The sequence below is a fragment of the Bacillus sp. LJBS06 genome, from assembly GCF_016924995.1.
Lineage (GTDB): Bacteria > Bacillota > Bacilli > Bacillales > Bacillaceae > Bacillus > Bacillus stercoris.
The window spans coordinates 956938-1072280 of record NZ_CP070483.1 but is presented as its reverse complement, the minus strand read 5'-3'; the positions used below and the strand labels follow the sequence as shown (position 1 = coordinate 1072280).

113 protein-coding genes, 17 tRNA genes, 3 rRNA genes, 3 pseudogenes and 1 riboswitch (2 of these 137 only partly in view) are annotated in these 115343 nt (G+C 44.0%); of the genes and pseudogenes, 35 read left to right on the top strand and 101 right to left on the bottom strand.

Going from position 1 to position 115343, the window contains the following annotated elements; translation table 11 throughout:
- The 3 genes from srtN to JQX68_RS05350 all read right to left on the bottom strand — a co-directional run.
- Positions 1–238, bottom strand: partial view of a sirtuin NAD-dependent deacetylase gene (gene srtN / locus JQX68_RS05360; RefSeq protein WP_134975673.1) — the 5' portion only. Its footprint begins 506 nt before the window's first position; the window shows 238 of its 744 coding nt (coding positions 1–238); it begins with the start codon at positions 236–238; its stop codon lies beyond the left edge, outside the window.
- Positions 239–307: 69 nt separating this feature from the next.
- Positions 308–1423: a small-conductance mechanosensitive channel protein MscY gene (gene mscY, locus JQX68_RS05355; protein WP_147771694.1), complete on the bottom strand. Its 1116-nt coding sequence runs from the start codon at positions 1421–1423 to the stop codon at positions 308–310.
- A 150-nt stretch (positions 1424–1573) separates the two neighbouring features.
- Positions 1574–1681: a YhdX family protein gene (locus JQX68_RS05350; protein ID WP_003224203.1), complete on the bottom strand. Its 108-nt coding sequence runs from the start codon at positions 1679–1681 to the stop codon at positions 1574–1576.
- 233 nt (positions 1682–1914) lie between these two features.
- Here JQX68_RS05350 and JQX68_RS05345 point away from each other — a divergent pair, with 233 nt between their 5' ends.
- Genes JQX68_RS05345 through crcB form a run of 3 tightly spaced genes read left to right on the top strand, consistent with a single transcriptional unit; the run spans position 1915 to position 3381 of the window.
- On the top strand, positions 1915–2646 hold the full coding sequence (locus JQX68_RS05345; protein ID WP_147771693.1) for a glycerophosphodiester phosphodiesterase: 732 nt from the start codon (positions 1915–1917) through the stop codon (positions 2644–2646).
- Positions 2633–3028, top strand: a complete 396-nt coding sequence (locus JQX68_RS05340; protein ID WP_147771692.1) for a fluoride efflux transporter FluC — start codon at positions 2633–2635, stop codon at positions 3026–3028. The genes JQX68_RS05345 and JQX68_RS05340 overlap by 14 nt, the downstream gene beginning before the upstream one ends.
- The gene (gene crcB / locus JQX68_RS05335) at positions 3025–3381 is read left to right on the top strand and encodes a fluoride efflux transporter CrcB (RefSeq protein ID WP_014663362.1); all 357 of its coding nucleotides are present in this window, start codon (positions 3025–3027) and stop codon (positions 3379–3381) included. Before JQX68_RS05340 ends, crcB begins: the two co-directional genes overlap by 4 nt.
- 15 nt (positions 3382–3396) lie before the next feature.
- Here the strand turns inward: crcB and JQX68_RS05330 are convergent, their stop codons facing one another.
- Positions 3397–4782, bottom strand: coding sequence for a hemolysin family protein (locus JQX68_RS05330; protein ID WP_014663361.1), 1386 nt, complete (start codon positions 4780–4782; stop codon positions 3397–3399).
- 330 nt (positions 4783–5112) lie between these two features.
- Complete coding sequence (locus JQX68_RS05325) at positions 5113–6294, bottom strand: pyridoxal phosphate-dependent aminotransferase (protein WP_147771691.1); 1182 nt, start codon at positions 6292–6294, stop codon at positions 5113–5115.
- A gap of 157 nt (positions 6295–6451) precedes the next feature.
- Between JQX68_RS05325 and cueR the strand changes: the two genes are divergently transcribed.
- On the top strand, positions 6452–6883 hold the full coding sequence (gene cueR / locus JQX68_RS05320) for a Cu(I)-responsive transcriptional regulator (RefSeq protein WP_136654781.1): 432 nt from the start codon (positions 6452–6454) through the stop codon (positions 6881–6883).
- A 60-nt stretch (positions 6884–6943) separates the two neighbouring features.
- Positions 6944–8278 (top strand): hemolysin family protein, encoded by a 1335-nt coding sequence (locus JQX68_RS05315; RefSeq protein WP_040083600.1) that lies wholly within the window; start codon positions 6944–6946, stop codon positions 8276–8278.
- Between the two features lie 58 nt (positions 8279–8336).
- Here the strand turns inward: JQX68_RS05315 and JQX68_RS05310 are convergent, their stop codons facing one another.
- Both JQX68_RS05310 and akrN read right to left on the bottom strand, forming a co-directional pair.
- A complete protein-coding gene (locus JQX68_RS05310) occupies positions 8337–8936 on the bottom strand; it encodes a 1-acylglycerol-3-phosphate O-acyltransferase (protein ID WP_014663357.1) in 600 nt (199 codons plus the stop codon).
- Positions 8937–9070: 134 nt separating this feature from the next.
- The gene (gene akrN / locus JQX68_RS05305; RefSeq protein ID WP_147771690.1) at positions 9071–10066 is read right to left on the bottom strand and encodes an aldo/keto reductase AkrN; all 996 of its coding nucleotides are present in this window, start codon (positions 10064–10066) and stop codon (positions 9071–9073) included.
- 196 nt (positions 10067–10262) lie between these two features.
- Between akrN and sigM the strand changes: the two genes are divergently transcribed.
- Genes sigM through JQX68_RS05290 form a run of 3 tightly spaced genes read left to right on the top strand, consistent with a single transcriptional unit; the run spans position 10263 to position 12098 of the window.
- Positions 10263–10754 (top strand): RNA polymerase sigma factor SigM, encoded by a 492-nt coding sequence (gene sigM, locus JQX68_RS05300; protein ID WP_003224177.1) that lies wholly within the window; start codon positions 10263–10265, stop codon positions 10752–10754.
- The gene (locus JQX68_RS05295) at positions 10744–11820 is read left to right on the top strand and encodes an anti-sigma factor (protein WP_147771689.1); all 1077 of its coding nucleotides are present in this window, start codon (positions 10744–10746) and stop codon (positions 11818–11820) included. Before sigM ends, JQX68_RS05295 begins: the two co-directional genes overlap by 11 nt.
- On the top strand, positions 11808–12098 hold the full coding sequence (locus tag JQX68_RS05290; RefSeq protein ID WP_003233341.1) for an anti-sigma-M factor: 291 nt from the start codon (positions 11808–11810) through the stop codon (positions 12096–12098). Before JQX68_RS05295 ends, JQX68_RS05290 begins: the two co-directional genes overlap by 13 nt.
- Positions 12099–12130: 32 nt before the next feature.
- On the opposite strand, the gene JQX68_RS05285 is transcribed toward JQX68_RS05290, so the two are convergent.
- Complete coding sequence (locus tag JQX68_RS05285) at positions 12131–12559, bottom strand: GNAT family N-acetyltransferase (protein ID WP_040083604.1); 429 nt, start codon at positions 12557–12559, stop codon at positions 12131–12133.
- 109 nt (positions 12560–12668) lie between these two features.
- Between JQX68_RS05285 and pdxR the strand changes: the two genes are divergently transcribed.
- Positions 12669–14078 carry a MocR-like pyridoxine biosynthesis transcription factor PdxR gene (gene pdxR, locus JQX68_RS05280; protein ID WP_147771688.1) on the top strand — a complete coding sequence of 470 codons (1410 nt, stop codon included), beginning with the start codon at positions 12669–12671 and terminating at the stop codon, positions 14076–14078.
- 35 nt (positions 14079–14113) lie between these two features.
- On the opposite strand, the gene JQX68_RS05275 is transcribed toward pdxR, so the two are convergent.
- The 4 genes from JQX68_RS05275 to citA form a co-directional block, all read right to left on the bottom strand.
- Positions 14114–15469: a sodium-dependent transporter gene (locus JQX68_RS05275; protein ID WP_040083606.1), complete on the bottom strand. Its 1356-nt coding sequence runs from the start codon at positions 15467–15469 to the stop codon at positions 14114–14116.
- Positions 15470–15590: 121 nt separating this feature from the next.
- Entirely contained in the window at positions 15591–16988 is a 1398-nt protein-coding gene (gene bcaP, locus JQX68_RS05270) for a branched-chain amino acid transporter BcaP (protein WP_003245791.1), read from the bottom strand.
- A 251-nt stretch (positions 16989–17239) separates the two neighbouring features.
- A complete protein-coding gene (locus JQX68_RS05265) occupies positions 17240–18109 on the bottom strand; it encodes an SDR family oxidoreductase (RefSeq protein ID WP_069149276.1) in 870 nt (289 codons plus the stop codon).
- 73 nt (positions 18110–18182) lie between these two features.
- A complete protein-coding gene (gene citA / locus JQX68_RS05260; protein ID WP_069149275.1) occupies positions 18183–19283 on the bottom strand; it encodes a citrate synthase CitA in 1101 nt (366 codons plus the stop codon).
- A 108-nt stretch (positions 19284–19391) separates the two neighbouring features.
- On the opposite strand from citA, the gene citR reads away from it, so the two are divergent.
- Positions 19392–20267 carry a transcriptional regulator CitR gene (citR, locus tag JQX68_RS05255; RefSeq protein WP_147771687.1) on the top strand — a complete coding sequence of 292 codons (876 nt, stop codon included), beginning with the start codon at positions 19392–19394 and terminating at the stop codon, positions 20265–20267.
- A gap of 69 nt (positions 20268–20336) precedes the next feature.
- Here citR and lytE read toward each other — a convergent pair whose 3' ends face one another.
- Positions 20337–21344 (bottom strand): peptidoglycan endopeptidase LytE, encoded by a 1008-nt coding sequence (gene lytE, locus JQX68_RS05250; protein ID WP_069149274.1) that lies wholly within the window; start codon positions 21342–21344, stop codon positions 20337–20339.
- A 529-nt stretch (positions 21345–21873) separates the two neighbouring features.
- On the opposite strand from lytE, the gene phoA reads away from it, so the two are divergent.
- Entirely contained in the window at positions 21874–23259 is a 1386-nt protein-coding gene (phoA, locus tag JQX68_RS05245) for an alkaline phosphatase PhoA (protein WP_147771686.1), read from the top strand.
- 29 nt (positions 23260–23288) lie between these two features.
- On the opposite strand, the gene spoVR is transcribed toward phoA, so the two are convergent.
- Positions 23289–24695: a stage V sporulation protein SpoVR gene (spoVR, locus tag JQX68_RS05240; RefSeq protein WP_147771685.1), complete on the bottom strand. Its 1407-nt coding sequence runs from the start codon at positions 24693–24695 to the stop codon at positions 23289–23291.
- A 163-nt stretch (positions 24696–24858) separates the two neighbouring features.
- On the opposite strand from spoVR, the gene JQX68_RS05235 reads away from it, so the two are divergent.
- The 3 genes from JQX68_RS05235 to lytF all read left to right on the top strand — a co-directional run bounded on the left by JQX68_RS05235 (position 24859) and on the right by lytF (position 28553).
- Complete coding sequence (locus JQX68_RS05235; protein WP_147771684.1) at positions 24859–26385, top strand: mechanosensitive ion channel; 1527 nt, start codon at positions 24859–24861, stop codon at positions 26383–26385.
- A gap of 107 nt (positions 26386–26492) precedes the next feature.
- A complete protein-coding gene (gene nsrR, locus JQX68_RS05230; RefSeq protein WP_014663343.1) occupies positions 26493–26933 on the top strand; it encodes a nitric oxide-sensing transcriptional repressor NsrR in 441 nt (146 codons plus the stop codon).
- A gap of 153 nt (positions 26934–27086) precedes the next feature.
- Positions 27087–28553 (top strand): peptidoglycan endopeptidase LytF, encoded by a 1467-nt coding sequence (gene lytF / locus JQX68_RS05225; protein ID WP_014663342.1) that lies wholly within the window; start codon positions 27087–27089, stop codon positions 28551–28553.
- A 41-nt stretch (positions 28554–28594) separates the two neighbouring features.
- Here the strand turns inward: lytF and JQX68_RS05220 are convergent, their stop codons facing one another.
- On the bottom strand, positions 28595–28918 hold the full coding sequence (locus tag JQX68_RS05220; protein ID WP_014476269.1) for a YqzG/YhdC family protein: 324 nt from the start codon (positions 28916–28918) through the stop codon (positions 28595–28597).
- Between the two features lie 200 nt (positions 28919–29118).
- Here JQX68_RS05220 and JQX68_RS05215 point away from each other — a divergent pair, with 200 nt between their 5' ends.
- Entirely contained in the window at positions 29119–29361 is a 243-nt protein-coding gene (locus JQX68_RS05215; protein ID WP_003224139.1) for a YhdB family protein, read from the top strand.
- A gap of 14 nt (positions 29362–29375) precedes the next feature.
- Here JQX68_RS05215 and yhdA read toward each other — a convergent pair whose 3' ends face one another.
- The 13 genes from yhdA to JQX68_RS05150 form a co-directional block, all read right to left on the bottom strand.
- Positions 29376–29900, bottom strand: coding sequence for an FMN-dependent NADPH-azoreductase (gene yhdA / locus JQX68_RS05210; protein WP_136654753.1), 525 nt, complete (start codon positions 29898–29900; stop codon positions 29376–29378).
- The gene (gene yhcZ, locus JQX68_RS05205; protein WP_040083614.1) at positions 29897–30544 is read right to left on the bottom strand and encodes a two-component system response regulator YhcZ; all 648 of its coding nucleotides are present in this window, start codon (positions 30542–30544) and stop codon (positions 29897–29899) included. The genes yhdA and yhcZ overlap by 4 nt, the downstream gene beginning before the upstream one ends.
- Positions 30541–31680, bottom strand: a complete 1140-nt coding sequence (gene yhcY / locus JQX68_RS05200) for a two-component system sensor histidine kinase YhcY (protein WP_040083615.1) — start codon at positions 31678–31680, stop codon at positions 30541–30543. The genes yhcZ and yhcY overlap by 4 nt, the downstream gene beginning before the upstream one ends.
- Before the next feature lie 148 nt (positions 31681–31828).
- A complete protein-coding gene (locus tag JQX68_RS05195; protein ID WP_147771683.1) occupies positions 31829–33574 on the bottom strand; it encodes a phospho-sugar mutase in 1746 nt (581 codons plus the stop codon).
- A gap of 131 nt (positions 33575–33705) precedes the next feature.
- Positions 33706–35373, bottom strand: coding sequence for a glycerol-3-phosphate dehydrogenase (gene glpD / locus JQX68_RS05190; protein WP_134975661.1), 1668 nt, complete (start codon positions 35371–35373; stop codon positions 33706–33708).
- 140 nt (positions 35374–35513) lie between these two features.
- Positions 35514–37004, bottom strand: a complete 1491-nt coding sequence (gene glpK, locus JQX68_RS05185) for a glycerol kinase GlpK (protein WP_069149265.1) — start codon at positions 37002–37004, stop codon at positions 35514–35516.
- An 18-nt stretch (positions 37005–37022) separates the two neighbouring features.
- The gene (glpF, locus tag JQX68_RS05180) at positions 37023–37847 is read right to left on the bottom strand and encodes a glycerol uptake facilitator protein GlpF (RefSeq protein ID WP_003233386.1); all 825 of its coding nucleotides are present in this window, start codon (positions 37845–37847) and stop codon (positions 37023–37025) included.
- A 178-nt stretch (positions 37848–38025) separates the two neighbouring features.
- Positions 38026–38604 carry a glycerol uptake operon antiterminator GlpP gene (gene glpP, locus JQX68_RS05175; protein ID WP_014663334.1) on the bottom strand — a complete coding sequence of 193 codons (579 nt, stop codon included), beginning with the start codon at positions 38602–38604 and terminating at the stop codon, positions 38026–38028.
- 27 nt (positions 38605–38631) lie between these two features.
- On the bottom strand, positions 38632–39984 hold the full coding sequence (locus JQX68_RS05170) for an aspartate aminotransferase family protein (protein ID WP_080478192.1): 1353 nt from the start codon (positions 39982–39984) through the stop codon (positions 38632–38634).
- A 366-nt stretch (positions 39985–40350) separates the two neighbouring features.
- Complete coding sequence (locus JQX68_RS05165; protein ID WP_014663331.1) at positions 40351–41892, bottom strand: bifunctional GNAT family N-acetyltransferase/carbon-nitrogen hydrolase family protein; 1542 nt, start codon at positions 41890–41892, stop codon at positions 40351–40353.
- A gap of 15 nt (positions 41893–41907) precedes the next feature.
- Complete coding sequence (locus JQX68_RS05160) at positions 41908–42570, bottom strand: HAD family hydrolase (RefSeq protein WP_014663330.1); 663 nt, start codon at positions 42568–42570, stop codon at positions 41908–41910.
- A 125-nt stretch (positions 42571–42695) separates the two neighbouring features.
- A complete protein-coding gene (locus JQX68_RS05155; protein WP_040083622.1) occupies positions 42696–43118 on the bottom strand; it encodes a CBS domain-containing protein in 423 nt (140 codons plus the stop codon).
- Positions 43119–43255: 137 nt separating this feature from the next.
- Complete coding sequence (locus JQX68_RS05150; RefSeq protein ID WP_014663328.1) at positions 43256–43651, bottom strand: YhcU family protein; 396 nt, start codon at positions 43649–43651, stop codon at positions 43256–43258.
- A 110-nt stretch (positions 43652–43761) separates the two neighbouring features.
- Between JQX68_RS05150 and JQX68_RS05145 the strand changes: the two genes are divergently transcribed.
- Positions 43762–44670, top strand: a complete 909-nt coding sequence (locus tag JQX68_RS05145; protein ID WP_103031791.1) for an RluA family pseudouridine synthase — start codon at positions 43762–43764, stop codon at positions 44668–44670.
- Positions 44671–44700: 30 nt separating this feature from the next.
- Here the strand turns inward: JQX68_RS05145 and srtA are convergent, their stop codons facing one another.
- Both srtA and JQX68_RS05135 read right to left on the bottom strand, forming a co-directional pair.
- The gene (gene srtA / locus JQX68_RS05140) at positions 44701–45297 is read right to left on the bottom strand and encodes a sortase SrtA (RefSeq protein ID WP_069149262.1); all 597 of its coding nucleotides are present in this window, start codon (positions 45295–45297) and stop codon (positions 44701–44703) included.
- Positions 45294–48944 carry a sortase-dependent nonspecific endonuclease YhcR gene (locus JQX68_RS05135; RefSeq protein ID WP_109962821.1) on the bottom strand — a complete coding sequence of 1217 codons (3651 nt, stop codon included), beginning with the start codon at positions 48942–48944 and terminating at the stop codon, positions 45294–45296. Before JQX68_RS05135 ends, srtA begins: the two co-directional genes overlap by 4 nt.
- Positions 48945–49026: 82 nt before the next feature.
- Between JQX68_RS05135 and JQX68_RS05130 the strand changes: the two genes are divergently transcribed.
- Positions 49027–49680 (top strand): spore coat protein, encoded by a 654-nt coding sequence (locus JQX68_RS05130; RefSeq protein ID WP_103031789.1) that lies wholly within the window; start codon positions 49027–49029, stop codon positions 49678–49680.
- On the opposite strand, the pseudogene JQX68_RS21685 reads toward JQX68_RS05130, so the two are convergent.
- Both JQX68_RS21685 and JQX68_RS05115 read right to left on the bottom strand, forming a co-directional pair.
- Positions 49612–50576: pseudogene (locus tag JQX68_RS21685) on the bottom strand (gluzincin family metallopeptidase). The gene JQX68_RS05130 and the pseudogene JQX68_RS21685 overlap by 69 nt on opposite strands.
- 119 nt (positions 50577–50695) lie before the next feature.
- Positions 50696–51271 (bottom strand): YhcN/YlaJ family sporulation lipoprotein, encoded by a 576-nt coding sequence (locus tag JQX68_RS05115; RefSeq protein ID WP_014663322.1) that lies wholly within the window; start codon positions 51269–51271, stop codon positions 50696–50698.
- A 149-nt stretch (positions 51272–51420) separates the two neighbouring features.
- Between JQX68_RS05115 and JQX68_RS05110 the strand changes: the two genes are divergently transcribed.
- From JQX68_RS05110 to JQX68_RS05100, 3 genes are all read left to right on the top strand, one after another.
- Positions 51421–51867 (top strand): hypothetical protein, encoded by a 447-nt coding sequence (locus tag JQX68_RS05110; RefSeq protein WP_014663321.1) that lies wholly within the window; start codon positions 51421–51423, stop codon positions 51865–51867.
- Positions 51868–52231: 364 nt separating this feature from the next.
- Complete coding sequence (locus JQX68_RS05105) at positions 52232–52549, top strand: PadR family transcriptional regulator (RefSeq protein WP_014663320.1); 318 nt, start codon at positions 52232–52234, stop codon at positions 52547–52549.
- A complete protein-coding gene (locus JQX68_RS05100; RefSeq protein WP_040083628.1) occupies positions 52536–53105 on the top strand; it encodes a DUF2812 domain-containing protein in 570 nt (189 codons plus the stop codon). The genes JQX68_RS05105 and JQX68_RS05100 overlap by 14 nt, the downstream gene beginning before the upstream one ends.
- A 206-nt stretch (positions 53106–53311) precedes the next feature.
- On the opposite strand, the pseudogene JQX68_RS21680 reads toward JQX68_RS05100, so the two are convergent.
- Together JQX68_RS21680 and tcyP are read right to left on the bottom strand one after the other, a co-directional pair.
- A pseudogene (locus tag JQX68_RS21680) lies at positions 53312–53432 on the bottom strand (hypothetical protein); the annotation flags it as partial.
- A 92-nt stretch (positions 53433–53524) separates the two neighbouring features.
- The gene (gene tcyP, locus JQX68_RS05095) at positions 53525–54916 is read right to left on the bottom strand and encodes an L-cystine transporter TcyP (RefSeq protein WP_069149255.1); all 1392 of its coding nucleotides are present in this window, start codon (positions 54914–54916) and stop codon (positions 53525–53527) included.
- Between the two features lie 171 nt (positions 54917–55087).
- On the opposite strand from tcyP, the gene dgcK reads away from it, so the two are divergent.
- A complete protein-coding gene (gene dgcK / locus JQX68_RS05090; protein ID WP_014663316.1) occupies positions 55088–56167 on the top strand; it encodes a diguanylate cyclase DgcK in 1080 nt (359 codons plus the stop codon).
- Positions 56168–56169: 2 nt separating this feature from the next.
- On the opposite strand, the gene JQX68_RS05085 is transcribed toward dgcK, so the two are convergent.
- Positions 56170–57000 (bottom strand): MetQ/NlpA family ABC transporter substrate-binding protein, encoded by an 831-nt coding sequence (locus JQX68_RS05085; RefSeq protein ID WP_014663315.1) that lies wholly within the window; start codon positions 56998–57000, stop codon positions 56170–56172.
- Between the two features lie 436 nt (positions 57001–57436).
- On the opposite strand from JQX68_RS05085, the gene cspB reads away from it, so the two are divergent.
- On the top strand, positions 57437–57640 hold the full coding sequence (gene cspB / locus JQX68_RS05080) for a cold shock-like protein CspB (RefSeq protein ID WP_003224086.1): 204 nt from the start codon (positions 57437–57439) through the stop codon (positions 57638–57640).
- A gap of 91 nt (positions 57641–57731) precedes the next feature.
- Here cspB and JQX68_RS05075 read toward each other — a convergent pair whose 3' ends face one another.
- From JQX68_RS05075 to queG, 19 genes are all read right to left on the bottom strand, one after another.
- Positions 57732–58673 (bottom strand): ABC transporter permease, encoded by a 942-nt coding sequence (locus JQX68_RS05075; protein ID WP_147771681.1) that lies wholly within the window; start codon positions 58671–58673, stop codon positions 57732–57734.
- Positions 58666–59583: an ABC transporter ATP-binding protein gene (locus tag JQX68_RS05070; protein WP_014663312.1), complete on the bottom strand. Its 918-nt coding sequence runs from the start codon at positions 59581–59583 to the stop codon at positions 58666–58668. The genes JQX68_RS05075 and JQX68_RS05070 overlap by 8 nt, the downstream gene beginning before the upstream one ends.
- Before the next feature lie 16 nt (positions 59584–59599).
- On the bottom strand, positions 59600–60298 hold the full coding sequence (locus tag JQX68_RS05065; protein ID WP_147771680.1) for an ABC transporter ATP-binding protein: 699 nt from the start codon (positions 60296–60298) through the stop codon (positions 59600–59602).
- A gap of 1 nt (position 60299) precedes the next feature.
- Positions 60300–60665 carry a GntR family transcriptional regulator gene (locus JQX68_RS05060; protein WP_014663310.1) on the bottom strand — a complete coding sequence of 122 codons (366 nt, stop codon included), beginning with the start codon at positions 60663–60665 and terminating at the stop codon, positions 60300–60302.
- A gap of 2 nt (positions 60666–60667) precedes the next feature.
- Complete coding sequence (locus JQX68_RS05055; RefSeq protein ID WP_147771679.1) at positions 60668–61429, bottom strand: hypothetical protein; 762 nt, start codon at positions 61427–61429, stop codon at positions 60668–60670.
- 4 nt (positions 61430–61433) lie between these two features.
- Positions 61434–61589 carry a hypothetical protein gene (locus tag JQX68_RS05050; protein ID WP_003233426.1) on the bottom strand — a complete coding sequence of 52 codons (156 nt, stop codon included), beginning with the start codon at positions 61587–61589 and terminating at the stop codon, positions 61434–61436.
- Positions 61589–61963, bottom strand: coding sequence for a hypothetical protein (locus JQX68_RS05045; protein WP_003233427.1), 375 nt, complete (start codon positions 61961–61963; stop codon positions 61589–61591). Before JQX68_RS05045 ends, JQX68_RS05050 begins: the two co-directional genes overlap by 1 nt.
- A 12-nt stretch (positions 61964–61975) precedes the next feature.
- Positions 61976–62506, bottom strand: coding sequence for an NAD(P)H-dependent oxidoreductase (locus JQX68_RS05040; RefSeq protein WP_134975656.1), 531 nt, complete (start codon positions 62504–62506; stop codon positions 61976–61978).
- A 22-nt stretch (positions 62507–62528) separates the two neighbouring features.
- Positions 62529–64127, bottom strand: coding sequence for an MFS transporter (locus JQX68_RS05035; RefSeq protein WP_014663306.1), 1599 nt, complete (start codon positions 64125–64127; stop codon positions 62529–62531).
- A gap of 40 nt (positions 64128–64167) precedes the next feature.
- Positions 64168–64833 carry a biotin/lipoyl-containing protein gene (locus JQX68_RS05030; RefSeq protein WP_014476241.1) on the bottom strand — a complete coding sequence of 222 codons (666 nt, stop codon included), beginning with the start codon at positions 64831–64833 and terminating at the stop codon, positions 64168–64170.
- 35 nt (positions 64834–64868) lie between these two features.
- Positions 64869–65333 carry a MarR family transcriptional regulator gene (locus JQX68_RS05025; protein WP_040083640.1) on the bottom strand — a complete coding sequence of 155 codons (465 nt, stop codon included), beginning with the start codon at positions 65331–65333 and terminating at the stop codon, positions 64869–64871.
- 159 nt (positions 65334–65492) lie between these two features.
- Positions 65493–66671, bottom strand: coding sequence for a sporulation protein YhbH (gene yhbH, locus JQX68_RS05020; RefSeq protein ID WP_014663305.1), 1179 nt, complete (start codon positions 66669–66671; stop codon positions 65493–65495).
- A 179-nt stretch (positions 66672–66850) separates the two neighbouring features.
- Positions 66851–68746, bottom strand: coding sequence for a serine/threonine protein kinase PrkA (gene prkA, locus JQX68_RS05015; protein ID WP_003224051.1), 1896 nt, complete (start codon positions 68744–68746; stop codon positions 66851–66853).
- A 349-nt stretch (positions 68747–69095) separates the two neighbouring features.
- On the bottom strand, positions 69096–69803 hold the full coding sequence (locus JQX68_RS05010) for a hypothetical protein (protein ID WP_205440555.1): 708 nt from the start codon (positions 69801–69803) through the stop codon (positions 69096–69098).
- 11 nt (positions 69804–69814) lie between these two features.
- Positions 69815–70528: a bactofilin family protein gene (locus tag JQX68_RS05005; RefSeq protein ID WP_071581323.1), complete on the bottom strand. Its 714-nt coding sequence runs from the start codon at positions 70526–70528 to the stop codon at positions 69815–69817.
- Positions 70519–71160 (bottom strand): YhbD family protein, encoded by a 642-nt coding sequence (locus JQX68_RS05000; protein WP_169051598.1) that lies wholly within the window; start codon positions 71158–71160, stop codon positions 70519–70521. Before JQX68_RS05000 ends, JQX68_RS05005 begins: the two co-directional genes overlap by 10 nt.
- 123 nt (positions 71161–71283) lie before the next feature.
- Positions 71284–71766: a tRNA (uridine(34)/cytosine(34)/5-carboxymethylaminomethyluridine(34)-2'-O)-methyltransferase TrmL gene (gene trmL, locus JQX68_RS04995; RefSeq protein WP_205440554.1), complete on the bottom strand. Its 483-nt coding sequence runs from the start codon at positions 71764–71766 to the stop codon at positions 71284–71286.
- A 37-nt stretch (positions 71767–71803) separates the two neighbouring features.
- Entirely contained in the window at positions 71804–72733 is a 930-nt protein-coding gene (locus JQX68_RS04990) for an amidase domain-containing protein (RefSeq protein WP_205440553.1), read from the bottom strand.
- Positions 72734–72799: 66 nt separating this feature from the next.
- Positions 72800–73960: a tRNA epoxyqueuosine(34) reductase QueG gene (gene queG / locus JQX68_RS04985; protein ID WP_134975653.1), complete on the bottom strand. Its 1161-nt coding sequence runs from the start codon at positions 73958–73960 to the stop codon at positions 72800–72802.
- An 82-nt stretch (positions 73961–74042) separates the two neighbouring features.
- Here queG and JQX68_RS04980 point away from each other — a divergent pair, with 82 nt between their 5' ends.
- Positions 74043–74666, top strand: a complete 624-nt coding sequence (locus tag JQX68_RS04980) for a B3/B4 domain-containing protein (RefSeq protein ID WP_205440552.1) — start codon at positions 74043–74045, stop codon at positions 74664–74666.
- A gap of 90 nt (positions 74667–74756) precedes the next feature.
- Here JQX68_RS04980 and JQX68_RS04975 read toward each other — a convergent pair.
- Positions 74757–74830, bottom strand: a tRNA-Gly gene (locus tag JQX68_RS04975).
- Between the two features lie 193 nt (positions 74831–75023).
- On the opposite strand from JQX68_RS04975, the gene JQX68_RS04970 reads away from it, so the two are divergent.
- Together JQX68_RS04970 and JQX68_RS04965 are read left to right on the top strand one after the other, a co-directional pair.
- Entirely contained in the window at positions 75024–75224 is a 201-nt protein-coding gene (locus JQX68_RS04970) for a helix-turn-helix transcriptional regulator (protein ID WP_009966860.1), read from the top strand.
- Position 75225: 1 nt separating this feature from the next.
- Positions 75226–75699, top strand: a complete 474-nt coding sequence (locus JQX68_RS04965; RefSeq protein WP_069839149.1) for a hypothetical protein — start codon at positions 75226–75228, stop codon at positions 75697–75699.
- 17 nt (positions 75700–75716) lie between these two features.
- Here the strand turns inward: JQX68_RS04965 and rpsN are convergent, their stop codons facing one another.
- The 6 genes from rpsN to JQX68_RS04935 form a co-directional block, all read right to left on the bottom strand.
- Positions 75717–75986 carry a 30S ribosomal protein S14 gene (gene rpsN, locus JQX68_RS04960; protein ID WP_040083649.1) on the bottom strand — a complete coding sequence of 90 codons (270 nt, stop codon included), beginning with the start codon at positions 75984–75986 and terminating at the stop codon, positions 75717–75719.
- Between the two features lie 113 nt (positions 75987–76099).
- Positions 76100–76636, bottom strand: a complete 537-nt coding sequence (locus tag JQX68_RS04955; protein WP_069150758.1) for a hypothetical protein — start codon at positions 76634–76636, stop codon at positions 76100–76102.
- A 100-nt stretch (positions 76637–76736) separates the two neighbouring features.
- Complete coding sequence (ssuD, locus tag JQX68_RS04950) at positions 76737–77867, bottom strand: FMNH2-dependent alkanesulfonate monooxygenase (RefSeq protein WP_040083650.1); 1131 nt, start codon at positions 77865–77867, stop codon at positions 76737–76739.
- A 20-nt stretch (positions 77868–77887) separates the two neighbouring features.
- Positions 77888–78718 (bottom strand): ABC transporter permease, encoded by an 831-nt coding sequence (locus tag JQX68_RS04945; RefSeq protein ID WP_205440551.1) that lies wholly within the window; start codon positions 78716–78718, stop codon positions 77888–77890.
- Positions 78715–79713, bottom strand: coding sequence for an aliphatic sulfonate ABC transporter substrate-binding protein (locus JQX68_RS04940; RefSeq protein WP_205440550.1), 999 nt, complete (start codon positions 79711–79713; stop codon positions 78715–78717). Before JQX68_RS04940 ends, JQX68_RS04945 begins: the two co-directional genes overlap by 4 nt.
- A 17-nt stretch (positions 79714–79730) precedes the next feature.
- The gene (locus JQX68_RS04935; RefSeq protein ID WP_147771674.1) at positions 79731–80498 is read right to left on the bottom strand and encodes an ABC transporter ATP-binding protein; all 768 of its coding nucleotides are present in this window, start codon (positions 80496–80498) and stop codon (positions 79731–79733) included.
- A 403-nt stretch (positions 80499–80901) separates the two neighbouring features.
- Here JQX68_RS04935 and katA point away from each other — a divergent pair, with 403 nt between their 5' ends.
- Positions 80902–82353: a catalase KatA gene (gene katA, locus JQX68_RS04930; protein WP_069149242.1), complete on the top strand. Its 1452-nt coding sequence runs from the start codon at positions 80902–80904 to the stop codon at positions 82351–82353.
- Between the two features lie 25 nt (positions 82354–82378).
- Here the strand turns inward: katA and senS are convergent, their stop codons facing one another.
- Entirely contained in the window at positions 82379–82576 is a 198-nt protein-coding gene (gene senS / locus JQX68_RS04925; protein ID WP_147771673.1) for a transcriptional regulator SenS, read from the bottom strand.
- 248 nt (positions 82577–82824) lie between these two features.
- Between senS and JQX68_RS04920 the strand changes: the two genes are divergently transcribed.
- A complete protein-coding gene (locus JQX68_RS04920; RefSeq protein WP_147771672.1) occupies positions 82825–84180 on the top strand; it encodes an FAD-binding oxidoreductase in 1356 nt (451 codons plus the stop codon).
- A 37-nt stretch (positions 84181–84217) separates the two neighbouring features.
- Here JQX68_RS04920 and thiC read toward each other — a convergent pair whose 3' ends face one another.
- Both thiC and JQX68_RS04910 read right to left on the bottom strand, forming a co-directional pair.
- A complete protein-coding gene (thiC, locus tag JQX68_RS04915; protein WP_147771671.1) occupies positions 84218–85990 on the bottom strand; it encodes a phosphomethylpyrimidine synthase ThiC in 1773 nt (590 codons plus the stop codon).
- 132 nt (positions 85991–86122) lie between these two features.
- A riboswitch (TPP riboswitch) is annotated at positions 86123–86230 on the bottom strand.
- Positions 86231–86289: 59 nt separating this feature from the next.
- A complete protein-coding gene (locus JQX68_RS04910) occupies positions 86290–86991 on the bottom strand; it encodes a Type 1 glutamine amidotransferase-like domain-containing protein (protein WP_147772415.1) in 702 nt (233 codons plus the stop codon).
- 41 nt (positions 86992–87032) lie between these two features.
- Between JQX68_RS04910 and JQX68_RS21940 the strand changes: the two are divergent.
- Positions 87033–87302, top strand: a pseudogene (locus tag JQX68_RS21940) (spore coat protein).
- A gap of 83 nt (positions 87303–87385) precedes the next feature.
- Here the strand turns inward: JQX68_RS21940 and JQX68_RS04900 are convergent.
- On the bottom strand, positions 87386–87589 hold the full coding sequence (locus JQX68_RS04900; RefSeq protein ID WP_147771670.1) for a hypothetical protein: 204 nt from the start codon (positions 87587–87589) through the stop codon (positions 87386–87388).
- A gap of 139 nt (positions 87590–87728) precedes the next feature.
- On the opposite strand from JQX68_RS04900, the gene spo0M reads away from it, so the two are divergent.
- Entirely contained in the window at positions 87729–88505 is a 777-nt protein-coding gene (spo0M, locus tag JQX68_RS04895; protein ID WP_147771669.1) for a sporulation control protein Spo0M, read from the top strand.
- Between the two features lie 77 nt (positions 88506–88582).
- Here spo0M and JQX68_RS04890 read toward each other — a convergent pair.
- The 20 genes from JQX68_RS04890 to JQX68_RS04795 form a co-directional block, all read right to left on the bottom strand.
- Positions 88583–88664: transfer RNA gene (locus JQX68_RS04890), tRNA-Leu, on the bottom strand.
- A gap of 256 nt (positions 88665–88920) precedes the next feature.
- Positions 88921–89009, bottom strand: a tRNA-Leu gene (locus JQX68_RS04885).
- 7 nt (positions 89010–89016) lie between these two features.
- A tRNA-Cys gene (locus JQX68_RS04880) sits at positions 89017–89087 on the bottom strand.
- 5 nt (positions 89088–89092) lie between these two features.
- Positions 89093–89167, bottom strand: a tRNA-Gly gene (locus JQX68_RS04875).
- Between the two features lie 48 nt (positions 89168–89215).
- Positions 89216–89287: transfer RNA gene (locus tag JQX68_RS04870), tRNA-Gln, on the bottom strand.
- A 9-nt stretch (positions 89288–89296) separates the two neighbouring features.
- Positions 89297–89372: transfer RNA gene (locus JQX68_RS04865), tRNA-His, on the bottom strand.
- Between the two features lie 24 nt (positions 89373–89396).
- A tRNA-Trp gene (locus JQX68_RS04860) sits at positions 89397–89470 on the bottom strand.
- Positions 89471–89475: 5 nt separating this feature from the next.
- Positions 89476–89560: transfer RNA gene (locus tag JQX68_RS04855), tRNA-Tyr, on the bottom strand.
- A 21-nt stretch (positions 89561–89581) separates the two neighbouring features.
- A tRNA-Thr gene (locus JQX68_RS04850) sits at positions 89582–89654 on the bottom strand.
- A gap of 5 nt (positions 89655–89659) precedes the next feature.
- A tRNA-Phe gene (locus tag JQX68_RS04845) sits at positions 89660–89735 on the bottom strand.
- 12 nt (positions 89736–89747) lie between these two features.
- Positions 89748–89824, bottom strand: a tRNA-Asp gene (locus tag JQX68_RS04840).
- An 11-nt stretch (positions 89825–89835) separates the two neighbouring features.
- Positions 89836–89912, bottom strand: a tRNA-Met gene (locus JQX68_RS04835).
- 7 nt (positions 89913–89919) lie between these two features.
- Positions 89920–89995, bottom strand: a tRNA-Val gene (locus tag JQX68_RS04830).
- A 9-nt stretch (positions 89996–90004) separates the two neighbouring features.
- A tRNA-Glu gene (locus tag JQX68_RS04825) sits at positions 90005–90076 on the bottom strand.
- A gap of 34 nt (positions 90077–90110) precedes the next feature.
- Positions 90111–90202 (bottom strand) — tRNA-Ser (locus JQX68_RS04820).
- Between the two features lie 5 nt (positions 90203–90207).
- Positions 90208–90282: transfer RNA gene (locus JQX68_RS04815), tRNA-Asn, on the bottom strand.
- A 9-nt stretch (positions 90283–90291) separates the two neighbouring features.
- Positions 90292–90407, bottom strand: a 5S ribosomal RNA gene (rrf, locus tag JQX68_RS04810).
- A 111-nt stretch (positions 90408–90518) separates the two neighbouring features.
- A 23S ribosomal RNA gene (locus JQX68_RS04805) occupies positions 90519–93445 on the bottom strand.
- A gap of 170 nt (positions 93446–93615) precedes the next feature.
- Positions 93616–95163, bottom strand: a 16S ribosomal RNA gene (locus JQX68_RS04800).
- Together the 16S, 23S and 5S rRNA genes with 16 tRNA genes alongside form the textbook arrangement of a ribosomal RNA operon.
- 227 nt (positions 95164–95390) lie before the next feature.
- Complete coding sequence (locus tag JQX68_RS04795) at positions 95391–96275, bottom strand: nucleotidyltransferase-like protein (protein ID WP_069839939.1); 885 nt, start codon at positions 96273–96275, stop codon at positions 95391–95393.
- A 207-nt stretch (positions 96276–96482) separates the two neighbouring features.
- On the opposite strand from JQX68_RS04795, the gene JQX68_RS04790 reads away from it, so the two are divergent.
- A complete protein-coding gene (locus JQX68_RS04790; RefSeq protein ID WP_014479226.1) occupies positions 96483–96836 on the top strand; it encodes a YgzB family protein in 354 nt (117 codons plus the stop codon).
- Positions 96837–96870: 34 nt separating this feature from the next.
- Here the strand turns inward: JQX68_RS04790 and perR are convergent, their stop codons facing one another.
- Both perR and bcp read right to left on the bottom strand, forming a co-directional pair.
- Positions 96871–97308 (bottom strand): peroxide-responsive transcriptional repressor PerR, encoded by a 438-nt coding sequence (perR, locus tag JQX68_RS04785; protein WP_003223285.1) that lies wholly within the window; start codon positions 97306–97308, stop codon positions 96871–96873.
- A 133-nt stretch (positions 97309–97441) separates the two neighbouring features.
- The gene (bcp, locus tag JQX68_RS04780; protein WP_205440549.1) at positions 97442–97915 is read right to left on the bottom strand and encodes a thioredoxin-dependent thiol peroxidase; all 474 of its coding nucleotides are present in this window, start codon (positions 97913–97915) and stop codon (positions 97442–97444) included.
- A 152-nt stretch (positions 97916–98067) separates the two neighbouring features.
- On the opposite strand from bcp, the gene JQX68_RS04775 reads away from it, so the two are divergent.
- Positions 98068–99357 (top strand): glutamate-1-semialdehyde 2,1-aminomutase, encoded by a 1290-nt coding sequence (locus JQX68_RS04775; RefSeq protein ID WP_147773077.1) that lies wholly within the window; start codon positions 98068–98070, stop codon positions 99355–99357.
- Positions 99358–99594: 237 nt separating this feature from the next.
- Complete coding sequence (locus JQX68_RS04770) at positions 99595–100656, top strand: aromatic acid exporter family protein (protein ID WP_014663280.1); 1062 nt, start codon at positions 99595–99597, stop codon at positions 100654–100656.
- A 74-nt stretch (positions 100657–100730) separates the two neighbouring features.
- Here JQX68_RS04770 and JQX68_RS04765 read toward each other — a convergent pair whose 3' ends face one another.
- From JQX68_RS04765 to fabL, 5 genes are all read right to left on the bottom strand, one after another.
- Positions 100731–102473 (bottom strand): ABC transporter ATP-binding protein, encoded by a 1743-nt coding sequence (locus JQX68_RS04765; RefSeq protein WP_147773076.1) that lies wholly within the window; start codon positions 102471–102473, stop codon positions 100731–100733.
- Positions 102474–102559: 86 nt separating this feature from the next.
- A complete protein-coding gene (gene ntdP, locus JQX68_RS04760; protein WP_003223272.1) occupies positions 102560–103090 on the bottom strand; it encodes a nucleoside tri-diphosphate phosphatase in 531 nt (176 codons plus the stop codon).
- Between the two features lie 143 nt (positions 103091–103233).
- Positions 103234–103494, bottom strand: a complete 261-nt coding sequence (locus JQX68_RS04755; protein ID WP_003242708.1) for a YgaB family protein — start codon at positions 103492–103494, stop codon at positions 103234–103236.
- Between the two features lie 172 nt (positions 103495–103666).
- Positions 103667–103921, bottom strand: a complete 255-nt coding sequence (gene sspE / locus JQX68_RS04750; RefSeq protein WP_014663277.1) for a gamma type acid-soluble spore protein SspE — start codon at positions 103919–103921, stop codon at positions 103667–103669.
- Between the two features lie 68 nt (positions 103922–103989).
- Entirely contained in the window at positions 103990–104742 is a 753-nt protein-coding gene (gene fabL, locus JQX68_RS04745; RefSeq protein ID WP_003223262.1) for an enoyl-[acyl-carrier-protein] reductase FabL, read from the bottom strand.
- An 81-nt stretch (positions 104743–104823) separates the two neighbouring features.
- On the opposite strand from fabL, the gene JQX68_RS04740 reads away from it, so the two are divergent.
- The gene (locus tag JQX68_RS04740) at positions 104824–105048 is read left to right on the top strand and encodes a hypothetical protein (RefSeq protein ID WP_136655066.1); all 225 of its coding nucleotides are present in this window, start codon (positions 104824–104826) and stop codon (positions 105046–105048) included.
- 7 nt (positions 105049–105055) lie between these two features.
- Here JQX68_RS04740 and mutY read toward each other — a convergent pair whose 3' ends face one another.
- The gene (gene mutY, locus JQX68_RS04735) at positions 105056–106165 is read right to left on the bottom strand and encodes an A/G-specific adenine glycosylase (protein ID WP_040083669.1); all 1110 of its coding nucleotides are present in this window, start codon (positions 106163–106165) and stop codon (positions 105056–105058) included.
- Positions 106166–106380: 215 nt separating this feature from the next.
- Here mutY and JQX68_RS04730 point away from each other — a divergent pair, with 215 nt between their 5' ends.
- Positions 106381–107364, top strand: coding sequence for a metal-dependent hydrolase (locus tag JQX68_RS04730; RefSeq protein WP_014663274.1), 984 nt, complete (start codon positions 106381–106383; stop codon positions 107362–107364).
- On the opposite strand, the gene JQX68_RS04725 is transcribed toward JQX68_RS04730, so the two are convergent.
- The 6 genes from JQX68_RS04725 to JQX68_RS04700 form a co-directional block, all read right to left on the bottom strand.
- Positions 107357–109951 carry a YfhO family protein gene (locus JQX68_RS04725; protein ID WP_147773075.1) on the bottom strand — a complete coding sequence of 865 codons (2595 nt, stop codon included), beginning with the start codon at positions 109949–109951 and terminating at the stop codon, positions 107357–107359. The genes JQX68_RS04730 and JQX68_RS04725 overlap by 8 nt on opposite strands.
- A 72-nt stretch (positions 109952–110023) precedes the next feature.
- The gene (locus JQX68_RS04720; protein ID WP_014663272.1) at positions 110024–111013 is read right to left on the bottom strand and encodes a glycosyltransferase family 2 protein; all 990 of its coding nucleotides are present in this window, start codon (positions 111011–111013) and stop codon (positions 110024–110026) included.
- Positions 111014–111244: 231 nt separating this feature from the next.
- On the bottom strand, positions 111245–112105 hold the full coding sequence (gene ephM / locus JQX68_RS04715) for an epoxide hydrolase EphM (protein WP_147773074.1): 861 nt from the start codon (positions 112103–112105) through the stop codon (positions 111245–111247).
- Entirely contained in the window at positions 112092–112424 is a 333-nt protein-coding gene (locus JQX68_RS04710) for an SdpI family protein (protein WP_147773073.1), read from the bottom strand. The genes ephM and JQX68_RS04710 overlap by 14 nt, the downstream gene beginning before the upstream one ends.
- Before the next feature lie 83 nt (positions 112425–112507).
- Positions 112508–113026 carry an SH3 domain-containing protein gene (locus JQX68_RS04705; protein WP_095432292.1) on the bottom strand — a complete coding sequence of 173 codons (519 nt, stop codon included), beginning with the start codon at positions 113024–113026 and terminating at the stop codon, positions 112508–112510.
- A gap of 117 nt (positions 113027–113143) precedes the next feature.
- Entirely contained in the window at positions 113144–113413 is a 270-nt protein-coding gene (locus JQX68_RS04700; protein WP_014663267.1) for a YfhJ family protein, read from the bottom strand.
- 124 nt (positions 113414–113537) lie between these two features.
- On the opposite strand from JQX68_RS04700, the gene JQX68_RS04695 reads away from it, so the two are divergent.
- Positions 113538–113690: a small, acid-soluble spore protein K gene (locus tag JQX68_RS04695; RefSeq protein ID WP_003223241.1), complete on the top strand. Its 153-nt coding sequence runs from the start codon at positions 113538–113540 to the stop codon at positions 113688–113690.
- Between the two features lie 31 nt (positions 113691–113721).
- Here the strand turns inward: JQX68_RS04695 and JQX68_RS04690 are convergent, their stop codons facing one another.
- Both JQX68_RS04690 and JQX68_RS04685 read right to left on the bottom strand, forming a co-directional pair.
- Complete coding sequence (locus tag JQX68_RS04690) at positions 113722–114915, bottom strand: MFS transporter (RefSeq protein ID WP_083252902.1); 1194 nt, start codon at positions 114913–114915, stop codon at positions 113722–113724.
- Positions 114916–115058: 143 nt separating this feature from the next.
- Positions 115059–115343: the 3' portion of a YfhH family protein gene (locus JQX68_RS04685; RefSeq protein WP_147773072.1), read on the bottom strand. Its footprint extends 30 nt past the window's final position; the window shows 285 of its 315 coding nt (coding positions 31–315); its start codon lies off the right edge, out of view; its stop codon occupies positions 115059–115061.

Below are 115343 nucleotides of genomic sequence, written 5' to 3'. Positions count from 1 at the left end.
CATTCGGTTCGAAGCTGCCGCTCATTTTCATCTGGAACAATTCTTTGAATTTGGGCCAAAACAGACGCGGATGGCTTAAAAAATAATCAAGGCTCATCGCTTCCATTCTTGAGGCATCCTCCGTCCAAATGCCTCCTGCTGAACGAAAGTCAGGAATTCCTGATTCTGTGCTCATCCCCGCTCCAGTCAGCACGACAATTCTCTGTGCTTCATTTAAAATTTTTTTGATTGCTTCCAACTCAACACCGCCTTTTTCTCTTATTTTACCATGAAAAAGACTCCGCCTCTGTCAGACGAAGTCTCTCTTTTAAGCCCGTTCCTTTTCCTCTTTATTTAGATTCACTTGGAATGGGTCGCTTTCGTGCTTTTGCTTTACAACAACCATTTGGCCGGGATATGCAAACTGGACGCCTTCCGCACCTAAAATATCAATAATTTTATAGTTGATGTCCTCTCGAATATCAAGGTTTTCAGCCCAAACCGTCGTTTTTGTATAGAAATTAAAAAATAAATTATAGTAGCTGTCGGCAAACGTATCAAAGTTGACCATGATTGTTTCATTATCAACGCCTTCATGCTCCAGCAGCATTGTTCTGAGAGAACGAATGGAACGTTCAAGATTCTCAATCGGCGTAGCGTAGGACACATGGATGGAAAACGTAATCTGACGTTTGGTCATTCTTGTCCAGTTCGTGATCGCTTCCATCGACAGCGTAGAGTTCGGCACTGTTACAAGCGCCCCCTGTGCTGTTCTGAATCTCGTGCTCCTAAAGGTAATATCCTCGACTGACCCTGTTACCGTCGACGTCTCCACCCAGTCACCAATCGTAAACGGCTTTTCAGTAATAATAATAATACCGCCAAAGAAGTTGCTGATGGTATCCTTCGCAGCAAGCGCAAAAGCCAGTCCGCCAAGACCAAGGCCCGCTACAAATCCGTTGACATCATAATTGAATTCCTGAGCGATCACACTGACACTGAGCGCTATGATCACAAAACGGAGCAGCTTGGATAAAAACGGTGCCAAAATGTCATCCATTTCCAAATCGAAGCGCTGATTCACCTTATGGAAGATAAACGACGACGTTGCGGTCAAATTACAAAGCCCCCAGGACAAGAGCGCCACAATCAGCGAACGGTATATTTTGCTGATGACAGGCATTTGCTCGTCAAAAAACGGTGAATACCGGATCGCTAAAAACAGCCCAAGGGCAACAAAAAACCATCTGGCCGGCTTATCAAACGCCAGAACCACCTGTTTAAAAATTTCTGTTTTCGGCCGGTTTGTCAAATTAAAAAGCAGGTTAAAGAAATATCTCGTGAACAATTTTCTGAGTATAAGAAACACCAGCAAAATCGCCAAGCTGATGCCGATTTGTATGATGTTATCAAGCGTAAAATACTGCTGCAAATAATCTAGCATGACTGTCTCCCCTCTATCCCAATCGATTGTTTATTATACTAAAATATTCGTAATGATGCTTATTTAAATGTCTTTTTTCAAGCACAAAACCCCGGCGAAACGCCGGGGTCATTTCTCAATTCATCTATCAGCCAGATTCAATAGGGACAGTCACTTACTTTTTTTCGTTTGTGTCTGATCAAGGAGAGTTGCTTTTTGCATTTCAGCATCCGTTTCGGCTTTAATTCTTTCCTCCACTCTGATTCTCCCTTTTCCCATGATCTCGCCTCCTTTTTTGCTATTATAAAGGATCATATTTTGTTGTGAACATGTCGAAAGACCTAATTTTCTGACGAAATGTGTTCTGATACGCTGAATGTCTTTTTTTAGTTATACGCATTCCTCAGCCCGGACCATTCCGATATGGCAGAAAAAATTCACCACTTTGTATCGCTGTGCATATATGGATTTGATACAATAACAGAAATACCCATACGAGGAGCTGACTTAGCTTGTACACCATTGCCCATCGCGGAGCATCAGGTTACGCTCCGGAAAATACGATTCCCGCATTTGACCTTGCGGTGAAAATGAATGCAGATATGATTGAACTGGATGTCCAGCTTACAAAAGACAGGCAGATTGTTGTGATACACGATGACAGAGTTGACCGAACGACAAACGGGTCGGGCTTTGTTAAGGATTTTACCTTGGAGGAATTGCAGAAACTCGATGCAGGAAGCTGGTACGGCCCCGCTTTTCAAGGAGAGCGTATTCCGACCCTGGAAGCGGTGCTCCAGCGCTACCACAAAAAAATCGGCCTTTTAATTGAGCTAAAAGGCCATCCGTCTCAAGTTGGAATTGAAGAAGAGGCGGGACAGCTGTTAGGGCAATTTTCTTTTTCTATCAACAATATTGTCCAATCCTTTCAGTTCCGTTCCGTTCAGAGGTTCCGCGAGCTTTATCCATCGATTCCGACAGCGGTCATTACAAGACCCAATTTTGGCATGCTGTCCAGAAATCAGCTGAAGGCCTTCCGCTCTTTTGCAAACTATGTCAATATAAAATACACACGGCTCAACCGTATGATGATCGGTTCCGTCCATAAAAGCGGCTTAAACATATTTGCATGGACTGTCAACAATGAAAAGACAGCGGCAAAATTACGAGCCATGGGCGTGGACGGCATCGTTACAGATTACCCGGATTTGATCATAAAGGATGGCAAACATGAAAAGATATAGCGCGGTTTTTATCGGAGGCGCGCTTGGCACCTGCCTCCGATACGGATTAAACTTATGGATACACACTGGTCAGTTCCCTGCGGCAACCTGGCTGGAAAATGCGGCAGGCAGCCTTCTATTAGGCATTCTAACCGGATTTTTTATGATTGGGGCAAAACGCCCTCTGCTGTCAGCTTTGTTAGGCACCGGCTTTTGCGGAGGCTTCACAACAATGTCCACGTTTTCTAAGGAAACAGTGATGCTTTTGCAAGGACAACCCTCACTGGCTGTTTTGTATCTGGCAATCTCATTGATATCAGGGATCATATTTGCACTGATTGGTGTTTTTGCAGGACGGCGCATAGCAGACATTCAGCAAAGAAAGGGGCTGCAGGAAAGATGACACTAGCGGGTATTTTCATTGGGGGCGGACTTGGCGCCATGCTTCGCTTCTGGCTTGGCAATGTGATAACCGCCAGAGCCAAAGGTCTCAGCCTGCCCATTGGCATACTGACAGTCAATATTCTCGGAGCTCTCGGGCTCGGAATATTTACAGGGCTTCACGTTACAAATGCTTCGGTTTCGCTTATCATTGGAACGGGTTTTTTTGGCGCCTTTACGACCTTTTCCACTTTCAGCGTTGAAAGTGTTCAACTCCTAATGGCCAAACGTGTAATGGAAAGCCTCCTGTACATCGCCCTGACACTTTGCGGGTCGCTTTTGGCGTTTTGGTGCGGCTGGACAATCGCAATGTAAAAAAAAACCTTGAGCTTATTTCTCGCTCAAGGTTGCACTGTTCAGCATCACAGGCTCGGGCAGCGGCAGCTTGCGGTGCGCCGTAATCCCTGTTGTGCTGCCGGCTTCTTCTTTTATATCGATTTGCTTGATTAATCGGCCGTCCATCTTCAGCACCTTTATCGTATATGAACCGATGCGAATGGATTCACCAGCCTCAATATCGATGTTTTCTTTTAATATCAATCCGCCGATCGTATCGACGTCTTCTTGAATCGATGCGCCAAGAAGGCTATTCACCTGATCGATCCGAACCTTTCCATCCATCACATAATGGCCGTCGCCAAGCTTTTGGATCAGCGGCTGTTCATCTTCATCAAATTCATCTCTGATCTCGCCGACAATTTCCTCAAGAATATCCTCTGTCGTCACAAGTCCCGAGGTTCCTCCGTATTCATCAGACAATATAGCCATATGAATGCGCTCGCGCTGCATCTTAATCAGCAAATCATGAACCGGGATCGTTTCAATCACTTCGATGACCGGCCGCACATACGGATGGATCGTCATCTTCATTCGTTCTTCTTCTGTCATAAACAGCAAATCTGAAAACAAATGCTTCGTATTGACCAAACCGATCACACTGTCTTTGTCCCCAGCTGTGACTGGCCAGCGCGTGTATTTTTCCTTCAGCATGACTTCAAGCATTTCAGCCATCGTCATCTCTGTGGAGACGGCGGCCATTTCCTTCCGCGGTATCATAATTTCTTTGGCGATCCGATTATCAAATTCAAAAATCTTATTCACATATTTATATTCAGACGGATTAATCTCTCCGTTTTTTAAACTCTCAGATAACAGCATCCTGAGTTCTTCCTCAGAATGGGAACCGTCATGTTCTGACGCAGGCTTTAAACCGAACATTCCGCATAAAAGCCGCGCCGATCCATTGAGGATCCAAATAAACGGAAACAGGAGCAAATAGAATAAACGCAAAGGACCCGCTATCAGCAAGGTCAGCTGCTCTGCCTTTTGAATCGCGACCGTTTTCGGGGCCAGTTCACCTACAACGACGTGCAGGAATGTGATCAAGCCATACGCGACTGCAAAAGAGACTGCATGAGAAACCGAGTCCGGCAAGCCGAGCGGTTCAAACAATGGATGCAGAAGCCGTTCAAAGGCCGGTTCACCCAGTACGCCAAGTCCAATTGATGTCAATGTAATGCCCAGCTGGGATGCTGATAAATATTCATCCAAATCTGTAATGACACGCTTTGCGAGTATCGCCCGTTTGTTTCCTTCTGTGATAAGCTGATCTATTCTGGATCTCCTTACTCTAACAATCGCAAACTCGCTTGCAACGAAAAACGCGGTTAAAGCAATGAGCACGCCAATTAAAATCAGACTGTCAATATCGTCCATTTAACCTTATCCCTCTTATTAAAGGATAAGGAGTCACCTCCTGATATAATCATTTTTCCTTAACATTGAGGTACGCGGTGTATTGTTGCCTAAGCAGAGGGCCCCATCATACCACCTCCAAAAGTCAAAGTTTGATTATAAATTGTATATTTTATTGTAACACAACTCATTCCAAAAATGATTTTTAATTTTTAGACTTTTATTATAGGGAAAGCCTTAATTGCACGCACTGCTTGGCAATTCTGCTGACTGCCTGAATTGGAGGAGTAAGGATTTTGTGAATATAAAAAGAAAACAGCATGGAAAACTGTTTTCTCTTTCTTTGCCTTCTTAAGCAAAATCTTTATATAAAGAAATGAAAATATCCCGTGAGTTTTTAATCTGCTCGATCGGCACACTGAAGGATAAGCGGAAATGCCCGCTCATTCCAAAACCGCTGCTCGGCACAATTAATAATTTGTATTTTTGGGCGGCATGCACGCAAAATGCGACTTCATCTTCAATTGGCGATTTCGGAAAAACAAAGAAGCCTCCCTTTGGCATTTCAAATTCAAAACCGGCTTCTTTTAAAATGTCTACCATTAAATCCCGGCGCTCCTTATAAGCGCTTGCGTCTACTCTTAAATCATCCATTCGTGCCACAGTCCGCTGCATCATAACAGGGGCATTCACAAATCCAAGCGTTCGGTTACAATACACAAAAGCGTTGATCAAAAGGCCTGCATCCGGCATTCGGCTGTCCAATCCGATATACCCGAGCCGCTCTCCGGCTATGCCGAGATCCTTACTGAATGAGCTGGCCAAAATCACACGATGATACGATTGAAACGGATTTGCCAGCTCTTCATCATAGATTAATTGACTGTACGGTTCATCAAACAGCACATAAATCGTCTGGCCGCTTTTTTCTTCTATTTCTTTTAATAAAGCGCCTAAATCGTCTATATTTTTCTGACTGAGAACAGTGCCTGTCGGGTTATGCGGTGTATTGAGAATCAGCCCTTTCGTCTGCGGGGTGATCGATTGCCTTACCGCTTCAATGTCGATCTCGAACTGGTCTGTCAGCGGGCAGCTGACGGCCTTGCCTCCATAGTTCTCAATATACAACTTATATTCGGCAAAATAAGGTGCGAGAATAATGACTTCTTCCCCAGGATTTATGATGCTTTTTAACGCAACATTCAAAGCGCCGCCCGCGCCCACCGTCATGACGATGCGCTCCGCTGAGAAATCAGCTTCAAAACGCGACCCCAGAAATTGCGCGACTTTTTCTCTCGCTGCCGGAAGACCTTGGTTTTGTATGTATCCGTGGCTGCCTTTTTCAGCTTCCGCTATTAACGCTCTCTTAAAAGCTTCAGGAGGTTCAACAATCGGGTTGCCGAGTGAAAAATCAAATACCTGGTCTTCCCCGAACTCTTTCTTCAGCCTTGCACCTTCATCAAACAACTTGCGAATCCAAGATCCTTTATTTAAGTTTCCTTCAACTTCCCGGGATAACCCAGCCAATTTCATCTGTCCCTTCCGCATATAAAAATTTGAAAATTCTATCTTCCTATGTTACTTCAATCAGATCATGAATTCCACAACTTCCAATTCCCGTCTGGGAAAAAACAATAAACTTGTGCAAGACACCGTTCATATATTAAACTATTCTCATAACTATAACGTGATGGTTGGGAGGGATATAGATGGGGCTGAGACTTATCGCATCAGTGAACTAGCGGCGCTCGCCGGAGTAACGAAACGGACAGTTGATTATTATACGAATCTCGGTCTGCTTACGCCGGCCAGATCCTGTTCAAATTACCGTTACTACGACGAAAATGCACTCAAACGGCTTATATTTATTGTAGATTGCAAGAAGCAGCGATTGGCCCTGTCCGATATTAAAGATCGACTGGAGAACCAGTTTCCCTCTTCAGCTAAAATTAATGATGAAATTGGAAATCTGGCATTAGAAATTGATCATATGAATCAAAACATCTCCGGAATCTTGCATCGGTTTGAACGGCTGAAGCCTGAGGATCGTGACAAGCTGAAAAGCAAGCTCCCGCCTGAAAAGCTCGCCGTGTTCCAATCATTAATGCTGCTGTTAAGTTAAAACCATTTTATCTAACAGGAGGTGTTACCTTCATTCTCATTGCTAGAGTGAAGGTTCTAATTGGACATAGTGAATTTGATTTTAGTTGCTGTTTTAATCGCCCTGACGGCATTTTTCGTGGCATCTGAGTTTGCCATTATCAGAATCAGAGGCTCACGGATCGATCAGCTGATCGCGGAAGGAAATAAAGCAGCAATAGCCGTAAAAAAAGTGACCACGCATCTTGATGAATATTTATCTGCGTGTCAGCTCGGAATTACACTGACTTCCATCGGATTAGGGGTTTTAGGTGAATCAACGATTGAAAGGCTGCTTCACCCGCTTTTCGTAAAATTGAACGTTCCAGGTTCCCTTTCACATGTCATATCGTTTATTTTTGCGTATGCCATTATCACGTTCCTGCACGTTGTTGTCGGAGAACTTGCACCTAAGACAGTCGCTATCCAAAAGGCGGAAGCAGTGTCTATGCTGTTTGCGAAACCGCTGATTTGGTTTTACCGCATTATGTTCCCGTTCATTTGGCTTTTGAACAATTCCGCACGGTTATTGACAAAAGCATTTGGCCTGGAGACCGTTTCAGAAAACGAACTGGCCCACTCTGAAGAAGAGCTGCGAATCATTTTGTCTGAAAGCTATAAAAGCGGTGAAATCAACCAGTCAGAGTTTAAATATGTGAATAAAATCTTTGAATTTGACGACAGGCTCGCGAAAGAAATTATGATTCCGCGGACCGAAATTGTCAGCCTTCCGCATGATATCAAGATTTCTGAAATGATGGACATCATTCAGATTGAAAAATATACCCGCTACCCTGTGGAAGAGGGCGATAAAGATAACATTATCGGGGTTATTAACATAAAAGAAGTGCTGACCGCCTGCATCAGCGGCGAGGTATCTGTTGATTCGACCATTTCTGAATTCGTCAATCCGATCATTCATGTCATCGAATCTGCGCCGATCCAAGACCTGCTTGTCAAAATGCAAAAAGAGAGGGTCCACATGGCCATCTTGTCTGATGAATACGGCGGCACTGCCGGGCTTGTAACGGTTGAGGACATCATCGAGGAAATTGTCGGTGAAATTCGCGATGAATTTGATATTGATGAAATTAGCGAAATCCGCAAAATCGGCGAAGGCCATTATATTCTTGACGGAAAAGTGCTAATTGACCAAGTAAACGACCTGCTCGGCATTCATTTAGAGAACGAAGAAGTCGATACAATCGGCGGCTGGTTCCTTACTCAAAAATACGATGTTGAAAAAGATGATTCTATCATCGAAGAAGGCTGCGAATTCATCATTAATGAAATTGACGGCCACCACGTCGCATATATTGAAGTGAAAAAGCTTCAAGAAGAAGAACTTCTCGAGACTGCTAACCAGCAGGAAGCATAATAAGAAAAGCACCTTATACAAGGTGCTTTTCTTATTTTCACAGTTTCAGGCTAACGCCTTATAGCTGATCAAGTTTATTCTCTAATTCTTTAATCCGCTGATTCAAAGCCTCTGTCATTGCTGCAAGTCTTTCCTTTGACGGCAGGTGGGCAAAATCAGCCTGGTGAAGAGGCTCACCGATAATCAGCTTCATTTTTCCTTTTTTGAACAATTCTTTTCCGCTTGAAGGGCCCTGATATGCAGCAGGAACAAGCGGCGCTTTCCCCATTTGCGCAATTGTCACCGCACCTCTTTTCAAAGGCACGTCCTCAGAGGTTCTTGTTCCGCTTGGGAAGATACCGACAATCTCTCCTTCTTTCAGCAGCTTAATCGGTGTTTTAATACTGCTTGGCCCGGGATTTTCCCGATCTACCGGAAAGGCATGAATTTTCTGCAGAAACGAACCGATCCATTTATTTTGAAAAAGCTCTTTTTTCGCCATGTAGTGTATTTGATAAGGAAGAATCCCGACTCCGAGTGTAATCACATCAACCCAGCCGGAATGTGTACACGCGATGACAAAACCTGAATCGGCCGGAAGGTTTTCTTTGTTATACACCTTCACTCCTCCGCGAAGAGAAAGAATAACTTTTAAAGCATTTGCACAAAACTTATACATATCGCACTTCCTTTGTCGTAATCAATGATTCTTTCTGTCATCTATTATAACAATATTTTTTATTACCTGGTACTAATTTTTAAGATTTCTCCCGTTAAAACGCCAAAAAGCTGAGGATTCGCCCTCAGCTTTTGTTATATTTCTTCTCTGGTCGGCGGAGCCATAAACTCCGGTCCGACTGGGTCTGAAATTGTATTTTCCAATATGGTATTGATATCTTTCTGATCTTCACTATTCAGTGTCCAGCCTGTAATCTCAGATAGCGCCTCAAGCTGCTCAGGCTTCCTTGCCCCCCATAGAGCGACATCCGCTCCCGGCTGGTCTAAGATCCATCTGACAGCCAAGTGAATCACTGATTTTCCATAACGAGTCTTCGCCAGCTTATCCAATTGATTCACAGCAGAAAGATACTCTTTAAAGCGGGGCTTCTGGAATTTTGGATCGTGATTACGCAGATCATCGCCCTCAAATGTATATTCTTCGGTCATTTTGCCTGTTAACAGCCCTCTGCATAAACTGCCGTATAATAAGGTTGTCACCTTGTGATCTCTCGCATACGGAAGAACATTCTCTTCCATTTCTCTTTCAAACAAATTATAAGGAGGCTGAATCGTATGGAGTGATGCAACAGCGCGAAATGTATCCATTTGCTCAATCGAAAAATTGCTTACGCCAATCGCCCGGATTTTTCCCGCATCATATAATTCCTTCATGACTTCCGCTGTTTCTTCAATTGGCACAAGCGGATCAGGCCAATGCACCTGATAAAGGTCAATATAATCTGTTTGAAGCCGTTTTAAAGAATCCTCAACTTCCTCTACAATTCTCGCTCTGTTCGCATGGCGGAACAGTTGGTTGTTCCTCCAGTCCAAAGCCGTTTTCGTTGCGAGAATTACCTTTTCTCTTTTGCCGTACTCCTTGATTGCCTTTCCGACGATTTCCTCGGACTGCCCGAAGCCGTAAGCCGGCGCGGTGTCAATCAGTGTAATCCCCTGATCAAGAGCGGCGCGGATTGTTTTAATCGATGTTTTTTCGTCAGTGCCTCCCCACATCGTGCCTCCAATCGCCCATGTGCCGAGGCCGATTCTGGAGGCTTCTATTCCTGTTTCTGCGATACTGGTATATTCCATTGTGCCACTCCTTCACTTTTTCACTGTCTTTTCCCCTCTGGAAAAATTGTTAAACATTTCTCCGCACTATCTTTTGCGGCCATTTTTGGGTACTATATAGGAATGGTGTTTGATTAGGTATAAAAAAGCCGTTTGCATGTAATGTGCAACTTTAAACCTTTCTTATGCGTGTATAACATAGAGGGGAGAAAAGGCAGTGACGATCGATGAAATTTACCAAATGTACATGAATGATGTTTACAGGTTCCTGCTCTCCATGACAAAAGACAAGCATCTTGCTGAAGACTTGCTGCAGGAAACCTTTATGCGGGCATACATACACATTCACTCCTATGATCACAGCAAAGTAAAGCCCTGGCTTTTTCAAGTGGCGCGAAACGCCTTCATTGATTACGTCAGAAAGCATAAGAAAGAAGTAACCATTTCTGATGACTTAATCGGAAGCCTCTTTCAAAATGCTGTTCAGAGCCCTGCCCATCAGGTAGAGATAAAGGAAGTGCTGACTGGTTATATGTCCGAGCTCCCCGATAATTATCGGGAGGCCTTAACGTTATATTATTTAAAAGAGTTAAATTACAAAGAAGCATCCCATATTATGAATATTTCAGAGGCGAATTTTAAAAGTGTTTTATTTCGTGCCAGACAGCGGCTGAAAGCACTTTATAATAGAGGTGTTAATGATGAATGAAGAATTTAAAAAGCGTTTTGATCAATATAAAAATGGGGAAATGAGCGACCAGGAAATGAACGCATTTGAGGAAGAACTTGAGAAGCTCGAAGTATATCAGGAATTGATTGACAGCGAGCTAGAGGACGATAACGATTGGGATCTCAGCATCAGTCCTGAAAAACAAAAAGCGATTTTAGCCTACGGCAAACGCAAATCTTATTTGCGAATTTCTGTGCTTGCCGTCATTTCGACATTGATGATTTTGCCGCTTTGCACGCTGGGAAGCTACCTCTATTACGGGATGGGCGGAAAACACAGCACTGGCAATGAGTTTATGGAAACCGCCGCAGTCACTGTAGCCCTGACCATGCCGAATGTTCTTGTTGATACTTCCGGGCTGAAAAGCCAAGTGAAGCTGTTTGGCATGAATACGGAATTCCCGCTGCAAAAGCAGATTGGCATGAAGACGGCTGCCGTAGGGAATGAACGGGTTGAAATGTTTTATAACAAAGTAAAAGCGCCGGCTGTAAACTACTATGACTTAGAAGCGAATAAAACCGGCCATTACTTCACACACCCTTCAAACACGTCTGAACAAACAACCGCAAAAGCAGAAAAAACATTAAAGACATTGCCTGAAGGAACGGTATCCGAGGTCTACCTTTCATATGACCGCGCATATCCGACAAAAGACGTGTATAACAAATTCAAAGGCTATGATGTGAGCTTTTTGTGGAACGCAATCGAAACAGAGAAAAACACAAATAAGACAGCTTCAACAGAACCTCTTGGCTATCCTGGAAAGGATTCAAAGTTCTTGGCTGCCCTTAATACAAAAGGCAAGTCGAATGGCGATCAGTTTATCAACGCCCTGAAATTTATGTCCAAACACGAAAAATGGGCTCAGGTCATTTCAAAACGCAAAGACCTGAATGTAGATAACCGATTAGATTATGTAGAGAAAAACGGTGTCAATGTTTACGGTTCGGTCGTTACAGGACCAACCAAGGAAATCCAGCGGATGCTGAAAAACAAATCTGTAAAATCAGCGAATGTCGGCGAGGTGGAATTATGGAACTGGTAAGAATTTTTAAAGAACACAATGTATTCGGCTGGATCTCTGTCGGGACAGCGGTTCTGTCCCTGCTCTTGCTGAATTTGGCGATTATCAGCAATGTCACGTTTTATTCCTATCAAATGCTTCCGTTCGCCATGGCTGCCGTTCCGTTCGGCGTTGTTGAACTCTTCATCAAGAGAGGACGCACAGGCCCCGGCCTGCTCGGCGTCATCCTTAATCTCTTTGTGATTATTTGTGTGTATACCATTGTATCTGTAGATACAAATTTACAGTTTGGCTTTTAAAAAAAGACGCCTTTTCAGGCGTCTTTTTTCATTTACACCGGTTTTCGGAACAAATAGCTTTCTATAGCAAAACCCATTTTTTCTGTATAAAATCGATGTGCGTCTTTACGCTGAAGGCCAGATGAAAGACTGACAAAGCCAAGTCTGGCTTTACTCGCCCAGTCTGCGGCATAATCCAAAAGCATTTTGCCGTATCCCTTTGATCGGCTAGGTGCCGTTGTAACTAGATCCGCAACCCACAAGTGCTCTCCTTTATGAATGGAAACCCTCGGCTGAGCGCCGCACAGCGCTCTGATCTCTGTATCTTCATATAAGGCAAAAAGCATATACGATTCTTTCTGCACACAGGCTTCAAGCCTTTGTAAATATGTCTCGATATCTAGTTCTGTTCTCAATTCACCCATGACCGGATACGACTCAGCCCATTCTTCTTTCGTGGTTAATTGTTTGATATGAATCATCTTCTCAATCCCCTTTCCTTTCGTTACAATGATCATAGCTAATAAATGGCATTTACCAAATAGCCAATATCAGAAAAAATGACCATGCCAGATAAAAAGGAGACATGAGATGGATATCACGCCGTTTCTTGATAAAAAGAGCAAAATACCGCTGTATGAGCAGCTCTATACCTTTTTCAAACAAGAGATTTCACATGCGCGAATCACAAAGGGAACAAAACTTCCTTCAAAACGCAGGCTCTCCAGCTTGCTCGATGTCAGCACGGCAACAATAGAACGAGCTTACGAGCAATTAACTGCTGAGGGCTATGTCAAAAGCAAGCCGAAAATCGGCTGGTTCGCCGCGGAAGTAGAACCAGATTTTCCGTCAGCTCCTGACCATTTTCAGCAGTCTGCACAGCCTGGCTCACATAAAAAGAACGCACCTGCTATTGACTTTCATCAAGGCAATGTTGATCCGGCCCACTTCCCGTTTACCGCTTGGAGAAAAAGCATAGTAAAAAGTCTGGATCGCTATTCCGATTCGTTTCACACCTCTGGCGACCCTCAGGGAGAATACGAACTCAGACACACGATTGCCCGATTCGTCAGGCTGTCTCGGGGAGTCAATTGCGATCCCGGCCAGATTATCATTGGTGCAGGAACCACCGTGCTTCTGCAAATTCTTTGCCTTATGCTAAAACCAGGGACAAAAATCGGATTTGAAGAACCGGGCTTTCACCGTTCAAGAAAGATATTTGAAGCAAATCGCATGAATGTCATTCCGATTTGTACTGATGCAGAAGGCGTCCTGCCGGATGAGCTCTACCGCCGGAATCCTTATTTCATGTATACGACTCCTTCGCATCAGTTTCCGCTTGGGACCATCATGACGATAACCCGCAGACAGGAGCTGCTTGCATGGGCAGCAAAATCAAATTCATTCATTATAGAGGATGATTATGACGGGGAATTTCGCTACAGCGGCCATCCCATTCCGTCTTTACAGGGCCTAGATCCGAATGGCAGAGTCATATATCTTGGCACTTTTTCAAAGTCACTTCTGCCTTCCTTGCGGCTTAGCTTCATGATTGTGCCCCCTGAACTCATGAAATCGATCAAAAACAACGCTCAGTTAATGAAGCAAACCGTCTCTGCCCACTCGCAATTCGCGCTGGCAGACTTCATCGAAACCGGAGAGTGGCAAAAACACATAAATAGAATGAGAGGCCTATACCGAAAAAAACACGCTGTCCTGTTAGAAGCCATCCGCTCTGAACTAGGAAACACCGTTGAGATTCTCGGTAAAAACTCAGGGCTTCACATTCTGCTGCGTCTTTTGTTTCCAGCAAGTGAGGACGAAGCAATAAAAGCAGCCGCAAACAACGGTGTAACCATCTATCCCGTCTCCCCTTCATATAAAGAACGAACGCCTTTTGTTTCTGTCTTAATCGGTTATGGCGGTTTGTCAGAAGAGGACATCAGGCTCGGCATCCAAAAACTAAAAACGGCATGGGCGCCGTTGATATCACCTTATTAAATAAAAAACAGGCTCCATTCCCGGAGCCTGTTTTTTTAAAATGATAAAATTCCGATTAAATTTAAGAACACGATAATAATGGCAAGCGGCACAATAAAACGAAGCAAATAAAACCATGTGTAAAAGAATGCTTTACCTGCATTTGATCCATTTCTCATTTCTGCCAAGAGCTCGCTCTTCGAAATTTTAAGCGGGATAAACAGAGAAATTAACAGAGCGCCTGAAGGCATTAAAACATTGCTGACGGTAAAATCGGCAATATCAAAAAACGTTTTGCCAAATAGGTGCACATCACTCAATACGCCATAAGACAAGCAGCATGGGATTCCGACCAAAAAGATCAAAAGCCCGCTCGTCCATGACAGTTTTTTTCTCTTCTTTTCGTCCCCTTTTCCGATTGTGGCGACAATAATTTCAACCATCGAAAACGCTGAGGTTAAGGCCGCAAATAAAAATGCAACGAGAAAACCGATAAAAAACAACGTGCCAAACGGCAGCTGTTCAAAAACGGCTGGAAGCACTGTAAACAACAGTGTCGGTCCTTCATTCGGCTGAAAACCGAATGAGAAAACCGCCGGAAAAATAGCTAGACCTGCCAAGAGTGTCACAATGATATTCATCAAGACAATGGAGGCTGCCGAACGAGGGATATTTTGTGTTTTCGGCAAATAGGAGCTATAGGTCACCATCACCGATACCCCCAATGTTAACGTAAAGAAAGCCTGTCCCAGAGCGAATAATATAGATTCCGGAGTCAGATCGCTGAAATGTGGCACAAGCAGAAACTTTACGCCTTCCATTCCACCGTTAAGCGTAAGAGACCGGAGAACAAGCAGAATAAACAACAAAAACAAAATCGGCATCATCACCGCGCTGACCCGTTCAATTCCTTTTTGAACCCCTCTGGCGACAACGATGACAGTCAGTACCATAAAAACAAGCTGAGCCGTGAGCGTCTGCACCGGATTATGGATAATAGAAGCAAAAAGAGCGCCATACTGTGCTTGGGAAAGCCCGGACAGTGAGCCTGACGCCGTTTTTACGATATACAGCAAGATCCATCCTCCGATTACACTGTAAAACGACAGCACTAAGAAACACGCGGCTACACCGATCCACCCGGTAAGAAACCAAGCTGATCGCGGCGCTTCTTTTTTATATGCATCAATGGCATTCGTCTGGTTCCGTCTTCCAAAAATAAATTCCCCCACCAAAAGCGGATAGCCTAAGAGGATGGTAAATAACACGAAGATAAGAAAAAAGGCTCCTCCCCCATTGGTCCCCGCTACGTAAGGGAACTTCCAAATCGCGCCCAAGCCGATAGCCGAGCCGGCCGCTGCCATGACGAAACCAATTTTCGAAGCCCATTGGACTGGTTTTTGCTCAGACAATAAACGTCACTTCCTTTCCAGCCTATATTATCTCTTATTTTTGTCTTCATTTCTATAGATTCATTTGCCAAGAACAGAAAAGAGAGCGGCCTGTATGGCCGCTCTCTTTATCAAAGGTTATTTATTGATTTAATTTTGAATGCTTTCTTGAATACAGAAAATAGATGACCAAGCCGATTAACAGCCACACCAGGAAGCGGACAATCGTCACCCATCCCAGATTTAAAATCAAGAACAGGCAGAACAGAATCGCCAGGCCTGGGATCACGGGAACTCCCGGGCATTTAAAAGCTCTCGGAAGATCAGGCTGTTTCTTTCTCAAAACGATAACTGCCACAGAAATCAGGACAAATGCCGACAACGTCCCGATGTTTACCAGCTTTGCAAGTTCATCCAGCGGAACAAGTGAGCCGAGAAGCGCCGACATCGTTCCGAAAAACCAAGTGGCTACATAAGGTGTTTTGTGCTTTGGATGCACTTTAGAAAGTGAGCCCGGCACAAGTCCGTCACGCGACATGGCAAACATGACGCGGGTCTGCCCGTAAAGCATCACGAGCATAACTGTTGTCATTCCCAGCACGGCGCCAATATCAATGATGCCAGCCACCCAGTTTTGCCCTGCGCTTTGAAGAACAAGAGAAACCGGATGATCCACACCCGCAAATTGAGCAAACGGGATAACCCCAGTCATGATTGCTGATACGGTGACATATAAAATCGTGCAAACCAATAAAGAGAAAATAATGCCTTTTGGCAGATCCTTCGCGGGATTTTTCGTCTCTTCCGCAGCAGAGGATACAGCGTCAAATCCGATAAAAGCAAAGAATACGAGCGCCGCTGCACTGAATACGCCGCCAAAGCCCATTGGCATAAACGGCTGCCAGTTATGCGGCTTTACGTAAACGGCTGCCACCGCGATAAACAGCAGAACAACCAGTATCTTCAAGATAACCATGATATTGTTGACTCTTTTTGATTCTTTGATGCCTAAATATAGCAAATATGTGATCGCCATTACAATGACGAATGCAGGAAGATTAAACAGAGTAAAGGTGCCTTTCACTGCGCCCGGTGCCGCTGTTAAAGCAACCGGAAGATGAATGCCGAGCCCTGATAAAAATGATTGGAAATAACCAGACCAGCCGACCGACACTGCACTTACCGCCAGCATGTATTCTAAAATTAAATCCCACCCGATAATAAAGGCCATAAGCTCTCCCAATGTCGCATAAGTGAATGTATACACCGAACCTGAAACAGGCACACTTGACGCAAACTCCGCGTAAGACAAGGCGGCGAATAAACAAGCCAGCGCCGCCACAACAAATGAAATGGTCAGTCCGGGACCTGCCGTGACTGCGCCTGTTCCCGTCAGAACAAAAATTCCTGTACCAATAATGGCGCCGATTCCAAGCAACGTTAAATCGAACGCCCCTAATTCTCTTTTTAAAGACTTTTCACCGCTCGTCGCAGCGATTAAATCCTGAATGCTTTTCTTCCTAAAAACGCTCCCTTTCATTCCCCTTCAACTCCCGATCATCTATTTTTATATATTTTATTTGAATTTTCTGAATTCATGAGCGGCAATGGTCATTTTTCTGTTTTTCTACTATATTTGTACTGGTCGTGAATCATTCCTTTCTCCTACTCAATATTATATATAAAATTGCAAAAATGAAAACAGAATTGTTAGAAAAATCGACAAATTTTTTATTTTCCAATTTCTAACCACACAAAAAAACCAGCTATCAAAGCTGGTTTTTTCGTTGATTACGTTGAAATAAAACGGCCGCCATTCACATGAATGGTCTGCCCTGTCATATAGGAAGATTCGTCAGACGCCAGCAGAACATAGGCGCCCGCATGCTCAACCGGCTGTCCCGGTCTTCCCATTGGGGTATCCAAGCCATGCTGTTTCACTTTTTCCTCAGGGAATGTCGCCGGAATAAGCGGTGTCCAAATCGGACCGGGCGCCACCGCATTCACTCTGATGCCTTTATCCGCAAGCGACATCGCCATGGACCGCGTAAAGGAGACAATCGCACCTTTTGTGCTGGAATAATCAATTAACGCCGTATCTCCTTCATAAGCGGTAATCGATGTCGTATTGATAATGGCACTGCCCCCTCGCAAGTGAGGCAAAGCTTTCTTCGTCATATGAAACATGGAAAAAATATTTGTGCGAAAGGTTTTTTCCAGCTGTTCTGTTGAAATATTGAGAATGTTGTCCTGGGGATGCTGTTCAGCGGCGTTGTTCACTAAGATATCTAGTTTGCCAAAATGGTCCACTGTTTGCTGCACAGCTTGTTCACAATGGTTCTCGTCCCCGACATCTCCCGGGATAAGCAGGCAGCGGACATTTTCCTTTTCGATCCGTTTACGTGTTTCCTCTGCGTCCGAATGCTCATCTAAGTAAAGAATGGAGATATCAGCCCCCTCTTTAGCAAACGCAATGGCTGCTGCTCTCCCTATCCCGCTGTCGCCTCCGGTAATGATCGCGACTTTTCCTTTCAATTTTCCGCTTCCTCGATAATCCTCGTCATCTGACAGGGGCAGCGGATTCATTTCTGATTCAATGCCCGGCTGTCTGTCCTGATGCTGGGGTTCTTGTCCTTCTGTTTGTCTGTCCATTGGGTTCACATTCATCACTCCTAGACATGTGGTTGATACTGAACGTTACCACACGATAGAAGTGAATAAACGCCAAAATATGCTAAGAAAGAACTTCCTCAGGAATGGCACCTGTATATTTCGCTGACGGGCGGAAAATCATGTTGTTTTCTGCCTGTTCCAGCACATGGGCGCACCATCCCACCATTCGGCTTGCTGAAAAGGTCGGTGTAAACAATTCATCGTCAAAATCGATGGCCTTCATCACAGCAGCCGCATAAAATTCAACATTTGTGTACAGCTTTCGTCCCGGTTTGTAGATTTCAAGCAAGCGAATCGCTTCTGCTTCTACATGCAGGGCAAGATCGAGATCGCGGTCATTGCCGGCCACCTCTTCTGCTTTCTGTCTCAAAGCTTCTGCCCGCGGGTCTTTTGTTTTGTACACCCTGTGGCCGAATCCCATCAAGCGCTCTCCTTTTTCGAGTTTTTCTTTCAGATATGCTTCAGCATGTTCTTTTTCTCCAATGTCTTCAAGCATTTTTGTCACAGCAGAAGGGGCGCCTCCGTGGAGCGGGCCTTTCATCGTGCCGAGAGCAGCCGTGACGGCTGACACTAAATCACTTTCTGTAGATAAGGTGACCCGTGCCGAAAAAGTGGATGCGTTCATGCCGTGCTCCATGGCCAGAATCATATAGGTTTCAAGCGCTTTCTTTTTTGCCTCTGAAGGCTGTTCACCTGTGAGCATATAATAATAGTTTTCGACATGTCCGTACTGGGAAGAAGGTGTTATTGCTTGTTCACCGCGCGTCCATCTTTTTCTGTAGGCAATGATGGAGGGCGTGATTGCAATCAGCCGGATTGCTTCTTCTGTTTTCGGATGGAATGTGTACGTATTTTCCCCCAATGCTGACACAACCGTTCTCAGCACCGACATATCGTCCATGTTGTTTGGCAATGACTGAACCAAGCGCTCAATGTGTTCCGGAAGGTGCCGGTCCGCAGCCAGCTTATCTTTAAATACCTGCAATTCTTCAGCTGAAGGCAGTTTCCCAAATAAAATCAAATAAGCCGCTTCTTCAAAGCTATGATTCAGTGCGATGTCTTTTGCATGATGGCCTCTGTAAATCAGACGTCCTTTTTCACCATCAATATGGCTGATGGATGTTTCCACACATGTAATTCCCTTTAATCCGTAATGTACCATTTGTATTCCCCCTATCCTTTTCTGTTATTATAGTAAATATAATATTTAAAAAATAATGAATATTTTAAAGGAAATTAATTAAAAATATTAATCAGAGGGAGAATAGAAATGGATTTCAAATGGCTTCATACCTTTGTGACCGCTGCGAAATATGAAAACTTCCGAAAAACAGCGGAAACGCTTTTCTTATCTCAGCCCACTGTGACTGTGCATATCAAGCAATTAGAAAAAGAAATCAGCTGCAAGCTGTTTGAGCGAAAAGGCAGACAGATCCAGCTGACTGATGAAGGCAGGGCTTATTTACCGTATGCGCTCAGGCTGCTTGATGATTATGAAAACAGCATGGCAGAGCTTCACAGAGTGCGACAAGGCTACTCTCAAACCTTACAGCTCGCGGTTTCTCCGCTTATTGCAGATACTGTGCTTCCTTCTGTCATGAAGCGGTACACAGCAATGAACACGGAAACAGAAATGGCGGTGACGATTTTCGAATCAGCGAAAATCGCGTCACTGATAAAAGCCGGGGAAGCTGATATCGGATTGAGCTGTCTAAAGGTACAGTCTTCCTCTTTAAGCTGCCACTGCCTTTATAAAGACCCTGTCGTCCTTGTTGCCCCGCCCGATCAGCGTTTCATAGAAGACAAAGAAATTGATGCCAAAGAGGTGCTCGAGCAATACCTGCTTTTGACCCACAATCATCCTGATTACTGGGACGACTTGCTCCGTCAAGTCAGAGTGACATTTCCATTTGTGAGGACAATGAAGGTCACACAAACACATATAACGAAACGGTTTATCAAGGAAGGACTCGGGGTTTCATTTCTGCCTTTATCTACAGTAAAGCGGGAGTTAGCAGAAAAACAGATGATCAGAATCCCTTATCAGTCTGCTCAGCTGCCCTATGCCGGCGCTTATGCAATCGCCCTTTATGAAAATAAGAAAGAAAAAAAATTCTTGGATTTTTTATCACATTTTCATTTTTAGGAGCAACCAAAATGGATGTGCTCCGTCTAATGAAAAAAACCCGTTCCAATGAACGGGTTTCCTCTAAAATTAGAATCTTTTCGCACCGAGGTAACGAGGCTTCCAGTAGCTGTTGTCCAGGCTGCTGATTTGTACGCCGTCAGATCCTGCATGAATGAAGCTGTTGTTTCCAATGTAAATCCCCATGTGAGAAGGGCCGGATTTATATGTTGTGAAGAAGACGAAGTCACCAACAGACGGGCTGGCAATGCTTTTCATAGAACTCCAGTATCCCGCAGTGCTTGTTCTGCCCACACTTGTTTGTTTATTCAGTACATACCAAATGAATCCGCTGCAGTCAAAGCCAGAAGTTGTCGTTCCGCCCCATTTATATGGCGTTCCGACTAACGCTTTCGCATCAGAAACCAGCTTGCTCACATTCAGTGATGTAGTAGATGATGCTTTGCTGCTTGAAGATGATGAAGAAGAAGCAGGTTTGGAGCTGCTAGTGCTTGTTCCTTTCACCTTCAATACTTGGTTGACATAGATTACATCTGATTTTAAGCCGTTTAAGCTTTTTAATTTGCTAACCGTAGTGCCGTATTGTTTTGCGATTTTAGACAGACTGTCCCCGCGCTTCACTTTATAAGTGGAAGTTGAAGACGTTGATACGCTCGATGAGCTGGAGCTGCTTGAACTTGATGAGCCTTTCAGTTTCAGGACTTGTCCAACACGAAGCAAGTCTGATTTTAAGCCATTCAGTTTTTTCAGTTCATTGACTGTCATGCCGTATTTTTTTGAAATTTTCCACAGGCTGTCTCCGCTCTTTACTTTGTATGTAGAAGAAGAGGAAGAAGAACTGCTGCTTTTTGAACTTGTAGATTTGCCGTTAATCGATAAAGTCTGTCCCACATAAATAAAGTCCGAACGAAGGTGGTTCTCTGATTTAATTTTACTGATCGTTGTATCGTATTTTCTTGAAAGATCCCATAACGTGTCGCCTTTTTTCACCTTAATGCTTTGTGCAGACGCCGCTCCTGCAAATAATGTCGATCCTAAAACAACTGCTGTCGTAGCTGTAATGATTTGCTTTTTCATATTTTCCTCCCCAAATGTTAACTCTCTATATATGTATCTCTTTTTTTAAAATTAATCTTATTGGTTTCTATTATAAGGATAGATTCCCATTAGAAATAGTCTTGACTTCATGTGACAAATTTCTTAATTATTCGTTCTAAAAAAAAGTTTTTAAGGGTATTAAATATTTCATTTTCGTTGCAAAGGTGACAAAAAACGAGTGCTTTTGTCATGTTTTATGGGATGTTTTTCAACATAAAGGAAATAAATGAAAACTTTCGGGGGTCAACTCACTTATGGAAGAATGTATGATAAAGAATATACGAGGAAAGCTGCGGTTATCCGCAGTTTTTTTATTTAAACAAACATATCATGCAAGGACAGAGAGGTAAAGATTTTTCTGAAAAATGAATGCTTTGAACCAACTAAGGCAAAATAACGAAACGACGTTTTTCATTTCCTTCCAATGCTTTACTTAATGTTTACACGATCAACAGATGCATTTAACAAAATTTCCCTAACATGACAAACATAACACATTAAAGGAGGCATGCTAAAAATGAATTTGTTTCAAAATATGAAATCAAAACTTCTGCCAATCGCCGCTGTTTCTGTCCTTACAGCTGGAATCTTTGCCGGAGCCGAGCTGCAGCAAACCGAAACGGCAAGCGCCAAAAAACAAGACAAAGCTGAGATCAGAAATGTCATTGTGATGATAGGCGACGGCATGGGGACGTCTTACATAAACGCCTACCGTTCCATGAAAAATAACGGTGAAACACCGAATAACCCCAAATTGACTGAATTTGACCGGAATTTGACAGGCATGATGATGACGCATCCGGATGACCCTGATTATAATATTACAGATTCAGCAGCTGCCGGAACAGCATTAGCGACAGGCGTTAAGACATATAACAATGCAATTGGCGTCGATAAAAACGGAAAAAAAGTGAAATCTGTGCTTGAAGAGGCCAAACAGCAAGGCAAGTCAACAGGGCTTGTTGCAACGTCTGAAATTAACCACGCCACCCCTGCCGCATATGGGGCCCACAATAAATCTCGGAAAAACATGGACCAAATCGCCAATAGCTATATGGATGACAAAATAAAAGGCAAACAAAAAATAGACGTTTTGCTTGGCGGCGGAAAATCGTATTTTAACCGCAAGGACAGAAACTTGACAAAGGAATTCAAACAAGCCGGCTACAGCTATGTAACAACTAAAGAAGCATTGAAGAAAAATAAGGATCAGCAGGTGCTCGGGCTTTTCGCGGATGGAGGGCTTGCTAAAGCGCTTGATCGCGACAGCAAAACACCGTCTCTCAAAGACATGACGGTTTCAGCAATTGACCGTCTGAACCAAAATAAAAAAGGATTTTTCTTGATGGTCGAAGGCAGCCAAATTGACTGGGCGGCCCATGACAATGATACAGTAGGAGCCATGAGCGAGGTGAAAGACTTTGAACAGGCCTATAAAGCCGCGATTGAATTTGCGAAAAAAGACAAACATACACTTGTGATTGCAGCTGCAGACCATACAACCGGCGGCTTTACCATTGGCGCAAACGGCGAAAAGAATTGGCATGCAGAGCCGATTCTCTCCGCAAAGAAAACGCCTGAATTTATGGCCAAAAAAATCAGTGAGGGCAAGCCGGTCAAAGATGTGCTCGCCCGCTATACAAATCTGAAATTTACATCAGAAGAAATCAAAAGTGTTGAAGCTGCTGCACAGGCTGACAAAAGCAAAGGCGCCTACAAAGCCATCATCAAGATTTTTAATACTCGCTCTAACAGCGGATGGACGAGTACGGATCACACCGGCGAACAAGTGCCGGTATACGCGTACGGTCCCGGAAAAGAAAAATTCCGCGGATTGATTAACAATACCGATCAGGCAAATATCATATTTAAGATTTTAAAAGCTGGAAAATAAAAAGGATGCAGAACGCAGCATCCTTTTTTTTATAAATACCTGCGGTGAACACCTTTTCCATCATACGAAAACATGACTTCCTTATCCTCAAGCACAGACTCAATGTGCACGCTTCTTCCCCAAAGCTGGAATAAATAAGGGAGCACTTTCTCCAAGTATTTCAAATCAAGCTCTATGCCCTCATACCAATGCTTAATATAGAGTTCGTTATTTTTCATATAATCGCCGTCGTTTACCGTCAGATATGGAAAGCCGCCATTTACCCGCATGCTTACGAGCTGGTCACGCACCGACTTCCACTCTTTATCAATGATCTTATAATCTCTGCCCTGTTTTTGAAACAAATAAAGATCTTCGCGCATGACTAAGTCTTTGGTTAAATAATTGCGGATGAAAGAGATATCGGATTCAATCTCCCTGACCTCAAACATTTTCTCCCGGCCGGAGTCAGGCTGCACGCCCATTTTCTTCATTTCCTCCGTCGGGTTGTTGTACCGCTCCTCAATGTCTTCAAATATTTTCAGCCCTAAATAATAAGGGTTAATGCCTGTTTTGGACGGCTGAACGACACCTGCATTCAGCTTGGCGAACTCGATCGCTTCATCAGAGGTTAAATCGAGCTCACGTATAATTCGCTGGTGCCAATAGGAAGCCCAGCCCTCATTCATAATCTTTGTTTCCAGCTGAGGCCAGAAATAAAGCATTTCCTCCCTCATCATCGTTAATATATCACGCTGCCATGGCTCCAGCTCCCGGGAATGCTCCTCGATAAAAAGCAGGATATCTTTTTCCGGCCGCGGCGGGAACGGTTTTTTCGATTTTTTCACTTGTTTTTTCGGTTTCTTTTCATCCAAAGACCATAAATCATCGTAAGGTGTGGCTGCCTCTTTAATCTCCTCTTCCTCATCATCCACACTCCATTGGAGCTTTGGGCGGACCAACGACGGATCGATATGCTCCTGAATCGCAAGGATCGCATCTAAAAATGACTCTACTTCTTTTATCCCGTGAACCTGTTCATAGTGTTTTATCCGTTCAGCCGTTGCCGCCATGCTTTCCACCATATCGCGCTTCGTGTTTTGGAAACGGCAGTTGTTTTTGAAGAAATCGCAGTGGGCAAGAACGTGAGCGACAATCAATTTATTTTGGATCAGTGAGTTGCTGTCCAGCAAAAAAGCGTAGCATGGATCTGAGTTAATGACCAGCTCATAAATCTTGCTTAATCCCAGATCATAATGCAGCTTCATTTTGTGAAACTGCTTGCCAAAGCTCCAGTGGCTGAATCTTGTCGGCATCCCGTACGCGCCAAATGTATAAATAATTTCAGCCGGGCAGATTTCATATCTCATCGGGTAGAAATCAAGGCCGAATCCTTTTGCAATTTCGGTAATTTCCTCAATTGCCCGCTGTAATTCTTTCTTCTCCTCCGCGTTCAACCGAATCCCCCCTACTTGGACTTATCTATAATGTATGAGCCCGCCAGACAAAAGATGATAGCCTCACTCTGGCTAGAAAAAAATTTCCCGGCACATTCAGTAGTTTGCTTATTGGATCAGTGGGTAAACACACACCATACTACGAAAAAAGGAGCGATACCAATTGAATGTAGCGGACGTGCTTTCTTCTTATCTCAGTAAGCTGCCAAACGTAATTATTGCTTTACTTGTCTTATTAATCGGATGGGCTATCGCTAAAATCATTGAAAAAGCGGTATACAAAGGACTCAGCAAAACAAAAATCGATGACAAGCTCTTTGCTGGGAAAAAGCCTTCACGCTATTCCTCGGAAAAAGTCATAAGCAAGGTCGTTTATTTTATCGCATTGATCATCGTCTTTATTTTATTCTTTAACATTTTGCACCTGACAACAGTGGCATCACCATTTGTCAGTATGCTGTCGGCGATTGCAGCGGCGATCCCAAGCGTGCTGAAAGCCGGACTCATTTTGCTGTTAGGATGGGCTGCAGCCTCTGTTTTGAGCTTCCTTGTCAAAAAAATCGGGATGAAGCTGAACACGAGTGACAAACTGCGCAAGTGGAATTTGGTGTCTGAAGGAAAAGATATTCATCAGGCTGTCAATACCGCTTCACAAATTGTCTTTTATCTCGTGCTGCTTGTTTTCCTGCCAGGGGTCTTATCTTCTTTAAAAATAAGCGGCATTTCAGGTCCTTTTACAAATATGATGGAAAGCGTGCTCGCTTTTCTGCCGAAATTATTTGCAGCGGCGCTTATCGTATTAATCGGCTGGCTTGTTGCCCGCCTTGTACGTGATATCGTTACGAATTTCCTTGCAAGCATCGGCACTGAAAGATTCGCGGCACGTATGGGTTTATCCATTTACTTAAAAGATACAAGCCTTTCTGCAGTCATCGGAACAATCGCTTATGTGCTGATTATGATTCCGGTGGTCATTTCGGCGCTGGATCAGCTGGATGTCGCCGGCATTTCAAAACCGGCTGTCTCTATGCTGAATACGATTTTAAACATGCTTCCGAACATCATGATGGCCATCGTGCTTGTTTTAGCTGGTTTGTGGGCAGGAAAATGGGTGAAATCCATGGTGTCCGGACTGCTCCATCGCGCAGGCTTTGATTCTGTCTTAGGGAAAATGGGCATGGAAGCCGGAACGCCTGCAAAGCTGTCCTTGTCTCAAGTTGTCGGTTTGATTGCGCAAATCATCGTCATTCTGCTGTTTACAGCCGAGGCGCTTCAAATTGTTCGGCTGCACTTCCTCGTAGAAATTGCGACTGGCATCATCGCGTATCTGCCGAATGTCCTTGTCGCCGTATTCATTCTCGGAATCGGCCTTTACGCCGGGGAATTGGTGCGGAAAGTGCTCGCAAGCATGATAAAAGGCAAGGAATTCAAATCTTTAGCGGCCATCGCTAAATACACCATTATCGCACTTGCTTTCTTTATGGCCCTGGATCAGCTTGGTGTCGCTGCGACAATTGTCAATTCCGCGTTCATCATCGTTCTTAGTGGCTTCGCACTCGCTTTTGGTTTATCCTTCGGCCTTGGCGGAAAAGATTTTGCATCACGTTATCTGTCTACATTTGAACGCAAAATGCAAAACACCGAAATTGAAAAAAACGGCCAAAACCAAAATCCGCCAAATGACATGTAAACAAAAGAACATGCACCCAGCAGGGTGCATGTTTTTTAATTCCTTTTTTTTCATTTTTCAATCGATTATGATAAGATATAGAAAATGTCTTATTCTGAGGTCTTATTATGAAGTTAACCAATTATACAGATTATTCATTAAGAGTGTTGATTTTTCTGGCTGCAGAGCGTCCCGGAGAACTTTCAAATATAAAGCAGATTGCTGAAACGTATTCTATTTCAAAAAATCATCTTATGAAAGTCATTTACAGGCTCGGCCAGCTCGGCTACGTAGAAACGATACGCGGACGAGGCGGCGGCATACGATTAGGCATGTCCCCTGAAGACATCAACATCGGTGAGGTTGTCAGAAAAACGGAGGACGATTTTAATATTGTTGAATGTTTTGATGCGAACAAGAATCTCTGCATTATTTCCCCGGTGTGCGGCTTAAAACATGTGCTTAATGAAGCGCTTTTGGCCTATCTTGCGGTTTTAGACAAATATACACTGCGCGACCTCGTCAAAAACAAAGAAGATATCATGAAGCTTTTAAAAATGAAGGAATAGATCCATGATTCCTTCTTTTTTTGTGCCCTTTTGCCCCTTTTGTATTAAGATAATATAGCTATTTTAAAAAAAAGGCAAAACGATAAGAAAAATGTGCCGATATAAAAAAGAAACAGCAAATTCAAAATCATTGGGGGAAAAAGGAGAGCTAAGATGAAAAAGAAATTAGCAGCAGGGCTGACAGCATCTGCGATTGTCGGCACAACTTTAGCAGTAACACCAGCTGAAGCAGCAACGATTAAGGTCAAAAGCGGAGATTCTTTATGGAAACTGGCCCAAACCTATAACACAAGTGTGGCGGCCCTCACATCCGCCAACCATCTTTCGACTACTGTTCTGTCGATCGGCCAGACGCTTACCATTCCTGGCAGCAATTCCGGCACTTCATCTACTTCAAGCTCAACAACCAAGAAGAGCGGAAGTTCTGTTTACACTGTGAAAAGCGGCGATTCACTTTGGCTGATCGCAAATGAGTATAAAATGACGGTGCAGGAACTGAAGAAATTAAACGGACTAAGCAGCGATTTGATTCGTGCGGGGCAGAAATTAAAGGTGTCCGGCACAGTTTCTTCAAGCTCTAGTTCCAGTACAAAAAGCAACTCTAATAAGAGCTCAAGCTCCAGTTCAAAAAGCAGTTCTAATAAGAGCTCAAGTTCTTCATCTGCTACGGGAACATATAAGGTGCAGCTTGGAGATTCACTTTGGAAAATTGCAAACAAAGTCAATATGTCCATCGCTGAATTGAAGGTCTTGAACAACTTAAAATCAGACACCATTTACGTGAATCAGGTGTTGAAAACAAAATCAAGCGGCTCTGATACGTCTTCCAAAGACACTTCATCCAAACCGAACCAAAATTCGGCAACAACGAAATATACTGTAAAAAGCGGTGATTCACTTTGGAAAATCGCAAACAACTATAACCTGACTGTACAGCAAATCCGAAATGTCAACAATCTGAAATCAGATGTGCTTTATGTTGGACAAGTACTGAAGCTGACAGGTAAAGCATCTTCAGGCACTTCATCATCGTCGTCTTCTTCGTCAAATGCAAGCTCAGGCACGACGACTACATACACGGTGAAAAGCGGTGATTCCTTGTGGGTGATTGCTCAGAAATTTAATGTAACAGCTCAGCAGATCCGGGAGAAAAACAATTTAAAAACGGATGTCTTGCAGGTTGGCCAAAAGCTGGTCATTACCGGAAAAGCATCATCATCGTCGTCTTCATCCGGTTCTTCAAACACCACCATCTCAACGAGCGCGAAGATTAACACAATGATTGCCGCCGCTAAAGAGCAGATTGGGGTTCCGTATCGATGGGGAGGCACGACACCGTCCGGATTTGACTGCAGCGGATTCATTTACTATGTACTGAACAAAGTCACATCCGTATCTAGATTAACGGCAGCTGGATATTGGAACACAATGAAGCCCGTCAGCCAGCCTGCTGTCGGAGATTTCGTTTTCTTTACAACATATAAAGCCGGCCCTTCCCACGTTGGAGTTTACCTAGGAAACGGGGAATTCATAAATGCCAACGATTCCGGAGTTGTCATTTCCAATATGAACAACTCTTACTGGAAACAGCGCTATCTCGGTGCAAAACGATATTTCTAAAAACAGAAACTGTGCGGCCTTAACGGCTGTACAGTTTTTTATTAGAGCCTAAAGACGTTGATGCTGATCATATGATTTGTCACCGGGTGAAAATAGACTTCGGCCCGAACAGAAAAAGTGTCATCTTTCTGTCTGACTGTCACCCGAAAGACATCTTTCGTCTGCTGATCATTCACCTCGGTCCGCCCCATATAAGCATAGTCAGAAAATGAAGCCCCCTTGTATTCATCCTGAATTTTGCTCCAGGCAAGCTGTTCCCACTTTTGAACGGACTCGTTTGTGTCCGTTGAATGACCTTTTGCAGCCATTGACACGATGATCAATCCGCAAAAAAGAAGCGCGATGGTATACGGCAGAGATTTCATATTTACAGTCTCCTGTACCAAGAATGTGTTCCCTCATAGGTTTACCAAAAGCGCTATCTTCATTCAGGCATTTTGATTTTATGTCTCCCTCATATTGCTACCCCTTTACTGCCGCAGACGCCAAGTTTTGCCCCGTCAATAACAGAGGATGCGGCATAAACTAATCATGAACTTCTCATCCAAGAAAGGAGAAGCGATTCATGGATTATGCCGATTATGATAAAGCGCTTTATTACACCCATCGTTCTCAATGGGATAATTTATTAATTTTAATGGTGCGTACAGAGGATGATTTGTTGTCAAAACGAATCGAGCATTTTCTGCATGCGTATCATTTTGAACAGGATTACGCCGTTTTAGAAAAGATGCTGTATTCCCTTCTCCGTTATATTGATCATGCCACAGAGCTGACTTATGAAGATCAACTAGCCCTGCTCACATAAACAAATCCCGGCGTTTAGACGCCGGGATTTCCTGCTTTTGCGAACATGCTGAGTTCTTCGACAAGCTCTTTTAAGCTTTCCTTAATATTTTCAGCCACTGTAGCATTTTCAACATCAATATGCACCGGATCAAGCACCAGCTGCTTCGGAATGACATTGGTGTAGAGTCCCCGCATCACAGTTCTCATATTGTTCAGCGCATTGATGCCGCCTTTTCCGCCCCCCGCCACTGCCAATAATGCGACGGGCTTATATTTGAATTGTTCGCTGCTAAGAAAATCCAAGGCATTTTTTAAAGCGCCGCTCATGCCGCTGTGATATTCAGGCGATAATAATACAATCGCATCCGCTTTAGTAACGCGTTGCTTAAGCTCCTGTACCTGCAACAGTTCAGACTGATCCGCTTCACCATTAAAAATCGGCAATACAAACTCGCTAAGATCAATCAAATCCGTGTGATACAGTGCTGAAATATAAGATGCGGCAATTCTTGTTCTCCCATGTTTTCTTGGCGTGCCATTTATGACTAACATGTTCATTTCGAGATCTCTCCATTCAGGTTATATTTCACTGCGAAAAGCGCTGCTTGCGTGCGGTCGGCCACTTCAAGTTTTGCTAACAGATTCGATACATGGGTTTTCACTGTTTTTTCTGAAATAAACAAGGCTGCTGCGATTTCTTTATTGCTTTTCCCGTTCGCGATTTCAGTCAGAACGTCTTTTTCCCTTCTTGTTAATTGATAATATTTTTCTTTTTCCGGGTCGTGCTGATTTTTCATATGTGTCAGCACATGGGGCATAATAGCTGAAGAAAGCTTGTATTCGCCGGCATGCACTTGCCTTAATGTTTTCACCAATTCCTCGGGCTCCGTATCCTTTAATTGATACGCCTTCGCACCTGCCTGAAGAGCCGGGATCACGTGCTCCTGATCAGAGTAGCTCGTTAGCACAATAATTTTAATCTCCGGAAATTGCTGTATTGCTTTTTTAATGGCTTGAATGCCATCCATCTTGGGCATGGACAGATCCATTAAAACAAGATCCGGCTTTGTCTCTTCGATGACGCGGAGAGCTTCTATTCCAGTTGCGGCTTCCCCGGCCACTTCAATATCATCCTGGGTGGCAAAGAAAAAACGCAGACCCTTTCTGACAACATGGTGGTCATCAGCAATGACAATTTTCATTCCGCCCCTCCTTTTTGGCTTTTTAGCGGAAGCCTGATGGACAGCTTTGTTCCCGCTCCAAGCGCTGAATCAATCCGAAACTTCGCGCCGGCTTTTTCCGCTCGTTCTTTCATGCCTTTGATGCCAAGTGAAGGCAGACCGGCATGCGCTTCATAACAAAACCCCGCCCCATGATCGATAATATCCAGCTCCGCATGGCCCAAAGCAGCAGTCAGACTGACATACGCCGTATCTGTTCCGGCATGCTTTTTGCAGTTATTTAATGCTTCCTGTACGACACGCCATAGCATATGCTCCTGTTCATCAGTCAGAACAGGACAGCCTTTTTGGGTAAACATGACCTTCAATCCAATAAGTGCGCCATAGCTTTTGATGGCTTCAGCCAGCCCTTTCTCCAACCCTCCGGGGCGAAGCTGCCAAATTAACGCTTTCATTTCCGCGAGGGCGTCCTGTGATAGGTTTTGAATGAAATCAATCATCTGCTGCAAATGCTCGTCTTTTGTTAGTGTCTTTGCAGCTTTGGCAGTTAAACTGACGGAAAACAGCATTTGATTGACAGAATCGTGAAGCTCCTGAGCGAGGCGGTTACGCTCCATTAAAAGAGCATTTTTTTGTTTATATTCGGAAAGCCTCATACGCTGGATTGCCGTTCCGATCTGAAAGGCGACAGACTCGAGTAAATGCAGCTCTTCCTCATCAAACATGGTTTTTCCGGCCGCCGCTACATTTAACAATCCGAATCTCCTGTCCCCGTCTTCTAAAGGCACAGTTGCATGATGCGTAATCCCTTCTGTGTCAAAACAATGCAGTTCTTCGGCTGATTCAATGCGTTTGCAGTTCATGATATTAGCAGCCCTTCTAAGCCCTCCGTTATTGAATTTTGTCAGGCAGTAACACTCCCCTTCGCACATCAGCACTTTTTCCTTGCGGCTTAAAGCGGGAGGCAGAAAAGCGTCGGCCGCTAACGTATAGGATCCATCTTCTTCGATCAGAAAAATCCATCCGGATTGAAGATTTGTCAGACTCAGCAATTCCTTTAGAACCTCATCTAGTGTTGCATTGATATCGTGTCCTTGATTTAAGGTTTCCGCAATCGTTTTCAGCGTTTTTAATTTCTCCATCCTCGTTTTGCTCACGTTTCTCACTCCGGCATTAATCTTGTATTTAAGATTATACCAGTTTTTTGTATTTCATTACTTCATATGTGGAATGATTTTCTTTCAGACTTTTGGATGAGAAAAAGAAAAAACCGGATCATTTACAATGATCCGGCTGATAGTTAAATTATTTTTTCGTTGACTCAACAATTTCATCTACCGTTTTCATTACATCCTCAGAAAGGGCGGCAAGACGCTTTTCACTGTCTTCTAAAGATGATCCTTTTACGGCGAAATAAAATTTCACTTTCGGCTCTGTTCCAGAAGGACGAAGACAGAACCAAGACCCGTCTTCCAGGAAGTATTTCAGCACATTTGATTTTGGCAAGTCGATGGATTCTTCTTTGTTTTCAGTCAGAAGCGTCCGTTTGCTCACAGCGTAATCTTCTGCTGTAACAACCTGTTTGCCGGCCATTTTCTGCGGCGGATTTTTTCTGAAGGAGGCAAGAATCGCTTCAATTTGCTCTGCTCCTTGTTTTCCTTTCAGTGTCAGAGATTTCAGCCCTTCACGATAAAAACCATACTCGTTAAAGAGATTGATAAGGGCTTCATATAATGACATTCCCTGCTTTTTATAAAAAGCGCAAACTTCAACAGCCAAAAGCGCAGCCTGAATGGCGTCCTTATCGCGGGCAAAATCCCCGATTAAATAACCGTAGCTCTCTTCATAACCAAATTGGAAGGTATACTGGCCTGATGCTTCGTATTCCTTAATCTTTTCACCGATAAACTTAAAGCCTGTCAGCGTATCAATCGTATCAAGGCCGAATGATGAAGCTACGGCACGGCCGATTTCGCTTGTGACAATCGTTTTGAGAACAACACCGTTATTTGGCAGGATGCCTTGTTTTTTCTTTTCAGAAAGCAGGTAATGAAGCAGCAGCGCTCCGGTTTGGTTTCCTGTCAGCACTGTATATTTGCCTTGATCGTCTTTCACCGCGATGCCGAGGCGGTCAGCATCAGGGTCTGTCGCGATGAGAATATCTGCATGCTGCTCCTCCCCAAGCTTAATGGCATATTCGAATGCCGCATGCTCTTCTGGGTTTGGCGATTTAACAGTGGAAAAGTTTGAATCCGGCAGTTCCTGTTCTTTGACAACCGTTACATTTTTGTAGCCGAGCGCTTCAAGGCCGCGTCTGACCGGTTTATTCGCAGTTCCGTGCAACGGTGTGAAAACAACCTTTACATCTACTTCTTTTGATAATTCAGGATGGACAGAAATGGACGTCAGTTTTTCTGTATAAACTTTATCAATGTCTTCACCGATGATCTTGATTAAGCCTTTTTCTTTTAACGCATTTTCTTCGTCCACTGTGATTGTCAGCTCATTTTCAATCGCGTTTACCTGTTCAATGACGATGTCCGCTTCCTTCGGAGGCAGCTGGCCGCCATCATCACCGTATACTTTGTAGCCGTTATATTCAGGCGGGTTATGGCTTGCTGTTACCACAATCCCTCCATAAGCGTTTAGCTGTCTGACAGCGAATGACAGCTCTGGCGTCGGGCGAAGCTCATCAAACACGTATGTTTGGATGCCTTGTGTCGCAAGTGTTTTTGCTGCTTCCATCGCAAATTCCGGCGATTTATGGCGAGAATCATAAGCAATGACAACTCCCCGTTTTTTTGCTTCCTCACCCTGCTTCGAGATGTATGCCGCGAACCCGGCTGATGCTTTGCGCACAGTGTAAATATTCATCCGATTCGTCCCAGCGCCGATTTCTCCGCGCATTCCGCCGGTACCGAATTCAAGGTCTTTATAGAAACAGTCCTCAAGAGCCTGTTCATTCCCCTCTAATTCAGTGAGGCGCTCTTTTAATTCCGGATCTAAATGTTCTGTTTGTTTCCAGCGTTCATAGCTCTTTCTCCAAGTCATGTTCGTCCTCCTATGTATCAGCATATGCCATTATTTTATATGAAGCGGGTGCCTCTGTCACTTGATAACCTGAGATCTGGCACTTTCGGCATCTAAAAAGAAATAACGGGCTGCAGACAGCCCGTTATGATTTATTGTTCAAGCGGCACAACCGCATCGTGTAAAAGTATGTTGAGGTTTTCTGTATGTTTGTTTTTCGTCTGCTCATCCCATTGGAATCGCTCGCTCATAAAATCAATAACGGCATCTTTATATGTTCTTACCCAATTGATATCAAAGAATAAACGTCCCGTTCTGCGGACAAAGAAGTCTGCAGGGGTTGCAGTCATCTCTTCTTCTATACTGTATTCTGCCTCAGCAAGAATATGAACCGGAATGTTGCGTTTCGCGGCCTCATCTTTCAGCGCTTCTATCCGGTCAAAGACGCGATCTACGTTAGAGCCGTATCTGATCGCCAGCTGTTTTGCGTCTTTTTCTGATAAACCTGCTGCAATTCCTTCTTTTGTTTTCGCGGTAACGAAGGACATGAGATTTTTCGAACCTCCGACGTGCCCGCCTGAGATTGGCATGTTTTTCGTTTTACACGGGCCAAAATCCTTTGCGCCTTCTTCTTTTAAGCGATCACGCACAAGATCAACGATGTGCTCCGCCATTTTTCTGTATCCAGTCAGTTTTCCGCCGGCAATGGTGATCAAGCCTGAGTCAGATGTCCAAATCTCGTCTTTCCGTGAAATTTCAGAAGGATCTTTGCCTTCTTCATGAATCAGCGGACGCAGCCCTGCCCAGCTGGATTCGATGTCATTCGCAGTGATATTCAGTTCCGGGAACATATAATTGATTGAATTGATGACATAATCACGATCCTCCGTTGTCATCCGCGGATGCTCCAGCGCCTCTTTGTAAACAGTGTCTGTTGTTCCCACGTATGTTTTGCCTTCACGAGGAATCGCAAATACCATCCGGCCATCAGGTGTATCAAAATATACAGCCTGTTTGAGCGGAAAGACAGACTGGTCAAATACAAGGTGAATGCCTTTTGTATGCTGCAAATGCTTTCCGTTTTTCGAATGGTCTTTTTCTCTGAGCTGATCGACCCAAGGACCTGTCGCATTGACAATTTTATTCGCATACACTTTATATTCTTTCTTTGTCAGCACATCTTCAATTAATACGCCGACGGCTTTGCCTTTTTCGTAAAGAAGCTCCTTCACTTTGGAGTAATTCACTGGCTCTGCCCCGAATTTCACCGCTTCCTTCATGACTTCGATTGTCAGTCTCGCGTCGTCAGTGCGGTATTCCACATAGTACCCGCCGCCTTTTAAGCCGTCTTTTTTCACCAAAGGCTCTTTTTGCAGCGTTTCTTTTGCTGAAAGCATGCTTCTTCGTTCTGACTTTTTCACACCTGCAAGGAAGTCATACACTCGTAACCCGATGGATGTTGTAAATGAACCGAATGTGCCGCCTTTATGAAACGGAAGCAGCATCCATTCCGGTGTTGTGACATGCGGACCGTTTTCATACACAATCGCCCGTTCTTTCCCTACCTCAGCGACCATTTTCACTTCAAATTGTTTTAGATAGCGCAAGCCGCCATGTACCAGCTTCGTTGATCGGCTTGATGTCCCTGCCGCAAAGTCCTGCATTTCGCTTAGTGCGACCTTCATACCCCTTGATGCCGCGTCAAGAGCTGTTCCCGCTCCTGTAATTCCTCCTCCGATAATAAATAGATCATATGTTTTTTTCGTCATGTCTGTCAGCATGCGATCTCTTTCAAGACTTGAAAATTGATGTTTCATCATTACGTTTCCTCCTTGTTGTCACGGTAAATAGAAAAAGAGACCACAACAGCCAAAGTGCATGCTTACACTTTGGTGCTGTGGTCTCTCCTCGTCTCAGGACCGTTCTTATTAACTTGTAACCATTATACCATAGTATTGCATTATTTAAAAGCCATAGCTGCTTTCACGGCTTTTTGCCAGCCTTTATACAGCTCATTTCGTTTTTCTTCTTCTAATTCAGGTTCAAACCGTTTATCCAGATTCCACTGGTTCGCGATTTCAGAACGGTCCTTCCAGAATCCCACAGCGATACCTGCCAAATAAGCCGCGCCAAGTGCAGTCGTTTCATTAATTTCCGGACGCTCCACAGGAACATTCAGCAGATCACCCTGGAACTGCATCAGGAAATTGTTTTTCACAGCTCCTCCGTCTACACGAAGCGTCTTTAATGAAATGTTTGAATCTGCTTCCATTGCGTCAAGCACATCTTTTGTCTGATAAGCCAATGACTCCAGTGTCGCACGGATAAAGTGCTCTTTTGTTGTCCCTCTTGTCAGGCCGAAAACCGAACCGCGCACATCGCTGTCCCAGTAAGGCGTTCCCAATCCGACAAATGCCGGAACAACATACACGCCGTCAGTTGAATCTACTTTTTCTGCATAAGATTCGCTTAGCGATGAATCCTGGAACATTCTCAATCCGTCTCTAAGCCACTGGATGGCAGAGCCTGCGACAAAAATGCTTCCTTCTAACGCATAGTTCACTTTTCCGTCAATGCCCCAAGCGATTGTCGTCAATAGCCCGTGTTCGGACTTAATTGCTTTTTCCCCGGTATTCATCAGCATGAAACATCCAGTGCCGTATGTGTTTTTTCCCATGCCTTCTTCAAAGCACGCTTGGCCGAACAATGCTGACTGCTGGTCGCCTGCCGCTCCCGCAATCGGGATATTTTTTCCGAAGAAATGATAATCAACAGTCTCCGCATACACATGGGAAGACGGCTTCACTTCAGGGAGCATGGATTTAGGTATGCCTAAAATGTCGAGCAGTTCATCGTCCCATTTTAAATCGTAAATATTAAACATCAGCGTTCTGGAGGCATTGGAGTAATCGGTCACATGCGCTTTTCCGCCTGACATTTTCCAAATGAGCCATGTATCAATCGTTCCGAACAGCAGCTCGCCTTTTTCCGCTTTTTCTCTTGCGCCTTCCACATTATCTAAAATCCACTTCACCTTCGTGCCGGAGAAGTATGGATCGATTAAAAGCCCAGTTTTTTCTCTGAATTTATCATTATATCCTTTTTCACGAAGTTCCTCACAAATGCCGGACGTCTGTCTGGACTGCCAAACAATTGCATTATAGACAGGACTTCCTGTATCTTTATCCCACACAACCGTCGTCTCGCGCTGGTTCGTGATGCCGATGCCGGCAATTTGAGAAGCGCTGATTCCTGATTCAGAGATGACTGACGCGATAACCGCGAGCACAGAGCCCCAAATTTCATTGGCATTATGCTCAACCCAGCCAGGATTCGGGAAGTATTGTGTAAATTCCTTTTGAGCGGAGTGAACGATTTTGCCTTCTTTATTAAACAGAATCGCTCTTGAACTTGTTGTCCCCTGATCTAAGGATAAAATGTACGTTTCCATAAGATGTCTCCCCTTTGATTAAATATATTTTGAATTTGATAATGTTTTAGCAGAATGTGATTTCGTATAGACATAGAGTCCTAACAATACCACAACCAATATAACGCTTACAATCCAGAAACTGCTCGTGATGTGCCCTTTAAATGCAGCGTTGTAAAATACGCCCCCGAACGATCCGCCTAAAATCGGGCCGACTACCGGTACCCATGCGTATTTCCAGTTTGATGAGCCCTTTCCCGGAATCGGAAGAAATGCGTGGGCGATCCGCGGACCTAAGTCACGCGCAGGATTAATGGCATAGCCGGTGGTGCCCCCTAGAGAAATACCGATCGCTACAATGAGGAAACCGACGATTAAAGGATTAAGTCCTTCTGTAAATTGATTTGCCCCAATGGCCAAGATTCCAAGCACAAGGACAAATGTCCCAATCACTTCGCTTAAAACGTTTGCAAATGTATGCGGAATGCTTGGTCCTGTTGAGAAAACACCCAGCTTGGCAGCGGGATCATCTGTTGACTTCCAATGCGGCAGGTAATGCAGATAAATAATCACCGCACCGATGATCGCTCCGATCATTTGCGCCGCAATATAAACCGGAACCTCTTTCCATGGAAAATCCCCAACAAATGCAAGCGCTATCGTTAGCGCCGGGTTCAAATGGGCGCCGCTGATACCGCCTACCGCGTAAGCCGCCATGGCAACACCCAATCCCCATCCAAATACAACAACAATCCAGCCAGACTGGAATGAAAGCGATTTCTTTAAATTGACACCTGCACAAACACCTGCACCAAAAATAATAAGCAGCATCGTACCGATGACTTCTCCCCAAAATGCTGTCATAGCACATTCCTCCTAAAGTCACGATTAAAAAGCATGATAGAGAAGAAGAGAATAAAAAAACCACAACAAACCGCTTTACGGGTGCATAAACATTTGCCGTAAAGAGCTGCTGTGGTCTCCGAGTTCTCCATCACAATGTATTAACCTAGTGCAATTGTATCAGTGTATGAAAGCGGTGTCAATCACTTTCTGTCAAAAAGTTTTCATATTTTTTCCACAATTTGGTATTAGATGTTGTGACAGCTACAGCCCCCGCTTTCAATGCCTGCTCTACATCCTCTTCCGTACGGATGAAGCCGCCGGCAAAGATGGGAATCCCCGTTTTCTCCTTTATTTCCTGAATGAGTGACGGAACGATGCCGGGAAGCACTTCGATGAAGTCAGGCTTATGTTTGCCGATAAACTCCATGCTTTTCTCCATCGCGCTTGTATCAAGCAAAAACAGGCGCTGAATAGCATAAATTTTCTTCTGCTTCGCTTTGGCAATCACGTTCGATCTTGTTGAAATAATCCCAGCGGGCTTGATATCCTGACATATAAATTCCGCTCCGTATTCGTCATGCTTAATCCCTTGAATGAGATCGACGTGCACCATCATGTTCTTTCCATGCTTTTGCGCTTCTCTGATCACGCCCTTCAGCTGGCCGAGATGGATATCAAGAATAACACCGTAAGAGAATGAACTGTTCAAAAACTCATCAAATTGCTTCATATTGCGAATAGCCGGTAAGATCGGCTGGTTGTGAAAACTCATCATGTGCTCCTTTAATCAATCACTTTTATATTATATCGTTTGAAAGCTTTCTTTCACCGTTTTCACGATAAAGGAAAGGTCCTCTTCTGTCAGGCAAAATGGCGGTGCGAGCTGGATGACGTTGTTGTAGCCGGCAACTGTATCTCCGTTTTTGCCGATAATCAGCCCTTTTTCTTTGCATGCCGCAACCACTTGATTTACTTTGTCAGCATCAGCCGGCTCTTTGGTTAATTTATCTTTGACGAGTTCGATTCCGATCAGCAGCCCTTTTCCTCTGACGTCTCCGACTGCCGGGTGTTCTCTCAGAGCTTGAAGCTCACCTAAAAGCTTTGCTCCAAGATCGCGTGAGCGCTGAATCAGCTGTTCGTCCTCCATAATTTGCAGGTTTTTCAATGCCAAGGCACAGGCAGCCGGGCTTCCGCCGAACGTGTTCACGTGGCGGAAACGGTCATAAGGAGCTTCTCCCTGATACGCTTCAAAAATGTCCCGTTTCACAGCAGTCGCTGACAATGGCAGGTACGCGCTTGTGATTCCCTTCGCCATCGTAATGATATCAGGCTTCACGCCGTAGTGCATAAACCCGAACGGCTCGCCTGTCCGTCCAAATCCGCAGATCACTTCATCGCAAATCAAAAGAGCTCCGTGGCGCCGGCAAATGTCCTCCACCTTCTTCATATATCCGTCAGGCGGCATTAGGATGCCTCCGCCTGTAATAATGGGCTCCATAATGACCCCGGCAATCGTTTCGCTTAATTCCCATGTCATGATGCGGTCGATTTCATTTGCGCTTTCAAGCGTATCAGCATCATCAGGATTCCGGTATATATCTGGCGGAGCTGCATGCAGGAACCCTTGGCTTAAAGGCTCGTATTTATATTTCCGCTGCGCCTGTCCGGTAGCTGAGAGCGCTCCCAATGTATTGCCGTGGTATGCCCGATATCTTGAGATGAATTTATAACGGCTGTGGTCGCCATTTTGCAGATGGTACTGGCGGGCAATTTTAAAAGCAGTTTCGTTAGCTTCCGATCCGCTGTTGGAAAAAAAGATCACATAATCGCCGCCAAGCCATTCATTCAGCTTTTCCGCCAGTTCAATTGCGGGTGCGTGACTTTGCGTTAACGGGTAATAAGGCAGCTCCTTTAATTGCTCATAGGCAGCCTCCGCAAGCTCCTTTCTGCCGTAACCAATATTGACGCACCACAAACCGGACATCGCATCCAAATAGCGTCGTCCGTCTATGTCGGTTACCCAGGCCCCCTCAGCCTTCTGGGCAATCAGGCTTTCCGCTTGATGCGCTCCCTTCATGGCATGCCACACAAATTGCTCATCTTTTTGCTTTAATCCCTGATTTTGCTGAATGTTTTCCATCCCCATCATCTCCATTTCATTAGCGTACCCTAAAATGCCAATTCATTGAAACAGACCTTCTCTTTATGTGATGTCTTGGTGATGATTTCCCTGCCTTCAATATAAAGCCAGACGGGGTCAGAGTCAATAAACCTTGTGAATAATAAAACGTCCTCTTTCCTCATGAAGAAAGAGGATGCAGCATTGTATTGATAAAGGTCGCACACGAAACGACTTGGACAGCTATTGCAATAGCCATGTGAAACCTAGCCGTTTTCTGTATGATATAGGGAATTGGAAGAAACTTCATAAAGCGCCTTCCAATATACAATTTACTTTAAAGAAAACGTATCAATCCGCTTTTGTTTTAAAAAAACCCGCCAATTCAGGCGGGTTTCCGGATTATTTCTTATAGTGAATATGATAAATATCACGCCGTCTGTCTTTTAGCTGGCGCACTGTGCCGTTTTGGCGTTGTCTTCTGAGAATTTCCAAGTCAACATCACCGATGACGACCATTTCAATATTCGGGTTTGTTTCGCCGACAATACCGTCTCGGGCGAATTCAAAATCAGACGGGGCAAAGATGCCTGACTGGGCGTATTGGATATCCATGTTTTCCGTTTGCGGCAGGTTTCCAACCGTTCCCGAGATAACGGTATAAATTTGATTTTCAACCGCCCTAGCCTGCGAACAGTATCTGACACGCAAATAGCCTTGACGGTCTTCTGTACAAAATGGCGTAAAGATGATTTTGGCGCCTTTGTCAGCCGCAATCCGGGCAAGCTCAGGAAATTCAATGTCATAACAGATCTGGATCGCAATTTTTCCGCAGTCTGTATCAAACACGCGAACCTGGTCTCCGGCGCTGATTCCCCACCATTTGCGTTCATTCGGCGTAATATGGAGTTTATATTGCTTTTCGATCGTTCCGTCCCGTCTGAACAGGTAAGCGATGTTATAAATTTTGCCTTCCTCTTCGACGAAATGGGACCCGCCGATAATGTTGACGTTATACTTCACAGCCAAATCAGTAAAAAGGCTGATGTAATCTTCTGTATACTCGGTAATTCTCTGTACCGCCAAGCTCGGTGACCTTTCTTCAAGGAAAGACATGAGCTGGGTTGTGAAAATTTCCGGGAACACCGCAAAATCAGATCTTGCGTCAGAAGCAACATCGACATAGTATTCTACTTGATTCGCAAATTCCTCAAAGGAATAAATTTTCTTCATTTCGTATTGGATCACACAAATTCTCACAGGGAACGCTGACTTATAATAGCGCTTTGTCTGCTGCGGAAGATAATCGACATTATTCCATTCCATCAGCGTCGCATACTTGATCGAAGCTGTATCATCCGGGAGATAATTCGGGTTAATTCGCATAAGGGTAAAGCCGTTCATCAGCTGAAAAGAAAGGACCGGATCGTAAATTTGGTGGCGTGTCACCTGTTCAACATACTCTCTGGCCGTCATTTCCTCTGCATATTTGTGATAGTTCGGAATCCGTCCGCCTATGATGATGCTTTTTAGGTTTAAGCGTCTCGCTAAATCCTTTCTCGCCTCGTATAAACGATGGCCGATCTTCATCCGTCTGTATTTCGGATGCACCATGACCTCAATTCCGTACATATTCAAGCCGTCCGGATTATGGTTGGTGATATAACCGTCATCGGTAATGTCCTGCCACGTATGGCGGTCATCATATTCATCAAAGTTAATCAGGAGACTTGAGCAAGAACCGATAATTTCACCTTCGAATTCTGCACAAAACTGCCCGTCTGGAAAATGCTCCAAATGGCTGATTAAATGCTCTCGCTTCCAAGGCTCCATCCCCGGAAAGCAGTCCTTTTGAAGATCGATAATCTTGTCGATGTCTTTCTCTTCGATATTGCGGATAACCATTTTCTTTTCAAACCGGGTCAAATCTAATTTCTCAGACAACCTACTCGCTCCTTTCTAGTTTTGTGAGTTCAGATGATCAAGCAATAGGGCGAGCTCCATTTCCGCCATTGATTCAAGCCTGTGATCATAGTCTTCAAACATCAAGGTGCCCGTTACTTTATTCGGGACAATGACACACTTCATTCCTGCGCGTTTCGCAGCAATCGAACCATTGACAGAATCCTCAAACGCGAGACATTCCGCTGGCGATACCCCGAGATTCTTTGCCGCCAATAAATAGAGCTCAGGATTCGGCTTTACCTCTTCCACATCATCCGCCGTTTGAATAACCTCAAAATCATCAAACAGGCCGATTTGCTTCAAATGGCCCGACACCCATTTATAATCGGAGCTGGAAGCAAGGCCTACTTTTAAGCCTAAATCCTTTGCCGCATTCAAATACGCTTCGACACCAGGTCTCGCTTTTTCTGTTTCCATGCGTTTGGCAAACCGCTCTCTTCTCAATTTTGTGAGCTCTTCATGATTCAGCTTTTTCCCGATCTGCTCTTCTAAATATTCAAAAGGCCGGAATCCCGCTGCAGTTCCGATGACCTTCCCCCAGACAGATAGCGGCAGCACTGAGCCGTGCTCTTCAAATATTTCCTGAAGGACCTCATATTCGTGTGTTTCTGTATCTAGAATAAGTCCGTCAAAATCAAAAATTAACGCTTTAATCACTCGGTACAACTCCTTTAGTCCGAATTGAGACATATGTATACATTTACTATACCCCGAAACAAGTCTGCTTTCAAAAAGTAAGGTGTATGTGAAGAAAGAGCCTGCACACTGCAAGCTCTTTCTATTTAATGAATGTTTTGGTGAGAAATGTTTGTCAGCGCTGCTCCCGCAGACTCGTTCGACATCTGATTGACTGCCAGGTCTCCAAGCGCAACGATCCCGACTAGATTGTTTTGATCTACAATAGGAAGGCGGCGGATTTGGTGCTGGGCCATCAGCTGCGACGCGTCTTCCAGACTCATATTAGGGTTTCCTGATACGAGTTCTGTTGACATCACTTCTGAAACGGGTGTCTGGCCATCACGGCCCTGAGCTGTAGTTCTTAATGCAATGTCACGGTCAGTCAGCATTCCTTTTAAAACACCTTGCTCTGCAACGGGAATCGCCCCGACGTTATACTGTTTCATTAGAGAAGCCGCTTCCTGAATCGTTTGATTCGGAGAAACGGTTGCCACCTGCGTTGTCATTGTATCTTTAACTGAACTCATTGTCAGCACCCCTTTCAATCATTAGTATGTTCAGACACGAGCCGTTTAAAAAGGGAGTTAGAGGAAAGGTTTTATGATATGATTTCTCTGATACAAAAAAGAGCTTTTCTGAAAATAGAAAAGCTCTTGCCACCTGATTATATCAGCCTTCTGTGACCGAAAAAGGCTTTGTTTGCCTTCTTTTGAAAGTCAGAAAAAGCAAACGGAAAATAAATCCCAAAATCATTCAGCATCTTGCTGTTTTTTTCAAAAATCGCCTGATCACTCACATCAGAGTGCGGCGAAGGCTTTGTCAGGATAATATGTATCATTTGCAGACAAGCCATAATTTGAAATGCTTCTTTTAATGTTCCTTGGTAATAATGGTTATTTAAAGATAGAACGCCTTTCTTTTTAAAGCGCTGAATGTCCAGTTCGGAGAAATAAAGAGGAAATACATCATGGATCAGCTCCATAGACAGCTCCTTGATAAAGCTCTCCTGTTCTGCAGTTGCTGCGTTCACAATTCTCACGTCAATCACCTTTCTTGCCATCGAATATCCTAAGTCTTACTCAAGAATAGCACAGAAAAAAACGCGAAAGCTAAGGTAAGTGTTTCCTATGAGAAACAGCAGCCTTCCGCTTCGAAAAGGAGCCATTTGACATGAAACAAAAAGGCAGAGGGCTTGAGGTCCTCATCAATGAAAAACAGGACGGCCAATGGCTGTTTTCCATACTCAAAACAGGGCTCAAAGCTTCTAAACCTGTGATACAAGACTGGATGACACATCATCAGATAAAGGTCAATCACGAATCCGTCTTAAACAATATGATTGTAAAAAAGGGAGACCGCGTGTTCATTGATCTTCAGGAAAGTGAAGCATCTTCGGTCATTCCGGAGTATGGAGAGCTTGATATTTTATTTGAGGACAATCACATGCTCATCGTCAATAAACCAGCTGGCATAGCGACGCACCCGAATGAGGATGGGCAAACAGGCACACTGGCTAATTTGATCGCGTATCATTATCAGATAAATGGCGAAACATGTAAGGTGCGCCACGTCCACCGTCTGGATCAGGATACATCTGGCGCTATCGTCTTTGCCAAGCATCGTCTGGCACACGCCATCTTAGACCAGCAGCTAGAGAAAAAGATGCTGAAGCGTACGTATACCGCCATCGCTGAAGGAAAGCTACGGACGAAAAAAGGAACAATTGATTCACCGATCGGCAGAGACCGATCACACCCGACAAGGCGCCGGGTTTCACTCAGCGGGCAAGCAGCCGTTACTCATTTCAAGGTAATGGCCAGCAATGTGAAAGAGCGTCTGTCGCTCGTTGAATTAGAGCTGGAAACAGGAAGAACACACCAAATTCGTGTTCATATGGCGAGCATCGGCCATCCACTGATAGGAGACTCGCTTTACGGAGGCGGGAACAAGCTGTTAAACAGGCAGGCGCTGCACGCCAATAAAGTACAAGCGGTTCACCCGATAACCGGCGAGCTGATTGTTGCCGAAGCGCCTTTCCCGGCTGATATAGAAATCCTGTGCTCTACATATTTTTCATAAAGAAAAGCCGCAGGTATTTCCTGCGGCTTTTTAAATGACTCGCTTTCCATATATAATATAGCGCTTCGGGGCATTTCCCACGTATGAAAACGGATAACAGGTCGTCAGAATCAGCTCTTCCCTTTCATGCTGAAGCGTGATAATAGATGTGTCATCCTTATCAACAATTTTTGTTTTTACAATTTCATATGTGAATTCTCCATAAGACAGGAGAATGCGGAGCCGATCTCCCTTTTCCAGCTCTCCCGTCCGGCGAAACACGGTATCTCGATGCCCTGACAGCACAATTTGTCCGTTTTCATCAGGATAATAGCTATCCTTATAATGCCCGACACCTTTTTCTAAATCATCAGCATCAGTGCCCTCCACAATCGGAAGCTCTGCATTGATTTTCGGTATTTCCAAAATGCCGCTCGCTTGGCCGGTTTCAGGCTTAAATGATGCTTTGTTCTTTGCCTGCTCTGCGCTATTTTTCGTTCTCGAAGATTCCTGCGGATTTTCCGCCGCCAGTTTTGCTTCTTTTAATGTCTGTTCCGTTTTCATATTCGTATCGATCAATTTAAAGCCTCCATAGCCTGCGATCACTAGGCCGGCCGCAATGATAAGGAGTGGAATAACTTTTTTCACGTTCTGGAGGCGCTCCTTTTTCTTCTGACATATAAATAAGTTCCGGACAATGTCACCGCCGCACCGATCACCATAAAGTTATAGTAGTTTGCTGATGTATCCGGAAGCGGATGCTCTGACCCGCTTTCCCCGCCCTCGTTTCGTAAAGGCAATGTGCTGATGCTATTGGCGGCGTTTTTTGTGTTGTTGATAGGTATTTCATCGAATCTCAAAATGGCTGAAGGTGGCAGCTGATGAACCGGTGCTGTGCCCGGAGTCTCTTTTATATCAGGCAAATCCACATCAGGCTCTGGAACCTCTTTCATTGGATGCTCCGTCCCCGGGTCATCTCCAGGCTCTTCCGTAACCGGGGCTTCTGTTACAGGGTCTTCAATATCACTGGCTGAAGCGAGCTTAATCCTTCCCTCTTTTGTATACGCAATAGGCTCATCAAAACTCTTCACGTACTCAACTGTCGCTTCCAAATCCTCTGGCCCTGTCACCGGATTTTTCCCGAGCAATCCGATCGGCTGGTATTTGGTGCCTGTCGCCGTCGCCATAAAGTTGTTGACGGTTAATGTATATGTGGCATCAGGCTGGATCTCGGTGCCATCTGCCATTTTCATATCGACTGCTTTTCCAGTTTCTTTATCCCACGTGTACGTAAACCCGCTGATGCTGTAGTCAGGCCCAAAAACCGGCGAGATTTGCGCATTGATAATCTCTCTTAAATCTTTTCCTTTAATCTCAAGCTTCGTTAACACATTTCCAAACGGCTGAATATTGTAAAGGTCTCCCCACGTAATTGGGCCCTTCTTCAGCGTTTCACGTATGCCGCCTCCATTCATAAGGGCGAAATCCGTTTTCATGGCAGTTCTCATTCCATCCGCAATCAGGTTTCCAAGTGGTGTATCACCGTCATTTGAATACCCTCCTTCCATATCAACAGCTGCTTCGCCGACTACTTCGCTGATAATCGGTTCAGCAATAGTTTCGTATTTATTTAAAATGGCTGAAGCGCTGGCGTCCGGTTCGATTTTACTTTGATCCACATATACGATTTCCGCTGACTTTTTGACAATGTCTTTTGTCGTTTTATCAATCTCTACATCAACGACGCCTATCGCTTTTCCATATTCATACGCTTGAACAATCAGTTTTCCATTCACTTCGCCGTTAACAACCTTATGATTATGCGCGGCAAAAATCACGTCAATTTCAGAATCTGTTTTGTTTGCAAGATCAGCAGACTCACCGGTAATGGCGTTGCCGTTTTGTTCAGCTGACATATGTGCGAGAACTGCGATGGCCTTTACGCCTTTTTTCTTCAGCTCTTTGGCCGCCTCATTCACCGCTGTCGCTTCATCTGTAAACTCGATATTTTTTATTCCTTCAGGCATAACCATACCAGCTGCCGACTGTGTGACAACTCCGATAAAAGCCACGGGTACGCCCTCCACATTTATGATGTCGTAAGCCGGCAAAAAGGGCTCTCCAGTTGATTTCACTTTACAATTGGCACATACAAGGGGAAAGTTCTGTCCATCATATCCGCTTGTGCCTTTCGGGTGATCACCGCCATTTAAAATTCTCAGCAGTTCATCGGTGCCTTCATCGAATTCGTGGTTTCCCACAGTTCCGACATCAAATCCGATGTCCTCCATTAATTCTACAGTGGGCTCATCCTGAAGAAGAGATGAAACTGGAGAGCTGCCTCCGATCATATCTCCCGCGTGCACCATTAGCGTGTTTTTCTTTTCAGCCTTTTTTTCTTTTAAATATGCGGCGGCATAGTCCATGCGTCCAAATGTGCCGTCTGCAGTTCCGTTCCCATCAAGATCAAGCTCATATTGCTGATCGATCTTGCCATGCAAATCATTCATGCTGAGAATTCTTAGCGGCACATTTTTTTCAGGTGCCGTTTGCCTCATTTTATATCCTGCGTTCTCCGCTTCCTTTGCTGATGCAAAGAAAATTCTGTTTTCCACCGCGACCCTCTTCCAGTCAGCCGGCTGCACATATGTTTGATTCGACGAATCCCCTACATATCTTGTCAGGCCTTTCCCTTGCTCTCTGGCTCTGAATTCAAACGGCATTTCCATGAGCGGATCGTTTTCATTCCAAATTCCTTTTTGTTCTTTTTTCGCAGCAGCTACTGCGGACTGAAACTGCTGATAATCCTCTTCATTGTCAACCGGCCAAATAAAATATGTCGGCGCATAGCCTTTTTTCACAAGCTCTAAGTTCACGTTTGAACCTGATTCAGTTATGACTTGTCCGAGCAGCCTGCCATAGCTGTCCTTGGCTTCACTCCCGACCTTAACAGTGATTTTATCCCCTGGGGACAGAACCGTTTTTAGATAGTCAGATGCCTTTTTGCCAAATCTTAATTGATTTTCGTCTGCGTCATTTTTTGGTGTGTGATATGTTTCAGGTGTATCTACATTTACAAACCTGATTTTTGTCGTTCCGAGAACCGGAGATTTGAGATGAATGGTATCGCCGTCAACAACCCGGTCAACAATCCCTTCATATTCTCCCTCAGCAGACGGAGGTGCGGGCTGCTCTTCAAGCAGCTTCAGGTCAGACGATTTTCGCGGAAGCAGCTGAAAGGATTGGTATCTGCTTAACACCCCAGTAAATTCATACCACTTGCCCTCATTAAGTTCGTCTATCACCCCTGTTTCATTCATAACCCGGAGCGTCATTGCATGATGGTCGTCATCAATCATCGTTACATTGTAACCGCCGCCTGAAGGAGAACTTGGAATTGAGGAGACAAATGCAGTTAATGTCACAAGGCGGCCTTCATACTGATCACCCAGGCTGCCATTAATGAGTTCATTGATTGTTAATTGTTTAGGGGCGGGGAGAGGCTGGTTTGACTGATTGATTTTAATCCCTGATAAGATTGGAACGATTTCTTTCAGTCCCTGGTAAGTCGTGATTCTACCTGTCACCGTGACATCCATGCCCTCTTTTAATTCAGGAAATTGTTCGGGGGAAGGCGAAGACATGTTAATGCCTCCGGTTTCATCTTGCAAAAAGGTCGACAGCTTCCCGCCTCCGATTGCGTTTTGATCAGCTGTGACGATCCCTTTTATCGTTACTTCTTCATTCAGCCTTCCCCGCGCTTCATTTATGGTCATTGGGTGTTCAGCCGGCGGAGTTTTCGTGTCATCGGTTAGGTTCATCGACTGAACGTTTTTAAGTCCCGTCGTGTTAAAGTAATTTTCAAGCTTGCCTTGAACCGTTATCTTTTTTCCAAGAAGAAGCGGATTGGTTTGCAGCCCGAAATGGTTTCTGAAAGCTGAAGGGATTTGCACAGGAAGGATATGATCGGGCGATATCTCATTTTTGCGGTCTGCCAGCGCGACATTATAATCATTTGAAAATGGGCTTGTCAGCTTGTAATGCTGCGGGGAAACAGCCTGGCCGACTGCATATCCTTCGACAAGCGCCTGTCCTTCTTTTTGCTGTTTTGCCTTCTCAACTGATATAGCCTGCTGCGGTTCAGCTGCAGTTACCGCTTCGCACGTGTACATGACATTTAAGAATATCAATGCCATGATCAATACCATATGCATCATACGCCTCATCATATTTCCTCCCTTAATATACACATAATGACAATGACTTTGTCTGCTTACCATTTCGACAGCCAGCATATAATTCCTTTCAGGCTTCTGCATAATACGCGGCGGACTGGCACAAAATACAGCTGATCTGAAAAACAAGGAGGAATTCGGTTTGGATCAGTTAAATCAGCAGCAGCAATCCCAAATGAACAAAGGTATTCCTGGAAAACCGCATAAAAACCACGGCGGACATGAAATGTTTGATATGCACGAGGTGCTGTCCGGAACACTTACTGTGCTTGATCAGTTTATGATGCTGAGACAATTCTGTAAGGATCAAGAATTATTAAATATCCTTGATCGTCAATATCAATTCATTTCTTCTCAATACAATATAACTGCAGAATGTTTCAAAACAGGAAGCGAACCTTCACAAAAAACAGCAACTTATATGATGAAGGAAGACAACCAGACTGTTTATGGCATGCAGCCGTCACAGCCTAAAAAGCCTGTTCAATCCATGAATGATATTGATGACAGCATCATCAGCAGACAAATGCTTTGCGCGATTAAAGCACAAGCTTCTATGCTGACGATGGCTTCTCTGGAAATGACAAATCCGGCCGTAAGACGCGTACTGTCTGCGCAAATTCAGGAGTATGTTGAAATGGCATTTGAAATTTTCCTATATCAAAACAAACACGGCTATTACCAAGTTCCTCAGCTTGATGCGCAGGATATGGAACAGCTGAGAAATTCATTCGCCCCTGCACAAGGACAAATGCCTCCGACACAAGGCGGTATGGGCCAGCAAGGGCTTCATTAATACAAAGGCATTGGATAGTTACTATCCAATGCCTCACTTTTTTCAAATTTTTTCTTAAAGTCTTTTTCAAATTGATCAAGACTTTCCTTTGTTGCTGATTTAAACCCTTTTTTAAAGTCCCCTTTTTTTGCCGTTTCCTTTATCAGTTCAGATATAATGTCTTTCCCGTATTTACCCGTCAGCTCATCGATCATATAAAAGCTTTGCAAATAGACATCAGTTTCATATTCGGCTCTGGCTTCCTGCCAGTCTCGGTCTGACTGCAAACGGTCAAAAGGGACAACAGAAAACGTGATCGGATCGATAAGCAATTCATAGTTCGCAATCCACTCGCTTAACCCTTCATGAAACCATAACGGAAACTCATCGGGGTCCGCCTCAAGCTCCTTCAGTTTCTGGTGAAACGCATGATGTGTGTATTCATGAATCAACAATCTCTGGTACAAATAAACCGCTACCTCGTCCCCTTCTAAAAGTTTCTTTTTCTCTTCAGGCAACAATCCGATCAGCTGCTCCCGCTCAGAATAAAAACCAACGACATCCAATAAACCGGAGTAATCCTCCATCTGTTTTTCATTAGAAAAAAAAATAATATCAATAGGCTTTTGATTCGAATATCCAATCATAAACTGATTAATACTGACCGCATATTCAAGCGTTTCTTTCGTCAATGGCAGTAAGGACTTTTCCTTAGAAGTGTAATAAATATCGGCCTGTTTAAATGACTCTTTCTTCATGTGCTTCGTCACTTGTTCTTTTGTGATTCCAGATGCCTGCCCTGGCAAAGACAGGATATACATCGTGCTTGATACGATGGCTGAGCTTACAGCCAGCATCACAAGGACTCCGCACAGGAATAGAGCGGATGCCGCACGCTTTCCTATGCCACCCCGCAAACGTCTCCCTCCCTGAGCCGGTCCGTCTTGTACCTTTTATTTTTACTCTATGCAGCCTGAGTTCACAGTGTGTCATCAACGCATAGAAAAAGCCGCACAATTTGTGCGGCTTTTTTCATTTATTCAGCGTTAGGGAATACGCGCTGTACAGTTTGTGTAAATTCATCAAATAACCCGGCGATTGGATCACCATTTTGAATACGTTTTCCATATCCTTGCATACGCTCTACAAAATCAGGGTTAGCTGAAACGTAAACATTATCAATGTTTTTGTCAGTAGATCTTACCTTTTTGGCTATTTTTTTCTTCAGATTGTTTTCTACTGCACCTTTATTTCCATTGGTTAAAACGACTGCAACGTAAGCTTGATTTCCAGCAACAATGACATCGGCATGCTTTACTTCTTTTAGATCTGTTACTTTATCAGCTGCTTCATCAGCAACCTCGAGTTTCCGGTCGTTGTTATTATCGTCATTTACACGATTGTTATTGTTATTGACATTATCAGTAACATTGTTGTCAACGTTATCCCGGTTGTTCACATTGCGCATATCGTCATTGGCCGGATTTCGATAATTTACATTTCTTACATCATTATTGTCACGTCTGCCCTCACCTTGGTCGGCCATACTGCAGCCAGTCATAAGCAAAGGGATAAGAAGCACAGACGCAAGGACTTGTTTTTTTCCAAGCATGTGAATTCCTCCTTTATCACTTTACTTATAGGTTTTTCTAACTGGCTTTAATTATGCATGAAAATCTGAAGGAAATGCTTTCCCGGGAAATATAACGGTTAATTTGTCTAATGAGGGGGAAAATATGAATACATTGCAAAGGAGGGATCATGTTGTTCAACCAGCGAAGAGGAATCAGCCCCGCAGCATTGATCATCGGATCAACTATGCTTATTGCTGCATTATCACCTCAGATCCGCCAAAGAATCAGCGGGTTTATCACAGGACAAATGAACAGACGACATTCAGGAAATAACACATTTGATGCTTCTAATGTAGGAAACATGGTCAAACAAGCATTAGGCGGCGGTAGCGGTGATAACCATGACCGTTCACAACATCAAAGCCAGCGGCAAAACGGCCGTCAGCACCAGAATGCCGGACAACAGCAAACACAGCATCAGCATACACAGACACAATCGAGGCAAACTGAAACAGCCCCGAAAAAAAGACAACCTCATTATGCTGAACCCATTCATTTTGAGCAAAGCGCAATGAATGTCATGGACGACAACACGATGATGGAAATGCTGGAGGACTTAGAACCCGGCCGTTAAAAAACGTGTAACCTGGCTCAACATTGGCCTCTAGGTGTTTTTTTCTTTTAAACTTCTTGTTTTCTATATTTTTTCGCCTATTTTGGAGTACAATTGGCGAGCTAAAAAAATCCTTCTTTCGTTCAATTAGAACGTTTGAAGGATTTTTTGTTTATGCTGCCGCTCTATCCGAAGCAATCTTTATCGATTCATTATTAATCAAAAGGCTGAAAAGGACAGAACACTATTCATTTTGTTTCTTGCTTCAACACTCAACATTTAGAATTTACTCGAGCGTTGGAAAATGCTGTTGACTATTCAGTTGAACTGTATTACATTATTATTAAGTTGAACTATATAGTCAAACTGAATAGAGGGTGCGGATATGAAACACAAATTATTACCGTTGTCTGAAACCATGCATTATATTTTATTAGCTCTGCGCGAGCCGCTCCATGGCTATGCCGTAATGCAGAAGATAGAAAAGATAAGTAACGGTACTGTTATTTTAGCAGCGGGTACATTATATGGTGCGATTGAAAACTTGAATAAGCATGGTTGGATTGAACCTGTCGGAGAGTCAGGCCGGAGAAAAGTTTACATGATAACTGAAGAAGGAAGCGCTATTTTAAAAATGGAACAAAATAGGTTATTGCATATTTTATCCTTGTACGAAGGAAGTGAATCGAATGAAGAAATTTAAGATGTTTTTTGATATTGAAAAAGAGGAACAATGGCTGAACGAGCAATTACAAAAAGGCTATCGGTGTACAAATATTAGTGGATTAGGAATATACACTTTTGAAAAAACCGACAAGAGATATGTGATCCGACTGGATTACCAAGATATTTTACCAAAGAAAAAGTTCAAAGATTACAAAGGGATATATGAAGACTTCGGTTGGATTTATATAAATGGCCCCTGGCTTAGTGGAATTCGATATTGGCAAAAAGAAGATGATGGTCAAAATGAAATCTTCTCGGATCGCCAATCAAAGAGTAATTATTATAAAAGATTGATGAATTATTCTTCTGGTTTAGGTTTCATGTGTTTGTTTTTTTCTTATATGATCTATAAGGATTCAGGTTTATATTTAACTGAAGGTCTTTGGAGTATGAAAGGTGAATGGTTTTGGAAAGCATTTTTATTTGAAACTCCATTTGCTCTTTTGAGGTCGCTTCCCGCCCTTATGGTTGTTCTTTTTGCCGCCAGTTTCTATAAAGTGTATCGAAAGTATTCAATGTTAATGGAAAAATAATGCAAAGAGGTTCATTATGAACTTTTTTAATTCAATGAAGAATTGAAGGGAATGCATCTACCACAGGCGAGCGCTTTTCTTTTATTCGTTTCCGAAAATTAGACATCACAGCATAGCGGGGTATACACTTGCGATGCTATACATGTAATCGCCTTTTTATGTTCAGGCACGATTGAATTAGATTATTAGCCAACTCACCTTCTAAGAAGGAATCTATTATGTGTGTGTGCCTCAGATAAGTTAGCGTCTTCAAGATACCATGAATATAATTTTCATTTCAATTAGATCAATCCATTGATCAGTAATGCCGGCTTGATCTTCCCAAAAAAACAAAAAAAGAAACCCATGAAACCTTTATATTACAAGGTTCATGGGTTTTATTAATGTGTACTTCCTGACGATTACACGTTTTTCATATGTTACGCTTCTTCAGCTTCAATCACTCTGGATTGATCATGAAATGTACCTCGATCAATTTCCTTCGTGACCTTACTTGTAATAAGGCCGGATGTCATACTTCCGCTGACATTCAAAGCAGTACGCCCCATATCAATTAACGGTTCAATTGAGATTAATAAACCGGCAAGCGCTACAGGCATGTTTAATGATGATAATACAAGAAGCGCTGCGAAAGTCGCTCCGCCGCCGACTCCGGCAACACCGAAGGAGCTGATGGCAACGACTGCGATAACAGTGATAATAAACACCGGGTCGAATGGATTTTGACCGACAGTCGGGGCAATCATCATCGCCAGCATCGCAGGATAAATGCCCGCACATCCATTTTGGCCGATCGAAAGGCCGAACGAACCGGCAAAGTTTGCAATCCCTTCGGGCACACCCATGCTTCTCTGTGTTTTAATATTCAGCGGCAAAGCACCTGCGCTTGACCTTGACGTAAATGCAAATACAAGTACAGGCAGCGCTTTTTTCAAATAAATCACAGGATTCAATCCGCTGAACGTCAGCAGCAGCAAATGAATGATAAACATAGTGATTAACGCGGCATATGAAGCAATCACGAACATGCCCAGTTTTAGAATGCTGTCAAGATCACTCGTTGCAATCGTTTTTGTCATGATAGCCAGCACCCCATAAGGCGTCAGTCTCAAAATGAGCGTGACAACACGCATGACAATGGCATAAACGGCATCAACCAGTTTTTTAAATGTTTCTGCCTGTTCCGGCTGTTTGTTTTTTACGCCGAGGAATGCCACTCCAAGGAAAGCGGCAAAAATAACGACAGCGATCGTTGAAGTCGGTCTAGCTCCCGTAAAATCTAAAAACGGGTTTCCAGGCAGCAGTTCAACAATCTGCTGCGGCAGCGTTTTCGCTGTCATATCCTCTGATTTCTGCTGAAGCTCCTGCCCCCGTGAAAGCTCTGTACTTCCTTGGTCAACCTGAATCGCCTGCAAATCAAGTGAAAGTGCGGACACGATACCGACAGCTGCTGCAACAGCTGTTGTTGCTACTAAAATCCCGATAATCAAACCGCTGATTTTCCCGAGATTTTTTGTCAGTTTCAGCTTTGTAAATGCACCGAGAATCGAAATAAAGACAAGAGGCATGACAACCATTTGAAGCAATTTGACATATCCGCCCCCGGCAATATTAAACCAGTCAGCTGTTTGAATAACTATATTTGAAGTCGGGCCGTAAATCAGCTGAAGCGCAAATCCAAATACAATCCCCAGTCCCAGCGCAGTAAATACACGTTTAGAGAAGGAAACATGTTTTTTCTGCATAACAAAGAGCCCTAAGATAAGTAAAAATAAAATAAATACATGTAATACAACTAGTAAAGTCTCCAAAGCAGGTAAACTCTCCCTTCAAATTTTCTCATTTACTATATTACACTAATTCCGATGGGTCAAGTGCGAATTATTTTAACTTATCAATTCAAGCAAAAAAACCTTATATAATGCCTTTTTTTTCTTTTCTTTCCCTTCCATCTTTAGTACCTTATATAAGGGTGATAATATTTGCTGAAAGAACTGTTTGTAAACTTGACGATTTTAATCACATTTAATTATCTCTTCACCCACCTGTTTAAAGAAAGGTTAGTACATAAAAAAGACAGCATATCCTTTCAAGCTGTTAAAGGACTGGCCTGCGGTTTGCTCGGGGTTATTCTGATGGTGTTTGGATTTACCTATCAGCATTCAATTATTGATCTTCGAAATATCCCTATTATGATTGCCGCTCTTTATGGAGGCTGGGTTTCAACGGCAACGGCCCTGGCTATGATCGCTGCTGGCCGCATGCTGATCACAATGAACACATCTGCACTTTACTCGGTTATTATCATTTGTATCGCTGCCATCCCGTCACTCATTGTTTCTAGAAGAAAAAAAGTTCAACTAAAACATGCTTTCTATCTTATAATAATCACAAATAGCTTGATCTCCTTTGCCTTTTATTTTCTTATAGACTTACATTCATATGAACTTCATTTATATTTTTGGATCATCTCAATAGCGGGCGGTATGCTCAGTTTATATATTATTGATCATGAAACAAATGCACATCTTCTTTATAAACAATATAAGTTTCAAGCGCACTTTGACTTTTTAACAGGCGTGTATAACCGAAGAAAGTTTGAAGAAATCACAAAAGCTCTGTATCGACAGGCGGCCGATACCCCGCATTTTCAATTTGCACTGATTTATATGGATATCGATCATTTTAAAACCATCAACGACCAATATGGCCATCATGAAGGAGATCAGGTGCTCAAAGAGCTGGGCTTACGTCTGAAGCAGAGCATCCGAAATAGTGATCCAGCCGCTAGGATCGGTGGTGAAGAATTTGCCGTGCTTCTGCCGAACTGTTCTCTAGATAAAGCAGCCCAAATCGCAGAACGGATCAGGAGCGCTGTCAGTCATGAACCGATTATATTAAAAAACGGCGAAAAGCTTTCAGTTACGATATCACTGGGGGCCGCTCATTACCCCAATAATACGGAACGGCCAAGATCCTTGCCCATTCTTGCCGATCAAATGCTTTACAAAGCGAAAGAGACGGGACGGAACAAAGTGTGTTTTTCAGAAAAAAAAGAATGAATTCAATGTTCGAATTCATTCTTCCAATCTGAAAGACGTTTCAAAGGCAGAAAAGCCGGGACAAGATCTCCCTGATATTCTTTTTCTATAAATGCCGCTGTATCATCAGCTTGATAAAGCTCAAGAATGGTTTGCAGCGCTTCCCGATCTTGATCCTCCGCTCTGACAACAATCAAATTCATCTCTTCCCCCGACATGAGACTGCCGCTCTTTATGGTATGCTTTTTCGGGTTCAGGCCCGCTTTTTTTGCTTCAGATGGTTTCATGACAAACACATCCCCACCGCTCACTGCATCCTGTTGCCGGACAGCTTTCAATTTCAGGTGTCTCGGATTATCTTTAATCATATCAACTGAACCTGTACCGTTAAATCCGTTTTTCAACGTTAGCAATCCCGCCTCCTGAAGCACAGTAAGCGCCCTGCCAAAATCGAACGCTTTATCGGGAACAGAAACAACAGCTCCCCGCGGTATATCTTGGATTCTGTCATATTGTTTTGAATAAATGCCCATAGGCGTTATGTATGTCGTACCGAGCGGTGCAAGCTTAAGTTTGTGTTTTTGAGTGAACGATTGAAAATATGAAATGGTTTGAAAGGCGTTGGCATCAATTTCTTTGTTAGCAAGTGCGATATCAGACTCCGCATAATCAGAAAAAGGGATCAGCTGAATATCCAGCCCTGCCTCTTCAGCCTTTTGAGCAATATAGTTCCATATTGCCCCGTCAGACTCAGCAATCCCGATTTTTATCGATTCATGTTCTGCAGACGGTGAGCATGCAGTAAATGAAACGAAAAGAACAAGGACGAAACTGCATATAAGCCACTTTTTCATTGTGACCATACTCCTATCTATGTATTAGAGCATGCAAGCAATATCAGACAAAAAAATCATACGCTCTCTTAGTTGATAAACGTTGTCATTTGTAATATTGATTAACTTTTACCTTACTCATATCCAATCAGGTTGTCAATTCCTATGACATTATCTTCCCAAAATGAAGGCATACGAAGGCAAACGTATGATCACATATCGAGAAAGCAGATGAATTTCCGTAAATAAATATCAAATTGAAAAATAAATATGGTATTTTCCCAAAAAATTTTCAATAAGCAGTTGTTTTTTCTGAAGATTACTGGTAGAGTAAAGGTAATTATTTTTGTTCGAACTATCTTTAAGAAGAAAGTTTTGTAAGAGTTTTCGTCTTGAAAGTTTGTTAAGAGCAAGAATAGTGAATTTAAGCGTTATGATCGCTTTAGGAGGAAATTTCATGTTAGAAGGTAAAGTAAAATGGTTCAACTCTGAAAAAGGTTTCGGATTCATCGAAGTAGAAGGTCAAGACGATGTATTCGTTCATTTCTCTGCTATTCAAGGCGAAGGCTTCAAAACTTTAGAAGAAGGCCAAGCTGTTTCTTTTGAAATCGTTGAAGGAAACCGCGGACCACAAGCTGCTAACGTTACTAAAGAAGCGTAAGCATAAATTGATATGAAAAACTGCAGGTTTGCACCTGCAGTTTTTATTTTGGACAAAAAAGCTGTTTTGCTTATGCAAAACAGCTTTTTCATTAGTTTGCAATATCCCGTTTCATGAAGATTCCAAAAGCAAGCAGCAGGAAACTGATAAAGTAGATCGCAAGCATGACGATAGAAAACGTCATAGTCATCCCTTCTATTAACGGTGTGCCATCCACATACTGAGTTAAATCGACATTAGCAAACAATATATACTTTGCCCAGTCAAATTTCGCTGCAATAAATGCAGTGGCTGTCGTACCGGCAACCAATAAAAAGATGGAAAACCCTACTGCAAGAGAGCTGTTTCTGAATACTGCAGACAGCATAAACGCCATCGTCGCCACCATTAAGGCCGAGACGGATTCAGAAAGATACGTTGTAGCCAAATGACTCATCATGTTTTGCTCAATGACATGGCCATCCTTATAGATTAAATGAATATTCGCGGCGGTTTCACCACCCGTCCCGAAGAAAATCAACCCTAACAAAGTAGAACCGATAAATAAAATCAACAGCAATAGGAACCCAAACAGGAGAACTGTAATATATTTTGACATCAAAATTTGAAAACGGCTGAGCGGGCGGATCATTAACAGCTTAATGGTTCCCCAATTAAATTCGTTCGCGACAATTCCGGCTGCGATAATAATGGTAAACAGTCCGGTAAGGATGGTAAAACCTGCTGAATCCGTTACATAAGACCATACCGTATAGCCCGTGTCATTTGGGATGTTATGTTCAATGCGATAGTTGTTGAGTGTGATTATTTCTTTATATCCATCTTTCAGTGAAGGATCGTCTTTGATTTCTTTCTTTAATTCGGCGTTTTGTGCTTGAAGTTCTTGTTTCCAATGAGAATTTGCTTCACCGGCAGAAAAATGATTCGCCAAAAATGCAAATCCAACCATTGTTAGCCCCAGAATTCCGATCATCACCCATGTTCCGGCACGGCTGAAAATTTTGATCCACTCATTATAAATCAAATTAAGCATGCTGAACCTCCTCTTTTGTTTCACCTGTCATTTCTAAGAAACGGTCCTCTAATGATTTTGTTATAATCTTGACCTCATAAATGCGGATTTGCTGCATCACCAGCAATTCAATAACCGCAGGGACTTCGTCTTTAGCCAGTTTGAGTTCTACACCATTTGTCTTACTCACTAAATCGTACTGTTTTAGCACGGAAGCTGCTTCATTCGGCTGCTCAACCTGGAAGAAATATGTATCGTTCTCATCAATGTTTTCATCTTTTACATTTTGAATATCGATCAGCTTTCCTTTTTGCAGAATCGCAATGCGATCACACATCAGTTCCATCTCTGACAGCAGGTGGCTTGAAACGATGACAGCCATTCCTCTTTCTCGGGTCAGCTTCTTTAAATGATCTCTGATTTCCCTGATTCCCGCCGGATCAAGGCCATTTGTCGGTTCATCCAAGATCAGCACTTTCGGATCATGCAGAAGGCATTGTGCCAAGCCAAGACGCTGTCTCATTCCTAGAGAATATGTTTTCACCTTGTCGTGGATTCTGTCTGTTAAACCAACCAGCTCAACAACTTCATCAATTTTTTCCTTCGTGACACCCTTGACCATCCTTGCGTATTGCTGGAGATTTTTATATCCGCTCAAAAATTTATACAGCTCTGGATTCTCTACGATCGCCCCAATATGCTTAATCGCCTTGGCATATTCTTTCGTAATGGATTGACCGCAAATGAGGACATCACCTTTCGACAGCTTCATTAAGCCTACCATCATCCGGATGGTTGTCGTTTTCCCAGCTCCGTTTGGTCCCAAAAAACCGAATACTTCACCTTCACGAATCGTAAAACTGAGATCATCAATGATCGTTCGGCCTCTGATGTTTTTTGTCACATTTCTCAATTCCAACACTGTTTTCATCATATTCCTCCTCTTTCTAGCAAACTTCCATTTTTGATTTAAACCATTGCAAAATAGACATGCCTTCCTGTTCACGAATATCTTCTACTTCGCGCTGCGCCACTTTTTCTCCATTTGCGAGTATGATGACTTCGTCTAACAACGTCTCAATTTCATCAATTTCATGTGTCGCGATCACGACAATCTGCTGCTCAAAATCAATGTACGACACAAGGCTGTTTACGATGGAGTCCCTCACCATCGGATCAAGCCCCGAAAAAGGTTCATCAAGCAAGATGACGTCTGCCTGTCTCGCTAAAGCAAGAACGATTTTCAGCCTGCCCCGATTTCCTTTTGATAGCTTTTTGATCTTTTTTTCCGGATCCAGCTGCATCTCTTTCAATAGCCTATAAGCTTGTTCTGTTTGAAAATCAGGAAACTGCGACTGATAAAAATTCACCATATCTTTGACAGTGAAATCCGGATAAAACATATCAAGCTCAGTAAGATAAGCCGTTTGACGCACCATATCTCTCGTAGCTTGTTTTCCATCTACTTTTACAAACCCTGAAGTCGGAAACAAAAGGCCAGCCATCATTTTCAGGGTCGTTGACTTGCCGCTGCCGTTCGGTCCGATCAGACCATAAATCCGTCCAGATGATAGGGTAAATGACACATCATTGACGGCCGTATGGCGGCCGTATTTTTTTGATACGTGTTCTAGCTTGATTTCCATTTTAGCCTCCCTCTGTGAATGTTTTAATCCCCTCTACCATTTCCTCTTTCGTGAGCCCCAGCTCTTTCATTTGCTTGACAAAGCCTTCCAGGACTTCTCGTGTCAGCCTTTCTTTCAACTCGTCTACGATTTCAGCTTTTTCCGCAATAAACGTCCCTTGACCTCTTCTTGTCTCCACAATACCCAGCCTTTCCATTTCACTGTAAGTTCTTTGAATTGTATTGGGATTTACCTTAGTTTGAATCGCCATTTCTCTTACTGAAGGAAGCTTGTCTCCTGGGAGCAGCTCCTTCCTGACCAGCCTATAAAAGATCTGATCAGCGATCTGCAGATAAATCGGTTTCGAGGATTGAAATTGATTATCCATATTTACACCTCTACTTTACGATCAAGCAGTTTTGAAGCCATGATGAGCAGCAAGAACGTGATGACTAAGGTAATAGGAAACCCTAGCACAGACAGATGGATAGGTTTTAATTCCAATCTCCAAACGTTATGGAAGTGGAAATCAAAATTGCAATAGACTGTTACCGGCCAGAAATGCTTTTGAGATTCAACCAAAGGGCTTATGATGTATTCATCGAAGAATAACCACACTGCGACCAACAGAACCATCGCAGCCCATCGCATTCCGCGCCAATTCCTGAGAGCGTGAAAAACAGTCCAAAACACGATGACTGTTACTGACATATCTAACGAAGAAATAAGCCCATACATATTCAGCAAAGCCACTGTACTCGTTATATCAACTTGATGCTCCAGCAGATTTTTTACAGAGAGCATATGATACATCCATATCCCATAGGCTGTTAATGCCAACTGAATCACAAATTGATAGAGCAAAGATGCTGCCAATTTAGAAGAAAACAGCCAGAAGCCGCCATTTGGATTGTACAGCCAAAGCTGTGATTTCCCTTCCTTGCGAAGGTGATAAAAAACAAAAACAGGAGATAAGAAAAGCAGAAAAAAAGCAACTGCAACAAAAAAACCAAAAATGACTAGAGGTTCTTTCGTGCGAGAAGCTATAATATGGCCTGTTCCCAATAAGAAAATGATTCCGCATATCCATAATAGCAGCCACATTCTTGAAAGCTTGATATCTTTCTTTAATAAACCTAAAAAAGAATTCATGTCTTTACCTCCCGGAAAAAATCCTCGGTGTATGAGTAACATAGTACACTAGATCAAGATGGAATACAACATATTCCATGGATTTATTTGATAAAAACATAATTGATGGAAACAGCAAAAAAGGCAAACCCGCATGAGTAAACGGATTTGCCTTTTTCATTACTTTTTCTTATTTTTCATAGAGAGCAGCGCATCACGATAGCTGCGGTCCTGCATTTTGTCACTTTCCTCAGTGACCTCTTCTTCTGCATGAACTTCATCAGAATGCTTAAACTTTTGCAGCGCCTGCCTGTAAATATCATCACCCATTGTGTCACGCTTCTCTTTTGGAGAATCGTTTTTGACAACGGATGGCGTATGCTCGGCAGCCCTTGCTTCAGCAGGGTAATGCGCTTCGTTTTTTTCCTCTTCTGGAGGTGCGATTCTATCAGTTGCTTCTTGCTTCTCAGGTCCAGGTGAGGCGTTGCGGACGTTAAATGTAATAAGGGCCGCAATGACAATGACAGCAGCAATTATTGCTATAATAATGGCCATTTCAACCTCTCCTTACTGTCCTGCTGTTAGGTTTCCTGTAACTTGGCTGACACGTCTTCCCAACGCGCGTCCAAGCTGAATACCTTCCTCAGACATTAACTCATCACTGTCTACCGGACAAGTGACACCTGCTCCGTAATAAGAGCCATAAAGTGCGTTTTCAGGAACGTTGCCAGGCAGTCCGACAACGATCATGCCTTGGTGAAACATCGGCGTGATTAAATTGTGCATTGTCATTTCCAAGCCGCCGTGTGTTGTTGCCGTTGTGCAGAAGACAGCACCGACTTTGTTGATCAGCTCGCCTTCAGCCCACAAGTAGCCAAGTCTGTCGATCCAAGTTTTAAGACCGGAGCTGATTGTTCCGAAATGCCCTGGGCATCCCCAAATAATCGCATCCATATCTTTAAGCTTGCGGATATCCGCCTGGTCTACATGGTCGATGAACACTTCAGCCGCGTCGTTTTCTCTCGCGCCGTCAGCAATCGCTTCTGCAAGCACTTTAGTATGTTCGCCTTCACTATCATACACTACATAAATTTTCATTCAGGAAACCTCCCTGTACAGATTAAGATTCCTTAGCTTCTTTAGGAGCAGGAAGTAATGAAAGCTCCTCTTTTTTCTTCTTACGCAATTTATCTTTTCTGACGTCACGCAGGAAGATACTTAAAATCAAACCTGCTACACAGAATAAGGTTGCCCACATAAAGGCATCATTTATCCCCATGACATTGGAATCGAGTGACGCGTGTTTATAAATATGTGAGTACACATACGTTTTCGCTGTATCATAAGACACATTCATATTCACCATTAAATTCGAAACTGCATTTTGGAACGCATGGAGGAAGTTCGGGTCCGCCGTGCTCGTTTTATCTGCAATTTGTGAATAATGGAATGTCGTCCGGTTTGTATAAATCGTCGTAATTAAACTTGTACCGATTGATCCGCTGATTTGGCGAAGCGTGTTGCTCATCGCCGTTCCGTGGCTGTTCAGACGGGCAGGAAGCTGGTTCATCCCGGCTGTCATGACTGGCATCATTAAGAGAGACATACCAAATGCACGGATTGAATAGATCAGCATGATGTGCGTATATGGTGTATCAATTGTCAATTGCGTGTATTGATAAGTTGTTACCACTGTCACAAGAAGCCCGATAATCGCAAGCGGTCTCGGTCCGAATTTATCGAACAAAATACCTGAGATCGGTGACATAATCAGCATGACAATCGCACCCGGAAGCAGAAGCAGACCGGATTGAAGTGCCGTAAAGCCGACCAGGTTTTGCAGATAGATCGGTAAAAGAAACATACCTGTGTAAAGTGCCACTGTAATAATGATATTAATGACACTTGAGAGTGAGAAAATGTCATATTTAAACACTCTGAAATCAAGCATCGGATCATCATGGCGCAATTGCTGAACAACAAAAGCAACAATTGCAATGACGCCGATAATAACTGTAGACAGTACAATCGGGTCGGTCCAGCCGTCAGATCCGGCTTCACTGACTCCGTATAATAAGGAGGCGAATCCGACAATCGAGAGAATGGCTCCCAGAGTATCGAGTTTGATTTTTTGCGGCTCCACCATATTTTTAAAGATGAAGAAAGCCACAATGATAACAATTGCGCCGATTGGCACAAGTCCGTAAAACATAATGCGCCATGTATAATGCTCAATAATCCACCCGGAAAGAGTCGGGCCGACCGCTGGAGCAAACATCATCGCAAGCCCGAAAATCCCCATTCCTTTCCCCCTGCTTTCAGGCGGGAAAATTAACAGAATGGTTGTCATAACGAGCGGCTGCAAGATACCTCCGCCCACGGCCTGAATCAAACGGCCGATCAGCATTGTAGAGAAGTTAGGTGCGATACCGCAGACTAACGTACCGAGCGTAAAACAGAACATCGCAACGAGAAAGAGACTCCGTTGGCCAAACCGTGTAATCAGGAAGGCAGATAACGGAATCAATACGCCGTTAACAAGCATGTAACCTGTTGTCAGCCACTGAATCGTCGTTGCACTTACGCCAAATTCAGTCATTAAATGCGGCATTGCAACGTTAAGCAATGTTTGGTTGAGAATTGCCAAAAATAAACCCGCCATTAGCACAATCAGCAATGACATAGGGCTTTTTGCATTTTTTTCTTTGCCTGTAGCCATCTAAGACAACCTCCTTTCATGGTTTGATGACTGATCTGTTTTACTCAGAAATTTTAACAGATGCATTCATACCAGGAAGCACCTTATCAGATGGGTTTTTGATTGAAATTTTCACTGGAATTTTTTGTGTTACTTTTGTGTAGTTTCCGCTTGAATTTGTAGAAGGAAGCATATCAAAAGTTGAGTTAGTCGCATATCCAATTTCTTCTACAGTACCGTCAAATGTTGTATCAGGGTCTCCGTCAACTACTACGTCTACACTATTTCCTACTTCAATATCCGCAATATCTGTTTCTTTAATATTTGCTGTGATGTATAGGTTGTCCATGTCAATCGTTTGTGCAATTGTTGTACCAGCTTGTACGGTTTGTCCGTTTTTCACTTCGTTTTTCACAATTGTTCCATCCATAATGGATTTTACATCAACAGTTTGTTCACCTTTGATTTTTGCAACTGTGTCGCCTTTTTTCACTGTTTTTCCTTCGTCCAGATCCCAGTCAGATACTTTACCTGCTGCTGGAGCAGTAATAGCAGCCATATCGCCGGCTACTTTTGCTTCATCTGTTTTTACGTAGTTAGTGCTTTGATAATAGTAGTAAGCACCTCCAGCTATAATTGCAAGAACAACAATCAAACCGATAATGTTGGTCAGAATTAAACGTCCTCTGTTCATTTTGTTTTCTCCTTTCGTTTCATCCTCTATCATTTTGCGGAAAGCTGGTGAAAATATGTGAGAAGTTTTTAATTACCGCTTTTTTCTGAACAGCCTTCAGCAAGCTTCGTTAAGCTTCCGGCAAGTTTGCGCAAATACTGCAGCTGGGAGGTATCAAGCTTTTGGTACAAGCCCGCACCCATTTTTGCATATTGCACAGCGGCTTTTTCTATCAGTTCTTCCCCCTCTTCGGTTAACTGAATCATGACGATACGGCGGTCATCCGGACTGTCATATCGATTCATCAAGTGGCGCTTATACAGAATATCTGTCATCCGCGTCACAGAAGCAGGCTTAAGATCAAGCGACATTGCCAGCTTGCTTAGCGGAGTGCTTCCGCTTTGATGAATTTTAAACATCAGCAAATATTGAAGGACTGTAATATCAAAAGGCTCAAGCACAATCTCCAATATCTTCTTCTGTTTTTTATAAATCGCCCGAGACGTATCGAAGAGCTGTTCAAAAGTGAGCAAAGCACGTTCTGATTCAGTCAACTCCTTTTCACCTCATTCCTCAATAATAGTTCACAAGATAAAATATTAATAAATGAAAGAAGATTTGTCAAAGGAAAAATTTCTTTTTCTCCCGTATTTTTTCCGCAAGCGTTTTCTTACTTTTATTAAATAAAAAAAAGCCCTGAAATGGGCTTTTCATTACGAAAATTGATGGCTTACACCAGACTCTTCATTTCTGAAAAAGCTCTTCAGCGCCTGAAAAACATCAGATTTCTGTTTTAAAATATAGTACTTAAATTTATCATCTTTCACATTTTTATATGCAGACATTAACGTTGAATGCCTGTTGTACTGATTGACCTCGCCGTAGCAGAATAGATTGGCCTTCTTCATAATATCATTAACCAATTTCACACAGCGCGCGTTGTCAGATGTCAGGTTGTCACCGTCAGAAAAATGAAACGGGTAAATGTTATAGCGAGCGGGATTGTACTTTTCATCAATAAGCTCAAGCGACTTCCGATATACGGAAGAACAAATGGTTCCGCCGCTTTCTCCCTTTGAGAAAAAATCCTCCTCCGAGACAACTCTTGCTTCTGTATGATGGGCAATAAATTCAATTTCCACAGTCTCGTATTTCGTCCGCAAAAAACGGGTCATCCAGAAAAAGAAGCTTCTGGCCATGTATTTTTCCCAAACCCCCATACTGCCGCTTGTATCCATCATTGCTAAAACGACAGCTTTTGATTCAGGCTTTGTGATGTCATTCCACGTCTTATACTTCAGGTCCTCCGGATAAATTGGATAGAACGACGGCTTTCCTGACATTGCGTTTCGTTTAAAGGCTGACATCATTGTTCTTTTCTTATCAATGTTACCGGTTAACCCTGTTTTACGAATATCATTAAACTCAATATCTGTATGAATAATATTGTCCCGCTCTTTTTGCTGGAGATTCGGAAGCTCTAATTCTTTAAAAAGCGCTTCTTCTAAATCCATTAATGAAACTTCCGCTTCATAATAATCCTCGCCTGCCTGATCACCGGCACCCTGCCCTTTTCCTGGCCCTTGTTTTTTGTCTGATCCATCCCGGGCCACAACATCACCAACCTGGCTGTCGCCGTCTCCTTGCCCTACATGTTTATTCTTATCATAGTTGTAACGGATTTTATACTCATCAAGTGAACGGATTGGGATTTTCACTACATCTTTTCCATTAGACATAATAATGCTTTCCTCAGTTACGAGGTCCGGAAGATTGTTTTTGATCGCTTCCTGCACCTTTTTCTGGTGACGCTGCTGGTCATCGAAGCCTTTGCGATGGAGGGACCAGTTTTCCTCAGAAATCAAAAAATGGCCGCTGTCATTTTGGGACATGAATTCCCCTCCTTAACCATTTGTGGTCGTGATACATACGTATTCCGGCTTGTGCCAGATTATGAAACAAGTCTTTCGAAAAGATTTATATTCATCATATGCACAAAAGCACGTTTAATTGACAAACTATTTAGAAAATGGGACAAAATAACCCGCCCTATTCGGACGGGTCACGTTGCTTATCGGTTCAGCAGGCTGCCGACATATTTCAGCAGCTCATTGGCGCTCGTCGAGTTGTAGCCGTGCTCATCAATTAAACGGGCCACGACTTCATTTACCTTTTTCAGCTGCTGCTCATCCGGCGTTTTTGTTGAAGTCGTAATTTTAACGACATCCTTCAGATCAGCAAACAGCTTTTTCTGAATTGCTTCACGCAGTCTTTCATGGGAATTGTAATCAAACCGCTTGCCTTTTCTCGCATAGGCCGAGATGCGGATTAAAATTTCTTCGCGGAACGCTTTTTTGGCGTTTTCCGAAATGCCGATCTGCTCCTCGATGGATCTCATTAGCTTTTCGTCAGGGTTCATTTCTTCTCCTGTCAAAGGATCACGAAGCTTATTTTTATTGCAATAAGCCTCTACGTTATCGAGGTAATTGTCCATAAGTGTTTTTGCTGATTCTTCATACGAATACACAAACGCTTTTTGGACTTCCTTTTTCGCAATGTCGTCATATTCCTTGCGGGCGGCAGAAATAAAATTCAAATACCGCTCCCTGTCCTCGCTTGAAATTGATGGATGCTGATCAAGACCTTCTTTTAAGGAACGAAGGACATCGAGAGAATTAATTGACTCCATATTTTTTCTGATAATCGTTGAAGAAATCCGGTTGATCACGTACCGCGGATCAATGCCGCTCATTCCTTCATCATTATATTCTTTTTTCATATCCTCAACGTCGACGGAATTATATCCTTCCACACTTTCTCCATCATACAGTCTCATTTTCTTGACCAGATCAATATCCGACCGCTTTGGCTCTTTTAACCGGGTAAGGATTGAGAACATCGCGGCGACCTTCAAAGTATGAGGGGCAATATGAACATCCGACACATCGCTCTCTGCGATCATTTTTTCATAAATTCTCTCTTCCTCAGACACTTTTAAATTATAAGGAACCGGCATCACGATGATTCTCGAGTGCAGGGCTTCATTCTTCTTATTAGAAATGAATGAGCGATATTCCGTTTCATTCGTGTGCGCCACGATCAGCTCATCAGCAGAAATTAACGCAAACCGCCCCGCTTTAAAATTCCCTTCCTGTGTCAATGAAAGCAAATGCCAGAGAAATTTCTCATCACATTTCAGCATCTCCTGAAACTCCATCATCCCGCGGTTCGCTTTGTTCAGCTCTCCGTCAAACCGGTAAGCGCGCGGATCTGATTCCGAACCGTACTCGGCGATTGTCGAGAAATCAATACTCCCGGTCAAATCGGCAATATCCTGAGATTTTGGGTCAGATGGACTGAATGTTCCAATTCCCGTACGTTTATCTTCTGAAAAGAAGATGCGCTCCACCTTCACATCCTCAATTCTTCCTCCGTACTCTTCCTCCAGCCTCATGACATTTAAAGGAGAAAGACTTCCCTCTATTCTAATACCGTATTCTCTGTAAAAGTCATCACGTAAATGGTGGGGGATTAAATGTAGAGGGTCTTCGTGCATTGGGCAGCCTTTAATCGCATATACAGCGCCATTATCTGTCAGCGTGTATGCTTCGAGACCTTTTTTAAGCATCGTGACCAACGTGGATTTACCGCCGCTCACAGGTCCCATCAACAATAGAATCCGCTTTCTGACATCTAGACGTTTGGCAGCCGGATGAAAATACTCTTCCACAAGACGCTCCAGAGATTCTTCAAGCCCAAACAGCTCACGGTCAAAAAAACTGTACTTCTTGCGTCCGTCAATCTCCTCTATCCCGCTGTCTTTTATCATATTAAAAACTCGAGAATGAGCAGATTGCGCGACCATCGGATTTTCTTTAATAATCTCCAAATAATCGGCGAAAGTTCCTTCCCATTTCAGCCGCTGCTCTTCCTCTCTGTACTGTTCAATTTTCTTTAATATATCCATAAGGACCTCCTCTATCATGTTTGATACACTATGCAAATAAGGTACTTTGTTACAATCTATGCCGCCAACTCGTGATACATGCTTTGGTTTCTTAAAAATAAAGATACTTATACATCGTTGACAAGGCCGACTGCGACCGTTCATAATAAAGAAAAATACAGAATCATCCAGACTCGGACAGCACGGAAAAATTGAAGAGGGGGAGAGACGGTGAAAACAATCATCATGATGGGGGTCATTGTCACTTTTTTAGTATCAATTTTTACTGCAGGATACGATAGCAAGCCTGGAAAAGAATAAAAAAGGGTGCTCCTGAAAGAGCACCCTTTTTGTATAACAGAACAATGTTTTACAGTTTTGTTTTTTCTTTAATCTGTGAATGTTGATCACATTCGTATCTGTTTTCGTACTCAATTGTTCCGATACTGCATCCCGGCCCGATAATCACTTCTTTTCCCCTGACAACTGCCGCATCGGTATTCTCCAAATAAACCTGATCTCCTTCTATGACGTCTGCGATCAGTTTCACTTTCTTCCGGTTAAAAAAGCTCGTGTGTCTTTTCACAGTAATTGTTGTTCCGCCGATTTCGCGCACATGGCTTATATCATGGCTCAATCCTAGCTTGATGTCACCAGCATTTAATAACCCCGATACATCAACACAGCCTGTTCCATGGAACCTTTCTGTTTCACAATCACCTTTTACGCTAAGCTTCCCTTTCACATCGCACGATTCTCCAGTCATACTCCCGGAAATCTCTGTCAGGCCCTTCAAATTAAAGCGATCAAATTGAAGTGAGCCGCTGACTTTCATTGTGCCAAAAATATTGATTCTTCCCGCGGTCAGATTGCCTTTAAACTCACTTTCTCCGAACACACGCAGCCGCTCAGTCTCTGCAGTCCCGAGAAAGCAGCCTGTTCCGAATATGCGGCAGCCCGCAGCAGACAGCCCATCACCGACCACACCTTCACCTTTGATGACGACATTGTGATACGTGCCTCCGGCGGCATGGCCAGCGCCATATAATTTTAAATTTCCCAGTTTTGTTGTCTCCATTACGATCCTCCTCACACCTTCGTGCATGTTTCTACCAATGCGCTTGGATCACAAGTATAGTCACCGCTGTATTCGACGGTTTCAATCCGGCAATCCGGACCGATTATCACTTTATTTCCGCGCACGGTTTTCGCCTTTGTATTTGTCAATTCAATCACGTCACCTTCGATCAGCTCTGCCGTTAGAACAGGCTGCGGCATCAATCTGAGTAATGTCAGCATTCCTTTTCTGCAGGTCACTTGAAGATGGCGGCAGCCGATCTCCCGTACATCGCTTTCCCCGGAACAAAGCTTAATGGTCACTTGGTCTGCATTTAAAAGACCGCTGATTTTGCATTTCCCTTCTGATTGAAAGGTTTCCGTTTCGCAATCCGCTTCCATGACGGTTTTTCCGCTAATGTCAATCTCATCAGCCTTGACAGTCCCGCCAAATGTTGATGATCCAGCGATTTTTAATTGTTTAGCTGATGCCTCTCCTTGAATAAAACCAGTTCCATTAATCCGAATAGATTCAGCTTCAACGTCTCCATGTATCTTTCCAGAACCGCTGATGGTTACCGCTTTCGCTTTGACGCTGCCGTCAGCTTTTCCCGTTCCATTAAAAGAAAAAGTGTCACACTCCACGTCTCCAGCCACTGTCCCGCTTCCGTTAATCTCAACTGATTGAAACGTTCCTCCCTTTGAACTTCCCGATCCGTTTATCACCAGCTTTTCCACTACATCCATTGTTGGCCCTCCTGCATATATGTTGTTTTTAATTCCTCTGAAGCTTTTAATAAATCTACCCGTTCCACAACCTTGACGGATGATTCAAACAAAATGCTGTCTGCCGCAGCCGCTATAAAACAAGTTGTAACACCGAGCTTGCGCAGCACAATCAGTTCCGTCTGTTTTTCAATCTTTTCAGAATCATGCTTCTTTAATACCTCTGCAGCCATTTTTGCTTCTGCCAAGCTGACATTTCCAGACTGCAGCAGTCCTTCAAGCACATACAGCGACAGCAAGTCGCGGGATGAAAAAACCGGACTACTTCCGTCTTCTGAATAGACTTCAAGTGCAGGCTTTGAGATCAAACCTTTACGCAGCAATTCATCAGCGGTCATGCTGACATCCTTCATCTTCGGTGACAGCATTTCCCTCATTTCATCCAGAGACAAGTTTTCCTTCATTTTTTGAATCATTGAGATACGTTTTAAAATATCCTCCCTCGGAAAAAACGTCTCCTGCCCTGTGAAAGTGGATTTGCGAATAAACCATTCCTCGGGTATTAAATTTTTTCGCTTCCATCGATACAGCTGACCGTATGAAATCGATGTTCTTTCAAGTAATTCTTTTTTAGAGATTAATTGTTCCTCCATAAGTCCAGCTCCTTTGATGGGTACATTGTAACATAACACTGTTACGTTGTTAAGCCCGAAAACGAAACAAAGTATTTCAACAGGCACAAAAAAACCGCCCATCAGCGATGAGCGGTTTTTTCACTATTTTAAATCACGGTAATTTTGCTGACGCAGCGCTTCATAAACGAGAATCGCGGCAGTGTTGGACAGGTTTAACGATCTGACGTGCTCTGTCATTGGAAGACGCAGGCAGCGGTCCATATTATTTTGAATTAAATCCTTTGGCAAACCGCTTGTTTCTCTTCCGAACACAAAGAAATAATCCTCGTCAAGATCAGTGTAATCAAATGATGTATGAGGCTGCTGGCCAAATTTCGTAATAAAGAAAAATTGGCCTTTTTCATATGCCTCAAACAATTCCTCTAACGAATCATGATACACAACATTAACAAACTCCCAATAATCGAGTCCGGCACGCTTCAGCATTTTATCATCCGTTGAAAAGCCGAGCGGACGAATCAGGTGGAGCATAGTATTGGTTGCTGCACAAGTACGCGCAATATTCCCTGTGTTAGCGGGAATTTCTGGTTGATATAAAACGACATGTAATGCCACAATGTTCACCTCTGTTTTTCTTATCCGCCCATCATTATAACATTAATTACTCTTTTGTCGTATCATCAACGATATGAAAAAAAGCATATCGTATCGACGGCGTATATGCCGTTGAATCCTCATATGACCAATACCTCATTCGGCTGTCATAGGTCTGGGCGTTAACAAGCGGCATATTGCCTTTGTCCTTTGCCACGACAATCGTTGTATGATTAAACCGGCCGTCTCCTTCGAAGTCATAGCAAATCACATCGCCCGGCACCAGCTCTTCCGCTGATTTCACCCGCACCGCACGCAGTCCAGCTTTTGAATTCGACAAATACATTTTCATCGAATGAGCCACCGTCCAGCTGTAGCTCCATGAGCTTTGTTTCATCCACCAGCCTGATCCTCTGTTCGGATGGCCGCGCATTGGCGCGCCTCCCGCATGAAGACACTGAGAAATAAAATTGGTACAGTTATCGCTGAAATTTTTATAAGCAGGATTGCGCTTGTTCCAAAATTTCTCGGCATATTGCACAGCGCCGAGACGATCGTATTGAAAAGCCCTGCCAAACGCTTCTCTTTCCTCTTCAGAATAGTCAATAATGCTGGTCCCTTCATGAAATCCAGCCGGCTTTTTCGCAACTTCCTGATCACTAATCAAAATGTGATCATACAGGAAAGCCATTCGCTCCTCTATGTGCTCCTCCATATACAAGCTGTCGTCCTGTTCCTTACACACGTATTCGTAATGGATGGTATACGTAAGGCAGGTCGTTCCGTCATCCTCAACCCGCACATGATTAATCACGGCCTTTGCTTTCGCTTTTATGATGTCAACTTTACGTTTTTCCAGAAGCTTTTTCTTACGCTCCATGACTTTAAGGTCTCCGACTTGAGACTCCTGTCTCATATCATGCCCGTTAACCAGAAAGCCCAGCCGCTCCTCCGCTAATTGTTCTAAAATGTGCTTCAAGCTCACCCCACCCGCCATACTTTTTTATAGAGAAAAAACACTTGGATGATCTCAAGTGTTTTTTCCTTCTGCTCTATACGTATGTCAGGACAGGCCTTGTTTAGTCATGCCTGAAGCTTTTAGCAACTCAATTCCTTTTTCAATTTCCAGCTTTGCCTCTTCATCCTTCTCTTTTTCCAGCGCTTTTTCAAGCTCTTCCATGTATACGGTGTCTCCGATTTTACCGATTGCCCATGCGGCTGTCCCCCTGATGACAGGGCGCGGGTCCTTGTGCATCAGATCCGTCAACTCGGGCAGTGCGGAAGTATCCTTAAAATGCGCAAGGGCGAGAATGGCGTTTCGCTGAATCGGTTTTTTCCCGCGCCAAGAACCTGAGACATGTCCGAATTTCTCCTTAAATTCCCGATTGCTGATGGTCAAGAGCGGCTTCAATAACGGTTTGGCAATCTCAGGATCAGGCTCCATTTCCGGATGAAGATGAAAGTCCTTCCCTTTATTGAGAGGACATACCGTTTGGCACGTATCGCACCCATACAGGCGGTTTCCGATCTTTGTACGGAATTCATCAGGCAAAAACCCTTTTGTCTGGGTCAGAAAAGAGATGCAGCGCTGCGCATTAAGCTGTCCCGGATTCACCAGTGCTCCCGTCGGACAGGCGTCCAAACATTTCGTGCAGGAGCCGCACATATCTTCAATCGGCACATCAGGCTCAAAAGGGATATTTGTGATCATTTCCGCCAAATACACATAAGAGCCATACTCTGGCGTTGTGATCATACAGTTTTTCGCACTGAATCCGATGCCGGCACGTTCTGCAACGGCGCGATCAGACAATTCACCTGTATCAACCATTGACTTCGTTCTGATATCCTCATGCTTGCTTTTTAGAAATTCCTCCAGCAGATCGAGTTTTTCCCTCAACACATCATGATAGTCTTTGCCCCAGGAGGCTCTGCAAAAAATGCCCCTGCGCTCAGTTCTCGTGCTTCTTGGCGCATCCTTCATTCTGGAAGGATATGCGAGAGCAATCGCCACTATTGATTTCGCTTTCGGCAACAGAAGCTTCGGCGTCACCCTTTTCTCGATATCCGGCTCTTCAAAGCCGGAGAGATAGCCGAGTGATTCTTGAAGAATCAAACGGTCTTTTAAACTGTCAAAAGTATCAGCGGTCGTAAAACCAATCTTGTCCACGCCAATGCTTTTCGCGTATTCAATTAATTCTTCTTTGAGCTGATAAACGTTCATGTTTTGCACAGCCTCCTTTCTTTGTGATAAAACGATACAGCGTTTATAATAGGTTGATATCACGTAACTGGAGTGAATGCTAGTGAATATCAAACTTGATTCTGTTATTACTGAACGTGCGGCTGGCTTACATGCAGCAGCTGTCATTTATGAGAATATCGAAGTCGGCTCCTCACCGCAAATGCTGAAAGGCAGACTCCGCCTATTCCAGGAGTCCCTGTTTTTCGACTATGCAGACGGCGGTATACCCGATGAACCCTTCGTCAAGGAATGGCGGGAACTCTTTAAACAGCTTAACCCTTCATTTGAGGGAGAAACAACCCCAATGGAGGACATGCTGATCCCCATATCCAAAGAACAATTCATGGAAAGTAAGGACTCGGCCCATGACACAATCGATTTTTTCGCTTTAAAATATTCTCTGCCCATTATGATTTATGATGCCGGAAAGCTTCATGAGCCTGTCCGGATCTCATTGGGAGAAAAAGAAAACATCCTGCTTTTCTCTGATGAAAACGGCATTTTTGGCGATTTTAAAAACAACTTCAATCAACATCCCGTTTCAAACGAGACCAAAAATATGCTGCAAATCATTTTTTTCCCGCCATCCATTGAGAAAAGCAGCGCTGTTAAACTCTTATCATCATTAACGAAAATGTTTGAACAAATTCACGGCGGCACCCATACAGTACATTGGGTTACGTAAAAGAACACGAATAACGTGTTCTTTTTTACATAAAAAAACGCAATACTTCGTTTATCTGAGAAACGAAACACTGCGTTAATAACGTATGTATGGAGCGGGTGATGAGAATCGAACTCACGACATCAGCTTGGAAGGCTGAGGTTTTACCACTAAACTACACCCGCATTTGTGAATGTCAGTAACAGTACCGCTTTGACTGTTCTTATATTACAGGTTTATTTATTTTTCGTCAAGGGAATATAAAAATTTTGTCGAAAAAAAGTTATCTTTTTGTAAAGTTGTTAAGTATCATTTACATAATGTTAAGTATACTATACAATATAATGAAACAAGAAAGTGAAGGGGACAGACGTCATGATGAAAAATAAAGTAAAAGAGCTGAGGGCACGCTTCGGCTATTCTCAGGAAAAACTCGGAGAAACGGTCGGCGTCACAAGACAGACTGTGGCAGCCATTGAAAAAGGCGATTATGTTCCCTCACTGCTGTTAGCATTGAAAATCTGCAAAGCCTTCTCCATGAAAATGGAGGATGTCTTTTGGTTAGAGGAGGAAAACTAAGATGAGCATGAAAACAAAAGCAGCTTTTCAACTGGTGTTATTTGGCCTTGCATGCTGGACGCTGATTTCATACTTTGAAGCCTCGGAAGGCATAGCATCTTTTTTCCGCACAAAGAGCGGCGGGACGGTGTTTGAATTAAACCTCACCCCCTTTGTTCTGTTTATTGCGGCGACTGCGGTTTATTTGTACTTACAGAAAAAAAGCCGCCCTGCCAGAAAGCAGCTTCTTCTGCCTGATGAATTTGAAGAGCAGGATGAAAGAGAGCAGATGATGACGGCAAAAGCATGCCGCGCTTCATATATCGCTGTCTACTTCTCGCTGCCTGCCGCTGCGGTGCTTCTCATTTTTTATCCGCTTTTTCAATCGCGCATGCCGTTTTTCCCTATTATTATTGTGTTTGTCATCATGATCATCCAGCACCTTTCCTACGTCATCTCTTTCAAGAAAAACGAAAAAAACTCCGGCGCACTGTAATCGGCCGGAGTTTTTTCTTACCAGCTTGCTTTTTTCACACCGGGAATCTGGCCTTTATGGGCCAGCTCCCTAAAAGCGATTCTGGACATTTTAAACTTTCTCATATATCCTCTCGGGCGCCCCGTTACCATGCAGCGATTGTGGAGCCTTCCCGGCGCTGAATCTTTTGGCAGCTTGCTGAGTGCCTCGTAATCTCCTTTTTCCTTCAACTCGCGTCTGATATCAGCGTATTGTTCAACAAGCTGTTGTCGTTTTAACTCTTTTGCCACTTTTGATTTTTTAGCCAAGTCACATAGCCCCCTTAACAAATCGAAATTATTACGATTTAAAATGTATCATGCACCACTCAAAAAAGCAAGCATACCGCTTTGTAAAACAGACGGCCTGAAGCCGCCCGTTTCTAATGATGCAATTTCACATAATACAGTAACGCATCTTGATGCTTAATGAGCTCTTTTTTATGTTCAGAGGTATGCATTGTCTCGTCAGTCCCTCTAATACTGCTACCAATCAAAACAGGCTTCTCGAAAGAAATCGGTTCCGGCGATGAAATATTCTGAGTCATTTCCTGTGTTGCGCTATCGTCACGTTTCACCGATGAATCAGCTGCTATATTTCCCTGTTTATCCACAATGCCAAAATGAATGGTGGTGTGTTTATCCTTTCCTTCCCCCTCTTCATTCACAAAATAAACGAATTGTATAGTATCGGTTTTTTCCTCTGAATAATCTGCACGAACTGGGCCAACCGTCTCAACAAGCTTTCCCTTTTGATAATGTTCGATGTACATGTCAGCTGAAGAAATACCTTCACCGATATTGACGGCTTCAGCAGTGAATGCCTGTGAAGCTGCAACATCCATTCTGTTTTTTTCAAAATCTGATATGTCCGCTGCTTTGATTTCCATCTGTTTTGAATGTCCGCATGCTGACAGCATAGCTATCAGGCAAATGACTGCTGCGCTTCTCAATGTTTTCAGAAAAACATCCCCCTTTTTGAAAATCATACCATATTCGGGGGCTGTATTTTAATTAAACTCATGCATTTTTCTCTTTGACAAAATAAGTGTTTCCTACTGCTTCTCCCCTTTTGTTCTGAAGCTTTCTCGTCCGATCGTTTTCAAACGGCAAAAGTGGAAATACAAGCTCTGCAAAATAATACGCTTCTTCTAGATGCGGATAGCCGGAGAATATAAATGATTCTATGCCGAGTGCCTGATACTCCGCTATCCGGTCGGCAATAGTCTGCGGATCACCGACAAGGGCTGTTCCTGCCCCTCCTCTGACCAGACCGATCCCCGCCCACAGATTCGGGCTGATTTCAAGCTTCGTCCGATCGCCTTGATGAAGAACGGCCATCCGCTGCTGGCCTGAAGAGTCGTAACGGCTTAAAGCAGCCTGCGCTTTGGCAATGGTGTCATCATCCAAGTGGCTGATCAAGCGCTCAGCCGCTTCCCACGCCTCTTGTTCAGTTTCACGGGCAATGACATGCAGCCTAATGCCAAACCGGACAGATCTCCCTTCTTTTTCCGCCTGCTTTTTGACTCTCTCAATCTTTTCTTTTACTTGTTCAGGCGGCTCCCCCCATGTCAAGTACACGTCTGTATGCTTTGCGGCAGCTTCAATCCCTGCCTGCGACGATCCACCGAAATAGATAGGCGGATGCGGCGCTTGCTGCGGGGCGAAAAGCAGATTGCTGTTTTCCACTTTTATATGCTTTCCTTCATAGGAAACCGTTTCTCCCTGCAAAAGTTTTCGCCAAACGGTTAAAAATTCGTCTGTTGCTTCATAGCGCTCATCATGACTGATAAACAGGCCATCACCTGCCAGCTCATACGGATCGCCCCCTGCCACAACGTTGATCAGCAGCCGTCCGTCTGAAATGCGGTCTAGGGTGGATGTCATTCTGGCTGCTAAAGAAGGCTGCATTAAACCAGGTCTTACCGCGACTAAAAATTTCAAGTCCTTTGTTTCTCCTGCCAGCGCCGACGCTGTAAGCCACGGGTCCTCGCACGATCTTCCCGTCGGCAGAAGAACCCCTGTATATCCCAGCCTGTCTGCCGCCTGCGCGATTTGTTTAAAGTAAAGATGATCCGCAGTCCGTCCATCACTTTCAGATCCTAAATATCTCGCGTCTCCATGAGTCGGTATAAACCAAAGAATTTCCATATTCATCCCCCTTAGATACTCTATCCTTCGTAGCTGTTTCTCCACTTTAACAGCTTTCGTTCAAGCAGCCTGACGAAGGAATCCGTCAGCTTTCCAACCACTGCAAAAATGATAATCCCTGCAAAGACTTTGTTCGTTTGTGAAAATTGTCTCGCATCCATAATCATATAGCCGACTCCCGAGCTTGAGCCCATCAGCTCTGCTACAACGAGCCCGAGCCATGCAATGCCGAGCGATAAGCGAATGCCTAGCAATATATTGGGCAGGGCTGCCGGCAATATCACTTTGGTTATCTGCTGATGCCATTTAAATTCAAGGACCCGAGCGACTTCAAACAGCTTCGCATCAACTCCGCGGATACCGTTAAACGTATTGATATAGACGGGAAAGAAGGCACCGAGCGCAATCAGCAAAATTTTAGATACTTCGTCAAATCCGAACCATAAAATAAACAGCGGCGTGACGGCCAAATGAGGTACCGTTCTAAGCATTTGCAACGACGGATCAAGATACAGCTCCGTTCGTTTCGAGAATCCGGCCAAAATCCCGATCATCAATCCAAGTCCCGCGCCAAGCAAAAAACCAAGCGCCGCCCGATAAATGCTGATTTGCAGATGGCCGAACAGCTCACCGGACAAAATAAGCTCCTTAAAGGTCAGGGCAATCGTAACAGGCGTAGGCAGCACTGTAGCGGACACAAGCCCCAGCGCGCCGATAATCTGCCAGATGGCAATGATGACAGCGGGCAGTAAAAGCCCCTTCGTCCAGCCATACTTCTTCCTTCCGAGCTTTTTTCGCACTGCTTCCGCATTCGTTTTGGGCAGCGAGCCCGCAGCCTCTGCTTTCATCACTGATCACCTCCTGAGGAATATTCCTTTAATGCTTTTTTGATAAAAGTGTTATCCACAACATCCTTCACATCAATCTTCTTATCTATTGCCTGCGTTCGAAATTGAAAATTTGCTGTTTCCTGCTGTGCTTTCACAATATCGTCTCTAATGACCTCATTCAGGGGCTCAGTATTCTTCAGCACATTTTCGACGACCTTTTTATCGAGATCTTTAATGTCTGCATACAAGTCCGCTGCTTCATCCAGATGTTCCTTTTGCCATACAACGGCTTTATTAAACACCTTCAGAAAACGGACCACTTCGTCTGGATGCTCTTCTGAAAACTTGGTTCTTACTAAAGTAAAGCCCGGTGAATATAAATCTGTGCTTTCTCCGTTCACAAGGATTTTTGCTCCGTGTTTCATAGTTTCTAATGACAAGTACGGCTCCCAAATGGACCAGGCATCAACAGATCCGTTTTCAAACGCCGAAGCCGCTTCATCAGGCTGGAGCTGAATAATTGTCACATCATTAGCTGACAACCCGACTTGATCAAGCGCTTTATACAAAAAATCAAACCCGCTGCTGCCTTTGGCGACTGCAATTTTCTTCCCTTTTAAATCCTTGACGTCCTGAATGCCGCTGCCTTGATTCACAAGGATGCCGTTTGCTTTCAATCCGTCCTGAGACAAACCGATTTCTTTAAAGTCAATGCCTGCCGCCTGTCCAGCGATCACAGGCGAATTGCCGACCTGAGAAAAATCAAGTTTGTCTGCCGCAAGGCCTTCAAATTGGGGCGGACCGCTTTGAAACTCCACCCATTTCACTTTGATGCCTTCTTTTTCAAATACATCTTCGAACCAGCCTTTCTCCTTCGCGATCAAAAGCGGGCTTAAGCTTTGCTGAATACCAATACGAATTTCCTTCAATTGTTTGTGATCACCATTAGCTCCGTTTGCTCCGCAGCCTGCGAGCAGAAAAATAACGGCAGCCAATACAATGAGCCTTTTTTTCATTTCCGCTTCCGCCCTTTCTATATCCCTGATCCTTCAGCGTACTCCAAATCTTCTGTTTTCTCGAATTCCGACAGCACTTTCTGCCTGATCGCTTGGAAATCCGGAGTCGTCCGGTTCCGCGGATACGCCAGGTGAATGGGCATCAGCTTATGGATTTTCCCCGGTTTGGCCTTAAGGATCGCAAGCTCATTTCCTAAATAAACAGATTCATCTATATCGTGAGTCACGAGAATCATCGTTGTTTTTTTCCTCCTCCATATCTCCAGCAGCACGTCCTGCAGATGTTTTCTTGTAAAAGCGTCAAGTGCACCAAACGGTTCATCTAAAAGAAGCACCTCAGGCTCCCGCAGAAGGGCCCGGGCAATGGCAACTCTTTGTGACATGCCGCCTGACAGCTCGCGCGGATATGCTTTTTCCGATCCTTTCAATCTGACAATCTCGATCAGTTCATCCACCTTCTGTTTGACTTTTGGGTCCTTCAAATTCAAGTCGGCGGCAATATTCTGCTCAACTGTCAGCCAAGGAAAGAGGCGGTGCTCCTGAAAAATAAATCCTTGCTGAATCCCCGGAGCTGTTACGCTGCGGCCGTTGATTTCAACACTCCCGTCATATTCAGAATCAAGTCCCGCAATAATCTTTAACAAGGTGCTTTTCCCGCACCCGCTCGGTCCGATAAGCGTTAAAAATTCACCTGGTGCGATTGATAATTGTATGTTCTCTAAGACCGTGTTTTGGCGGCCCTCTTGAACAAATGACTTTTCTTTGATGCTGATGGTCACAGCCACTTTTATCCCCTCTTTCTGCCAACCCCGCCTTCAAAAAACAAAAAGGCCCCCATCTCTGTTCTTGTAGAGATGAGAGCCTTCGGCGGTCCGATCAGCTGCCCAATTGTTTTTTGTTTGAATAACATGTTAATTCAAATTATTCCGATATGTCAACTCTTTTTTAAAATGCGGTTTTTAATCCTTGTTTATCACTTACTCTGCTTGTTTCGCAAGTAGAGTAGAAAAAATGATTTCTCCGAAAATTATTAAATGCTATGCAACAGCTGATATAACAAGGTTTTTCACCATTTCCAATACTAGATATCGCTTAATATAGATAACTATTTTATAATAATTATAAAATGATATTGACTTTTTAATTAGAGGTGATATTATGTTCTTATAAATTCCAAGAGGTGATAACATGAGTTCAAATAAACTGACAACTAGCTGGGGCGCTCCGGTTGGAGATAACCAAAACTCAATGACTGCCGGTTCTCGCGGACCAACTTTAATTCAAGATGTACATTTACTCGAAAAATTGGCCCATTTCAACCGAGAACGTGTTCCTGAACGTGTTGTTCACGCTAAAGGAGCAGGCGCACACGGATATTTTGAAGTGACAAACGACGTAACAAAATATACGAAAGCCGCTTTCCTTTCTGAAGTCGGCAAACGCACACCGCTGTTCATCCGTTTCTCAACAGTTGCCGGTGAACTTGGCTCGGCTGACACAGTTCGCGACCCACGCGGATTTGCTGTTAAATTTTATACTGAAGAAGGAAACTACGACATCGTCGGCAACAATACGCCGGTATTCTTTATCCGCGATGCGATTAAGTTCCCTGATTTCATCCATACACAGAAAAGAGATCCAAAAACACACCTGAAAAACCCTACGGCTGTATGGGATTTCTGGTCACTTTCACCAGAGTCGCTGCACCAAGTGACAATCCTGATGTCTGACCGCGGAATTCCTGCGACACTTCGCCACATGCACGGCTTCGGAAGCCATACATTTAAATGGACAAATGCCGAAGGCGAAGGCGTATGGATTAAATATCACTTTAAAACAGAACAAGGCGTGAAAAATCTTGATGTCAATACGGCAGCAAAAATTGCCGGTGAAAATCCTGATTACCATACAGAAGACCTTTTCAACGCAATCGAAAACGGTGATTACCCTGCATGGAAACTATATGTGCAAATCATGCCTTTAGAAGATGCAAATACGTACCGTTTCGATCCGTTTGATGTCACAAAAGTTTGGTCTCAAAAAGACTACCCGTTAATCGAGGTCGGACGCATGGTTCTAGACAGAAATCCGGAAAACTACTTTGCAGAAGTAGAACAAGCGACATTCTCACCTGGAACACTCGTGCCTGGTATTGATGTTTCACCGGATAAAATGCTTCAAGGCCGACTGTTTGCTTATCATGATGCACACCGCTACCGTGTCGGCGCAAACCATCAAGCGCTGCCAATCAACCGCGCACGCAACGAAGTGAACAATTATCAGCGTGACGGACAAATGCGCTTTGACAATAATGGCGGGGGATCTGTATACTACGAGCCTAACAGCTTCGGCGGCCCGAAAGAGTCACCTGAGGATAAGCAAGCAGCATATCCGGTACAAGGTATCGCTGACAGCGTAAGCTACGATCACAACGATCACTATACACAAGCCGGTGACCTATATCGTTTAATGAGCGAAGATGAACGTACCCGCCTTGTTGAAAATATTGTTAACGCTATGAAGCCGGTAGAAAAAGAAGAAATCAAGCTTCGTCAAATCGAGCACTTCTATAAAGCGGACCCTGAATACGGAAAACGCGTCGCAGAAGGCCTTGGATTGCCGATTAAAAAAGATGCTTAACTAAATATAAAAAAACCCGCTGTAATCAGCGGGTTTTTTTATATTTAGTTAAGCATTGCGTATGCTTCTCATCAATCTTCATATAAATTTCCTCCATGAGCTCCGCGCTGTTTATAATCTCTCGTTTGTTTTTTTCAATCAGCAGCTCGAGCGGCAAAATCTGATTCCCGTAGGTTTTTCGCTTCCTGAATCGTTTTCTTCCCTTTTCTTTTTTGACTCCCATCAATAATCCCTCCTTTTTCATACAAAAAAGGCCCTTATCTAAAAATAAGAGCCTTCGGTGTTCCGATCAGCGCGACAGTTTTGAAAATTTGTACTGACCATGTTAATTCATATAATACCGACCTGTCAACTATATTTTGAAGATATTGACGCTTTATTAGATTATATCCACGCTTTTTCCTTATACACTCTTTTACCCTGACGCATAAGCTAGAGAAACTAGAATACGTGAGAAAGAGATGTGGGAGTGTGGAAAAGACAAAACTGACCGGACGTATCGTGACAAGGGATGATCCGGACTATAACGAAGCAAGAACCAATATTAACCTGAGCTTAGAAAGGTATCCTGACATCATTGTGTTTTGCCAAAACAAACAAGATGCACTCAATGCGCTGAAATGGGCGCGTGAAAACCGTGTGCCTTTCCGTATTCGAGGCGGCAGGCACAGCTATGAAAACTTTTCCCTTTTAAATAACGGTCTTGTTATTGATTTAAGCGAAATGAAAAAAATAACTGTAAATCAGGATAAAAAGCTTGCCTATATTGAAGCAGGCGCTGAATTGGGAGAAGTCTATCGGGCACTTTGGCAATACGGCCTGACGCTTCCCGCAGGCACCATTGCTAATGTAGGGCTCACAGGTTTAACTCTCGGAGGAGGTATTGGACTTTTAACAAGGGCTGCCGGTCTTACTTGTGACCGCCTCGTGAATCTCGAGATGATCGTAGCAGACGAAAAAGAGGGCGCTGATTTGGTTACAGTCAGCTCTTCAAACCATCCAGACTTATTTTGGGCGTCTCAGGGAGGCGGAGGCGGCAATTTCGGCATTGTCACCTCCATGACATTTCAAGCAGTGCCCATCTCTCAAGTGTCGATTTTTTCAATTACATGGGGCTGGGATGATTTTAAAGAAGTATTTAACACGTGGCAGCACTGGGCCCCCTATACAGATGACCGGCTTACCTCATCAATAGAGTTTTGGCCTAAAGAAGTAAACCGGATAGAGGCCCTCGGCCAATTTGTCGGTCCAAAAACAGAGTTAAAAAAACTGTTAAAGCCTTTATTGAAAGCAGGAAGCCCGACAAGCGGAATGGTAATCGCAATGCCCTTCATTGAAGCGGTAACCTTTTTTAACAGCCCGGGAGGCAATCAGCCTCAAAAAATGAAACGCTCCGGCTCTTTCATTGAAAAGCCATTATCAGAACGTGCGATTTCAACGATTAAACACTTTTTGGAGCACGCTCCGAATCAAAACGCCAGCGTCTGGCAGCAGTCGCTCGGCGGAGCAGCCGGACGGATCGCTCCAGACCAAACAGCATTTTATTATCGTGATGCAATCATTGCCCAGGAATACCTAACAAACTGGACATCCCCTGAAGAAAAAAGACAAAACGTCCGCTGGATTGAGGAGCTGAGAACATCCCTTTCGAGAGAAACGATGGGGGACTACGTAAATTGGCCAGATATCGAAATCAGAAACTGGCCAAGAACATATTACGGCGAAAATGTTGAACGACTCCGCCGTGTCAAAACGAAATATGATCCAGAAAATGTTTTCCGCTTTGAACAGAGTATTCCTCCGCTTCGACGTTCTCTGTTTTTCTAAAAAAATGAAGATGGAGCATTCTCGATCTTCATCTTTTTTATTGATATAAATTGCTTCCCGTATCGACAAATTCTTTTGCTTTTTCTTTTAATCCTCTATTTATGGCTTCTGCTTCACTGAGATCGTTTTTCTTCGCATAATCTCGAATATCCTGAGAAATTCTCATGCTGCAAAACTTTGGACCGCACATGGAACAGAAGTGAGCGGTTTTTGCTCCTTCAGCCGGCAGAGTTTCATCATGATATTCAAGCGCTCTTTCCGGATCAAGAGATAGATTAAACTGATCCCGCCAGCGGAATTCAAAACGGGCTTTCGATAACGCATCATCGCGGATTTGCGCTCCGGGATGCCCTTTTGCAAGGTCTGCAGCGTGCGCAGCGATCTTATATGTAATGACTCCTTCACGAACATCATCACGGTTTGGCAGCCCTAAATGCTCCTTCGGCGTTACATAACAAAGCATTGCTGTCCCATACCAACCGATCATCGCCGCTCCGATCGCTGAAGTAATATGGTCATATCCAGGGGCAATATCCGTTGTCAACGGCCCTAATGTATAAAAAGGCGCTTCTTTACAAATGTCCATTTGTTTATCGACGTTCTCTTTGATTTTATGCATCGGAACATGTCCAGGACCCTCAATCATCACTTGAACATCATGCTTCCACGCAATTTGCGTCAGCTCTCCAAGCGTCTCTAATTCAGCAAACTGTGCTTCGTCATTAGCATCGGCGATTGATCCGGGACGCAGGCCATCCCCAAGAGAAAACGCAATATCATATGTTTTCATGATTTCACAGATCTCTTCAAAATGAGTGTATAAAAAGCTTTCTTGATGGTGAGCCAGACACCACTGTGCCATAATGGCGCCCCCACGGGACACGATACCAGTTGTCCTTTTGGCAGTCAGCGGCACATACCTAAGCAAAACACCCGCGTGAATCGTAAAATAATCCACTCCCTGTTCTGCCTGCTCGATCAGCGTATCACGATAAATCTCCCACGTTAAATCCTCCGCTACGCCGTTTACTTTTTCAAGCGCCTGATAAATCGGAACAGTTCCCACAGGCACAGGACAATTGCGAATAATCCATTCACGCGTCGTATGAATATCTTTTCCTGTAGAGAGATCCATCATTGTATCTGCTCCCCAGCGGATGGCCCACGTCATTTTTTCCACTTCCTCTTCAATGGATGACGTAACAGCTGAATTCCCGATATTCGCATTAATCTTCACATGAAAATTCCGGCCGATAATCATTGGCTCACTTTCAGGGTGATTAATGTTTGAAGGAATGATTGCCCGGCCGCTTGCCACCTCGTCTCTTACAAATTCGGGAGACACATGCTCTCGAATAGCGATAAACTCCATCTCAGGTGTAATGATTCCCTTTTTGGCATAGTGCATTTGGGTGACATTATGACCAGCCTTCGCCTTCAGCGGTTTCCGCTTTAGCCCTGGGTAGCTTACGTTTGGATTTGCTTTTTTATAACCATTATCTTCTGGTTTTATTGCACGACCTTCATATTCTTCCACATCACCGCGCTCTGTAATCCACTTTTGGCGGAGCGGCTTTAATCCTTCTTGAATATTAATAGTAACTTCGGGATCCGTATACGGTCCGCTTGTATCATAGACACGCACAGGTGCGTTTTCCTCCTCGCCGAACGATCCCGTCGTCGGACTCAATGTAATCTCCCTCATCGGCACTTGGATGTCTGAAGAAGAACCCTCCACGTATACCTTTTTGCTGCCAGAAAAACTTGACATAATAGAAATGTTGGCTTGCTGCACTGAATTGTTTTGCATTACTTATCCTTCCCCTCTCTACGTTTGAAAGGACAAAATCAAGCCCATAACCAGCACAAAAAACCGGATTCATAAAAATGAACCCGGTTACAGTCAGAAAGAAACATATTATTGCCCAGCACGACAATAATAAAAACAATTCCTCTACTTCCCCACGCTGGTACGAACCAGATCAGGTCCAAAGGGTTAAGAAGCTTACCTTCTCTCTCAGCCCGAAAGCGGGCACCCCCAGTAACTATTGATTTCGGACTCATCTTAACATAAAACCAATCGAAAAAAAAGAGGAATATAGAAAATATTCAGCTAATTGAATCCAAATATGTGACGGGCAACGGGATTTCAGATATCCCATGTTCATCCCTCATCACCCGATATGCCTTTGCATCCGATCTTGAACTCACAGTCTGAAACAGCTGATCATTTATGAAATGGAGAGCCGCTCCATCGTCCGCCGCATAGCCATTGCACAAGAATTCGTTAGCTATCAGCAGGTGGTATGCCGGTCTCCGATCCTTTTCCCCGTCATAATGAGGACAAAAGCTCCCTTGCAAAAAACCTAAACTTTTCATACTTGTCAGCGGCCCGGCCGAATCTGTCACGCCTTCTTCAAACCAGCATATCGCACCTGCACTTAATCCAGCTAAAATCACTCCGTTCTTCCATGCCTCTCTGAGAATAAAGTCCAGCCCCCATTCCTTCCACAGCACAAGCATATTGCGCGTATTTCCCCCGCCAACATAGATCACGTCCTTTTCCATAACAAAAGAAGTTAAATCTGTTGACGGCGGCTTAAATAAGGATAAATGAGACGGCACACAATCCATTGTTTGAAACGCATGATAAAACCGCTGAATATAGTTTTGGGAATCTCCACTCGCGGTCGGCAAAAAACAAATACGAGGTGACTCCCGTTCCGATTGATTGAGGATATATTGATCGAGGGACAAATTTTCCGGCTCCATCGAAAAACCCCCGCCTCCCATCGCAATAATCTGTTTCATCATTACACTCCCCAACAAAATTTGTTGTTTATTATAGCATTTTGAATAGAAGCAAGAAACAAAGCAAAATACTTTCTTATCAGGAGCTGCTATAAAAACCAAAGGAGGTGGCTTGCTCATTGAGTCTTTATCCCGAAGACATTTTTGATTTGTTAACAACAATAAAAACCAACATTAACAACTACACTGTCGCAATAACAGAAGCCGCAAATCCCCACATCAGAAGAGCATTGCATGATAAATTAGATACCACTGTCCATCTCCATGATGAACTGTCAGATCTTCTGTTGGAAAAAGGGTGGCTTGGGTGAGCAATTTCAATCGATTCACTTTAATCTTGCAGCAAAGACCACAAAAAGAGACGGGATCTCAAAGATGAGATCCCGTCTCTTTTTTATTCCTCCACTCTTCTTAAAGCCTCGTTTACCGTTTCTTTTATAAACGCGTCTTCACCGCTTAATCGGTCTAAACTGAGATCGCCGTTTCTCAGCCTTTCGGAAATATGGTTTATATCCTCCTCTACTGTGATTTGCAGCTCACCAGCCAAAAACATTCTGTGTAATTCATCTGCAACCAAATGTTCTTTATTCACTTCCACCTACTCCTTTGTTTTCAATATTATTCTTAGTCTGCCCCTAGGCTTAGTGAATAATAGGAAAAAAGTATGAATCAAATGAATCTTTTTTGCTCCTTCTTGCGTATATCTGTTGAGAAAAAGAAAAAGGGGAAGATCAAACATGTCATTTTTTAAGAAACTTGCGGCAAGTGCCGGAATCGGAGCTGCAAAAGTCGATACAATTTTAGAGAAAGATGCATATTTTCCAGGAGAAGAAGTCCGGGGAACTGTACACGTCAAAGGCGGAAAAATCGCTCAGGACATCCGCTATATTGACTTACAGCTTAACACCAAGTACGTCATTGTAAAAGACGACGAAGAGCACCGGAAATACGTTACAATTCATTCTTTCCGGGTCACTGGTTCATTTGCCATTCAGCCTGGAGAAGAGCATCAATTTCCGTTCGCATTCACTCTGCCTCTAGATACGCCGATCACTGTAGGAAAAGTAGAGGTTGCCGTGGTGACAGACCTTGACATTCAAGGCGGTATCGACAAATCTGATCATGACCGCATTTTCGTTGAAGCGCACCCTTGGATTGAAAATGTTCTGGGAGCTATCGAAAACCTGGGCTTCCGTCTTAACGAAGCAGACTGCGAACAAGCACCCTACTTCCAGCGTCGCCTCCCGTTCGTTCAAGAATTCGAGTTCGTCCCGACTTCCGGATATTATCGTCAGATGCTTGATGAATTAGAGCTCATTTTCCTTTTAGACGAAGACGGTTTGGAAATCATTTTCGAAGTCGACCGCAGGGCAAGAGGACTGCGAGGATGGCTGGAAGAGATGTATAATGACGGAGAACAGCTTGTTCGTATCCGTTTCAGCCAATCAGAGCTTGAAGATGCAGAAGAGCTAGAAGAGGTACTAGAAGAGATCATAGACCAATACGCTGAGTAAGTAAAAAAAGGAGCTAAGGCTCCTTTTCTTCGATAAAATAAAAACCCGTTTCTAAATAAGAAACGGGTTCTTCAGTATACCGGTGGTCGGGGTCGAACCGACACTCCAGAAGGAACACGATTTTGAGTCGTGCGCGTCTGCCAATTCCGCCACACCGGCAAGTTTTTTACGTCGTATCTAACCGACGAATATAAATATATCATGGATCTCATAATGTGTCAATGTATTTCAAAAAAGTTTTTTTGGAAATATAAAATAGAAAGTGTTAAGAGAATCTCTATCATCGATTTCTCATAACTTAGCCAGTTATGAGAAATCAAAGCAATAAAAAAATGATCTACATAAGTAGATCATTTATAGATTAGTTATAATGATAAAACACAAACACCAATTCAACTTACCATGTAAGTAAAATTGGTGCCGAGGGCCGGACTTGAACCGGCACGGTAGTCACCTACCGCAGGATTTTAAGTCCTGTGTGTCTGCCAATTCCACCACCCCGGCAAAAGAAAGGCGACACCCGGATTCGAACCGGGGATAAAGGTTTTGCAGACCTCTGCCTTACCACTTGGCTATGCCGCCGTAATTGGAGCGGAAGACGGGATTCGAACCCGCGACCCCCACCTTGGCAAGGTGGTGTTCTACCACTGAACTACTTCCGCATTTTAAGGGACTTAATACATCATATGCAGTTGATATGAAAAGTGAGACTGGGCTAGCTGGATTCGAACCAACGCATGACGGAGTCAAAGTCCGTTGCCTTACCGCTTGGCTATAGCCCAATGATAATATGGGGCGATTGATGGGAATCGAACCCACGAGTGCCAGAGCCACAATCTGGTGCGTTAACCACTTCGCCACAACCGCCATAATCTCAAGATGTCATAAATTTGGCAGGGGCAGTAGGAATCGAACCCACACCGGAGGTTTTGGAGACCTCTGTTCTACCGTTAAACTATGCCCCTATAAATGGTGGAGGGGGGCAGATTCGAACTGCCGAACCCTGAGGGAGCGGATTTACAGTCCGCCGCGTTTAGCCACTTCGCTACCCCTCCACATTAAATTTTGAAAAACAGTGCCGGCAAGAGGACTTGAACCCCCAACCTACTGATTACAAGTCAGTTGCTCTACCAATTGAGCTACACCGGCATAGGTGGTGGCTCGGGACGGAATCGAACCGCCGACACACGGATTTTCAGTCCGTTGCTCTACCAACTGAGCTACCGAGCCTAAGTATTTAAATGGCGGTCCGGACGGGACTCGAACCCGCGACCTCCTGCGTGACAGGCAGGCATTCTAACCAACTGAACTACCGGACCATTTTAAAATTTGGTTGCGGGGGCAGGATTTGAACCTGCGACCTTCGGGTTATGAGCCCGACGAGCTACCGAACTGCTCCACCCCGCGATAATAATGGTGGAGGATGACGGGCTCGAACCGCCGACCCTCTGCTTGTAAGGCAGATGCTCTCCCAGCTGAGCTAATCCTCCATCATATAATGACCCGTACGGGATTCGAACCCGTGTTACCGCCGTGAAAGGGCGGTGTCTTAACCGCTTGACCAACGGGCCCAGACTTTCAATTGTAATTATGTATAAGTATCAGTGGCGGAGAGCAAGGGATTCGAACCCTTGAGACGGAGTTGACCGCCTACACGATTTCCAATCGTGCTCCTTCGACCACTCGGACAGCTCTCCAATAATGGCTCCGCAGGTAGGATTCGAACCTACGACCGATCGGTTAACAGCCGATAGCTCTACCACTGAGCTACTGCGGAATGAAGTCTGCCTGGCGATGTCCTACTCTCACAGGGGGAACCCCCCGACTACCATCGGCGCTGAAGAGCTTAACTTCCGTGTTCGGTATGGGAACGGGTGTGACCTCTTCGCCATCATCACCAGACAATTTCAGTGACATTTAACATTATACTATGTATTCTTGAGAAAATCAAGTGTTTTTTTGAAAAAACTTATTCTCTCAAAACTAGATAACAGGTATGACATCATTCAAAATGTGGTTAAGTCCTCGATCGATTAGTATCTGTCAGCTCCATGTGTCGCCACACTTCCACCTCAGACCTATCAACCTGATCATCTTTCAGGGATCTTACTTCCTTGCGGAATGGGAAATCTCATCTTGAGGGGGGCTTCATGCTTAGATGCTTTCAGCACTTATCCCGTCCGCACATAGCTACCCAGCGATGCCCTTGGCAGAACAACTGGTACACCAGCGGTGCGTCCATCCCGGTCCTCTCGTACTAAGGACAGCTCCTCTCAAATTTCCTGCGCCCGCGACGGATAGGGACCGAACTGTCTCACGACGTTCTGAACCCAGCTCGCGTACCGCTTTAATGGGCGAACAGCCCAACCCTTGGGACCGACTACAGCCCCAGGATGCGATGAGCCGACATCGAGGTGCCAAACCTCCCCGTCGATGTGGACTCTTGGGGAGATAAGCCTGTTATCCCCGGGGTAGCTTTTATCCGTTGAGCGATGGCCCTTCCATGCGGAACCACCGGATCACTAAGCCCGACTTTCGTCCCTGCTCGACTTGTAGGTCTCGCAGTCAAGCTCCCTTGTGCCTTTACACTCTGCGAATGATTTCCAACCATTCTGAGGGAACCTTTGGGCGCCTCCGTTACCTTTTAGGAGGCGACCGCCCCAGTCAAACTGCCCACCTGACACTGTCTCCCCGCCCGATAAGGGCGGCGGGTTAGAAGGTCAATACAGCCAGGGTAGTATCCCACCGATGCCTCCACCGAAGCTGGCGCTCCGGTTTCCAAGGCTCCTACCTATCCTGTACAAGCTGTACCAACATTCAATATCAGGCTGCAGTAAAGCTCCACGGGGTCTTTCCGTCCTGTCGCGGGTAACCTGCATCTTCACAGGTACTATAATTTCACCGAGTCTCTCGTTGAGACAGTGCCCAGATCGTTGCGCCTTTCGTGCGGGTCGGAACTTACCCGACAAGGAATTTCGCTACCTTAGGACCGTTATAGTTACGGCCGCCGTTTACTGGGGCTTCAATTCGCACCTTCGCTTACGCTAAGCGCTCCTCTTAACCTTCCAGCACCGGGCAGGCGTCAGCCCCTATACTTCGCCTTACGGCTTCGCAGAGACCTGTGTTTTTGCTAAACAGTCGCCTGGGCCTATTCACTGCGGCTCTCTCGGGCTTGCACCCTAACAGAGCACCCCTTCTCCCGAAGTTACGGGGTCATTTTGCCGAGTTCCTTAACGAGAGTTCTCTCGATCACCTTAGGATTCTCTCCTCGCCTACCTGTGTCGGTTTGCGGTACGGGCACCTCTCACCTCGCTAGAGGCTTTTCTTGGCAGTGTGGAATCAGGAACTTCGCTACTATATTTCGCTCGCCATCACAGCTCAGCCTTATGGGAAACGGATTTGCCTATTTCCCAGCCTAACTGCTTGGACGCGGATATCCAATACCGCGCTTACCCTATCCTCCTGCGTCCCCCCATTGCTCAAATGGTGAGGAGGTGGTACAGGAATATCAACCTGTTGTCCATCGCCTACGCCTTTCGGCCTCGGCTTAGGTCCCGACTAACCCTGAGCGGACGAGCCTTCCTCAGGAAACCTTAGGCATTCGGTGGAGGGGATTCTCACCCCTCTTTCGCTACTCATACCGGCATTCTCACTTCTAAGCGCTCCACCAGTCCTTCCGGTCTGGCTTCACAGCCCTTAGAACGCTCTCCTACCACTGTTCGAAGAACAGTCCGCAGCTTCGGTGATACGTTTAGCCCCGGTACATTTTCGGCGCAGAGTCACTCGACCAGTGAGCTATTACGCACTCTTTAAATGGTGGCTGCTTCTAAGCCAACATCCTGGTTGTCTAAGCAACTCCACATCCTTTTCCACTTAACGTATACTTTGGGACCTTAGCTGGCGGTCTGGGCTGTTTCCCTTTCGACTACGGATCTTATCACTCGCAGTCTGACTCCCAAGGATAAGTCATTGGCATTCGGAGTTTGACTGAATTCGGTAACCCGGTAGGGGCCCCTAGTCCAATCAGTGCTCTACCTCCAAGACTCTTACCTTGAGGCTAGCCCTAAAGCTATTTCGGAGAGAACCAGCTATCTCCAGGTTCGATTGGCATTTCACCCCTACCCACACCTCATCCCCGCACTTTTCAACGTGCGTGGGTTCGGGCCTCCATTCAGTGTTACCTGAACTTCACCCTGGACATGGGTAGATCACCTGGTTTCGGGTCTACGACCACGTACTCATGCGCCCTATTCAGACTCGCTTTCGCTGCGGCTCCGCATCTTCTGCTTAACCTTGCACGGGATCGTAACTCGCCGGTTCATTCTACAAAAGGCACGCCATCACCCGTTAACGGGCTCTGACTACTTGTAGGCACACGGTTTCAGGATCTCTTTCACTCCCCTTCCGGGGTGCTTTTCACCTTTCCCTCACGGTACTGGTTCACTATCGGTCACTAGGGAGTATTTAGCCTTGGGAGATGGTCCTCCCGGATTCCGACGGAATTTCACGTGTTCCGCCGTACTCAGGATCCACTCAGGAGAGAACGAAGTTTTGACTACAGGGCTGTTACCTTCTATGGCGGGCCTTTCCAGACCTCTTCATCTACCTCGTTCCTTTGTAACTCCGTACAGAGTGTCCTACAACCCCAAGAGGCAAGCCTCTTGGTTTGGGCTAATCCCGTTTCGCTCGCCGCTACTCAGGGAATCGCATTTGCTTTCTCTTCCTCCGGGTACTTAGATGTTTCAGTTCCCCGGGTCTGCCTTCTCATATCCTATGAATTCAGATATGGATACCACTCCATTACGAGTGGTGGGTTTCCCCATTCGGAAATCTCCGGATCAAAGCTTGCTTACAGCTCCCCGAAGCATATCGGTGTTCGTCCCGTCCTTCATCGGCTCCTAGTGCCAAGGCATCCACCGTGCGCCCTTTCTAACTTAACCGTTAAAAAGAATCACTATGTGATATCTTGTATTACTAATTGAATGTGATGTCTACTGTTATCTAGTTTTCAAAGAACACGTTTCGAAGGAATGATCCTTCAAAACTAAACAAGACAGGGAACGTTCTGTTTATAAGACCCAAGGTCTTATATTCCGTATAATATCCTTAGAAAGGAGGTGATCCAGCCGCACCTTCCGATACGGCTACCTTGTTACGACTTCACCCCAATCATCTGTCCCACCTTCGGCGGCTGGCTCCTAAAAGGTTACCTCACCGACTTCGGGTGTTACAAACTCTCGTGGTGTGACGGGCGGTGTGTACAAGGCCCGGGAACGTATTCACCGCGGCATGCTGATCCGCGATTACTAGCGATTCCAGCTTCACGCAGTCGAGTTGCAGACTGCGATCCGAACTGAGAACAGATTTGTGGGATTGGCTTAACCTCGCGGTTTCGCTGCCCTTTGTTCTGTCCATTGTAGCACGTGTGTAGCCCAGGTCATAAGGGGCATGATGATTTGACGTCATCCCCACCTTCCTCCGGTTTGTCACCGGCAGTCACCTTAGAGTGCCCAACTGAATGCTGGCAACTAAGATCAAGGGTTGCGCTCGTTGCGGGACTTAACCCAACATCTCACGACACGAGCTGACGACAACCATGCACCACCTGTCACTCTGCCCCCGAAGGGGACGTCCTATCTCTAGGATTGTCAGAGGATGTCAAGACCTGGTAAGGTTCTTCGCGTTGCTTCGAATTAAACCACATGCTCCACCGCTTGTGCGGGCCCCCGTCAATTCCTTTGAGTTTCAGTCTTGCGACCGTACTCCCCAGGCGGAGTGCTTAATGCGTTAGCTGCAGCACTAAGGGGCGGAAACCCCTAACACTTAGCACTCATCGTTTACGGCGTGGACTACCAGGGTATCTAATCCTGTTCGCTCCCCACGCTTTCGCTCCTCAGCGTCAGTTACAGACCAGAGAGTCGCCTTCGCCACTGGTGTTCCTCCACATCTCTACGCATTTCACCGCTACACGTGGAATTCCACTCTCCTCTTCTGCACTCAAGTTCCCCAGTTTCCAATGACCCTCCCCGGTTGAGCCGGGGCTTTCACATCAGACTTAAGAAACCGCCTGCGAGCCCTTTACGCCCAATAATTCCGGACAACGCTTGCCACCTACGTATTACCGCGGCTGCTGGCACGTAGTTAGCCGTGGCTTTCTGGTTAGGTACCGTCAAGGTACCGCCCTATTCGAACGGTACTTGTTCTTCCCTAACAACAGAGCTTTACGATCCGAAAACCTTCATCACTCACGCGGCGTTGCTCCGTCAGACTTTCGTCCATTGCGGAAGATTCCCTACTGCTGCCTCCCGTAGGAGTCTGGGCCGTGTCTCAGTCCCAGTGTGGCCGATCACCCTCTCAGGTCGGCTACGCATCGTCGCCTTGGTGAGCCATTACCTCACCAACTAGCTAATGCGCCGCGGGTCCATCTGTAAGTGGTAGCCGAAGCCACCTTTTATGTTTGAACCATGCGGTTCAAACAAGCATCCGGTATTAGCCCCGGTTTCCCGGAGTTATCCCAGTCTTACAGGCAGGTTACCCACGTGTTACTCACCCGTCCGCCGCTAACATCAGGGAGCAAGCTCCCATCTGTCCGCTCGACTTGCATGTATTAGGCACGCCGCCAGCGTTCGTCCTGAGCCAGGATCAAACTCTCCGATAAAGTAGTTTGACTGACTACGCACATCGCTGTGCGATTTATAAAAATGAATTAACAGGTACGTTTTGTCTTGTTTAGTTTTCAAAGATCATTTTCACTTCTTGTTGAAGCGACTTTATCAATATAACATTTTGACTTTCTTTTGTCAAATGTTTTTTTGATTTATTTCCCCGCCGCTGTGAGCTTATTTTCTCAGAAGCGCATCAGCGACGTTTAATAATATAACACGGTCAAGAAACAGAGTCAACACCTTTTTTAAAAGAATATCCTCGGTGATAGACAGCCTGTCCTTTCGTTTCTATTTGGCTGACGTTGATAAGTCCCTTTTCTGTCAAGTAATCAAGCATAACGCCAAGATCCTGTGTAAAGTGCTTTAGGTCATGATGTTGAAGAAGCTCACCGAATTGCCAAATGTCTTTTTCTTTCATTACTTCGAAAAGATGCGCCGAACCGATCTCTGCTTTAGAATGGATTAGAAAATCATTTGCTAAGAATAATAATTCTAGTCTTTTTTCCAAGCTCTCGTGACTTTCAATCAGCTCGGAATATAATTTGTACACTTGGGGCTCCATCTGGCGCACTTGGCTCCACACCGTGGTTTCGGGATGAAATCCTCTGTCGATTACTTCAATACGTGCTAAATGATGCAACGCATGAACAACTGCGTTGTAGGCATCTAAAAATTGATTGGCTTCAAAAAAAGCTTTTCCTTCAACATACCTTCTGATTAATTTTCCGTATTCGAGTCCGATCTTCAGTTTACGTTCGGCAAACGGAAATGTATTCAGCCTGTCAATCAGTTCAGCAACGTATTCATTACGGTCAAACAAGACTCTGCCATTTACAATCCAATCTATGATTCTTCTATTTGTTCCAAGCAAAATCCATTCTTGAATCTGAGAATCTGTTACCACATGCAAAGAAGCTGTTTGATGATCGAATTCATAGTGCTTTATAAAAACTGGCTCATCAGCATCCTTTACAATCACCAGCAAAGCTGCGTCAAAGTTATCTGTTAAGGAAGATGTTTTGTTTCTTCTCTCAATCATAATGACAGCTAATGTATTGGGGTGACTTGCTCTTTCTTGGTAAATTGGGCGGAGAAGATTTTCCATCACTATTCCTCCAATGCAATTGTTCAAATTTTTTTATTCTCTATTTGATTCAATTCTATGGTTAAAACGAAATTCCTTTTTTCTAAACACATTGAACTATTATAAACAATTTCACAGTAAGTCTCCATAAGTAAATTCCAGTTCAACCGAAAACATGAAGAAAATCCCATCGGGTTTGTGCTATAGTTAAATCAGAGGGGGATGGACATGGCGAAATACTCCAGCAAAATTAATAAAATCAGAACATTCGCGTTAAGTTTGGTTTTCGTTGGGTTTATCATTATGTACATCGGGATCTTTTTCAAAGAGTCAGTTTTGCTTTCTAGTTTGTTTATGATACTTGGGCTTTTATCGATCGGTCTCAGCACGGTTGTTTACTTTTGGATTGGAATGCTTTCGACTAAAGCGGTTCGCGTCATTTGTCCAGGCTGTGATAAAGAGACAAAGGTTTTAGGAAGAGTCGATATGTGCATGCATTGCCGAGAGCCGCTGACTTTAGATAAGGGATTAGAAGGAAAAGAATTTGATGAGTCTTATAATAAAAAGAAAATGTCGAAATAAAATAAGCTGACCGTTTCGTGCGGTCAGCTTATTTTTAATGATTTTCTTTTTTCGAACACTCTTGGCAGACGCCGTAAATTTCTAAACGGTGGTGGCTTACCTTGAAACCAGTGACGTGGGCAGCAAGCTGCTCAACTTCGTCAAGGCCCGGGTAATGGAAGTCCACAATTTTCCCGCAGTTTTCGCAAATCGCGTGATAGTGATCGGATGTGACAAAATCGAATCTGCTGGAAGCATCACCGTATGTGAGCTCTTTTACCAAACCCGATTCTCGGAACACACGCAAATTGTTATATACCGTCGCTACGCTCATGTTAGGAAATTTCCCTTCCAGAGCTTTATATATATCGTCCGCTGTTGGATGAGCCATAGAGTTAACGAGATATTCCAGAATCGCATGACGTTGAGGAGTAATGCGAACTCCGGTTTCCTTCAACGTTTCTAAGGCTTCTTTTAGTTCATGTGCAGCCATCCGTCATGCACCTCTCTTCTAAAAAAAATTCTTACATTGTAATGTTTATAATTAGTGTAACTCTTTCTACGATAATTTGTCAATTGATATCAGGGTAAAAGTAAGGCATATCATTTGAGGCTGATAGACGAATTTACTTTTCCGACATATCCTTGAGGGTTTGAAGCGCTTCGGCTACATGGTCTTTCACTTTTACCTTTCTCCATTCTTTAACGAGACGGCCTTCTTTATCAATTAAAAAAGTGGAGCGCTCGATTCCCATATATTCTTTTCCGAAGTTTTTCTTCAGCTTCCACACATCAAACGCTTCCGCCAGCATATGCTCATCATCAACAAGAAGCAGAAATGGAAGATCATGCTTCTCTTTAAATTTTCCGTGTTTTTCCTGGCTGTCCGGGCTGACACCGATAATGACGGCATCCAGTTCACTGAAGCTTTCGTGATTGTCCCGAAAATCACAGGCTTCCGTTGTACACCCCGGTGTCATGTCCTTTGGATAAAAATAAAGCACGATATACTTTCCTTTATAATCCGATAATTTTACTGTTTCCCCATGATCGCCTTTTAACTCAAGACCAGGTGCTTTTTGTCCGATTTCTATAGTCATTACGTTACCTCCGGATGTTTTTTTATTAAGCGTATCCAATTCTTGTCCAGATTACAACCATCTCAGCTGCATCTGAAGCCCAAAGCCATTGTTCTTGTTCGGAAGCATGCTACAATAGAAAGGACGCATGGAGATATAGGAGGTTTTTATTCTTGCATACAAAATCAATTGAACTTCACAATGAGGCATTAGAGCACATTGTCGGCGGTGTAAACAGTCCGTCTAGATCATATAAAGCAGTCGGCGGCGGTTCTCCCGTTGCAATGGAGAAAGCAAGCGGCGCTTATTTTTGGGATGTGGACGGCAACAAATACATCGATTATTTAGCGGCGTATGGTCCGATTATTACAGGACATGCCCACCCGCATATTACAGAAGCGATTAAAAAAGCGGCAGAGAACGGTGTATTGTATGGAACACCGACGAAACATGAGGTTACATTTGCAAAGATGCTCAAAGAAGCTATTCCCGCTATGGACAAAGTAAGATTCGTCAATTCGGGAACAGAAGCCGTTATGACGACCATTCGCGTGGCCCGCGCATATACAGGCCGGACAAAAATCATTAAATTTGCAGGCTGCTATCACGGGCATTCGGACCTTGTGCTTGTCGCTGCAGGCTCCGGCCCGTCCACTCTCGGCACTCCGGACTCAGCCGGTGTACCAAAAAGCATTGCAAACGAAGTGATCACTGTTCCATTTAATGATATCGAAAGCTATAAAGAGGCTCTTGATAAATGGGGCAGTGAAATCGCGGCAGTTCTCGTTGAACCGATTGTCGGCAACTTCGGTATCGTTGAGCCAAAAGAAGGTTTCTTAGAAAAAGTAAATGAATTGACGCACAATGCAGGCGCTCTCGTTATTTACGATGAAGTCATTACGGCTTTCCGCTTTATGTATGGCGGCGCGCAGGATCTCTTACAGGTGAAACCGGATTTAACAGCGCTCGGAAAAATTATCGGCGGCGGACTTCCGATTGGCGCCTATGGCGGCAAAAAAGAAATCATGGAGCAGGTAGCTCCGCTAGGGCCTGCTTATCAGGCTGGAACAATGGCAGGGAACCCCGCTTCCATCCTATCAGGCATCGCTTGTCTGGAAGTGCTCAAAGAGGAAGGCGTGTATGAAAAGCTTGATCACCTTGGCGCAATGCTGGAAGAAGGCATTTTGCAGCACGCAAAAACACATGGCATCACAATTTCAGTCAACCGGTTAAAAGGCGCACTCACGGTTTATTTCTCTGATGAGAAAGTCGAAAATTATGAGCAGGCTGAACGTAGTGACGGAGAAACATTCGCTGCGTTTTTCAAACTGATGCTGGAACGCGGAGTTAATTTAGCACCTTCTAAGTATGAAGCCTGGTTTATCACGACAGCACATACAGAGCAGGATATTAAAGACACGCTTGAGGCGGTCGAGGATGCTTTTAAACATCTTAAAAACTAGAATTTGACACCTTGGACAGGAGCATTGAGCTCCTGTTTTTTTATGGATTCATATAACGTGTAAGATTTTGGTCTTTTTCTAGAAAAATAGCTTGAATATTTGTATCGATCCCTGTATATTACTTAATTGTTTAGCAAATAAACTAACCGGGAATTTTAAGGATTAGCCCATTTGCTATGTCACACAATTTACTTATGTCACACAATTTACTATAGAAAGGAATGCACGCACAAACCAATGAAACTTGGTGCCCGCATTTTCAAAACCGGGATTGCGATTACACTTGCCCTTTATTTGGCTTCGTGGATCGGGCTTCCCGCGCCGATTTTCGCTGGAATTGCAGCGATATTTGCGATTCAGCCGTCGATTTACCGCTCTTTTCTCATTATTATTGACCAGGTTCAGGCAAATATCATCGGAGCTGTGATTGCCACAGTGTTCGGCCTTATTTTCGGACCCAGCCCGATTATGATCGGGTTAACAGCAGTTATTGTCATTACAATCATGCTGAAACTTAAAATTGAACATACAATTTCAATTGCTCTTGTAACAGTCATTGCGATATTAGAATCTGCCGGTGACGACTTTTTAATGTTCGCGCTGATCAGAACAAGCACAGTCATTTTAGGGGTGCTTTCTTCTTTTATTGTCAACCTTGTGTTTTTGCCTCCTAAGTACGAAACAAAGCTGATTCATAATACCGTCGAAAACACCGAAGAAATTATGAAGTGGATCAGATTGTCCATGCGGCAGTCGACAGAGCATTCGATTTTGAAAGAGGATATTGAAAAACTGAAAGAAAAAATGATCAAGCTTGATCAGACATATCTTCTATATAAAGAAGAAAGAAGTTACTTTAAGAAAACGACTTATGTGAAATCAAGAAAGCTTGTCCTGTTCAGACAGGCCATTATTACTGCAAACCGGGCGCTTGATACATTGAAGAAGCTGCATCGTCTGGAAAACGAGATCTATCATATGCCGGAAGAGTTTCAGGAAACACTGACTGAAGAGCTTGATTACCTGCTTTACTGGCATGAACTGATTTTAATGAGGTTTGTCGGCAAAATCAAGCCGCATGATGACGCGGATGAAGAAGGCATTCGATATAAGCAGCTTTTAACAAAGTCCTTTTTAAAAAATCAGCAAAATACGGATGAGGAGCTTATTGATTACAACATGCTCAATATTATGGCAAGCGCCGTAGAGTACCGCGAGCAGCTCGAACATTTAGAAACACTCATCACAAGTTTTCAAACGTATCATCCGAAAGACTGCGAAATAGAAACAGAAGAGTAACCCGGTTAAACAGCCGGGTTTTTTTATACAAAAAAATCTTATATCCTTCGTTAAAAGGATATAAGATTGATGTTTTAGTTCAAATTTTGAATGGTAAATAAGTGCTTGTACTGGCTGTCATAGTCCATGAGTTCATCATGGGTTCCGGTTTCAATGATTGTGCCGTTTTCCATGACGACAATCTTATCCGCATGTGTGATCGTCGATAACCGGTGTGCGACAACAAAAGTTGTTCTATCCTTCGCCAGTTTGTCCATCGCTTCTTGAATGTAATGCTCACTTTCCAAATCCAGAGCCGATGTCGCTTCATCTAAAATGAGGAGCGGCGGATTTTTCAGGAATACCCGCGCAATTGAGATCCGCTGCTTTTGTCCGCCTGAAAGCTTAACGCCTCGTTCTCCCACCCGGGTCTCATATCCTTCTGGAAAACCCATGATAAATTCATGGGCATTTGCAGCTTTGGCGGCTTCAATAATTTCTTCAAGAGTGGCATCAGGTTTGCCGATTGCGATATTCTCCCGAATCGTTTCACTAAATAGAAAGGTATCCTGCAGCACCATGCCAACCTGGTTACGAAGGCTTCGCGCTTCATAATCGCGTATATCCTTCCCGTCAATCAGCAGTCTGCCGCTTGAAACATCATAAAATCTCGGGATCAGGCTGACGAGCGTTGATTTTCCTCCTCCGCTCATGCCGACGAGAGCTACAGTTTCCCCTCTATTTACTTTTAAAGAGACGTCATGGAGAATGTTATCTTTTTCCTTTTCATATTGAAACGAAACGTTTTGAAACTCCACTCCTCCGCGAATCTGATCGGCCTTTATCGCATTTGGTTTGTCAGTGAGTTCATAGGGCTCGTCGATAAATTCAAACACCCTGTCCATTGATGCGATTGACTGTGTCAAGGTTGTAGAGGAATTGATCAGTCTTCTAACTGGGTTGTACATTCTGTCAATATATCCGACAAACGCGACCATTGTTCCGACTGTCAGCGGTCCATTAATGACAAAATAGCCGGCGCACGCAATGACGATGAGCGGCGCCAAATCTGTAATGGTATTAACGACCGCAAAGGTTTTGGCATTCCAATTCGTGTGGCTGATGGCCTTATCTAAGAAATGACCATTTTTCTCATTAAATTGAGCCTGTTCATGGTCTTCTATTGCAAAGCTCCTGATGACCGGCATGCCTTGAATGCGCTCGTGCAAATGCCCCTGTACTTGAGCTAGCGCCTGTGAGCGCTCCCTTGTGAGCTTTCGTAAACGGCCGTAAAAATACTTCACTGATATGCCGTATAATGGAAATAAAACGATAGAGATCAGTGTTAATTTTATGTCCAGCGTCAGCATGATAGAGATCACGATCAAAATCGTCAGCATATCTAGCCAAATATTCATCAGGCCTGTGATGACAAAATCCTTTGTTTGTTCTACATCATTAATCACTCGGGAAATGACTTCCCCTGTTCTTGTATTCGCGTAAAAACGAAGGCTGAGTTTCTGTATATGGTCAAACAGCTTGGCTCTTATGTCATAAAGCACCTTGCTGGCCGTCCACTGGGCAAAATATTGCCGATAATATTCAACAGGCGGGCGCAAAATTAAAAATAAGGCGAACATGATCGCCATAATCGTGAACAATGACGTTGTTTTGTCACTAGCCGTGCCGCCTCCTTGAATAATGTCGTCAACTACGTACTTCAGAAGCAATGGGAGAGCAAGCGGAATGGAGAATTTTACGATCCCGATTAACACTGTAACGAAAATTTGCTTCTTATAAGGTTTGACGAATTGCATGTAGCGTTTCATAACCCCCACGTTGATTCCCCCTCTCTCTTGATCATGATGTGTGTGAGCCCATGTGAAAAACCTGTTGTACCCCGCAACAGGTTTTTACGTAACCATTATTTTGTATAGCGCAAATACCGTTCATACCACATATCAACAAACTCGGGCGCAAACGGTCCCTGACGCTGGTGAATCCAATGGAGCAGCGTGTTTAAGTAGTCTCTTAATATACTGTCGATTTCTTTTGGATAATTCATGGCTTTCCGGTGATCATCATATTCGTCTTCATCAAGAATATTGTAGGTCATGTCAGGGAAAACCTTAACGTCTAAGTCATAATCGATATATTTAATTGCTTCGCCATCATAGGCAAACGGAGAACTGATGTTGCAATAATAATGAACCCCGTCTTCCCTCAGCATCCCGATGACATTAAACCATTGTCTTGCGTGAAAATAACAGATTGCGGGCTCTCTGGTTATCCATGTCCGGCCGTCTGATTCGGTTACCATCGTCCGGTCATTGGCCCCGATGACACACATTTCTGTACTTTTTAAGATTGTTGTCTCATTCCAAATTCTATGAATCAGCCCGTTGTGCTTATAGCTGTGAATTTGAATGGTTTCTCCTTCCTTGGGATAGCCCATATTTCTCCCCTACTTTCTATAAAGCCCTACAGTTAGTATGTCCAAATTTGCTTACCGACAACGTCTTTTACCTATTATAACGTTACAATTTGAAAAATGAAAATAAAAGAGCCATTCCGGCCGGGGAATGGCACATTCCTGCACTACACAAAGGAAGACGGCTTTTCTGAGCTGCGATAAGAACGAATGACCTGCTCTGTCTGCTTTTGAAACATATCTTGTATATCGGCAAGGTGTTTCCGTTTTACCGCAATTTCAGCCTGAATCCCCCGCAGCCTTGCATCCCTTTCCAAATGCCTGAGTTCCGCTTCAATTTGTTTGCAGCGGTCGAGCTCTGATTGGAGATCGAGAAGCTTATCCATCGTTTTCATCTGTTCACTTACCAGCTTTTCAAATTCCGTCATCGGTTCCTCCTTCAGCCTGGTGAAAGTATAAACGTTTCCTCCTTTAATCATTTCGATCTCCATAAAGCAAACCCTTTGACTCATTCTGTAGACCTTCCACAAGTTTTGTCGTTTTTCAAACAGAAAAAAGCACTTCCACCCGAAGATGAAGTGCTTTTTTCTGTTTCAGTGATTAGCTGTTTTGTTGTTTGTTTTGTTCAGCAGATTGGTTTTGTTGTCTTACCTGCTGTGTGTCAGTTTCACTAGCGAATTCAGTGCCGAATTGACCTTGTTGGCCAGCTGATTGCTGGTTTTGTTTTCTAACTTGCTGAGCGTTTGTTTCGCTAGCAAATTCAGTGCCGAATTGACCTTGACCAGCAGCTGATTGTTGGTTTTGTTTTCTAACTTGTTGAGCGTTTGTTTTGCTGAAATTATTTGAGTTAGCCATTGTTATCACCTCCACGGTCATTAGAATGTGCAGGTGATCGTATAGCTATTCCTCTTTTTTAAAAATTTTTAAACGAGCAGTGAGCGTCCGCCGTCAACGATAATAGTCTGTCCGCGGATCATGTCAGCCTTGGAAGACACTAGAAACTCAACGGTATCAACCATGTCTTTAATTTCGACCATGCGGCCCGCCGGTGTGTTTTGGCGCGCATCCTCAAGCAAATCTTCTCTATTCGGGAAGTGTTTCAGCGCATCTGTGTCGATCGCTCCGCCTGAAACAGCATTGACGATAATTTGTTTTGGTGAAAGCTCAACCGCAAGATAACGTGTTAAAGCCTCTAACGCTGCTTTTGATACACCAACCGTGGTGTAGTTTTCAAGGTAGCGGATTGAGCCTAATGAACTGATGCTGACAATATGCCCGCCTCCGTTCTTCTCCATTAGCTTGGCAGCTTCCTGAGCGCAGAAAAGCAATGCTTTCGCATTAATGTTCATCGTCCAGTCCCAGTGTGTTTCTTCTAGTTCCATGACAGGTCTCAGAACGCCTGAAGCGGCATTATTGACAAAAACATCAAGTCTGCCGAACGTTTCATCAATTTGCTGAAACATTTCTTTGATTTTTGCAGGCTGTCCTACGTTTGCTTTTACGACAAGCACTTTAACACCAAGCTTTTCGATTTCTTCTGCTGTTTCTAGTGCTGCTTTTTTGCTGCGGGCATAGTTAATGACGATGTTATAGCCATTCTCAGCAAGTCTGATCGCGGCCGCTTTTCCGACACCGCGGCTGCTTCCTGTTACGAGTGCACATTTATTTTGTTCCATTTTTCCTCATCTCCTTGTAGCGTATAGTTCTTTTATTTCCACAAACAATAATGGCAAGAACTTTAAAGGGGGTCTTCTGTTATGTATGTCGGACGTGATATGAGCGAATTGAGCATGGTTTCCAAAAAAGATTGGAAGAACAGTGAACTCGCTTATTTTCATCATGCCTTTCAGCAAATTATGCCTTACTTGAACGAAGAAGGCCAATCAAAATACCGGGAATTAACGCAAGAAATTGAAGCGCGCGGCGGAATGAGGCGCAATGAAGCGGACTACAGCCACGGCACGCGCGTCTCTTACGATTAAGAATGGTTTAAGGAGCAGCCGAGTATGAGGCTGCTTCCACTGCCATCTTCCAGATTTTTTGATGTGACACCGGGAACGCAAATTGTTCGAGCTCTTCTTTCGTTACTTTTTTCAGCTCGGCAGTATCCGACACTTGTTTTACTTTACCGAAAAACACAGAAATATTCCATACCAGGTGGGTGAAAACGTGCTCGACTACACCTTGCAGATCACTGATATCAGCTTGTATCCCATATTCGTTTTCTAGAAATGCAATGAGCTGTTCACGCTCAGTTTTGATCCCTTTTTGGGTTTCAAGATTAGGGAATTCCCATAGGTTGGCGAGCAAACCTTTAGACGGCCGTTTGTGGATATACACTTGTCCGTCTTCATCGGTCAGTACGATTGCAGCCATTGTTTTGATCCCGGGCTTTTTCTTTTTGCTTTTGACCGGAAGCTCCCGTTCAGTGCCTTCTTCAAATGCTGAGCAATGCTGCTGAACCGGGCATAGCAGGCATGAAGGTGATTTTGGCGTACAGATCAAGGCTCCAAGCTCCATCAAGCCCTGATTAAATTCTGAAGGTTTTTCTTTGGAAATAAAAGCTCGTATAGCGTCTTCAAAGATCGTTCTTGTTTTTGGTTTGGCAATATCATCCCAAATAGAAAGAATTCTGGACATGACACGCATCACATTTCCGTCAACCGCGGGAATGGGTTTATTGTAGGCTATACTGAGCACCGCTCCCTTTGTATAAGGGCCGACGCCTTTTAACCCGCCAAATTCTTTCTCGTTTGGAGGGACAATGCCGCCGTATTCCTGTTTTACTTCTTTTACTGCGCTTTGCAGGTTTCTGACTCGGGAATAATAGCCGAGTCCTTCCCATGCTTTCAGCACCTTTTCTTCATCTGCATCAGCGAGCGCTTCCACTGTCGGGAATTGTTCCACAAATCGCAGAAAGTAAGGAATCACAGTCTCTACTCTCGTTTGCTGCAGCATGACTTCAGATACCCACACTTTATACGGATCTTGGTCCTCTCTCCACGGAAGAACGCGCTGCTCTCTTTCAAACCATGTGATTAAATCATCGCGAAATTGCTGTATGTCTTTTTGTTTTAATTTGTCTTCAAGTACGTTCATATGTGTTTCTCCCCAGTCTTTCGCGCCCCGCTTTTCTTTAGACTGTTTTTTGTTGTACACTAAGGGCACAGTACGATAATATGTTACATTAAATAGTAGTAAAGAAAAAGCGGAAACATATGAGAACGATTGAATCAGTTTAAAAATTGGGTATATGAAAATGGGGAGTTTCTTACAAAGTGAATGTGCAGGATCATCCTGCAAGGAGGTCACCTATGGATACGGGCACACATGTCGTTATGGGCATCGCACTGGGCGGTATTGCGACGCTTGATCCTGTTGTCGCATCAGATCCGGCAATGGCTCACGCTGTTATGATCGCAACGCTTGCGGGCTCTCAGGCTCCGGATATTGATACTGTGTTAAAGCTTAAAAACAATGCTGTTTATATAAGGAATCACAGAGGATTTACCCATTCAATTCCCGCCGTTTTGTTTTGGTCTGTCATCATCCCGGCGATTCTGTATTTATTTTATCCTCAGGCCAATTTTCTGCACCTGTGGCTGTGGACGCTGCTGGCCGTTGTTCTGCATGTCTTCGTCGATATATTCAACGCCTATGGGACACAAGCCATTCGTCCGTTTTCGAAAAAATGGGTTGCGCTTGGGCTGATTAATACGTTTGATCCGTTTATTTTTATCAGCCATCTGGCAGCTATTGCGATTTGGTATGCAGGCGGCAGTCCCGGCATCACGTTTCTCAGCTTATATATCATATTGGCAGGCTATTATTTGGTGCGCCTGATCATGCAGCTGAGAATTAAACGAAAGCTTCATGAGATGATTCATGATGAGATTGAAAGCATTATTATTTCTCCAACGATGAAATTCAGGCAATGGCGAATCGCAGTGACAACAGCACATGCTTTCTATGTAGGAAGAAGCATGGAAGGACACGTCGTGATTCTGGATACATTTAATCGAGTGCCTGTTCCTGAAACCGATGTAATGCATGCAGCAAAGCAGGATGATAACATCGCGGCGTTTCTGTCCTTTTCTCCAGTTTACCGGTGGGAAGTGGATACGTTTAAAGATCATTATGAGGTGAGATTTATCGACCTGCGTTATCGGAGCAAAGGCCATTATCCATTTGTGGCAATTGTTCATATCGGCCATGATCTTACGATTCGTTCGTCCTATACGGGATGGATATTCAGCGAAGAAAAACTTCAGAAAAAATTAAAGCTCGGCTCTATATAGAGCCGGGCTTTTTACGTCTTATATATAAAACAGCAAGCAGCAGACTGACGAGAGATATGATCGCCGATATGTTGAAGTATGGCGGATAGTAAGTCAGCTCAATGTGATTGTCTCCCTTTAGCGCCTTGAAGCCTATAAAAGCATAATCCGCTTTTTCAATCTTCTGTGTGTGTCCGTTGATTTTCAGCTCCCAGCCTTTTTCATATGGGATCGGAAGCATGATGTACTGGTCTTTTGACAGATGATATGCAAAGGTCAGTTGATTTTTGTTCCAATTCAGTTTCTCTGCTTTCTCTGCTTTCTCTGTTTTATGTTGCAATACAGCGTTTTTCAGCGTTTCATAATTCTCTTCATAGAGCGCTATATTTCTCAGCTCATAGGTTCCTTTCGGAAGATGGATTGAGATATGGCCTGATTTAGGCACTCTGACCGTAATATCATTTACACCGGTTTTATAGATCGATTTGTTCGATTTCCTTGTTGTGACATAATCATTTACCTTTAATGTAAATCCTTTGTCTTTTGCTTTGCTTTTCAAATAAAAGCTGACATAGTAGTCTCCCGGAGCGGATGATGGCTGTTTAGGAGTGATGGTCAGCTCTCCTCCGTTTTCTCCAGTTACGGTGAGCAGTCCGTTTTGATAATGGGCTTGTTTTGCGGTGATGTCCGACTTGGTGATCAAATTGGCCGGTTTTGGTGTCTGCTCGGTTTTTCCAGATGGATCTTTTAATATGATTCCTTTCAGCATCGCCTGTTCTTTCGCAAGAGCGGGCAATTGGTCCAGCTCACTTTCGCTGTATATGGCATCCGCTGTTTTGACGAATGGAAGCATGTACTCATTCTCATAAACCGCATAATGCTCTGTTTCTAAATGCTTTTTGAAGCCGTACGGGACGCTGGCTGCGTTTGTTTTTTCCGTCATATAATATTTGCCGTAAAGCAGGCTGTATAAATTCGCCCTGTCTCCCAATGACGCATAACGGCTGACGCTTTCCCTGCCCATATCGATGCTTAAATCATTCCAATAGAAGGCCAGCAGATTTTTATTTAAAATGCTGGAATAGGCGCTGAAGCCATTAAATCCGTAAATGATTGGCGTATTATTGCGGACACCGTTCATCCAGTCGATTCTCATGAGCGGGTCATTGTCTTCCTTTTGTAAACGTCTGATGAGCTCAGATGATTCTTGCCCTCTGTATTCCTCACTTGTAAGATATTCTCTTGTCACACTATCCAGATCGCCGCCTTCTGAGAGTGCGTATTTTTGATAGGAGTTGGCAACAAACAGCGAAGAAAGAATGATGATACCGTACACAGCCACTTTTGCCTGTTTTTTCGCAAAAGCTGCAGCAAACAAGGCTGCGATTGTCATGAGTAAGAGTAAGAGAATGCTTTCATTCGCAGGCTTCCATATATCGAGCTTATACCTTTGGATATGATACAAGTAAAGAAGCAGGACGATAGCTATGGCCGGGAGCAGTTCTTTCAGTTTCAGTTCAGACAGCTGTGACAAACCAGCCGCCGCTGCTCCCGCAATGGTAAAGGCCAGAACATATTCAAAGCGGTTTTGCGGGGCGGAAAAGCCGTTAAAAACGCTTGCCGCATACGGACTGAAATGAAAAAGAATAAACAGCAGGCTCAATCCGGCAAAAAGACGAAACACACGGTTTTTGTAAAAAGACATCATAAACAAAAACAGCAGAAAAGCGGCCGGCACAATAATAATCCGGCTCGAAAATAAGATATTATCATCTAAATTGAGCCACTCTATTTTCTGGCTGTATGGGGGGCGCAGGTTGTTTAAATAACCGTATACCACCGGCACAAACACCGCCGCACTGATGCCAAAAGAAATGAGGCCCGAAACCAGAAACAATCTGCATTGAACCCATCTTTTCACTTCATCCTGTTCCAGTCTGATCAGCCATCTGAACAGCACGTAGATTCCGATGAATATAAGGTTTATGTATGCAAAGTAAAAATTGTTGATGAACGTCAGCGAACACGCAACAATAAACCACGCCGGACGCCGCTCTCTAATAATTTTTTCTGTGCCGAGCACAAGCAGCGGAAGCCAAACCATTGTATCGGTAAAAAATTCCCAATACGCTTCGTGACGGAAATAAATAATCGAGACGCCGTATAACACGCCCCCCGTAAACGAAGCCGCCCTATGCTTGAGAAGATAGTGAAAAACAGAAGCGGACGTAAAGATGATCAAGCTCAATTTGAAAATACTGATAAAAACAGCTGACTCTGCCCAAAAAAGCGTATCCGCTTCTCCGATAAACTGAAGGGCCTGAAGCAGCCAGACAACGGCGGACACAGCAAGAAATAGAAAAGAAGCAGAAAAATAATAGCCGAGCTGACTGAATGTGCCGCCGCCAAGTCCGAATGAATAATTGTAGAAAAAATTCCCGTGTGTATATTGGTCAAATAATAATTTTTTAAATACGATCATTTGCGCAAGTCCGTCACCCGGACCTGTCATATACCTGCCTTCCGCCCATTCTTTCACAAAAAAGGCGTGTGCCAGAACGGACACCAGCAGACTGGCCGCATAGATCATAACATGTTTTCTTTTCATATACATTCTCCAGTCTTGCTATTAAGATGATAGACACGCAAAAAAAAGCACTGCCAATGACGCTTGGTGATTTCAGTGCATTTTTGTCAGACGCCGCACGCTTTTTAATTCGTTCGTTTCAGGCAGGTCTTTGTTTGGGATATTCGCTTCTTTGATCAAATAATGCGGGCGTTTTTTTGTTTCATAATAAATTCGGCCGATATATTCGCCTATGATCCCGAGGCTTAACAGCTGTACTCCGCCGAGAAATAACACAGCTGAGATAATTGTAAAATACCCAGGCACAGAAATACCGTTAGTTAGAATTTTAACGAATGTGGCAATGATATAAATGATGGAAAGCAGCAAGATGAAAATGCCGGTGTAAAAACATAATCTCAGCGGCTTATGATTAAATGAAACGACGCCGTCCATGCCGTAATTAAACAGACTGCTGAACGACCATTTGGATGTGCCGTTTTTCCGTTCGACATTTTCATAAAACACAATTTTCTGATCAAAGCCGATCCAGCAAAAAAGGCCTTTCGAGAAGCGGTTTCCTTCGCTCAGCTTCAAAAGAGCATTTACAGCTTGGCGGCTTAACAATCTGAAGTCACCCACACCATCACGCAAATCGACTTCCACCGCTTTATTAATGAACTTGTAATACATTGATGATAAGAGTGAGCGGACAAACCCGTCCCCTTTTCTGTTCCTTTGGGCAATGACCTGGTCATACCCTTCTTCGTAGCCTTTGATAAATTCCTTCAGCAAATATGTCGGATGCTGCAGATCGGCATCCATTACAATTACCGCCTCGCCCTGAACATGCTCAAAGCCCGCCAAAATCGCGGCTTCTTTTCCAAAGTTCCGAGAAAAAGATATATATTTCACCCGGCTGCACGTCACTGCCAAGTCTTTGATCTGCTGAAGCGTGTCATCAACGCTTCCGTCATTTATGAAGAATATTTCATAGTCATAATGAATGTTTTTAAATTCCTTTTTTAAAGATTCATGAATGAGTTTGACATTATACCCTTCATTGTAAGACGGGATAATAATCGAGATTAATCCTTGCTTCATTAAGGCACCTTCTTTTTATTATTCTTTTTAAGTACTGCCTTAGGGGGAGTTTTACACAAATCTTCAGTAAGGCTATTCCTTTTTTTAAAGTCGTTTAAACCTGTTTTTTGTTACAATTTTATGGTGACATTCATGATTTTTAATGTTATTTTGTCATGTTTAAAACAGACTATGAAAAAATCGCACAGAAAAAGTCTGCCATTATGGCAGACGGATGGAGAGAAATTTTCCTTATTGGTTCTTAAGATATTCCAAAATCAGCTGATTAACGATGGCTGGTTTTTCGTGGTTAATCCAATGGGAAGCTTCATCTACAAAGATGAGATGTCCATTCGGGCATTGCTTTTCCGTCTCTTTCGCAAGCTTTCTGCTCAAAAAGTGGTCTTCCATTCCCCAGATCATCCGGTAAGGTGCTGTTTCACAAGGCGGTTTCTCTGCAAGGCTTCCTTTTCTGAGGGCTCTGTACCAGTTCAGCATAGCTGTCAGTGCACCCGGCTGTTTCCACGCTTCTTTGTACCTGCTGACATCATCGGACGAAAAAATCTCCGGACGGGCCGATAATCCAATCGCTTTGTCTAATGTTTCATAATCATTTTCCCTTAGTGATGCCTCCGGTATGTCTGGCAGCTGAAAGAATGCGATATACGAGCTTTTCAGCCACTGCGGCGGATAAAGCGGCGTTACGGTTTTCATGACGTGCGGGTGCGGGATGTTGATCGCGATCAGTTTTTCAAGATATTCCGGGCGTGTGGAAGCCAAATGCCATGCGACAGCCCCTCCCCAGTCATGCCCGATGACAATTGCTTTTTCATCAGTGAATTGCGTAATAAGTCCGATGATATCATCTCTTAATGTATCAATTCGGTACGAATCAATTCCTTCCGGTTTGTCACTGAGATTGTAGCCCCGCTGATCAGGAGCAATGACCCGGTAACCCGCATCAGCAAGCGGTTTGATTTGATTTTTCCAGCCGTACCAAAACTCAGGAAATCCATGAAGCAGGACAAGTAACGGACCGTCTTCCGGTCCTGCGCTTGCAACATGGAGCGTGATTCCGTTTGTATTGACAAACTGGCATTTAACTCCGTCCACTTCTATCTCCTCCTTGACTGTGCATCATGGTTTTCAGTCTTTTTTCCGTTAGCATAAATATGATGACACAAGCGGCAACCAGCAGGATTAGCTGAAGAATGATCCAGCTTGATCCCAGCAAAAATCCCATTCCCGCAATCACCAAGCCTGAAAGGATCATTAATGATGCACTGTAACGGTTCGCTTCATTCCATAATCTTTGATCTGACATTGAGCGTCTTGTTCTGTATCCGTACACACTGTTGATGGATTTGGGAGGAAACTGTTTGATCAGTATGCCCGCAATGATCATAAGCCCTCCGCTGACTAAACCAGCCATATTATCATCTCCTTTCTCATTGTTACGTGCAGAAAGAAGAAATGTTTCACGCATAGACAAAAAGACAAGCCTCGGCCTGCCTTTTATCGCATTTGTAAATCCTTTGTGTGAATATAGCCTATAACACCGCCATAATCCACGAACGCCCAAGTGAAGTCAAATCCTCCGTTTTCACTAAATCCCCACCCGAGTATTGTCACCTCTGTTCCAGATGAGAGCTGCTTAGCTTTTCCGTTTTCGGGTGTCGGTGTATAGAAGGCTGTCTGTTTCGTTGTTTTCGCTTGGCTTGCGGTTTTCATTAAAAAGTGAGTTGAAATATATGCTTTTTTTCCTTTGAAATGAATTTGAGCCCAATCGGCATTTACGAACCCATCGACTGTTACCTTTTGTTCTGATGATACAGTGCCGAGAATATCACCTTCATGATTTGGCGCAGTCCGGACATTCAGTTTTCCTGCTTTTATGATGTAAGTATCGGATGATGGCATGCTGACAGATATGTCGTGAAGGGGCGCAGCTTTTGCTGCGGGAGCGGAGTGAAGTGCTGTCAAGCCCATTCCTATGGCAGCTGTTAAAGCGAGCATTACTTGTTTCTTTTTCATTTAAAGCTCCTCCTCGCATTTGACAAGATATAAGTGGTATTCCCTTATTGACAGGCTGGCGAAACATGTTTTATGTGAAAAAAATGAAAAAACCTGCCGGTCGCTAACGGCAGGTTTTTAATGCAAAAGGCCTCTGCTTTGATGTAAGTAATCATTCACGTCGTTACGGGAGCTTTGAAAAAGGTGGAGCTGGCCTCCATAGTTTTCGATCCATTGTGTGACGATTTTTTCAGTCATTTTTTCACCCTGATAGGCGTGTCCGGCTTTTGCATAGGTTGCTTCGAAATCGCTCCATAGCAGTTCCACCCATGTTTTCGCCTGTATATAGCTGATCATATCGTTCTTTTCCAGAAGCAGATTCGTCAGTTTCTCAATGTACATATTCATGTGTGCAGTCTCCTTTCTTCAGGAAAAAAATAACGCTTTATTACGTGGTGTTCTCCATATACTAACCTTACGTCTTCATCTGGAAAGACGCAACTTTTTGATCTCGAACCTAGGGGGATATGACATGGTCCGGAATAAAGAAAAAGGATTTCCTTACGAAAACGAAAACAAATTTCAGGGTGAACCGAGAGCAAAGGACGACTATGCTTCAAAGCGTGCTGATGGATCGATTAATCAGCACCCTCAAGAAAGAATGAGAGCCTCTGGCAAACGGTAAAGAAGAACAGCTGCATACACTGCAGCTGTTTTTACCCTTTATTGACTTGATATTCGTAGACGCTCTTCTTTTCTGATAAGTGTGCGAAGGTAGAAAGCACAAGTCCGCATGCGGTCATAAGCGCGCCGCCTGCAAACAGCCAGGAATAAGAGCCTGTTCCGCTTAAAATCATTCCGCCGATCCATGCACCAAGGGCATTAGCAAGGTTAAATGCTGATACGCTGACAGCTGCGGCAATGGTTGTGCCGCCCTCAGATGAGGAAATGACCTTTGTTTGCAGCAGAGGCGGCGTGCCGAATGCGCATGCCCCGAATAGGAACGTGGCCACAATAGCTGCAGCCGGGTAAATGGCGATGTACGGAAATACAGCCAGAACACCAATTAAACCGATCATTACGCCGATCATCGTCCGAGTCAGCAGAGGCAGCGGCACTTTTCCCGCAAAGAAATTCCCTGCAACGCCTCCCAAACCATACGCAAAGAGAGCGCCTGTAATGCCAACTGTGCTGAATCCGGCTGAATGTCTCAAGATCGGTTCGATAAAGGTGTAGGCGATAAAGACACCGGAATAGCCTAAAATGGTAATCGCGAAGGAAAACAGCACTTGTTTGTGTTTAAAAACCCCCCACTCATTCATTAGCATAGGGATCACTTTTGGTTTTCTGTTTGGCACGGCAGCCATAAGACCTAAAAATCCGATGACACCAAGTGCCGTAATGATGGAAAATACCGCTCTCCAATTCAGGACATCTCCGAGATAAGAACCGAATGGAACACCCAGCATTAGAGCTACTGTCAGTCCGCCGTTCATTGAAGCAGCGGCTGCAGCGCGCCTTTCCGGCGGAACCATTTCACTGGCGAAGACCATGGCTATCGCGAAGAATGCGCCGTGAATGGACGCAGATAAAATTCTTGAGACGGCCAGTACCGCAAAATTCGGTGCCAGTGCGCTCATCAGGTTTGAAAGGATAAAAATCGCCATCAGCCCAAGAAGCACAGGCTTTCTCGGGAGTTTGACAGAAATGATGGTGACGAGCGGTCCTGTCAAACAGACGCTTGCCGCGTAAGCCGTGACAAGAAGCCCTGCAGATGAAACCTGTATATGAAAGTCATTGGCAATCGACGTCAAAATACCCATCACCGCGTATTCTGTATAGCCGATTGAAAATGTACAAATCATAAGAACAAATATAATAAATTTTACAGATGGGCTTTTGATACTCAACGTCATCGCCTCCTTTGATATTAAAAAACAACGATTTCCATACTAAAAGATTTTTAAAGTCAATTCAATGATTTTTTCTTTAAGACCTCGTGTAAATGTGCTGCACAAAAAAAGAGGCTGATGATCAGCCTCCCTGTTACGCTTTATTCTTTTTCTTTCAAAACTGAGATTGGCAGCGCTCCCTCTTGCTGAGGAGAAGAGGTTCTGTATCCCCATGCGAAAACGCCATTTAAATAACTGATGGTAAACTCGTCCTCAGTGTCTTCAACACGGTACGTTTCTCCCGGTGAGTAATCTTCCGGGTTCAGCAAATATGCTTTTGCCATCGTAATTTTCCGTTCGAGCACTGCCAGTTCGTTTATAATTCCATGCTGTTCGGCTTTTCTTGCTTTTTCAGAAAGTAATGCGATTTCAGTATTGAGTTCGTG

Coding starts and splice junctions, on each gene's coding strand:
- mscY (WP_147771694.1), bottom strand. CDS start 1,423: ATGCTAGATTATTTGCAGCAGTATTTTACGCTTGATAACATCATACAA.
- JQX68_RS05350 (WP_003224203.1), bottom strand. CDS start 1,681: ATGGGAAAAGGGAGAATCAGAGTGGAGGAAAGAATTAAAGCCGAAACG.
- JQX68_RS05340 (WP_147771692.1), top strand. CDS start 2,633: ATGAAAAGATATAGCGCGGTTTTTATCGGAGGCGCGCTTGGCACCTGC.
- crcB (WP_014663362.1), top strand. CDS start 3,025: ATGACACTAGCGGGTATTTTCATTGGGGGCGGACTTGGCGCCATGCTT.
- JQX68_RS05330 (WP_014663361.1), bottom strand. CDS start 4,782: ATGGACGATATTGACAGTCTGATTTTAATTGGCGTGCTCATTGCTTTA.
- JQX68_RS05325 (WP_147771691.1), bottom strand. CDS start 6,294: ATGAAATTGGCTGGGTTATCCCGGGAAGTTGAAGGAAACTTAAATAAA.
- cueR (WP_136654781.1), top strand. CDS start 6,452: ATGGTTGGGAGGGATATAGATGGGGCTGAGACTTATCGCATCAGTGAA.
- JQX68_RS05310 (WP_014663357.1), bottom strand. CDS start 8,936: ATGTATAAGTTTTGTGCAAATGCTTTAAAAGTTATTCTTTCTCTTCGC.
- akrN (WP_147771690.1), bottom strand. CDS start 10,066: ATGGAATATACCAGTATCGCAGAAACAGGAATAGAAGCCTCCAGAATC.
- JQX68_RS05295 (WP_147771689.1), top strand. CDS start 10,744: ATGATGAATGAAGAATTTAAAAAGCGTTTTGATCAATATAAAAATGGG.
- JQX68_RS05290 (WP_003233341.1), top strand. CDS start 11,808: ATGGAACTGGTAAGAATTTTTAAAGAACACAATGTATTCGGCTGGATC.
- JQX68_RS05285 (WP_040083604.1), bottom strand. CDS start 12,559: ATGATTCATATCAAACAATTAACCACGAAAGAAGAATGGGCTGAGTCG.
- pdxR (WP_147771688.1), top strand. CDS start 12,669: ATGGATATCACGCCGTTTCTTGATAAAAAGAGCAAAATACCGCTGTAT.
- bcaP (WP_003245791.1), bottom strand. CDS start 16,988: ATGAAAGGGAGCGTTTTTAGGAAGAAAAGCATTCAGGATTTAATCGCT.
- citA (WP_069149275.1), bottom strand. CDS start 19,283: ATGGTACATTACGGATTAAAGGGAATTACATGTGTGGAAACATCCATC.
- citR (WP_147771687.1), top strand. CDS start 19,392: ATGGATTTCAAATGGCTTCATACCTTTGTGACCGCTGCGAAATATGAA.
- lytE (WP_069149274.1), bottom strand. CDS start 21,344: ATGAAAAAGCAAATCATTACAGCTACGACAGCAGTTGTTTTAGGATCG.
- phoA (WP_147771686.1), top strand. CDS start 21,874: ATGCTAAAAATGAATTTGTTTCAAAATATGAAATCAAAACTTCTGCCA.
- nsrR (WP_014663343.1), top strand. CDS start 26,493: ATGAAGTTAACCAATTATACAGATTATTCATTAAGAGTGTTGATTTTT.
- lytF (WP_014663342.1), top strand. CDS start 27,087: ATGAAAAAGAAATTAGCAGCAGGGCTGACAGCATCTGCGATTGTCGGC.
- JQX68_RS05220 (WP_014476269.1), bottom strand. CDS start 28,918: ATGAAATCTCTGCCGTATACCATCGCGCTTCTTTTTTGCGGATTGATC.
- JQX68_RS05215 (WP_003224139.1), top strand. CDS start 29,119: ATGGATTATGCCGATTATGATAAAGCGCTTTATTACACCCATCGTTCT.
- yhdA (WP_136654753.1), bottom strand. CDS start 29,900: ATGAACATGTTAGTCATAAATGGCACGCCAAGAAAACATGGGAGAACA.
- yhcZ (WP_040083614.1), bottom strand. CDS start 30,544: ATGAAAATTGTCATTGCTGATGACCACCATGTTGTCAGAAAGGGTCTG.
- JQX68_RS05195 (WP_147771683.1), bottom strand. CDS start 33,574: ATGACTTGGAGAAAGAGCTATGAACGCTGGAAACAAACAGAACATTTA.
- glpD (WP_134975661.1), bottom strand. CDS start 35,373: ATGATGAAACATCAATTTTCAAGTCTTGAAAGAGATCGCATGCTGACA.
- glpK (WP_069149265.1), bottom strand. CDS start 37,004: ATGGAAACGTACATTTTATCCTTAGATCAGGGGACAACAAGTTCAAGA.
- glpF (WP_003233386.1), bottom strand. CDS start 37,847: ATGACAGCATTTTGGGGAGAAGTCATCGGTACGATGCTGCTTATTATT.
- glpP (WP_014663334.1), bottom strand. CDS start 38,604: ATGATGAGTTTTCACAACCAGCCGATCTTACCGGCTATTCGCAATATG.
- JQX68_RS05170 (WP_080478192.1), bottom strand. CDS start 39,984: ATGGAGATGATGGGGATGGAAAACATTCAGCAAAATCAGGGATTAAAG.
- JQX68_RS05155 (WP_040083622.1), bottom strand. CDS start 43,118: ATGAGTTCAGTTAAAGATACAATGACAACGCAGGTGGCAACCGTTTCT.
- JQX68_RS05150 (WP_014663328.1), bottom strand. CDS start 43,651: ATGGCAAGAAAGGTGATTGACGTGAGAATTGTGAACGCAGCAACTGCA.
- JQX68_RS05145 (WP_103031791.1), top strand. CDS start 43,762: ATGAAACAAAAAGGCAGAGGGCTTGAGGTCCTCATCAATGAAAAACAG.
- JQX68_RS05135 (WP_109962821.1), bottom strand. CDS start 48,944: ATGCTGGCTGTCGAAATGGTAAGCAGACAAAGTCATTGTCATTATGTG.
- JQX68_RS05115 (WP_014663322.1), bottom strand. CDS start 51,271: ATGCTTGGAAAAAAACAAGTCCTTGCGTCTGTGCTTCTTATCCCTTTG.
- JQX68_RS05110 (WP_014663321.1), top strand. CDS start 51,421: ATGTTGTTCAACCAGCGAAGAGGAATCAGCCCCGCAGCATTGATCATC.
- JQX68_RS05105 (WP_014663320.1), top strand. CDS start 52,232: ATGAAACACAAATTATTACCGTTGTCTGAAACCATGCATTATATTTTA.
- JQX68_RS05100 (WP_040083628.1), top strand. CDS start 52,536: ATGAAGAAATTTAAGATGTTTTTTGATATTGAAAAAGAGGAACAATGG.
- JQX68_RS05085 (WP_014663315.1), bottom strand. CDS start 57,000: ATGAAAAAGTGGCTTATATGCAGTTTCGTCCTTGTTCTTTTCGTTTCA.
- cspB (WP_003224086.1), top strand. CDS start 57,437: ATGTTAGAAGGTAAAGTAAAATGGTTCAACTCTGAAAAAGGTTTCGGA.
- JQX68_RS05075 (WP_147771681.1), bottom strand. CDS start 58,673: ATGCTTAATTTGATTTATAATGAGTGGATCAAAATTTTCAGCCGTGCC.
- JQX68_RS05070 (WP_014663312.1), bottom strand. CDS start 59,583: ATGAAAACAGTGTTGGAATTGAGAAATGTGACAAAAAACATCAGAGGC.
- JQX68_RS05065 (WP_147771680.1), bottom strand. CDS start 60,298: ATGGAAATCAAGCTAGAACACGTATCAAAAAAATACGGCCGCCATACG.
- JQX68_RS05060 (WP_014663310.1), bottom strand. CDS start 60,665: ATGGATAATCAATTTCAATCCTCGAAACCGATTTATCTGCAGATCGCT.
- JQX68_RS05055 (WP_147771679.1), bottom strand. CDS start 61,429: ATGAATTCTTTTTTAGGTTTATTAAAGAAAGATATCAAGCTTTCAAGA.
- JQX68_RS05050 (WP_003233426.1), bottom strand. CDS start 61,589: ATGAAAAAGGCAAATCCGTTTACTCATGCGGGTTTGCCTTTTTTGCTG.
- JQX68_RS05045 (WP_003233427.1), bottom strand. CDS start 61,963: ATGGCCATTATTATAGCAATAATTGCTGCTGTCATTGTCATTGCGGCC.
- JQX68_RS05040 (WP_134975656.1), bottom strand. CDS start 62,506: ATGAAAATTTATGTAGTGTATGATAGTGAAGGCGAACATACTAAAGTG.
- JQX68_RS05035 (WP_014663306.1), bottom strand. CDS start 64,127: ATGGCTACAGGCAAAGAAAAAAATGCAAAAAGCCCTATGTCATTGCTG.
- JQX68_RS05030 (WP_014476241.1), bottom strand. CDS start 64,833: ATGATAGAGGATGAAACGAAAGGAGAAAACAAAATGAACAGAGGACGT.
- yhbH (WP_014663305.1), bottom strand. CDS start 66,671: ATGTCCCAAAATGACAGCGGCCATTTTTTGATTTCTGAGGAAAACTGG.
- prkA (WP_003224051.1), bottom strand. CDS start 68,746: ATGGATATATTAAAGAAAATTGAACAGTACAGAGAGGAAGAGCAGCGG.
- JQX68_RS05010 (WP_205440555.1), bottom strand. CDS start 69,803: ATGGAGACAACAAAACTGGGAAATTTAAAATTATATGGCGCTGGCCAT.
- JQX68_RS05005 (WP_071581323.1), bottom strand. CDS start 70,528: ATGGATGTAGTGGAAAAGCTGGTGATAAACGGATCGGGAAGTTCAAAG.
- JQX68_RS05000 (WP_169051598.1), bottom strand. CDS start 71,160: ATGGAGGAACAATTAATCTCTAAAAAAGAATTACTTGAAAGAACATCG.
- JQX68_RS04990 (WP_205440553.1), bottom strand. CDS start 72,733: ATGGCGGGTGGGGTGAGCTTGAAGCACATTTTAGAACAATTAGCGGAG.
- queG (WP_134975653.1), bottom strand. CDS start 73,960: ATGAACGTTTATCAGCTCAAAGAAGAATTAATTGAATACGCGAAAAGC.
- JQX68_RS04970 (WP_009966860.1), top strand. CDS start 75,024: ATGAAAAATAAAGTAAAAGAGCTGAGGGCACGCTTCGGCTATTCTCAG.
- JQX68_RS04965 (WP_069839149.1), top strand. CDS start 75,226: ATGAGCATGAAAACAAAAGCAGCTTTTCAACTGGTGTTATTTGGCCTT.
- JQX68_RS04955 (WP_069150758.1), bottom strand. CDS start 76,636: ATGCTGTCAGCATGCGGACATTCAAAACAGATGGAAATCAAAGCAGCG.
- ssuD (WP_040083650.1), bottom strand. CDS start 77,867: ATGGAAATTCTTTGGTTTATACCGACTCATGGAGACGCGAGATATTTA.
- JQX68_RS04940 (WP_205440550.1), bottom strand. CDS start 79,713: ATGAAAAAAAGGCTCATTGTATTGGCTGCCGTTATTTTTCTGCTCGCA.
- katA (WP_069149242.1), top strand. CDS start 80,902: ATGAGTTCAAATAAACTGACAACTAGCTGGGGCGCTCCGGTTGGAGAT.
- senS (WP_147771673.1), bottom strand. CDS start 82,576: ATGGGAGTCAAAAAAGAAAAGGGAAGAAAACGATTCAGGAAGCGAAAA.
- thiC (WP_147771671.1), bottom strand. CDS start 85,990: ATGCAAAACAATTCAGTGCAGCAAGCCAACATTTCTATTATGTCAAGT.
- JQX68_RS04910 (WP_147772415.1), bottom strand. CDS start 86,991: ATGAAACAGATTATTGCGATGGGAGGCGGGGGTTTTTCGATGGAGCCG.
- spo0M (WP_147771669.1), top strand. CDS start 87,729: ATGTCATTTTTTAAGAAACTTGCGGCAAGTGCCGGAATCGGAGCTGCA.
- JQX68_RS04795 (WP_069839939.1), bottom strand. CDS start 96,275: ATGGAAAATCTTCTCCGCCCAATTTACCAAGAAAGAGCAAGTCACCCC.
- JQX68_RS04790 (WP_014479226.1), top strand. CDS start 96,483: ATGGCGAAATACTCCAGCAAAATTAATAAAATCAGAACATTCGCGTTA.
- perR (WP_003223285.1), bottom strand. CDS start 97,308: ATGGCTGCACATGAACTAAAAGAAGCCTTAGAAACGTTGAAGGAAACC.
- bcp (WP_205440549.1), bottom strand. CDS start 97,915: ATGACTATAGAAATCGGACAAAAAGCACCTGGTCTTGAGTTAAAAGGC.
- JQX68_RS04770 (WP_014663280.1), top strand. CDS start 99,595: ATGAAACTTGGTGCCCGCATTTTCAAAACCGGGATTGCGATTACACTT.
- ntdP (WP_003223272.1), bottom strand. CDS start 103,090: ATGGGCTATCCCAAGGAAGGAGAAACCATTCAAATTCACAGCTATAAG.
- JQX68_RS04755 (WP_003242708.1), bottom strand. CDS start 103,494: ATGACGGAATTTGAAAAGCTGGTAAGTGAACAGATGAAAACGATGGAT.
- sspE (WP_014663277.1), bottom strand. CDS start 103,921: ATGGCTAACTCAAATAATTTCAGCAAAACAAACGCTCAACAAGTTAGA.
- fabL (WP_003223262.1), bottom strand. CDS start 104,742: ATGGAACAAAATAAATGTGCACTCGTAACAGGAAGCAGCCGCGGTGTC.
- JQX68_RS04740 (WP_136655066.1), top strand. CDS start 104,824: ATGTATGTCGGACGTGATATGAGCGAATTGAGCATGGTTTCCAAAAAA.
- mutY (WP_040083669.1), bottom strand. CDS start 106,165: ATGAACGTACTTGAAGACAAATTAAAACAAAAAGACATACAGCAATTT.
- JQX68_RS04730 (WP_014663274.1), top strand. CDS start 106,381: ATGGATACGGGCACACATGTCGTTATGGGCATCGCACTGGGCGGTATT.
- JQX68_RS04725 (WP_147773075.1), bottom strand. CDS start 109,951: ATGAAAAGAAAACATGTTATGATCTATGCGGCCAGTCTGCTGGTGTCC.
- JQX68_RS04720 (WP_014663272.1), bottom strand. CDS start 111,013: ATGAAGCAAGGATTAATCTCGATTATTATCCCGTCTTACAATGAAGGG.
- JQX68_RS04710 (WP_147773073.1), bottom strand. CDS start 112,424: ATGGCTGGTTTAGTCAGCGGAGGGCTTATGATCATTGCGGGCATACTG.
- JQX68_RS04705 (WP_095432292.1), bottom strand. CDS start 113,026: ATGAAAAAGAAACAAGTAATGCTCGCTTTAACAGCTGCCATAGGAATG.
- JQX68_RS04700 (WP_014663267.1), bottom strand. CDS start 113,413: ATGAATATGTACATTGAGAAACTGACGAATCTGCTTCTGGAAAAGAAC.
- JQX68_RS04695 (WP_003223241.1), top strand. CDS start 113,538: ATGGTCCGGAATAAAGAAAAAGGATTTCCTTACGAAAACGAAAACAAA.